The 112,313-nt window shown below is 57.3% G+C and carries 113 protein-coding genes, 4 pseudogenes and 1 riboswitch (1 of these 118 running past the window's edge); of the genes and pseudogenes, 50 read left to right on the forward strand and 67 right to left on the reverse strand.

Translation table 11 applies throughout. The features are described from left to right. Positions 1-112, forward strand: a pseudogene (locus CU103_RS00005) (IS110 family transposase); the annotation flags it as partial. 14 nt (positions 113-126) lie between these two features. On the opposite strand, the gene ku reads toward CU103_RS00005, so the two are convergent. Continuing rightward, complete coding sequence (gene ku / locus CU103_RS00010; protein WP_106661897.1) at positions 127-936, reverse strand: non-homologous end joining protein Ku; 810 nt, start codon at positions 934-936, stop codon at positions 127-129. A 114-nt stretch (positions 937-1,050) separates the two neighbouring features. Between ku and CU103_RS32705 the strand changes: the two genes are divergently transcribed. From CU103_RS32705 to CU103_RS00025, 3 genes are all read left to right on the forward strand, one after another. Next, on the forward strand, positions 1,051-1,272 hold the full coding sequence (locus tag CU103_RS32705) for a hypothetical protein (protein ID WP_106661898.1): 222 nt from the start codon (positions 1,051-1,053) through the stop codon (positions 1,270-1,272). A gap of 60 nt (positions 1,273-1,332) precedes the next feature. Then, on the forward strand, positions 1,333-2,061 hold the full coding sequence (locus tag CU103_RS00020; RefSeq protein ID WP_280954566.1) for a site-specific integrase: 729 nt from the start codon (positions 1,333-1,335) through the stop codon (positions 2,059-2,061). 251 nt (positions 2,062-2,312) lie between these two features. Next, a complete protein-coding gene (locus tag CU103_RS00025) occupies positions 2,313-2,612 on the forward strand; it encodes a hypothetical protein (RefSeq protein WP_146147735.1) in 300 nt (99 codons plus the stop codon). 27 nt (positions 2,613-2,639) lie between these two features. Here the strand turns inward: CU103_RS00025 and CU103_RS00030 are convergent. Beyond that, positions 2,640-4,390 (reverse strand): annotated as a pseudogene (locus tag CU103_RS00030) (putative bifunctional diguanylate cyclase/phosphodiesterase). 227 nt (positions 4,391-4,617) lie between these two features. On the opposite strand from CU103_RS00030, the gene CU103_RS00035 reads away from it, so the two are divergent. Genes CU103_RS00035 through CU103_RS00070 form a run of 8 tightly spaced genes read left to right on the forward strand, consistent with a single transcriptional unit; the run spans position 4,618 to position 12,598 of the window. Continuing rightward, the gene (locus CU103_RS00035) at positions 4,618-5,379 is read left to right on the forward strand and encodes a transporter substrate-binding domain-containing protein (protein ID WP_245448520.1); all 762 of its coding nucleotides are present in this window, start codon (positions 4,618-4,620) and stop codon (positions 5,377-5,379) included. Positions 5,380-5,397: 18 nt separating this feature from the next. After that, positions 5,398-6,762 (forward strand): GGDEF domain-containing protein, encoded by a 1,365-nt coding sequence (locus tag CU103_RS00040; RefSeq protein WP_106661901.1) that lies wholly within the window; start codon positions 5,398-5,400, stop codon positions 6,760-6,762. Positions 6,763-6,809: 47 nt separating this feature from the next. Then, positions 6,810-7,427 (forward strand): CDP-alcohol phosphatidyltransferase family protein, encoded by a 618-nt coding sequence (locus CU103_RS00045; protein WP_106662569.1) that lies wholly within the window; start codon positions 6,810-6,812, stop codon positions 7,425-7,427. Positions 7,428-7,452: 25 nt separating this feature from the next. Beyond that, on the forward strand, positions 7,453-9,231 hold the full coding sequence (locus tag CU103_RS00050; RefSeq protein ID WP_106661902.1) for a bifunctional alpha/beta hydrolase/class I SAM-dependent methyltransferase: 1,779 nt from the start codon (positions 7,453-7,455) through the stop codon (positions 9,229-9,231). Further along, the gene (locus CU103_RS00055) at positions 9,228-10,574 is read left to right on the forward strand and encodes a phosphatase PAP2/dual specificity phosphatase family protein (RefSeq protein ID WP_106661903.1); all 1,347 of its coding nucleotides are present in this window, start codon (positions 9,228-9,230) and stop codon (positions 10,572-10,574) included. The genes CU103_RS00050 and CU103_RS00055 overlap by 4 nt, the downstream gene beginning before the upstream one ends. Further along, the gene (locus CU103_RS00060; protein ID WP_106661904.1) at positions 10,567-10,989 is read left to right on the forward strand and encodes a hypothetical protein; all 423 of its coding nucleotides are present in this window, start codon (positions 10,567-10,569) and stop codon (positions 10,987-10,989) included. The genes CU103_RS00055 and CU103_RS00060 overlap by 8 nt, the downstream gene beginning before the upstream one ends. Positions 10,990-11,010: 21 nt before the next feature. Further along, positions 11,011-11,667, forward strand: a complete 657-nt coding sequence (locus CU103_RS00065; protein WP_106661905.1) for a lysophospholipid acyltransferase family protein — start codon at positions 11,011-11,013, stop codon at positions 11,665-11,667. After that, positions 11,660-12,598 (forward strand): phosphatidate cytidylyltransferase, encoded by a 939-nt coding sequence (locus CU103_RS00070; protein WP_106661906.1) that lies wholly within the window; start codon positions 11,660-11,662, stop codon positions 12,596-12,598. Before CU103_RS00065 ends, CU103_RS00070 begins: the two co-directional genes overlap by 8 nt. Position 12,599: 1 nt before the next feature. Here CU103_RS00070 and CU103_RS00075 read toward each other — a convergent pair whose 3' ends face one another. After that, a complete protein-coding gene (locus CU103_RS00075) occupies positions 12,600-13,754 on the reverse strand; it encodes a fumarylacetoacetate hydrolase family protein (protein WP_106661907.1) in 1,155 nt (384 codons plus the stop codon). A gap of 227 nt (positions 13,755-13,981) precedes the next feature. Here CU103_RS00075 and CU103_RS32445 point away from each other — a divergent pair, with 227 nt between their 5' ends. The 11 genes from CU103_RS32445 to CU103_RS00130 all read left to right on the forward strand — a co-directional run bounded on the left by CU103_RS32445 (position 13,982) and on the right by CU103_RS00130 (position 23,506). Continuing rightward, positions 13,982-14,104, forward strand: coding sequence for a hypothetical protein (locus CU103_RS32445; protein WP_280954567.1), 123 nt, complete (start codon positions 13,982-13,984; stop codon positions 14,102-14,104). Positions 14,105-14,137: 33 nt separating this feature from the next. After that, on the forward strand, positions 14,138-14,878 hold the full coding sequence (locus CU103_RS00085) for a DMT family transporter (RefSeq protein ID WP_106661909.1): 741 nt from the start codon (positions 14,138-14,140) through the stop codon (positions 14,876-14,878). Positions 14,879-14,980: 102 nt separating this feature from the next. After that, entirely contained in the window at positions 14,981-15,601 is a 621-nt protein-coding gene (locus CU103_RS00090) for a cupin domain-containing protein (RefSeq protein WP_106662570.1), read from the forward strand. A gap of 174 nt (positions 15,602-15,775) precedes the next feature. Then, a complete protein-coding gene (locus CU103_RS00095; protein ID WP_106661910.1) occupies positions 15,776-16,714 on the forward strand; it encodes an ABC transporter substrate-binding protein in 939 nt (312 codons plus the stop codon). 73 nt (positions 16,715-16,787) lie between these two features. After that, positions 16,788-17,585, forward strand: a complete 798-nt coding sequence (locus CU103_RS00100; protein WP_162707254.1) for an ATP-binding cassette domain-containing protein — start codon at positions 16,788-16,790, stop codon at positions 17,583-17,585. Next, the gene (locus CU103_RS00105) at positions 17,582-18,613 is read left to right on the forward strand and encodes an ABC transporter permease (RefSeq protein ID WP_170116977.1); all 1,032 of its coding nucleotides are present in this window, start codon (positions 17,582-17,584) and stop codon (positions 18,611-18,613) included. Before CU103_RS00100 ends, CU103_RS00105 begins: the two co-directional genes overlap by 4 nt. Before the next feature lie 2 nt (positions 18,614-18,615). Further along, the gene (locus CU103_RS00110) at positions 18,616-19,704 is read left to right on the forward strand and encodes a phosphotriesterase family protein (RefSeq protein WP_106661911.1); all 1,089 of its coding nucleotides are present in this window, start codon (positions 18,616-18,618) and stop codon (positions 19,702-19,704) included. A gap of 30 nt (positions 19,705-19,734) precedes the next feature. Beyond that, complete coding sequence (locus CU103_RS00115; RefSeq protein ID WP_106661912.1) at positions 19,735-20,505, forward strand: glutamine amidotransferase; 771 nt, start codon at positions 19,735-19,737, stop codon at positions 20,503-20,505. A 3-nt stretch (positions 20,506-20,508) separates the two neighbouring features. Continuing rightward, positions 20,509-21,423: a ribokinase gene (locus tag CU103_RS00120; protein WP_106661913.1), complete on the forward strand. Its 915-nt coding sequence runs from the start codon at positions 20,509-20,511 to the stop codon at positions 21,421-21,423. Then, positions 21,420-22,262 carry a BtpA/SgcQ family protein gene (locus CU103_RS00125; protein ID WP_106661914.1) on the forward strand — a complete coding sequence of 281 codons (843 nt, stop codon included), beginning with the start codon at positions 21,420-21,422 and terminating at the stop codon, positions 22,260-22,262. The genes CU103_RS00120 and CU103_RS00125 overlap by 4 nt, the downstream gene beginning before the upstream one ends. Next, positions 22,259-23,506 (forward strand): Zn-dependent hydrolase, encoded by a 1,248-nt coding sequence (locus tag CU103_RS00130; RefSeq protein ID WP_106661915.1) that lies wholly within the window; start codon positions 22,259-22,261, stop codon positions 23,504-23,506. The genes CU103_RS00125 and CU103_RS00130 overlap by 4 nt, the downstream gene beginning before the upstream one ends. Positions 23,507-23,508: 2 nt before the next feature. On the opposite strand, the gene CU103_RS00135 is transcribed toward CU103_RS00130, so the two are convergent. Continuing rightward, positions 23,509-24,453, reverse strand: coding sequence for a GlxA family transcriptional regulator (locus CU103_RS00135; RefSeq protein WP_106661916.1), 945 nt, complete (start codon positions 24,451-24,453; stop codon positions 23,509-23,511). 106 nt (positions 24,454-24,559) lie between these two features. Between CU103_RS00135 and CU103_RS00140 the strand changes: the two genes are divergently transcribed. Beyond that, on the forward strand, positions 24,560-25,360 hold the full coding sequence (locus CU103_RS00140; protein ID WP_106661917.1) for an SDR family NAD(P)-dependent oxidoreductase: 801 nt from the start codon (positions 24,560-24,562) through the stop codon (positions 25,358-25,360). 173 nt (positions 25,361-25,533) lie between these two features. On the opposite strand, the gene CU103_RS00145 is transcribed toward CU103_RS00140, so the two are convergent. From CU103_RS00145 to CU103_RS00155, 3 genes are all read right to left on the reverse strand, one after another. Continuing rightward, positions 25,534-26,382 carry an aldo/keto reductase gene (locus CU103_RS00145; RefSeq protein ID WP_170116983.1) on the reverse strand — a complete coding sequence of 283 codons (849 nt, stop codon included), beginning with the start codon at positions 26,380-26,382 and terminating at the stop codon, positions 25,534-25,536. Continuing rightward, positions 26,382-26,882: a GFA family protein gene (locus tag CU103_RS00150; protein ID WP_106661918.1), complete on the reverse strand. Its 501-nt coding sequence runs from the start codon at positions 26,880-26,882 to the stop codon at positions 26,382-26,384. The genes CU103_RS00145 and CU103_RS00150 overlap by 1 nt, the downstream gene beginning before the upstream one ends. A 76-nt stretch (positions 26,883-26,958) precedes the next feature. Further along, positions 26,959-27,246: a hypothetical protein gene (locus tag CU103_RS00155; RefSeq protein ID WP_106661919.1), complete on the reverse strand. Its 288-nt coding sequence runs from the start codon at positions 27,244-27,246 to the stop codon at positions 26,959-26,961. Between the two features lie 180 nt (positions 27,247-27,426). On the opposite strand from CU103_RS00155, the gene CU103_RS00160 reads away from it, so the two are divergent. Continuing rightward, on the forward strand, positions 27,427-27,993 hold the full coding sequence (locus CU103_RS00160; protein ID WP_106661920.1) for a winged helix DNA-binding protein: 567 nt from the start codon (positions 27,427-27,429) through the stop codon (positions 27,991-27,993). Between the two features lie 26 nt (positions 27,994-28,019). On the opposite strand, the gene CU103_RS00165 is transcribed toward CU103_RS00160, so the two are convergent. Together CU103_RS00165 and CU103_RS00170 are read right to left on the reverse strand one after the other, a co-directional pair. Beyond that, complete coding sequence (locus CU103_RS00165) at positions 28,020-28,940, reverse strand: GGDEF domain-containing protein (RefSeq protein ID WP_106661921.1); 921 nt, start codon at positions 28,938-28,940, stop codon at positions 28,020-28,022. Positions 28,941-29,071: 131 nt separating this feature from the next. Then, positions 29,072-29,587, reverse strand: a complete 516-nt coding sequence (locus tag CU103_RS00170; protein WP_106661922.1) for an MgtC/SapB family protein — start codon at positions 29,585-29,587, stop codon at positions 29,072-29,074. Positions 29,588-29,723: 136 nt separating this feature from the next. Between CU103_RS00170 and CU103_RS00175 the strand changes: the two genes are divergently transcribed. After that, complete coding sequence (locus CU103_RS00175) at positions 29,724-30,056, forward strand: antibiotic biosynthesis monooxygenase family protein (protein ID WP_106661923.1); 333 nt, start codon at positions 29,724-29,726, stop codon at positions 30,054-30,056. 31 nt (positions 30,057-30,087) lie between these two features. Here CU103_RS00175 and CU103_RS00180 read toward each other — a convergent pair whose 3' ends face one another. After that, on the reverse strand, positions 30,088-31,071 hold the full coding sequence (locus CU103_RS00180) for an SDR family oxidoreductase (RefSeq protein WP_106661924.1): 984 nt from the start codon (positions 31,069-31,071) through the stop codon (positions 30,088-30,090). A gap of 208 nt (positions 31,072-31,279) precedes the next feature. Between CU103_RS00180 and CU103_RS00185 the strand changes: the two genes are divergently transcribed. Then, positions 31,280-32,614, forward strand: coding sequence for a PQQ-dependent sugar dehydrogenase (locus CU103_RS00185; RefSeq protein WP_106661925.1), 1,335 nt, complete (start codon positions 31,280-31,282; stop codon positions 32,612-32,614). Between the two features lie 238 nt (positions 32,615-32,852). After that, a pseudogene (gene ftsZ / locus CU103_RS00190) lies at positions 32,853-33,890 on the forward strand (cell division protein FtsZ); the annotation flags it as partial. A gap of 48 nt (positions 33,891-33,938) precedes the next feature. Here the strand turns inward: ftsZ and CU103_RS00195 are convergent. Beyond that, a complete protein-coding gene (locus CU103_RS00195) occupies positions 33,939-34,709 on the reverse strand; it encodes a TIGR01458 family HAD-type hydrolase (protein ID WP_106661926.1) in 771 nt (256 codons plus the stop codon). A gap of 164 nt (positions 34,710-34,873) precedes the next feature. On the opposite strand from CU103_RS00195, the gene CU103_RS00200 reads away from it, so the two are divergent. Then, entirely contained in the window at positions 34,874-35,179 is a 306-nt protein-coding gene (locus CU103_RS00200) for a hypothetical protein (protein WP_106661927.1), read from the forward strand. A 5-nt stretch (positions 35,180-35,184) separates the two neighbouring features. On the opposite strand, the gene CU103_RS00205 is transcribed toward CU103_RS00200, so the two are convergent. The 3 genes from CU103_RS00205 to CU103_RS00215 all read right to left on the reverse strand — a co-directional run bounded on the left by CU103_RS00205 (position 35,185) and on the right by CU103_RS00215 (position 36,697). Beyond that, positions 35,185-35,448 carry a DUF2312 domain-containing protein gene (locus CU103_RS00205; protein WP_027231195.1) on the reverse strand — a complete coding sequence of 88 codons (264 nt, stop codon included), beginning with the start codon at positions 35,446-35,448 and terminating at the stop codon, positions 35,185-35,187. A gap of 131 nt (positions 35,449-35,579) precedes the next feature. Next, a complete protein-coding gene (locus CU103_RS00210; RefSeq protein ID WP_106661928.1) occupies positions 35,580-35,900 on the reverse strand; it encodes a DUF1244 domain-containing protein in 321 nt (106 codons plus the stop codon). Next, positions 35,897-36,697 carry an N-formylglutamate amidohydrolase gene (locus CU103_RS00215; protein ID WP_106661929.1) on the reverse strand — a complete coding sequence of 267 codons (801 nt, stop codon included), beginning with the start codon at positions 36,695-36,697 and terminating at the stop codon, positions 35,897-35,899. The genes CU103_RS00210 and CU103_RS00215 overlap by 4 nt, the downstream gene beginning before the upstream one ends. A gap of 378 nt (positions 36,698-37,075) precedes the next feature. On the opposite strand from CU103_RS00215, the gene CU103_RS00220 reads away from it, so the two are divergent. Continuing rightward, positions 37,076-37,501 carry a DUF1036 domain-containing protein gene (locus tag CU103_RS00220; RefSeq protein ID WP_106662574.1) on the forward strand — a complete coding sequence of 142 codons (426 nt, stop codon included), beginning with the start codon at positions 37,076-37,078 and terminating at the stop codon, positions 37,499-37,501. Beyond that, positions 37,498-38,934 (forward strand): pyruvate kinase, encoded by a 1,437-nt coding sequence (gene pyk / locus CU103_RS00225; RefSeq protein WP_106661930.1) that lies wholly within the window; start codon positions 37,498-37,500, stop codon positions 38,932-38,934. Before CU103_RS00220 ends, pyk begins: the two co-directional genes overlap by 4 nt. Before the next feature lie 142 nt (positions 38,935-39,076). Here pyk and CU103_RS00230 read toward each other — a convergent pair whose 3' ends face one another. From CU103_RS00230 to CU103_RS00250, 5 genes are all read right to left on the reverse strand, one after another. After that, positions 39,077-39,685 carry a tetratricopeptide repeat protein gene (locus CU103_RS00230; RefSeq protein WP_106661931.1) on the reverse strand — a complete coding sequence of 203 codons (609 nt, stop codon included), beginning with the start codon at positions 39,683-39,685 and terminating at the stop codon, positions 39,077-39,079. Positions 39,686-39,747: 62 nt separating this feature from the next. Further along, positions 39,748-39,873, reverse strand: coding sequence for a type B 50S ribosomal protein L36 (gene ykgO, locus CU103_RS00235; protein ID WP_027231189.1), 126 nt, complete (start codon positions 39,871-39,873; stop codon positions 39,748-39,750). A gap of 167 nt (positions 39,874-40,040) precedes the next feature. Then, complete coding sequence (locus CU103_RS00240) at positions 40,041-41,114, reverse strand: 5-(carboxyamino)imidazole ribonucleotide synthase (RefSeq protein ID WP_106661932.1); 1,074 nt, start codon at positions 41,112-41,114, stop codon at positions 40,041-40,043. A gap of 2 nt (positions 41,115-41,116) precedes the next feature. Beyond that, entirely contained in the window at positions 41,117-41,614 is a 498-nt protein-coding gene (gene purE, locus CU103_RS00245) for a 5-(carboxyamino)imidazole ribonucleotide mutase (RefSeq protein WP_106661933.1), read from the reverse strand. An 85-nt stretch (positions 41,615-41,699) separates the two neighbouring features. Beyond that, complete coding sequence (locus tag CU103_RS00250) at positions 41,700-41,903, reverse strand: YdcH family protein (protein WP_106661934.1); 204 nt, start codon at positions 41,901-41,903, stop codon at positions 41,700-41,702. Positions 41,904-42,227: 324 nt separating this feature from the next. Between CU103_RS00250 and CU103_RS00255 the strand changes: the two genes are divergently transcribed. Beyond that, a complete protein-coding gene (locus CU103_RS00255) occupies positions 42,228-42,407 on the forward strand; it encodes a YdcH family protein (RefSeq protein ID WP_099997692.1) in 180 nt (59 codons plus the stop codon). 140 nt (positions 42,408-42,547) lie between these two features. Here CU103_RS00255 and CU103_RS00260 read toward each other — a convergent pair whose 3' ends face one another. The 3 genes from CU103_RS00260 to CU103_RS00270 form a co-directional block, all read right to left on the reverse strand. Next, complete coding sequence (locus tag CU103_RS00260; RefSeq protein WP_106661935.1) at positions 42,548-42,811, reverse strand: ArsR/SmtB family transcription factor; 264 nt, start codon at positions 42,809-42,811, stop codon at positions 42,548-42,550. Positions 42,812-42,876: 65 nt separating this feature from the next. Next, a complete protein-coding gene (locus tag CU103_RS00265; RefSeq protein ID WP_106661936.1) occupies positions 42,877-44,118 on the reverse strand; it encodes an MFS transporter in 1,242 nt (413 codons plus the stop codon). A 112-nt stretch (positions 44,119-44,230) separates the two neighbouring features. Further along, positions 44,231-44,416, reverse strand: coding sequence for a DUF1192 domain-containing protein (locus CU103_RS00270; protein WP_106661937.1), 186 nt, complete (start codon positions 44,414-44,416; stop codon positions 44,231-44,233). A 94-nt stretch (positions 44,417-44,510) separates the two neighbouring features. Here CU103_RS00270 and CU103_RS00275 point away from each other — a divergent pair, with 94 nt between their 5' ends. Further along, positions 44,511-45,515, forward strand: a complete 1,005-nt coding sequence (locus CU103_RS00275; protein ID WP_106661938.1) for an NAD(P)H-quinone oxidoreductase — start codon at positions 44,511-44,513, stop codon at positions 45,513-45,515. Positions 45,516-45,566: 51 nt separating this feature from the next. Here CU103_RS00275 and CU103_RS00280 read toward each other — a convergent pair whose 3' ends face one another. Beyond that, complete coding sequence (locus CU103_RS00280; protein WP_106661939.1) at positions 45,567-47,765, reverse strand: esterase-like activity of phytase family protein; 2,199 nt, start codon at positions 47,763-47,765, stop codon at positions 45,567-45,569. A gap of 230 nt (positions 47,766-47,995) precedes the next feature. Here CU103_RS00280 and CU103_RS00285 point away from each other — a divergent pair, with 230 nt between their 5' ends. Continuing rightward, positions 47,996-48,685, forward strand: coding sequence for a DUF1013 domain-containing protein (locus tag CU103_RS00285; RefSeq protein WP_106661940.1), 690 nt, complete (start codon positions 47,996-47,998; stop codon positions 48,683-48,685). A 44-nt stretch (positions 48,686-48,729) separates the two neighbouring features. Here CU103_RS00285 and CU103_RS00290 read toward each other — a convergent pair whose 3' ends face one another. From CU103_RS00290 to CU103_RS00305, 4 genes are all read right to left on the reverse strand, one after another. Next, entirely contained in the window at positions 48,730-49,434 is a 705-nt protein-coding gene (locus CU103_RS00290) for a helix-turn-helix transcriptional regulator (protein WP_106661941.1), read from the reverse strand. Between the two features lie 146 nt (positions 49,435-49,580). Continuing rightward, the gene (locus CU103_RS00295) at positions 49,581-50,168 is read right to left on the reverse strand and encodes a DJ-1/PfpI family protein (RefSeq protein ID WP_106662575.1); all 588 of its coding nucleotides are present in this window, start codon (positions 50,166-50,168) and stop codon (positions 49,581-49,583) included. A 29-nt stretch (positions 50,169-50,197) separates the two neighbouring features. Next, positions 50,198-50,497 carry a DUF1127 domain-containing protein gene (locus CU103_RS31910; RefSeq protein ID WP_106661942.1) on the reverse strand — a complete coding sequence of 100 codons (300 nt, stop codon included), beginning with the start codon at positions 50,495-50,497 and terminating at the stop codon, positions 50,198-50,200. Positions 50,498-50,598: 101 nt separating this feature from the next. Continuing rightward, on the reverse strand, positions 50,599-52,509 hold the full coding sequence (locus CU103_RS00305; RefSeq protein WP_106661943.1) for a propionyl-CoA synthetase: 1,911 nt from the start codon (positions 52,507-52,509) through the stop codon (positions 50,599-50,601). Between the two features lie 126 nt (positions 52,510-52,635). Here CU103_RS00305 and CU103_RS31275 point away from each other — a divergent pair, with 126 nt between their 5' ends. Beyond that, positions 52,636-52,797 carry a hypothetical protein gene (locus CU103_RS31275; RefSeq protein WP_170116978.1) on the forward strand — a complete coding sequence of 54 codons (162 nt, stop codon included), beginning with the start codon at positions 52,636-52,638 and terminating at the stop codon, positions 52,795-52,797. Positions 52,798-52,804: 7 nt separating this feature from the next. Here the strand turns inward: CU103_RS31275 and CU103_RS00310 are convergent, their stop codons facing one another. From CU103_RS00310 to tkt, 5 genes are all read right to left on the reverse strand, one after another. After that, complete coding sequence (locus CU103_RS00310) at positions 52,805-53,554, reverse strand: SGNH/GDSL hydrolase family protein (protein WP_106661944.1); 750 nt, start codon at positions 53,552-53,554, stop codon at positions 52,805-52,807. 79 nt (positions 53,555-53,633) lie between these two features. Next, positions 53,634-54,659 (reverse strand): class I fructose-bisphosphate aldolase, encoded by a 1,026-nt coding sequence (locus CU103_RS00315; protein WP_106661945.1) that lies wholly within the window; start codon positions 54,657-54,659, stop codon positions 53,634-53,636. Between the two features lie 175 nt (positions 54,660-54,834). Continuing rightward, complete coding sequence (locus CU103_RS00320; RefSeq protein WP_106662576.1) at positions 54,835-56,028, reverse strand: phosphoglycerate kinase; 1,194 nt, start codon at positions 56,026-56,028, stop codon at positions 54,835-54,837. Positions 56,029-56,294: 266 nt separating this feature from the next. Next, positions 56,295-57,302, reverse strand: a complete 1,008-nt coding sequence (gene gap, locus CU103_RS00325; RefSeq protein ID WP_106661946.1) for a type I glyceraldehyde-3-phosphate dehydrogenase — start codon at positions 57,300-57,302, stop codon at positions 56,295-56,297. 60 nt (positions 57,303-57,362) lie between these two features. After that, on the reverse strand, positions 57,363-59,348 hold the full coding sequence (gene tkt / locus CU103_RS00330) for a transketolase (RefSeq protein WP_106661947.1): 1,986 nt from the start codon (positions 59,346-59,348) through the stop codon (positions 57,363-57,365). 295 nt (positions 59,349-59,643) lie between these two features. Here tkt and CU103_RS00335 point away from each other — a divergent pair, with 295 nt between their 5' ends. Beyond that, the gene (locus tag CU103_RS00335) at positions 59,644-59,916 is read left to right on the forward strand and encodes a DUF4164 domain-containing protein (RefSeq protein WP_106661948.1); all 273 of its coding nucleotides are present in this window, start codon (positions 59,644-59,646) and stop codon (positions 59,914-59,916) included. Positions 59,917-59,934: 18 nt separating this feature from the next. Next, a complete protein-coding gene (locus CU103_RS00340; protein ID WP_106661949.1) occupies positions 59,935-60,300 on the forward strand; it encodes a cell division protein ZapA in 366 nt (121 codons plus the stop codon). 128 nt (positions 60,301-60,428) lie between these two features. Here the strand turns inward: CU103_RS00340 and CU103_RS00345 are convergent, their stop codons facing one another. The 4 genes from CU103_RS00345 to CU103_RS00360 all read right to left on the reverse strand — a co-directional run bounded on the left by CU103_RS00345 (position 60,429) and on the right by CU103_RS00360 (position 63,865). Further along, entirely contained in the window at positions 60,429-62,243 is a 1,815-nt protein-coding gene (locus tag CU103_RS00345) for an ABC-F family ATP-binding cassette domain-containing protein (protein WP_106661950.1), read from the reverse strand. 148 nt (positions 62,244-62,391) lie between these two features. After that, a complete protein-coding gene (locus CU103_RS00350) occupies positions 62,392-62,718 on the reverse strand; it encodes a YMGG-like glycine zipper-containing protein (protein ID WP_106661951.1) in 327 nt (108 codons plus the stop codon). A 136-nt stretch (positions 62,719-62,854) separates the two neighbouring features. Further along, the gene (locus tag CU103_RS00355) at positions 62,855-63,136 is read right to left on the reverse strand and encodes a hypothetical protein (protein WP_106661952.1); all 282 of its coding nucleotides are present in this window, start codon (positions 63,134-63,136) and stop codon (positions 62,855-62,857) included. A 93-nt stretch (positions 63,137-63,229) separates the two neighbouring features. Continuing rightward, on the reverse strand, positions 63,230-63,865 hold the full coding sequence (locus CU103_RS00360) for a thiamine diphosphokinase (RefSeq protein WP_106661953.1): 636 nt from the start codon (positions 63,863-63,865) through the stop codon (positions 63,230-63,232). Positions 63,866-64,365: 500 nt separating this feature from the next. Next, positions 64,366-64,485: riboswitch (TPP riboswitch) on the forward strand. A 44-nt stretch (positions 64,486-64,529) separates the two neighbouring features. Between CU103_RS00360 and thiB the strand changes: the two genes are divergently transcribed. The 4 genes from thiB (at position 64,530) to CU103_RS00380 (ending at position 69,557) form a co-directional block, all read left to right on the forward strand. Further along, the gene (gene thiB / locus CU103_RS00365; protein ID WP_106661954.1) at positions 64,530-65,546 is read left to right on the forward strand and encodes a thiamine ABC transporter substrate binding subunit; all 1,017 of its coding nucleotides are present in this window, start codon (positions 64,530-64,532) and stop codon (positions 65,544-65,546) included. 4 nt (positions 65,547-65,550) lie between these two features. Then, positions 65,551-67,185, forward strand: coding sequence for a thiamine/thiamine pyrophosphate ABC transporter permease (gene thiP, locus CU103_RS00370; RefSeq protein WP_106661955.1), 1,635 nt, complete (start codon positions 65,551-65,553; stop codon positions 67,183-67,185). Next, positions 67,178-67,930 carry a thiamine ABC transporter ATP-binding protein gene (thiQ, locus tag CU103_RS00375; RefSeq protein WP_106661956.1) on the forward strand — a complete coding sequence of 251 codons (753 nt, stop codon included), beginning with the start codon at positions 67,178-67,180 and terminating at the stop codon, positions 67,928-67,930. Before thiP ends, thiQ begins: the two co-directional genes overlap by 8 nt. A 118-nt stretch (positions 67,931-68,048) precedes the next feature. Next, positions 68,049-69,557, forward strand: coding sequence for a M48 family metalloprotease (locus CU103_RS00380; RefSeq protein ID WP_106662577.1), 1,509 nt, complete (start codon positions 68,049-68,051; stop codon positions 69,555-69,557). 49 nt (positions 69,558-69,606) lie between these two features. On the opposite strand, the gene CU103_RS00385 is transcribed toward CU103_RS00380, so the two are convergent. The 6 genes from CU103_RS00385 to CU103_RS00410 all read right to left on the reverse strand — a co-directional run bounded on the left by CU103_RS00385 (position 69,607) and on the right by CU103_RS00410 (position 77,334). Further along, a complete protein-coding gene (locus CU103_RS00385; protein WP_106661957.1) occupies positions 69,607-70,212 on the reverse strand; it encodes a CarD family transcriptional regulator in 606 nt (201 codons plus the stop codon). 356 nt (positions 70,213-70,568) lie between these two features. After that, entirely contained in the window at positions 70,569-70,907 is a 339-nt protein-coding gene (gene fdxA, locus CU103_RS00390) for a ferredoxin FdxA (protein WP_106661958.1), read from the reverse strand. A gap of 317 nt (positions 70,908-71,224) precedes the next feature. Next, positions 71,225-71,629 carry an RNA-binding S4 domain-containing protein gene (locus CU103_RS00395; protein WP_106661959.1) on the reverse strand — a complete coding sequence of 135 codons (405 nt, stop codon included), beginning with the start codon at positions 71,627-71,629 and terminating at the stop codon, positions 71,225-71,227. A 19-nt stretch (positions 71,630-71,648) separates the two neighbouring features. Beyond that, positions 71,649-74,678, reverse strand: a complete 3,030-nt coding sequence (locus tag CU103_RS00400; RefSeq protein WP_106661960.1) for a helicase-related protein — start codon at positions 74,676-74,678, stop codon at positions 71,649-71,651. 640 nt (positions 74,679-75,318) lie between these two features. Then, a complete protein-coding gene (gene phbB, locus CU103_RS00405) occupies positions 75,319-76,044 on the reverse strand; it encodes a beta-ketoacyl-ACP reductase (RefSeq protein ID WP_106661961.1) in 726 nt (241 codons plus the stop codon). A 105-nt stretch (positions 76,045-76,149) separates the two neighbouring features. After that, positions 76,150-77,334 (reverse strand): acetyl-CoA C-acetyltransferase, encoded by a 1,185-nt coding sequence (locus CU103_RS00410; RefSeq protein ID WP_106661962.1) that lies wholly within the window; start codon positions 77,332-77,334, stop codon positions 76,150-76,152. 261 nt (positions 77,335-77,595) lie between these two features. Here CU103_RS00410 and phaR point away from each other — a divergent pair, with 261 nt between their 5' ends. From phaR to CU103_RS00425, 3 genes are all read left to right on the forward strand, one after another. Beyond that, positions 77,596-78,207, forward strand: a complete 612-nt coding sequence (gene phaR / locus CU103_RS00415; protein WP_106661963.1) for a polyhydroxyalkanoate synthesis repressor PhaR — start codon at positions 77,596-77,598, stop codon at positions 78,205-78,207. 82 nt (positions 78,208-78,289) lie between these two features. After that, positions 78,290-78,727 carry a GlcG/HbpS family heme-binding protein gene (locus tag CU103_RS00420; RefSeq protein ID WP_106661964.1) on the forward strand — a complete coding sequence of 146 codons (438 nt, stop codon included), beginning with the start codon at positions 78,290-78,292 and terminating at the stop codon, positions 78,725-78,727. Positions 78,728-78,775: 48 nt separating this feature from the next. After that, positions 78,776-79,057 (forward strand): cupin domain-containing protein, encoded by a 282-nt coding sequence (locus tag CU103_RS00425; RefSeq protein ID WP_106662578.1) that lies wholly within the window; start codon positions 78,776-78,778, stop codon positions 79,055-79,057. Positions 79,058-79,074: 17 nt separating this feature from the next. Here CU103_RS00425 and CU103_RS00430 read toward each other — a convergent pair. The 3 genes and pseudogenes from CU103_RS00430 to mtgA all read right to left on the reverse strand — a co-directional run bounded on the left by CU103_RS00430 (position 79,075) and on the right by mtgA (position 80,704). Continuing rightward, positions 79,075-79,479: pseudogene (locus CU103_RS00430) on the reverse strand (hypothetical protein). Positions 79,480-79,569: 90 nt separating this feature from the next. Beyond that, positions 79,570-79,752 carry a 50S ribosomal protein L32 gene (rpmF, locus tag CU103_RS00435; RefSeq protein ID WP_008121851.1) on the reverse strand — a complete coding sequence of 61 codons (183 nt, stop codon included), beginning with the start codon at positions 79,750-79,752 and terminating at the stop codon, positions 79,570-79,572. A 178-nt stretch (positions 79,753-79,930) separates the two neighbouring features. After that, on the reverse strand, positions 79,931-80,704 hold the full coding sequence (mtgA, locus tag CU103_RS00440; protein ID WP_106661965.1) for a monofunctional biosynthetic peptidoglycan transglycosylase: 774 nt from the start codon (positions 80,702-80,704) through the stop codon (positions 79,931-79,933). 135 nt (positions 80,705-80,839) lie between these two features. Between mtgA and CU103_RS00445 the strand changes: the two genes are divergently transcribed. Next, positions 80,840-81,757: a polyprenyl synthetase family protein gene (locus CU103_RS00445; RefSeq protein WP_106662579.1), complete on the forward strand. Its 918-nt coding sequence runs from the start codon at positions 80,840-80,842 to the stop codon at positions 81,755-81,757. Positions 81,758-81,767: 10 nt separating this feature from the next. Here CU103_RS00445 and ispG read toward each other — a convergent pair whose 3' ends face one another. Beyond that, positions 81,768-83,024 (reverse strand): flavodoxin-dependent (E)-4-hydroxy-3-methylbut-2-enyl-diphosphate synthase, encoded by a 1,257-nt coding sequence (gene ispG, locus CU103_RS00450; protein WP_162707261.1) that lies wholly within the window; start codon positions 83,022-83,024, stop codon positions 81,768-81,770. A 205-nt stretch (positions 83,025-83,229) separates the two neighbouring features. On the opposite strand from ispG, the gene CU103_RS00455 reads away from it, so the two are divergent. Both CU103_RS00455 and CU103_RS00460 read left to right on the forward strand, forming a co-directional pair. Further along, positions 83,230-84,009 carry a 3-hydroxybutyrate dehydrogenase gene (locus tag CU103_RS00455; RefSeq protein ID WP_106661967.1) on the forward strand — a complete coding sequence of 260 codons (780 nt, stop codon included), beginning with the start codon at positions 83,230-83,232 and terminating at the stop codon, positions 84,007-84,009. Beyond that, positions 84,009-85,127, forward strand: coding sequence for a patatin-like phospholipase family protein (locus CU103_RS00460; protein ID WP_106661968.1), 1,119 nt, complete (start codon positions 84,009-84,011; stop codon positions 85,125-85,127). Before CU103_RS00455 ends, CU103_RS00460 begins: the two co-directional genes overlap by 1 nt. On the opposite strand, the gene CU103_RS00465 is transcribed toward CU103_RS00460, so the two are convergent. The 12 genes from CU103_RS00465 to CU103_RS00520 all read right to left on the reverse strand — a co-directional run bounded on the left by CU103_RS00465 (position 85,124) and on the right by CU103_RS00520 (position 100,445). Then, a complete protein-coding gene (locus CU103_RS00465; protein ID WP_106661969.1) occupies positions 85,124-86,290 on the reverse strand; it encodes an MFS transporter in 1,167 nt (388 codons plus the stop codon). The genes CU103_RS00460 and CU103_RS00465 overlap by 4 nt on opposite strands. 66 nt (positions 86,291-86,356) lie before the next feature. After that, a complete protein-coding gene (locus tag CU103_RS00470; RefSeq protein ID WP_162707255.1) occupies positions 86,357-87,139 on the reverse strand; it encodes a DeoR/GlpR family DNA-binding transcription regulator in 783 nt (260 codons plus the stop codon). Between the two features lie 194 nt (positions 87,140-87,333). Next, positions 87,334-90,792, reverse strand: coding sequence for a pyruvate carboxylase (gene pyc / locus CU103_RS00475; RefSeq protein WP_106661971.1), 3,459 nt, complete (start codon positions 90,790-90,792; stop codon positions 87,334-87,336). 167 nt (positions 90,793-90,959) lie between these two features. Then, a complete protein-coding gene (locus tag CU103_RS00480; protein WP_106661972.1) occupies positions 90,960-92,075 on the reverse strand; it encodes a branched-chain amino acid ABC transporter substrate-binding protein in 1,116 nt (371 codons plus the stop codon). A 126-nt stretch (positions 92,076-92,201) separates the two neighbouring features. Then, positions 92,202-92,555, reverse strand: coding sequence for a DUF6867 family protein (locus CU103_RS00485; protein ID WP_106661973.1), 354 nt, complete (start codon positions 92,553-92,555; stop codon positions 92,202-92,204). Between the two features lie 56 nt (positions 92,556-92,611). Then, complete coding sequence (locus tag CU103_RS00490; protein ID WP_106661974.1) at positions 92,612-93,343, reverse strand: ABC transporter ATP-binding protein; 732 nt, start codon at positions 93,341-93,343, stop codon at positions 92,612-92,614. Continuing rightward, on the reverse strand, positions 93,343-94,695 hold the full coding sequence (locus tag CU103_RS00495; protein ID WP_106661975.1) for an ATP-binding cassette domain-containing protein: 1,353 nt from the start codon (positions 94,693-94,695) through the stop codon (positions 93,343-93,345). The genes CU103_RS00490 and CU103_RS00495 overlap by 1 nt, the downstream gene beginning before the upstream one ends. Then, a complete protein-coding gene (gene livM / locus CU103_RS00500; protein ID WP_106661976.1) occupies positions 94,695-96,089 on the reverse strand; it encodes a high-affinity branched-chain amino acid ABC transporter permease LivM in 1,395 nt (464 codons plus the stop codon). Before livM ends, CU103_RS00495 begins: the two co-directional genes overlap by 1 nt. Positions 96,090-96,093: 4 nt before the next feature. Then, on the reverse strand, positions 96,094-97,002 hold the full coding sequence (locus CU103_RS00505; protein ID WP_106662580.1) for a branched-chain amino acid ABC transporter permease: 909 nt from the start codon (positions 97,000-97,002) through the stop codon (positions 96,094-96,096). A gap of 268 nt (positions 97,003-97,270) precedes the next feature. Next, positions 97,271-98,272, reverse strand: coding sequence for a 4-hydroxyproline epimerase (locus CU103_RS00510; RefSeq protein WP_106661977.1), 1,002 nt, complete (start codon positions 98,270-98,272; stop codon positions 97,271-97,273). 8 nt (positions 98,273-98,280) lie between these two features. Beyond that, the gene (locus tag CU103_RS00515) at positions 98,281-99,534 is read right to left on the reverse strand and encodes an NAD(P)/FAD-dependent oxidoreductase (RefSeq protein ID WP_106661978.1); all 1,254 of its coding nucleotides are present in this window, start codon (positions 99,532-99,534) and stop codon (positions 98,281-98,283) included. 17 nt (positions 99,535-99,551) lie between these two features. Next, a complete protein-coding gene (locus tag CU103_RS00520; RefSeq protein ID WP_106661979.1) occupies positions 99,552-100,445 on the reverse strand; it encodes a dihydrodipicolinate synthase family protein in 894 nt (297 codons plus the stop codon). Between the two features lie 82 nt (positions 100,446-100,527). Between CU103_RS00520 and CU103_RS00525 the strand changes: the two genes are divergently transcribed. Next, the gene (locus tag CU103_RS00525) at positions 100,528-101,181 is read left to right on the forward strand and encodes a GntR family transcriptional regulator (protein WP_106661980.1); all 654 of its coding nucleotides are present in this window, start codon (positions 100,528-100,530) and stop codon (positions 101,179-101,181) included. A gap of 28 nt (positions 101,182-101,209) precedes the next feature. On the opposite strand, the gene CU103_RS00530 is transcribed toward CU103_RS00525, so the two are convergent. Together CU103_RS00530 and CU103_RS00535 are read right to left on the reverse strand one after the other, a co-directional pair. Continuing rightward, positions 101,210-101,530 (reverse strand): hypothetical protein, encoded by a 321-nt coding sequence (locus CU103_RS00530; RefSeq protein ID WP_106661981.1) that lies wholly within the window; start codon positions 101,528-101,530, stop codon positions 101,210-101,212. A 235-nt stretch (positions 101,531-101,765) separates the two neighbouring features. After that, a complete protein-coding gene (locus tag CU103_RS00535) occupies positions 101,766-103,262 on the reverse strand; it encodes a CoA-acylating methylmalonate-semialdehyde dehydrogenase (RefSeq protein WP_106661982.1) in 1,497 nt (498 codons plus the stop codon). A 133-nt stretch (positions 103,263-103,395) separates the two neighbouring features. Here CU103_RS00535 and CU103_RS00540 point away from each other — a divergent pair, with 133 nt between their 5' ends. Both CU103_RS00540 and CU103_RS00545 read left to right on the forward strand, forming a co-directional pair. Beyond that, complete coding sequence (locus CU103_RS00540; RefSeq protein WP_106661983.1) at positions 103,396-104,277, forward strand: LysR family transcriptional regulator; 882 nt, start codon at positions 103,396-103,398, stop codon at positions 104,275-104,277. 118 nt (positions 104,278-104,395) lie between these two features. Next, entirely contained in the window at positions 104,396-104,770 is a 375-nt protein-coding gene (locus CU103_RS00545; protein ID WP_162707256.1) for a DUF3011 domain-containing protein, read from the forward strand. A gap of 17 nt (positions 104,771-104,787) precedes the next feature. Here CU103_RS00545 and CU103_RS00550 read toward each other — a convergent pair whose 3' ends face one another. The 7 genes from CU103_RS00550 to proB all read right to left on the reverse strand — a co-directional run. Further along, positions 104,788-106,731: a MacB family efflux pump subunit gene (locus CU103_RS00550; protein WP_106661985.1), complete on the reverse strand. Its 1,944-nt coding sequence runs from the start codon at positions 106,729-106,731 to the stop codon at positions 104,788-104,790. 3 nt (positions 106,732-106,734) lie between these two features. After that, entirely contained in the window at positions 106,735-108,030 is a 1,296-nt protein-coding gene (gene macA, locus CU103_RS00555; protein WP_106661986.1) for a macrolide transporter subunit MacA, read from the reverse strand. A 167-nt stretch (positions 108,031-108,197) separates the two neighbouring features. Next, positions 108,198-108,680 (reverse strand): 23S rRNA (pseudouridine(1915)-N(3))-methyltransferase RlmH, encoded by a 483-nt coding sequence (gene rlmH, locus CU103_RS00560; protein WP_106661987.1) that lies wholly within the window; start codon positions 108,678-108,680, stop codon positions 108,198-108,200. Between the two features lie 122 nt (positions 108,681-108,802). Next, positions 108,803-109,186: a ribosome silencing factor gene (gene rsfS, locus CU103_RS00565; protein ID WP_410010339.1), complete on the reverse strand. Its 384-nt coding sequence runs from the start codon at positions 109,184-109,186 to the stop codon at positions 108,803-108,805. Between the two features lie 162 nt (positions 109,187-109,348). Continuing rightward, positions 109,349-109,945: a nicotinate-nucleotide adenylyltransferase gene (locus CU103_RS00570; RefSeq protein ID WP_106662581.1), complete on the reverse strand. Its 597-nt coding sequence runs from the start codon at positions 109,943-109,945 to the stop codon at positions 109,349-109,351. Positions 109,946-110,001: 56 nt separating this feature from the next. After that, positions 110,002-111,285 carry a glutamate-5-semialdehyde dehydrogenase gene (locus CU103_RS00575; RefSeq protein WP_106661989.1) on the reverse strand — a complete coding sequence of 428 codons (1,284 nt, stop codon included), beginning with the start codon at positions 111,283-111,285 and terminating at the stop codon, positions 110,002-110,004. Between the two features lie 3 nt (positions 111,286-111,288). Further along, positions 111,289-112,313 carry the 3' portion of a glutamate 5-kinase gene (gene proB / locus CU103_RS00580; RefSeq protein WP_106661990.1) on the reverse strand. It continues 172 nt past the right edge of the window, so 1,025 of the gene's 1,197 nt are visible here — the last part of the coding sequence; its start codon lies off the right edge, out of view; it ends in the stop codon at positions 111,289-111,291.

Genomic DNA, 112,313 nt, shown 5'->3' on the forward strand with positions numbered 1-112,313 from the left:
CGGGACTGGAAAACCGCCAAAGGTCGCTATAACTGCAATCATGCGAAAACTTATCGTCCTCGCCAACGCGCTCCTGCGCGACAACCGAAAATGGAACCAAAAAGCCACTTGATCAAAACGGATACTCTAGCGTTTCTTTGTCGGTTTACTCTCGCCCGCGATGCTCTTGCGCAGCGCATCCATGATATTGATGACATTGCTGGAAGGCTCGACCTCCGTCGCCTTTGCGGCGGCCGGCCGCTTCTTCCCCTTTTTCTTCGCCGCGATGATTTCAAGCAATCGATCCTGCACAGGATCGTCGACCATTTTCGGATCCCATGGCTTGGTTCGCTCATCGATCAGCGTTTTAACCAGCGTCATCAATTGGGCATCGGCCTTGCCGTCCCTGATATCGCCAAAATATGCATCTCGATCACGTACCTCATCACCATAGCGCAGCGTCCACAGCACGATACCGGGGCCTCGCGGCTCCAGCATCACTGCCCGCTCGCGCCGGTACATGACCAGTCGTGAAATCCCCACTCTGCCGGTAGCCTCCATGGCATCGCGAATAACCGAAAAAGCCTCCTCGCCTACCGGATCGTCCGGTGTCAGGTAATGCGGCTTGTCATACCAGATCCAGTCGATGCTCTCGCGCGGCACAAACATCTCGATGTCGATCGTGCGGGTACTTTCAAGCGCCACCGCACTGATTTCGTCATCCTCAAGCATGACATACTCGTCTTCGCCGCGCTGATAGCCCTTGACCTCGTCATCCTCGTCGACGGGCTTGCCGCTCACTGAATCAACGTACTGGCTAACGACACGGTTGCCGGTTTTCCGGTTCAGCGTGTGAAAGCGCACCTTTTCCTCATCCGTCGTGGCGGGCACCATCGCCACCGGACAAGTCACGAGCGAGAGCTTGAGATACCCTTTCCAGAATGACCGCGGAGCCATGGCGCGCGCCTCTCTCTTATGAACTGCAACAACGATGCATATTAACAGGTCCTGCCCCTAAGGGAACCGACCCGTTGCGTTGGCGTTCTTGACTCGCAGCAACAGGGTGAAGAAATGCAGCCGGATTATGCGGACTATGCAAGGGAGCTTGGCCTGGAACTTGTTGATCCGGAAGCATTCCCCGTGAAACGCGAACCATACTGCGGCCGGTTTCGCTACATTCGCGCCAATGGCCGTCCGGTTTCCAGGCAGCACGCCGAACGCATGGCTTCACTTGTCATCCCCCCTGCCTGGACTGAGGTTTTTTGCTGCGATTCCGAGAGCGGACATATTTAGGCCATCGGCAAGGATGATCTCGGGCGGCGCCAGTATATTTACCACCCGAAGTGGGAGTCGGTGCGCAACAGCGTGAAGACTCATCGCTTGCTCGCTTTCGGCAAGGCGCTTCCCCGTATTCGCAAACGCATCCTCCGCGACATGCAGCGTCCACCCACGTCGAGCCGGCCACTAGCTGCGCTTGCGGTTAAGCTTATCGACCAGAAGGCTTTTCGGGCAGGTCATGAGAAATACGCCAAGGACGGTGGCCGGGGCATCGCATCGCTCAAGAGCAGCGACCTCAAGATCAGCGGCAATGTCGCCAATTTCATCTTTGCCGGGAAGTCGAAGAAGATGAACGAGATAACGATCAAGGACCGGTCCGCTGTGAAGCGATTGAAAGCATTGAAAAGGCGTGGAAGGCTTTTTCAATATAAAACCGATCACCGCTGGCGCAGCCTGCATGCGGGCGAGTTGAACAATTACTTGCGCGAAATCGCCGGCTCGAAAGTCAGCGCCAAAGATTTCCGGACATTTCATGGCTCTGCGCGCGCTCTTGAGTTTCTGACCGGGATCGAAGCCAAGACCGATGCCGCCAGAAAGCGAGCCATTGCGGCCGCCATGCGTAACGTTGCCGAGTTCCTGCGCAATACACCCGCAGTGACACGGTCGAGCTATGTTCACCCGCTGGTAACCGACTGCTTCAAGGCTGGCGAACTCGATCGTTCGCTGCTCCGGGCCCCTTATCGCAAAGGTCTCAGCGGCGCCGAAACCGGGCTCATGCGTCTGTTGGAACGAGCAACCACTTGAACATTTTGAAGCCACAGATGACCCGGCTAGTTGAATTCTACCGGGTACAGCCAAAAGGAGGAGGGGCCCTTGTCTAATTTGATGATGCTGACCGGGATTCCGCATTGCGGTAAGTGGTGCGGAAGATTGCAGAATTAAATTCGATTTGCGGCTATCCGAGAAATGCGCTTAGCTTTTTCAATATTGCCAGCCTGCGGGAACGGCGACCCGCAACTCGGATGTGTTCTCGCCCGAAGAGTTGGGAGCGTGTCATGGCTTTTCTAGATCGAGACCGACGCATATTTACGACGACTGATTGGGAAATCATGCAGCGTGCGCATAACAAGGCATCGCTCTTGCTCGATCGTTGTCCAAAAACCGATGCACGTTGCAACGAGCTTGCACGCGTCATCATGACCATGTTCGAAAGCGGCATTCGCGACGAAGACGATTTGGCTGCGATGGCCGCGAACCGCGAGCTTAATTTCCTGGCCGTACGCGGATATTTTCAAAAGCCGTTTCCGTTCGGGCATACCGAAGCGTCACTGTCCGAGCCGCGAACCGAACATTAAACGGAAAGAAAAGCGGCCATCGTAACCTCACAACGTGTTTTGTTGTGTCAGCAGACGATCGCACAGATCCGTTGCAGGCATCGGATAGGCGATTGCATAGCCCTGGAGCGTGTCGCAGCCAAGGCGGCGCAAGAGTTTCGCGTGCTCAGGCGTTTCAACGCCTTCCGCCGTAACCTCTATTCCGAGCGTCTGGGCAATATCGACGATCGACCTGACCAGGCTCCTCTGTTCCCGCGAGGTTGTGATCGGCATGACGAGGCGCCGGTCGATTTTCAGCCGTTTCGGCTTGAGTTTCAGCAATCCGATGATCGAGGCATGCCCGGAACCGAAATCGTCGACTTCTATCTCGATACCCATTTGCTTTAGCAGTGCAATGTTCAAGAGTACGTCATCTTCGATCTCATCCAGAAAAATCGTCTCCAGCAGTTCGAATGAAAGCGTGTGAGGCTGGATATTCAGCTGCCGCAATTGATCGATCAGAGAAGGATCGGACAATCGTTCGCCGATGTATTGACTGCAATGCGCGGAACGTCGATCCCGCGTTCCTGCCATGACTGGCGGTCCCGTAACACAGCCTTGAGGATAGCCGCATCGAACTCAGCCATCAGTCCCAGCGTCGTCGTCACTTTCAAGAAGGATTCGGGCGCGAGCAGCCCGCGCTTGGGATGGTTCCAGCGAGCGAGGGCTTCAATGCCGACAATGCGCTGCGTTCGGGCGCAGACCTGTATCTGATAGAACGGTATGAATTCGCCTCTTTCAATCCCGAGTTTGACATGTTCCGCCACTCGGCGGTCGCGGGAAAGCTCGGTCTTGAGATGTGGCGCGAAAAATTCCACCCTGTTCCGGCCCAGTTTTTTGGCGCGGTAGAGCGCTACGTCGGATTCAGCCAGAAGATTTGCGGCGTTCCCATCATTCACCCACGCCACACCAATCGATGCGCCGGTTTGCAGCAATCTGCCGCTGTAGGATACGCCTTGCTTGAGAAGCCTTACGACATGCTCCGCCACCACTTCCAGCTCTCTCAGCATCGAGAAATCCGATATCAGGATGACAAATTCGTCGCCGCCCATGCGCGCTACGAACCCGCCCTCCGGAACGACGGAAGCTATCATCAAGGCGGCAGACTTCAGTACCGCATCACCTGCCAGGTGGCCCGCTGTATCGTTGACGTGTTTGAAATAATCCAGGTCGATATGGAGAACCGCCAGTTGTTCGAGACTGGTGTCGTTCGCAAGTTCGGCGAGCCGTTTGTCGAAATAGCGCCGGTTGGGAAGGCCCGTGAGATAGTCATGCTCCGCCGCATATTCGATCTGGGCGGTGCTTGCTTCGAGGGCGAGGGTTCGCGCTTCGGCGATCGCTTTCTGATGGGAGAGCTCGCGGTTCAGCAGCACATCGGCGGTAACATCCCATTCCGCACCGATAAATGTTCCGGTATGACCATTCTCGTAATAATGTGCTCTCGACCGCAGGTGGCGGACATCCCCGTTTGGCAGGACAATCCTGAATTCGGAAAAGTAGTCCCCCTTGCGCTGAATAGCTTCTTCAAAGTCCTGTTCGGCCTTCGCGCGATCATCCGGATGTATGGCACTAACCCATTGGGCCGGAGTTATTTTGCCATTCGTGGTGGCGGTGGCATAGAGCCGGTGCATCTGCAAATCCCAGAGTACCTCATCGGTCCCTGTATTGTGTTCCCAAACGCCGATCTGCGATGCATCAAGCGCCAGCTCCAGCCGGCGGAGAACATTCTGAAATTCCTGCTCTGATCTTGCCCATTTCATTTTATCTTCGCAACAACTCCACCCGTTCCCCGATCTATATCCTGAATAATCTCCCTTAAGAAAATATTGTTGCTGAAATTAGAGCAAGCCTTGAGGCAGGGAACCATCCAATGCAACCGGACGCATTTAAGATGCGTCAAGCATATTCACAGATAGTCACCGCCACTCACCATTTATTCATTCCAGCTGGGCGACTCTGTTATTGTCGGATATTGGGGGTGACAGGAATGAAAACGACAATTTTGGTGACAGCAGCAATCGCGATTCTCGCTTGGGGAAACGCGGCCACGGCAGATGAATTGAAGCTGAAGGTCGCGACGGAGGGAGCCTATCCCCCGTTTAACTCTCTCGATGCCTCTGGCAATCTCGTCGGGTTCGATGTGGATATCGCAAAGGCCCTGTGCCAGCAAATGAACGCAACGTGTTCGTTTGTAGCGGTTCCCTGGGATGACATCATCGGCAGGCTTGAAAAGAACGAGTATGACCTCGTCGTCGCCAGCATGTCCTTGACCGAGGAACGCGCCAAGAGAATGGAATATTCTGCTCCTTACTATCGTTCACATTCGGCATTTGCCGCCGATCCAAACAGATTCAAGGACATATCTCCCGCGGCACTGAAGGGATTCCGCATCGCCGCAGGTAGCCAGACAATTCAATCGGAATACCTCAAGAAGAACTATCCCGACAGCAAGATAATACTTACAAAGGACCAGCCGGAAGCCCAGAAACTTCTCCAGGCGGGAGAGGTGGATTTGATCCTGGCTGATTCGATAGACCTGCTGACTTTCCTCCAAGCGCCCGAGAGCTCGAAATTCGACTATGTCGGCGATCCTGTCACCAATGACTTCCTGAAAAGCTCGGCACATATCACCGCTCACAAGGGCAACGCGGAATTGATCAAGAAAGTCAATGTGGCTTTGGACCAGATACGCCTCAATGGGACCTACGATCGCATCAATAACGCATACTTTCCCTTCAGCATCTACTAGATCCAGACTGGCTCCCGCATGACCGCACAGAAAAAAGGCTTTCAGATATCGATGGCTGCCGCTGGCAGACTGCTCATCGGATTTGTGCTTTTTTATGCAATCGTTGCGGCGGGCTTTTCCATCGTCTTCCTGCGCAAGATCGAAAGCGATGCGAGATACACGCAGGAACAGCAGCTGCCGCTGGTGCTCAGCCAGAACCGAAACGCGATCAAGGTCGAGCGTTTGGCTTCACTTGCCCGCTCAATCTATCTTGCCAAGGATCGGGAACTAGAACGGCAGCTTCAACTCCAGACACATGTCCTCGCTCAAAGCTTCACGCTGGACGAAAATAATGAACTGGCTAAAGGCGTCATGGATGTTGGGGCTTCAGTCAAAAGGATAGTCGCCATCCGGGAGCAAGTGCGCAGGATGGACTACGGCACTGGTATCGGCCCGGACCCGGCCGTCAGGGCGGAACTGGAAGAGCAAGCTCTTGAAACCTATCAGAGCGCAATGCGGGTGACCGACAAGTTGAGCCAATCGATGATCAGCGACGCCGCCGTCCTTGCCTATGGCATGTCCGGGGATATCCAACGCACGGCAAGAATGATCCAGATCGCCTGGATTATCATATTGATTCTTCCGGTCGCAACGGCAGTTGGCGCAATCTATGTCGTAGCGAGACACATCATCACGCCGATAAACTCGGCCATCGAAGGTCTGCAATCGATTGACCGCCACGAAGGTCGTAATTTCAAGCTTCGACGGCCCCTGTTTCGCGAGCTGTCAACGATCTACGAAGCTATCGAGGCCTATGGCCGCGTGTCGAGCGATCTATTGAGGACGAACTCAATTCTCCAGGCTTTGTCGGAAGAGGACGGATTGACGACGCTTGCGAACCGCAGAAGTTTCGAAAAGCGTCTGGGTGAGGAGTTTGCCAAGGCCGCACAAGACGGAACCGACCTTGCAATTCTGATGGTGGATCTCGACCATTTCAAATCCATCAACGACCATTACGGCCATCAGATGGGCGACACGTGCCTTAAGATGACAGCGAATGTGTTGCGCAGCGTTTGTGCGGAACGCGAATGTCATGCGGCCCGCTACGGCGGCGAGGAGTTTTCAGTGGTATTCCCCGGCTGCAACCTGCAGGAAGCAATTGCCGAGGCTGAAAAAATCCGGCTTTCCCTCAGCAGCCTGATCATAAAGACGAGTTACGATGAAGTTATCCGCATAACCGCAAGCGTTGGCGTCGCCACTCTCAAGAGTGGCAAATTCGAGACTTCGTCCCAATTGCTTGAAAACGCCGACAAGGCGCTTTATCTCGCAAAACACAGCGGACGAAATATCGTCAAATCCCTTCCCTCCTCTGGCCGAACTGATTTGAAATCCATACCCGCCTAAGGTTATGTAGGCTGGATATACGCGGCGCAATCATGGGGGATGATTTCATGCCAACGCTCTATTCGATCAAGCCGGCATTTCAGAACCTGTTGCGTCCGCTCGTTGGCCGGCTCGTCGCCGCCGGCGCGACGGCAAATCAGATAACAGTTGCAGCATTGGCTCTGTCAGTTATCGCGGGAGCGATCATCGCGCTTTATCCGGAAACCACGCCACTTTTCTGGATTCTGCCCCTGGTGCTGTTTGTTCGGATGGCGCTCAATGCCATTGACGGGATGATGGCGCGAGAATTCGGCCAGGCATCGAAACTAGGTGCCTGTCTGAACGAGGTCAGCGATGTGATTGCTGATGTGGCGCTCATCCTGCCCTTCCTCCTCGTCGCCCCGTTTTCCGCGCCAGGGGTGGTCGCCTTCGCCATCGCAGCCCTGCTTGTTGAATATGCTGGTGTTCTCGGCGTGATGATCGGCGGCGGCCGGGGCTATGACGGCCCCTTCGGCAAAAGTGACCGCGCTCTTGCCCTCGGCATTATCGCGGCGCTGATTGGCAGCGGCGTGGTTTTGCCGGCCTGGTTCGGCTGGGTCTTTCCACTCATGGCGCTGCTGTCGCTTTACACCATGTTCAACCGCATCCGTGCTGGCCTCCGCCGCGCCAACTCATCGATTTCCTGAAATGATCATTCCATCCGGAGAAACAATGCGCGCTGAACCCTTATCTGATCCTGCGGTGGCAGGCGCAATCGAAGAAATGACGTTTCGCACCCATGACGGGACCGAGCTTTTCTATCGCAAATGGCCGGCGCAATCCGGCCAGGCCAAAGGCGCAATCGTCCTCCTGCATCGCGGCCATGAACACGGGGGGCGCGTTGCCCATCTGGTTGAAGAACTTGGCCTGCATGACTTCGCCTTTTATGCGTGGGATGCCCGCGGCCATGGCCGCTCGCCCGGCGTGCGCGGCTTTTCGCCATCCTTCGCCGCATCGGTCCACGATCTCGATAGCTTTGTTCAGCACATCAGTGTGGTCGACGGCTTTGCGGTCAGCGACATGGCGGTCGTTGCGCAATCCGTCGGCGCCGTTCTGGCCGCCACCTGGGTTCACGACTACGCACCGCCAATCCGCGCGCTGGTACTGGCTTCGCCGGCCTTCAGCGTCAAACTCTATGTGCCTTTCGCCCGTGAGGGCATCTGGCTATGGCAGAAGCTGAAGGGCCAGTTCTTCGTCAATTCCTATGTGAAGGCAAAATTTCTCACCCACGATCCCGCGCGGATTGCTTCCTTTGAAAGCGATCCGCTGATCACCCGCCCCATCGCTTCCAATGTTTTGCTCGATCTCTATGAGACGGCGGACCGCGTTGTCGCCGACGCGCGCTCCATCATCGTACCCACCCAGCTGCTGATCTCCGGCAGCGACTGGGTGGTACGCCATGGACCGCAACATCGCTTCTACGAGAATCTGGCACATCCTTTGAAAGAGCGGCATGTGCTGAAAGGCTTCTTTCATGACACGCTGGGCGAGAAGGATCGCGGCATCGCAGTCGCCCATGTCCGCCGCTTCATTGCCGATCGCTTCGCCGCGGAGCCTGCTACCCTTGATGTCACCAATGCCGATGAGACCGGATTCACCCGCGACGAGCAGGACAGGCTTTCCTCACCCCATGATCTTTTGTCGGTTAAAGGGCTTTACTGGGCTTTTTACCGCACCTCCATTCGTGTCAGCGCATTGTTCTCCAAAGGACTGGAGACCGGCGTCAAAACCGGCTTCGATTCGGGATCGACCCTCGATTATGTCTACGAGAACCAGCCGCGCGGGCTTGGGCCGGGCGGGCGGCTCATCGACCGGCAGTTTCTCGATGCGATTGGCTGGCGCGGTATTCGCCAGCGCAAACTGCACCTGGAAGAACTGACCCGCATTGCGCTTGCCCGGTTGCGGGAAGCTGGCCGCCCGACGCATATGCTCGATATTGCCGCCGGTCATGGCCGGTATGTGCTCGATGCCATCGATAAATCCGCAATCAAACCGGACAGCGTTCGATTGCAAGACTATTCGCCGATCAATGTCGAGGCGGGGAGCAGGCTGATCGCGGAACGGGGGCTCAAGGATACCGCGAGCTTTCATCAGGCCGACGCATTCGACGGTGACAAGCTGGCGGCGACCATCCCTTCACCCGATATGGCCATTGTCTCCGGCCTCTATGAGCTGTTCCCGGACAATGGCCTGATCGAGCGCTCGCTTGGTGGTCTGGCAAGGGCGATGAAACCGGGCAGCCTGCTTCTTTATACTAACCAGCCATGGCACCCGCAGCTCGAAATGATCGCGCGGGCGCTTACTTCCCATCGCGGTGGTGAGGCTTGGGTGATGCGACGCCGGACACAGGCTGAAATGGACCAGCTGGTCGCGGCGGCGGGCTTCAGAAAGATCGAACAGCGTATCGATCAATGGGGCATCTTCACCGTTTCCATCGCAGAACGCCTATGACAGCAGAAACCATCGCACCCATCGGGGAATGGCGTTTCGACAAGGCTGTGGCAAAGCGCGCCGTCCTTTGGCTGCTCCTGCTCACACCACTGTTCTATATTTCCTATGGTGCAACCAACTGGCTTGCCTCCCAACGTGCGAATGTTCCCAACATCACGTTCACCTGGGAACATGCGATCCCCTTCATGGCATGGACGATCTTCCCCTACTGGTCGATCAATTTTTTCTATGGCCTTTCGCTTTTCCTCAATGACACCCCTATCCAGGTCGACCGGCTGGCAAAGCGCTATCTGACCGCGCAGGTCGTCGCAGTCAGCTGCTTCATCCTCTTCCCTCTAACCGCAATTTTCCAGAAACCAGCGACAAGCGGTGCGTCCGGCTTCCTTTTCGACCTCCTCGGCGGGTTTGATAAACCGTTCAACCAGGCTCCGTCGCTCCACATCGCCTTGTTGGTCATCATCTGGATGCATTGGCACCGGCGCCTTTCCGGTGGTGCGCTGCGGATCTGGCACGCCTGGTGTACATTGATCGGCCTTTCCGTCCTCACAACCTACCAGCATCATTTTATCGACATACCGACCGGCGTGCTGCTTGGTGTCTTCGCCTTGTGGCTTTTTCCCGGCGATACACCGTCGCCGCTGGCCGGATTCCGGCTGGCCAGCGACGCCCGAGCCCGAAGGATTGGCTCATACTACGCCGGGGGCAGTCTGGTCTTTGTTTTGCTGACGGTGCTGGGAACATACAATTCAGCGGTCTACCTGATCTTTCTCTGGCCATCGCTGGCGCTTGCGCTCGTTGCCGCTGGCTATTTCGGTGCTGGTGCCAGTGTCTTTCAGAAAGCCGCCGACGGAACAGTCTCCTTCGCCAGCCGGTGGCTCCTCGCTCCATACCGGCTTGGTGCCATGGCCAACAGCTATCTGTGGACAAGGAAACTCGCGTCCTCGGTTCACGTGTGCTGCGGCGTACATCTTGGGCGCCTGCCGAAGCGATCCGAGTTATCGGCTTTTGCCACCGTAATCGACATGACCAGTGAGTTGGCAAAGCCGTCTAACGTGGAGGTTGAGTGGCAGGCCTTTCCGGCACTTGACCTTCTCCCGGCCGGCCGCGTCGAGCTTGAAAAGGCATCGGAAGCGATCGAAAATGCTCGCAGCAAGGGGCCGGTCTTCGTTTGTTGCGCACTTGGTTTCCAGCGCAGTGCGGCGGCTGTCGGCTTCTGGCTCTTGCGCTACGGTTACGCGAAGAATGCCGCCGATGCCATACGCCTGATTGAAGGCAAGGGCAGGCGGATCCATCTGACAGAAGAGATGATTGCCATCGCGGAGGAGCGGCCAGAGAATGGATAACGATGCTGCCACATTTGCCGCCCGGCTCAAGCACAGAGCGCATACCTATGGCTTCCTGACCTGTTTGTTGCTGGTTGCCTCCTCCATTGTCGGTGATGCGGGCGGCCCCCTGTTCGGCTGGCTTTGGCCGCTGATGATCATTGGCGGACTGATCACGCTTTTTCTTGCCGTCTATCTCCGCTTCGATGCGGCGCTTTTCAATTTTATTGCCTCCCACGAGGACGAGACCGCCGGCTGCCGTGCCGCCGACGATCTTCTTGAACGCATGCATCTGCGCAAGTGCCCGAAAGTGACGCGGCCGCTTCAAGCGCGAATCTCGGGAACCAACCGCCTGCTGACAAAACTGCACCTTGCTTTTGCGTCTTTTCTTGCTCTATTCGCTGCATTGACAGCCTATGGGCTGTGGACTGCCTAGCGCCGGTCTGGGGGAACAAGAATGAACGCAAAACCACTGCTGCGGCGCGCGGCCGCCATGGCGCTTGCCGGACTGGCGCGAGCCATCACGGGCGTGCGGCCGATCTGGCAAGGCTGTTCGCCGCTGGGACGCCAGCGCATCTATTTCGCCAACCATGCCAGCCATGGCGACTTCATCCTGCTGTCCTCCTGCCTGCTTCCGGAAGAACGCGAGCGTACCCGCGCCGTCGCTGGCGCCGATTACTGGCGCAAGAACAAGATACGTCATGTATTGGCGCGCGACCTCCTCAACACCGTGCTGGTCGAGCGCAACTGGGTCGAGCGCGCGGAAGATCCGATGGTCATCATGCTGGATGTCCTGAAGGAGGGCCAATCCCTGATCATCTTTCCCGAAGGTACGCGCAACATGACCGAGGAGCCGCTGCTGCGCTTCCGCTCCGGGCTCTATAATCTCGCTCTCGCCCGCCCCGATGTGGAACTCGTTCCGTGCTGGATCGAGAACATGTCGCGCGTTCTGCCGAAGGGCGCATTCCTGCCGGTGCCGCTGCTTTGCCGTGTCATCTTCGGGACGCCGGTTATCCTTGAGCCCGGCGAGGACCGCCACGCCTTTCTGCACAGGTCCCGGCAAGCACTGCTCGAACTCGATCCGGAACACCAGAGGGCGCTCAATCATGACTGAAACGGTCTGGCTATTCCTCGGCCTTCTCGGTGTACTGACTATCGCAAGTGCCGTTGCCACCGCGCTGAGCTGGAGGAGCACACGCAAGGGCGATGCGCTCCCCTCGACACTCGCCAATCTTAACTCGCGCATCAAGGCGTGGTGGATCATGGTTGCCGCCATCTCCATTGCCTTCCTGTTCGGCAAGGGCGGCGTCATCCTGCTGTTCGCATTTGTCTCGTTTGCCGCACTGCGCGAATATGTGACGCTGACGCACACGCGGCGCGGTGATCACTGGATCCTGCTCGGCATGTTTCTGGTGATCATTCCGGTGCAATACTACCTGCTCTGGATCGACTGGTATGGGCTCTTTGCGATCTTCGTTCCCGTCTATTGCTTCCTGGCCATGCCGGCGCTGACAGCAATCTCTGGCGATACGGCCCGCTTCCTCGAGCGCGTCAGCGAACAGCAATGGGGCATCATGCTCTCCGTCTATTGCATCAGTCACGTACCGGCGCTGTTGACGCTGCCTGTACCGGGTTTCGAGGACAAAGGCCTGCTGCTCATAGCCTTTCTCATCGCCACCGTCCAAGGCAGCGACGTGCTGCAATATGTATTCGGAAAACTGTTCGGCAAGCACAAGGTCGCACCGAAAATATCGCCCTCCAAAACCTGGGAGGGGCTGATCGGCGGTATCATCAGCGCCTCACTGCTTGGTGCGGCGCTTTCCTGGCTCACACCTTTCACGCCGCTGCAGTCCGGACTGATGGCCGGGCTGGCCTGCATTATGGGCTTCTTTGGCGGGCTGGTCGCATCGGCCATCAAGCGCGATCGCGGCGTGAAGGATTGGGGTCATATGATCGAGGGCCATGGCGGCATGCTCGACCGCGCGGACAGCCTTGTCTTTGCCGCGCCAGTCTTCTTTCACATAGTCCGTTACTTCTGGACGTGAGCTAGAGCAGATCCGCCTTGCCGAGATCACGCAGCAGATGGCTCACGCCATAAGTCCATGGCGCGCACTCCGTCGACAGCCGGACGCGATTCGACAATGTACCCAACGATGACGTGGAGATGGAAACGATGTCGTTCATCTTGTGGGTAAAGCCCTTGCCCGGCCCATCGCGATCCTTCACCGGTGCGAACATCGTGCCGAGATACAGCACCAGTCCGTCCGGGTATTGGTGGTGCCGCCCAATGGTCGCCTCGACCAGCGATTCCGGCGTGCGCGAGATCTTGGCCATGTTGGAATGCCCGTCGAGCACGAAGCCGTCTTCGCCCTCGACGCGCATGCTGAGCTCCGCCGTCTTGACCGTCTCGATGGTAAAATCGCCGTCGAAGAGGCGGATGAACGGCCCGACCGATCCGGACGCATTGTTGTCCTTGGCCTTCCCGAGCAGCAGTGCGGAGCGTCCTTCCACGTCGCGCAGATTGACGTCATTCCCCAGCGTTGCTCCGACGATGCGTCCGGCGCCCGAAACCACCAGCACGATTTCCGGCTCCGGGTTGTTCCAGCTCGAAATTGGATGCAGTCCGACATCAGCGCCAAAGCCGACCGTCGACATCGGCTGGCCCTTGGTGAAAATTTCCGCGTCCGGTCCGATACCGACTTCGAGATATTGGCTCCAGACACCGCGGGCGATCAGCGCTTCCTTCACCTGCATTGCGGCGGGCGACCCGGGCACGATCTGCGAGAGATCCGCACCGATGAGCTTGAGCACATCTTCGCGCAGCGCGTCAGCCTTGGCCTTGTCGCCCTTTGCCTGCTCCTCGATGACGCGCTCCAGCAATGACGCGACGAAAGTCACGCCCGAAGCCTTGACCGCCTGCAAATCGATCGGCGAGAGCAGAGCGGGAATGGTTGGATCGAATTTCGCTGCCCAGCTGTTTGCAACGATCACATTGACATCGCCGAGCTTTGTTCCGGTTGCATCAGCCACATGCCCCGCCGGATTCTCCAATTCGGCGATATCGCGCACCGTTGGCGCAGTCTTGCTGGTGATATCCAGCACCGCGCCATCGCGGACCGTGACAATCCGCGGGTAGGCATGGCCGAGCACCTTGGCCCTTCCGACAAGAACACCGGAACTGGGGACGACGGCATTTGACATAATTCGCATTCCTGACAAGTAGCGTTTCGTGCTGGACGGAAACGAAGGTTTCGAGGGCCGCATTTATGCGGCAGAGCAACCCGCCAATCAAGGCCACAGGTCGCAATCTCGCGCCTCCTGACACAGCATTGCCAGGAGGCCGGGAAATTTTCTTCCGCGTAACCTTGCCATGGGGTGCGAACACGGAGCTAGATCAGCGCAGCAGCACATCATTCGCGGGACAATCAATGAACCCGGCAGCCGGATATCGACTTGGACTGATCCTTGTGACGGCCTCCACCGTTGCCTGGAGCCTGGCCGGGCTTTTCACCCGGGTCATCCCCCTGGACAGCTGGACGATCCTCGCCTAGCGCGGCATTTTCGGCTCTCTCGGAATTGCCGCTGTGATCGCGATCGCAGAAGATGGCCCGTTCTGGAAAAGCTTCCGGAATATTGGCCTCCCTGGCTGGTTGTTCGTCGCGGTATCCGCGCTTGGCATGGTGTTCTTGATCAACTCTCTCAAGGAGACAACCGTCGCTCATGTGGCCGTAATTTACGCCACCATTCCTTTCGTCGCCGCTGTCCTCGGTTGGTTTGCGATGGGCGAACGGTCGACGGCCGGCGCTATCCTCGCCAGCATCGCGGCATTGATCGGCGTTGTGATCATGGTTGGCGTGGGCGCCGAAGGTTCACTCTTCGGCGACCTCCTGGCGTTTGGCATGACGCTATGCATGGCGGTACTGATGATTATTGTCCGGCGTGCCCCCGACATTTCCGTTATGCCCGCCGCATGCCTGTCAGCGCTTGTCAGTTCGCTGATCTGCTGGCCGCTCGGTGAACCTCTCGCCGTTTCCGCCCAGAACCTCCTGCTTATCGCCCTTTTCGGCATACTGGTTTCCGCCGTCGGCCTTGCTCTCTTCACTCTCGGCGCCAAACGTTTGCCGGCGATCGAAACTGCCCTGATCGGATCGCTCGATGCTCCGTTGGCGCCTCTCTGGATCTGGCTGGTTTTTGGTGAGATCCCGAGCGCGAGTACGCTGATCGGCGGTTCGATTGTCTTCGCTGCCGTTGTCGTTCACGTCATAACCGGAACGCAGAGAAAGGCGAAGGAGCGGCGCCTGCTGCAGCAGAAGGGAACCTCCTGAAGGTTTCGCATCGGCCCTTGCTGCAGAAGAACTTGCATTGTCATTGCATGAGCGCGAATGTATGCCAACGACCGGTCGAAACTGCAGGTCACGGCAAGGCAAATGAACAAGATCGAACTGGACAAACAGGCCCGCGACAATTCCCGGGAGATTGCCGATGCCAATCCATCGCGGCTCGGAACGCGGTTGAAACTGGCACGCCAGACCCGTGGCTTGACGCTGAAAGCGCTATCCGAAGCGGCCAACTGCTCGGAAAGCCTGTTGTCCAAGATCGAGAACGGCAAGGCATCGCCATCCCTGCCCATGCTTCACCGGCTGGTTCAGGTTCTCGAGACCAATATCGGCTGGATGTTCGAGGAATCCGACGGCGAGGAAGGCATCGTCTTTCGTGCCGGGGCAAGGCCGCTGATCGCACTTGATCCCTTGCGGCGCGGCGAAGGTATCTCGCTGGAGCGTATCATTCCCTATTCGCAGGGTCATTTGCTCCAATGCAACATCCACCATATCGAAAAAGACGGCGCCAGTGCCGGGCCCATCCAGCATGCCGGCGAAGAGGTCGGCTATGTGTTGGCCGGTGAAATCGAGCTGATCGTCGGCGAACGCCAGTTCCTGCTTTCCGCCGGCGATTCCTTTGTTTTCAATTCGGACCTGCCGCACCACTACCGCAACACGGGCTCTGAACGGGCAAGCATTTTTTGGGTCAACACGCCCCCGACATTCTGAGCGTAGGACCCGGATCATTTTGATCGAACCTGATTTTTCTCACATTTTTTGATAACTGAATTTCAGTCTTCAAACTACTTGACATACATTCAAGTCTCTTGAATGATGCCTCTGCGTTCAGTTTTACGTGGGCTCGCACATGGGCCGATTAAACCAGAAAAAAGGGGAATCGGAATGCGTCTTACCAAGCTACTCTCCGGCTGCGCTGCGGCCATCGCCATCACACTTGCCGTCGGCTCGTCCGCCTTCGCCGATACGTTCGCGCTCGTGACGATCAATCAGCAGGCGCTGTTCTTCAACCAGATCAACGAGGGTGCGCAAAAAGCCGCTGACGCTGCTGGCGCCAAACTCGTGATCTTTAACGCCAACAATGTTCCCAGCGCCCAGAACGACGCGATGGAGAACTACATAACCCAGAAAGTTGACGGCATCATTCTCGTCGCCATCGATGTTAACGGCGTCAAGCCTGCCATCACGGCGGCAAAGGCCGCCGGTATTCCCGTTATCGCTATCGATGCGCAGATACCGGACGGCGACAATGTCGCTTTCGTCGGCGTCGACAACACCAAGGCAGGTGAAGACATCGGCAAGTTCTATGCGGATTACGTCAAGGCAAATATGAGCGGCACCGCCAAGATCGGCGTGATAGGTGCCCTTAACTCTTTCATCCAGAATCAGCGTCTCGACGGGTTCAAGAAGGCCGTTGCCGACAGCGGCCAGCAGATCACCTTCCTCGATACGGTCGATGGCCAGAACGTCCAGGACGTTGCCCTGACCGCGGCCGAAAACCTGATGACCGCCAATCCGGACATGACGACGCTCTATGCGACAGGCGAGCCAGCACTTGTCGGTGCCGTCTCGGCTGTTACCAGCCAGGGCCGTACCGGCGACGTCAAGGTCTTCGGATGGGATCTGACCAAGCAGGCCGTCGAAGGCATTGATGCGGGCTGGGTCACAGCAGTCGTGCAGCAGGACCCTGCTGGCGAAGGCAAGGCCGCAGTTGAGGCGCTCACCAAGCTCAAGAAGGGCGAAAAGGTCGAACCTATCATCAATGTTCCGGTGACGATCGTCACCAAGGAGAATGTCGATCAGTTCCGCGGCATGTTCAAATAGAACCTGAGCCGTGATGGGCGCGGCCGCACATGCCGCGCCCCCTCCCGAGGCATTTGAACCCAATGGTATTGCGATGAACAATATTGACAGCGAAACTTACCGGGTCCGCATGACCGGCATATCCAAGCGGTACAACACGATCCAGACGCTTGACGACGTCTCGCTGAACCTGAAGCCCGGCGAAGTGCTCGGCCTCGTCGGTGACAACGGCGCCGGCAAATCTACCCTGAGCAAGGTGCTCTCCGGGGCGGTCATTCCGGACGCCGGGACGATCGAGATCGACGGCAAGGCAGTATCCTTTTCCTCCCCCGCCGATGCCCGGGCGGAGCACGTGGAAATGGTCTATCAGGACCTGTCGCTGTGCGACACGGTTGATGTGGCCGGAAATATCTTCCTCGGACGCGAGCCAAGACGCCGGGTTTTGGGCATGCCGTTTCTCGACAAGAAGCGCATGCATGACGAAGCCAGAACCATGCTGGATCGCCTTGGTATCGTCATCGCTGATACGCGCCTGAAGGTTGAAAACCTCTCCGGGGGCCAGCGTCAGTCCATTGCCATCGGCCGCGCTGCCTCGTTCGAGCCTTCCGTTCTCATCATGGATGAACCGACCGCCGCCCTCGCCGTCGCCGAGGTCGAAGCGGTCCTTGACCTTATTCGCGCGGTCAGTGCCCGCGGGGTCAGTGTCATTCTCATTACCCACCGCCTGCAGGATCTGTTCCTCGTCTGCGACCGCATCCAGGTGATGTATGAAGGCCGCAATGTCGCCGAACGGCGCATCGAGGACACCAGCATCGAGGACGTCGTCAACCTGATCGTTGGACGAAAATTCCAGGCCCGTTCGGCCCGTCAGGACAATGGAGCACGCGCATGAGCAATCCATCGACCTCCAGTGACAACGCTGCGCTCCACCCCGTTGCCGCCCAATCGCGCGTGCGGGAAAGCACCCTTCGTGACCGCTTCATGGCCAATGGCAGCGTCGTGTCCATTGCCATTTTCTTTCTGGTCGTCTGCCTGCTCTTCTCGGTCGTGACCGACGCGTTCCTGACGGCACCGAACCTGCTCAATATTGTGCGGCAATCAGCGCCCCTCCTCATCGTTGCGGCTGCGATGACCTTCGTCATCACCACGGGCGGCATCGACCTTTCGGTGGGTTCAGTTCTGGCGCTTGTTGCCACCCTGTCTGCCGTCACGCTGCAAGCCGGTCTGCCTTGGCCATTGGTCATCATTGCCATGCTGCTGCTCGGCGCAGCGGTCGGCGCAATCCAGGGTTTCTTCATCGCCTATGAGCGCATCCCGGCATTCATCGTCACGCTGGCCGGGCTATCGGTCATCCGCGGCATCGCGCTCCTGATCACCGGCGGTTATTCCATCCCGGTCGAAGCGACAAGCCCGTTCACGGTCATCGGCCGCGCCTGGTTCCTCGGCGTGCCCGTGCCTGCGCTGATCGCCCTGGCCGTGCTTGTCGTTGCCTATCTCGCCTTCAATGAAACCCGCTTCGGCCGTTATGTGACCGGCATTGGTGCCAATGCTGAGGCCGTGCGCCGCGCCGGTGTGGATACGCGCCTGACAACGTTGATGGTCTATGTCCTCTCCAGCACTGCCGCTGCTGCGGCCGGTATCATCCTCGCCGCCCGCCTCGGTTCTGGTTCATCCAATGCCGGACAAGGCTTCGAGCTGGAGGTCATCGCGGCCGTCGTGCTTGGCGGCACCAGTCTCTTCGGTGGCAGGGGCACGCTCGTCGGCACCGTACTCGGCGCCATGACTGTGGCTGTCATCGCCAACGGGCTGATCCTTGCGCATATGTCACCCTTCCTTACGCCCATCGTCACTGGCACGATCATCCTCATTGCGATCTGGCTGAACTTCCGCCTGTTCCGCGGTGCCATCCGGAGCCGCTGAGGATGAGTCTCGACTTCGAAACCAGTGAGCGCGGCAGGGATCCCATCGGCGTCAATTCCGGAACGGTCATGACCGTTCAGGGCCCCCTCCCCGTGGGCGAAATGGGCGTCACGCTGATGCACGAGCATATTCTGCTTGATGGTGCGAGTTCATGGAAATGCCCTTGCCACCCGGACGAACTCGCCATCGCCGAGCAGCCGGTCTCGATCCAGATCATCGGCGAATTGCGCATGAACCCCTATATCAACAGGGACAATGTCTCGCTCACCGACACTGACCTCGCCCTGAGCGAACTCAAGCGCTTCCAGGTCCTTGGCGGTCACACGGTCGTCGACCCGACCAATTTCGGCATCGGCCGCGATCCGGTGAAGCTGCGGCGTATCTCACGAATGGCCAATCTCAAGATCGTCATGGGCTCCGGTTTTTATTTGCAGCACACCCATCCGGAATGGCTGAAGGACATGGATGTCGATGCAGTTACCGAGTTTCTCGTCAATGATACTGGCGGCGGCGAGACTCAGCCGGAGATCATGGCGGGTATCATCGGCGAAGTAGGCGTCAGCAAGGATTTCACATCGGAGGAGCGCAAGTCCCTGCGTGCTTCCGCCCGCGCCTCACGCATAACCGGCGTGCCGCTGTCGATCCATCTTCCCGGGTGGGAAAGGCTGGCAAATGAAGTTCTCGATATCGTTGAGGAAGAAGGTGCCGACCTCAAGCATACGGTTCTCTGCCACATGAACCCCAGCCATGAAGATCTCGCCTATCAGGCCAGCCTCGCCAAGCGCGGTGCGTTTCTCGAATATGATATGATTGGCATGGACTATTATTACGCCGATCAGGACGCCCAGTCGCCTTCGGACGAGCAGAATGCCCGCGCTATCCGCTCCCTCGTCGATATGGGCTTTGGTGACCGGGTGCTGCTGTCGCAGGACGTCTTCCTGAAAATGATGCTGACCCGCTTCGGGGGCTTCGGCTATGGCTATGTGCTCAAGCATTTCGTGCCGCGCCTGAAGCGCCACGGCGTCGATGCGGAGACCATCGATCGCATGCTCACCGACAACCCAAGATCCGTATTTTCCGCGGCGGCCTGATCGCCGCCCTATAGTCATCAAGGAGTTTTCATGTCCAAACACAAGGTTCTTCTCGCCGGCGAGTCGTGGGTATCGACCGCCACCCATATCAAGGGCTTTGACCAGTTCCCCACGGTCACCTATCACACCGGCGCCGACGAGCTGCTCAAAGCGCTGAAGGACAGTGCTTTCGACGTGAAATTCATGCCGGCGCATGAAGCGCAGCGCGATTTCCCGCAAACGATCGAGGCCCTGTCGGAGTACAAGGCGATTATCCTCTCAGATATCGGTGCCAATACGCTCCTGCTGCATCCGGACACCTGGATCCATTCGAAGACCACACCGAACCGCCTGCGTCTGCTGCGTGACTACGTCCGCAATGGCGGCGCGCTGCTCATGTTCGGCGGCTATTACAGTTTCCAGGGCATCAATGGCGGCGCACGCTATCACAAGACCCCTGTCGAAGAAGTGTTGCCTGTCTCCTGTCTTTCCGTCGATGACCGTATCGAGGTACCTGAAGGCTTTACCCCCGTCGTCACCGGCGACGCCGGCCATCCAATTCTCCAGGGTCTCGGCAAGGATTGGCCGGTCCTGCTCGGTTATAATGAGGTTACGGTAAAGGACGGCGCAGAAGTGCTCGCAACCGTCTCAACTGACTACGGCTCCCAGCCGCTGCTCGTAACCGGAACCTATGGCAAAGGCCGAACGCTCGCCTGGACCTCCGACGTCGGACCGCATTGGCTGCCGTCCGATTTTATCGCGTGGAAGGGTTACAAGACCTTGTTCGAACAGATGCTTGCCTGGGCAATAGCGAAGGATTGATCGATGCGGGTGCACGTGGCCGGCAATGTCTGCATTGATACCACTTTCCGCCTCGATCGATTTCCCGTCGCGGGCGAGACGCTCAATGCGTCCGCCTATTCCGACGGGCTTGGCGGCAAAGGTGCGAACCAGGCATTGGCGGCCACACGCGCGGGTGCTGAGGTTATGCTCTGGGCCGCCATCGGCAATGATGTCGACAGTGCCCGCATCCGGGCGATGCTGCATGATGAAGTCGACACGAGCCATCTCGCCCGGCTTGACCTGCCCAGTGACCGTTCGACCATCGTGCTCGATGCGTCCGGGGAGAATTTCATCGTCACCGGCGTATCATGCGCAACAGCCTTTGATCCCCTGACGATGACTGAAGTGCGGGCATCCATCGATGCCGGCGATCTCTTCGTCATGCAGGGGAATTTGCGCTTGGCCATCACCAACGATTGTCTGGCTGCCGCAAAGAATATGGGCGCGCGGACAATCTTTAATCCCAGCCCGCTTTCTGCCGGACAGGTGCCCGAATTCGGCGAGGTCGACTACGTCATCGTCAATCGCGGCGAGGCTGCGTTGATCACCGGATTTGCCGAACCCGATCTCGCGGCACGTGCCTTGCTCGATCGTGGCGCAGGCTTTGCAATAGTGACACTTGGCAGCCAGGGAGCCCTTCTGCTGAAGCGCGACACTGGACGCTCCTTGACGATCCCGGCTCCGAAGGTTCCGGCCATCGACACCAGCGGGGCGGGCGACGTGTTTTGCGGGGTGTTTGCCGGGTGCCTGGCCAGAGACCTCAGCCCGGTCGCTGCCCTGCGCATTGCCATCGGCGCATCGGCCATTTCCGTAGCGCGTCCCGGAACACTGCAATCCTGCCCCACCCGGGCCGAAATAGCGGCCCTCATTCAAGATATTGAAATGGAACCATTATGAGCGACATCTCGAAGCCCGTTGGCCAAAGCGCCGGTGATGCGATCCTTTCCATATTCGGGCGGACCAAGGTGGTTATCGGCGTCGTCCACCTTGCCCCGCTCCCCGGCGCGCCGCGCTACAATGGCGAACCAGTCGAGGATATCTACCAGCGCGGCCTCGACGATGCGCGCGCCTATCTTCATGGCGGCTGCGATGGTGTGATCGTCGAGAATCATGGCGATGTGCCCTTTGCCAAGCCGGACGATATTGGTCATGAAACCGCGTCGCACATGGCCGTGGTCTCCGACCGGATCCGCCGCGAGCTTGGCCGCCCCATCGGCATCAACGTGCTTGCCAATGCGGCGATACCAGCGCTGGCAATCGCCAGTGCGGCTGGAGCCGGCTTCGTACGCGTCAACCAATGGGCCAACGCCTACGTGGCCAATGAAGGTTTCATCGAGGGTGAAGCGGCGCGCGCCATGCGCTACCGCGCGCAACTTCGGGCGCATGGCATTCGCATTTTCGCCGACGCGCATGTCAAGCACGGAGCACATGCCATTGTCGCGGACCGTCCGGTCGAGGAACAGGTGAAGGATCTCGTCTTCTTCGACGCGGATGCCGTGATCGCCACCGGCCAGCGTACGGGCCACGCCGCCGACCTCGGCTATATAAGGATGATCAAGGAGGCATCGGGCCTGCCGACGCTCGTGGGGAGCGGGGTCACCCCCGACAACGCCAACGACATTCTTGGCATTGTCGACGGCGTCATTGTCGCGAGCTCGCTCAAATATGATGGTGTCTGGTGGAACCAGGTAGAACCGGCACGGGTGAGCGCCTTCATCGCCGGCCTGAAGCGATGAATGCATCGGTAAAGGTCAATGGCGACCGTCTCCTCGGCAGGCTGGAAAATTTTGCCGGCATCGGTGCGACGCCGGCGGGCGGCGTCAACCGGCAAGCTCTTTCGCCGGAAGACCGCCTCGCCCGGGCGAAGCTGGCGCAGTTGGCGGCGGATCGCGGCTTTGCGGTGTTTCAGGACTCCATGGCCAATCTGTTCATTCGCCGCGAGGGCAAATCGGCCGGCCGGCCGCCCTTCCTGATCGGCAGTCATCTCGACAGCCAGCCCATGGGCGGACGCTACGATGGCGCGCTCGGTACACTTTCGGCCTTTGAGGTGCTGGAATCGCTGGACGATGCCGATATCCAGACGCCTGTCGCCCTGGAAGTGGTCGCATGGACCAACGAGGAAGGCAGCCGCTTTTCCCCTGGCGCCATGGGATCCATGGCCTTTGCCAACAGAGCAATTCCGGCCGAGTGGCACCATGCGCGCTCCCCGGACGGCAAACTGCTGCAGGACGAACTGACTGCCACGCTCATTGCGCTGCCGCAGGCTGCGATGCGGCCGCTGGGCATCCCGGTTTCAGGTTATCTCGAACTGCATATCGAACAGGGCCCCTCGCTGGAGCGCGAGAATATCCCGATCGGCGTCGTCCATGGCATTCAGGGCACCCGCTGGCTCGAAGTTGTTATTACCGGGCAAACGGCACATGCCGGGACCACGCAGCTGTCATTCCGCCGCGATCCGCTTGTCGCGGCCACCGAGGCGATGCAGACGCTCTACGGTTCGATCATGCCCAATGACGAACAGGCGCGTCTCACCATCGGCCGCATTTCGGTCGAGCCCGCCTCGATCAATGCCATTCCGGGCAAAGTCTCCTTCAGCGTCGACCTGCGCCATCCGAACGCCCCGGAGCTTGCCCGGCTGGAGGAGCTTGTCCGGACCGTCTGCCAGGAGAAAGCGTCGGTGCTCGGTTGCGAGGCAACGGTCCGGCGCACATTCGATATGCCGCCGGCGCAATTTTCTCCCACCCTGCTTGCGGCCGTGGAGCATGCTGTCACCCGTCTCGGCGTTTCCTCAAAGCCGATGCTGTCCGGTGCTTTCCACGACGCGCTCTTCCTTGCGCGTGTCACGGAAGCCGCGATGATTTTCGTGCCCTGCCGCGACGGCCTCAGCCACAATGAGGCCGAATATGTCAAACCCGAACATTCCGTGTTGGGCGCACAAGTTCTGCTGGAATCGACGCTGGCCGCACTAGGGATGAGCTGAAACTACGTTTGCGCTTCCGCCTGTGCGAGCCTTTGCATGAAACGCGGCGGCTGCCCGAAAGCCCGCAGGAAGGCGCGGCGCATGCGCTCCCGGTCCCCGAAGCCAGCATCGCGGGCGATCGTATCGATCGGAATCCGCCCGGACTCGATCATCAGGCGCGCCGCCTCGACGCGCAGGTTCTCGATTGCCTTTGCCGGTGACTGTCCGGTTTCCGCGTGGAACGCCCGGCTGAACTGGCGCGGACTGAGATGGGCAATCTCCGCCAGCTGTTCGACCGATAATTCCTTGTGCAGGTTCTCTCTGGCATAGGCGAGCGTCGTCTGGATGCGATCCGACTTCGGGTTCAGTTCGAGCAATGCCGAATATTGCGATTGCCCGCCCGCACGCCGATGATAGACCACAAGCTTCTTGGCGACCGACTTTGCGATCTCGATCCCCAGATCCTTCTCGACCAGCGCCAGAGCCATATCGATACACGATGTCATCCCCGCGGAGGTCCACACCGGCCCATCGATGATGAAGATGCGGTCTTCCTCCATCTTCACCTTCGGATAGGTGCGCTGGAAATCCCTTGCATGATACCAATGTGTCGTCGCCCGGCGCCCATCGAGTAACCCCGCCTCAGCCAGGATGAAAGCGCCGGTACAGATCGAGCCGATTCGCCGCGACCTCGGAGCCACACGCCTCAGGAAAGCAACAATGCCGGGGGACACCGGCTCCACGTAATTGTTGCCGACAATCAGCACGGTATCAAAGGGCGCATCGCTGAACGGCACTGTACTGACAGCAAAACCTGCCGATGAAGCAACCGGATCGCCCGTTTCCGACAGCAGGCTGATATCATATTCCGGCTCATCCGCAGTTATATTCGCGAACTCGAAAACCGTCGCCGCCGCAAGGTCGAGGATTTGAAAGCCAGGAAACAGGATGATTCCGATTTGCTTCATCGAATTGACCTCCTTTATGTCTTAAAAAGTGGTATATATGACATTTATGCCATTTCCATGCGGCTGTACAGTGCTCCCCATCAGCAATGATCAACGGAGCAGCAAAATGTCCGACACTTTCAACAAGGGCACAGCCCTCATCACTGGCGCCTCGTCCGGCATCGGCGCCATATATGCCGATCGCCTTGCCAGGCGTGGTTATGACCTCATCCTTGTCGCCCGCAACCGCGACCGGCTTGATAGCCTCGCCTCGCGCCTTACCACCGAAACCGGACGGACGGTGGAGGTTGTGGCCGCGGACCTAGGCGACAATGAAGGAATCGCGCGCGTCGAGGACATCTTGCGCACCGATGCCAGCATCACCTTGCTCGTCAACAATGCGGGTGTCGGCGCCACCGTTCCGCTCCTGCAGTCCGACCCGGACAAAATGGATGCGATGATCACCCTGAACGTCGTGGCATTGACCCGCCTTGCCGCGGCGGCTGCGCCTGAATTTGTGGAGCGCGGTGCTGGGACAATCATCAACATCTCTTCGATCGTCGCCATATCCCCGGAGTTGCTGAACGGCGTCTATGGCGGCACCAAGGCCTTCGTGCTTGCCTTCAGCCAATCGCTTCACCATGAACTTGCCGATAAGGGCGTGCGCGTCCAGGTCGTCCTGCCCGGCGCGACAAGTACCGAATTTTGGGATATTGCCGGCCTGCCCGTCAGCAATCTGCCCGAAGCCATTGTGATGCCGGCGGCAGACATGGTCGATGCCGCGCTAGCGGGCCTCGATCAGGGTGAACTGGTAACGATACCCTCTTTACCGGATATCGACGACTGGAATGCCTTCGAGAACGCCCGTCAGGCCCTCGGTCCAAACCTGTCGCACCGCCGGCCAGCGCGACGCCTGCTGGCAAGCTGACCGGCTACGCCAGGAACAGCCGGGACTCCAGGTTTCGTGATACCTCGCTCGACGATACGGTAGAGCGAAGTTCACCTACGCGCAGCATGTCGCGGCGGCGAACTGATACTTCACCATTGGTCGTTTTCCCGGGTGATATCCAGGGTCAGAGCCTGTTGATCTGACCCTGGCCCCTAGAGCATTTCCAGTGGCCGCTTGCGGCGTGGTGGCGGAAAGGCTTCATCCAGTATCGCAAGCTGCTCGGACGTCAGCTGCAGATCGAGTGCGCTGCGATTATCCCGAATGTGTTGGAGAGTGCTCGATTTCGGGATCGCAATTACACCATCATGGCCGATGACGAAGGCAAGCGCCACGACTGCCGGCGTAGTCCCGCACTCCTTCGCCACGCGTGCAAGCGCCGGGTGACCCAACATTCGCCCCTGCTCGATGGGCGAGTAGGCCATGACCGGCATGTCGCGTGACTGACACCATGGCAACAGGTCATATTCGGCACCGCGCCGGGTGAGATTGTAGAGAACCTGGTTGGTCGCAACGGCGTTGCCGCCAGCAATATTCTCCAGCTCTTCCAGATCGTCCGTATCGAAATTGCTAACGCCCCAGTAGCGGATTTTGCCTGCCTTGATGAGCTCCTCAAACGCGGCAACGGTTTCCGCAAGTGGATATCCACCCCGCCAGTGCAGGAGATAGAGGTCGATCGTCTCGCATTTCAATCGCTTGAGGCTGCGCTCGCAAGCAAGCAGAGTGCCCTTGCGGGACGCGTTTGATGGCAAGACCTTGCTTACCAGAAAGACCTCGCCGCGGCGGCCGTCAATAGCCTCGGCAACTACTTCCTCGGCGCCGCCATTGCCATACATTTCCGCAGTATCGATCAGGGACAAGCCCAGGTCGAGGCCAAACCGCAGCGCATCGGCCTCTTGCTTGAACTGATGCTGGTCCTCGCCCATGAACCAGGTTCCCTGGCCAAGCACCGGAACCCTTTCTCCAGAGGGGAGTGTGGTTGTTCTCACGTCTTCTTTCTCCATCATGGCTCGCCCCGAAATGCCAGTTCGACACGGCTTTTCGCCTCCGCACTCCAGACCAGTTCCGAATCGTAATCCCCTTCAAAAGCGGGAATACCCTCCGGCAACGCAACCCAAGCGTGCTTTGTCGCTGTAAAACAGTGAACGTCGGGCACCAGCTGACTCGCGTCGTCGAGTGTGCCGGCAAAGACGATTGGAATTGTCTCCCCGAGCAGGGAATGGTGGCTCCACAGCGCCACAAAACAGTGCGGGCAACGATAAATGATCTGGCCTGCCGGGAGAGTCGATGGCGTATGCACCGCGTCGGGCTTGCCGTCGCTGATAAGTGTAAGCCTGTCCGCTTCGATCATTGCGTTGACGGCGAACGCCGAGCCGCTCATGCGCTGGCAATAGCGGCAATGGCAACCGTGAACGACGATTGGTGCGCTCTCCAGGCGATACCGCACATGACCACAAGCGCAACCGCCAACCAAACGGTCCGAACGTTGAGAATTCTCTTTCATCGATGATCAACCTCCTGGACCCAGTCCAGCATTGATCAAACTTTGGTGCAAGGTCCTGAGTTTTGCGGCGTCCGCGCTACGCGCTACGCATTATTTGCGTTAGCCTCTCGGCAGCTTCTGCAGCCAGGTTGGTGAAGATATTGTCGAGATCTTCGGCAACCTGATAATAGGACTCCGGTAAATCGTCGAGCTCCATCTTTTCGACAATTTCTTCCATGTCCCTCGCATGTTTCTCAAGAAATTTATAGATTTCAGCAGCTTGCTCCGGTGTCAACGTGGCATGGGCCAGCATTTTAGGAATTTTCTTTCCTAGCACCGTCGCCAGCTCGTTCTTCTCCCGCAGAACTTCCAACCAGTTTGCCACTGATTTTTTTCCCCTCCACCGCGAGCGTCGCAGAGCTGTGGCCAGACTTCAACTAATCCTTTAGTATTAAATATGTCTTCTAGTCCGCCGCGATTTGGTGTATTGTGCAGTGCGTAATTTTCATTCGCACGTGCGAAATGTCTTGCGGCAGCATATTTAGCCCTATCCCAGGAGTGCTCGATGATATCAGATTTGCTGCAACACATTGTTGAAGCCGGCGCGGTGGAACAGAACGTGAGCAAGCAGGAGGCTGCCGAGACTGTGCGGAGCCCCGCTCACACCACCATTATTACCCACTTCGAACTCGCGCGAACGCTGGAACGCGCGAACCGGCGCTTTGCGACATTTTTGCAGGCCGAGATGACGCGGCAGGGAGTTCAGGAGATTGGTCCTGCCCATGCCATGCTTCTCCTGACGATTGGCGATGACGAGCTTTCGGTTGGTCAGCTCATGGATCGCGGACCCTATGGCGGTACCAATCTTTCCTATTATCTCAAGCAGCTTGGCGAGTGTGGATATATCGAACGCATCCCCCTGGCGCGTGACAGGAGAACCGTGCGGATTCGTCTTACTGAAAAGGCGCGGGAGCTCTGCGCCGACCTGACGGAAGTTGCCGCCAAGTACCATCGCCTGGTTGCTGGAGATCCCGAAAACATCCGCAAGATGGAAGTCGCCTTCGAAACGCTCGACCGGCTCGAGCGCGCATGGGCGACCGCGGCCATCTTCGGCTCTCCCGGCGAAAGATGATCGCCAGCCCTGGAGCAGGTTTTGTTCTAGACCACGTTGATGCGGTTTCTTCCCTCGAGTTTTGCCAGATACAGCCCGCGGTCAGCACGCGAAAAAACCTCCGGCGCCGTATCGCCGGACCGTAGCGCAGTAACGCCCGCAGAACATGTATAGGAAAATTCCGGCCATGCCTTTAATGGCCGTGCGGAACGAATCCGCGTGAACACCCGTTCAAGAATCCGGACACCCTCGCCCAGATCGGTACCCGGCAGTATGAACATGAATTCCTCACCGCCTATTCTGCCGAAGCAATCCAGGCGCCTCACGAACGAGTGGGCCTGCCGCGCAAAATCAAGAAGCACCTCGTCTCCGGCCTGATGGCCGTAGCGGTCATTGATCGATTTGAAATTGTCGATATCGAGAACGGCGATGCATCCCTTGACACCTTCGGGCTCAGGCGGCCGGCTGACCAACGCGTCGAGCCGCGCCATGATGAAGCGGCGGTTGGCAACGCCGGTAAGTTCATCCGTCTGAGACGCGCGCAACGCCAGGTCGCGATCCTGCCGCAACCGGCGGTCATCGGCACGCAACTGCGTGATATCGCTGGCAATGCACAGCATCCACCCATTTGGTTGCACGGTTTCAGTCATCCACAGCCAACGGCCATCCACAAGGTTGGTTTCGAACGCACGGAATGCGGTTTTTCCGCGGCGTGACTGAGTCGAGACCAGCCAGTCATCGAAATTTGCGGTCTTCAGCACCGTGCCAACCCCGGCCTCGTAATTCCTGCGCATGATGGCACTCCAGCTCAGCTGTTCGTCTGGAGCTATATTGTAAGCAGCCCGAAAGCTCCGGTTTGCATAACGCAGCACATCGTCCTGGTCATAGAGCGCGATGAGGGCAAGGCTGTCCGCCTGCAGCGACAGGAGATTGCCGACGAACTCATCTGGATTAGCGAAGGATTCCATACTCACCGTAAATCAAGGACAGGCTTGGGATATAGAGCGGGAAACATTCAAATGGAACCGGTTCTGTTTCCTGGATTCCGAGACAATCTGCGCGAAGCGGCGGCAATTGGCCGTCGCCATGAAATGAATGGTTACCCTGCCTCATCGTCCGATAGCTTGCCGCTTCCTCTGCGCTCCGCACCCATCCCGATCTCAAGACGTCGAACCACGATCAGCAGAAATACCGCCATCAGGGAAGCCGGAATGGCGATCCACCAGAACCCGAGGCCGCTGGCAAGTCCAACCGATGAGGCAAGCCATAGGGCTGCGCCGGTGGTGATGCCTCGGACTTCGCCGCGCGAGACGATGATAAATCCGGCAACCAGGAAGGCCACACCGCTTGTCGCCGCCTCAATCAGCCGCAACGGATCCATCCGCACGCTCTCCCGCTGAAACTCCGGCACTGCAACGGTTTCAAGAGCGACGATCGCGAATGTGGCCGATGCCATGCAGACCATTATGTGTGTCTTCAATCCGGCTGGCCTGCGCCTCCATTCGCGCTCCATGCCGAGAAGAGAGCCCAGCACTGCCGCGAGGAGTAGCCGCGCCAGTATCGACGAAATTGGCAGTGTGGTTTGCGGGAAGGTAAGGTCGAGAAAATTTTCCATACAGGCACAAACCTTTCTGGGAGACAGCTATTCAACTGATGAAAGCGGGGAAAGTTCCTGACAGAGGCCGGTCACCCGCTGTTAACGGGTGGCGATGCGACCAGCTCGCCACCATATCGCGAAGGAGGATCTCGGAATGGAAAAACAGCCAAAGGCGAAAATTGCACGTATCTGGCGTGGCCGCACGCTCCCTCATCGTGCCGATGCGTATGAAGCCTACAACTATGAAGCCGGAATCAAGCCGCTGATCGATAAAGCGCTCGGTGTTCAGACTTTTCGGGAAGACCGCGGGAATGACACCGAGTTCATGACGATTTCTTACTGGGAGAGCATTGAGGCTATGGCTCGATTCACAGGCGGCGATCCTAGGCGAATACACCACCTCGACCGGGACAGGGAATATCTGATCGAGCTCCCATCGGAGGTCCAGATACTCGAACTGCGCACGTGTCACGGCAAAACGAGTTGAATCCCCGAAGTCTGGCGTTCGTTAGCCGGCCTCAATAACCGCCGACTATCGGCAGAATTTCGCCTGTGATGTAGCTGGAGCAATGGGGCGAAGCCAGAAATACATAGGCGGGCGCGATCTCCTCAGGCTGGGCCGGGCGCTTCATCGGGGTATCCGCGCCGAATTTTGAAACGTCCTTGGCCGCCTTGTCGGCAGGATTGAGCGGCGTCCAGACTGGACCTGGCGCCACGGCGTTTACCCGGATACCGCGCGGAAGCAGGTTCGCGGCCAGTGCCCGGGTGAAGGCATGAATGCCACCCTTTGTCATGGAATAGTCCAGGAGGTGCTTGCTTCCCATCAGGCCAGTGACAGACCCTGTGTTGATGATTGCCGAACCGGGTTTCATCCGCTGCACTGCTGCCTGCGCAAGAAAGAAATAGCCGTGAAGGTTCGTCCTGATGGTCTCGTCGAAATGTTCCTCGCTGATATCCTCGATATTCTTCACATGAAGCTGAAATGCAGAATTGTTGACCAGAACGTCGAGCTTCCCGAACGCCTCGGCCGTTTTGGCCACCGCATCCCGGCAGAAAATTTTCTTGCGAACATCTCCTGCAATGACCAGACATTGCCTGCCCTCTTTCTCGACAAGTGCCTTCGTCTTCCCTGCGTCCTGCTTTTCGTCGAGGTGGATGATCGCGACGTCCGCGCCTTCCCGGGCAAACAAGACCGCCACTGCCCGCCCTATGCCGGAATCGCCGCCGCTGATCAGGGCCACCCTGCCGTCCAGTTTTTTTGAACCGAGGTAGAACGGTGCGTCGAACATTGGTGCGGGATCGAGCCTGGCTTCGATGCCGGGCTTTTTCAGGTGCTGCTTTGGAAAGGGCGGAACCGGGTAGATGCGGGCCCCGGTCTGCGGTGCCTCGTCATTGGCCTTGCTGTCGTTCCCGGCATCCTTGTCGACTTTCGCCTGGATGACACGCTGGCGCGCCGCCGTGTCCTTGCCCGCCTGGCCGCGGGATTTTGCAGTTTGCGCCATCGCCTTCCCTTTCCATCAGTGCGGGTGCTTTGCTGATGCTGCTTAAAAGCATGAACCGCCGATCGGTTCCGGGTCTGCCTCTCCTCTTGTGCTTGAGCCTGTGTTTTCATCAATGCAGTTTCAGGGGAACCCTGGATGAACCCAAACTGTCGTCGTGCGTTAATGTGATAGGCTTCCCCGAACTCATCCAGCGATCGCGGTGTGACACATGAAATCGGCATCTTACGCTATTGCAATTGTCACGGTCGCGGCCTTCACCTCGGGGTGCCTAACCGGCGACGCCCAGGACGAAGCCGGGCTTGCGGATCGCGGCTATGGACCGGATCCGGTGTTGCCGCCTCCCCAGACTGCATTGATACCGACCGTCAAGATCGCGGAAGCAAATCCATGGCCCGAAAATGTCACGCCCAAGCCGGCAAGGGGGCTCCGTGTCAACGCTTTCGCGGCGGGCTTTGATCACCCGCGCTGGTTGCATGTTCTGCCCAATGGCGACGTACTCGTTGCCGAGACCAATGCCCCAGCCAAGCATGAGGATGGTTTCAGCCTGCGAAAATGGATCATGGGGCGCATCATGAAACGTGCAGGCGCAGGCGTTGAAAGTGCCAACCGCATCACCTTGCTGCGCGACGCCGACCGTGACGGTGTTGCGGAGTTTCGCAGCACGTTCCTCGAAGGTTTGAATTCACCCTTCGGAATGACCCTGTCGAACGGCAAGCTCTACGTAGCCAATACCGATGCTATCCTCGCTTTTCCGTATTCGAGTGGTGATACCAGGATAACCGCATCGCCCGAAAAAATAGTCGACCTGTCGGCCGGGCCGATCAATCACCACTGGACCAAGGACGTCATCGCGAGCAGGGATGGCCGCAAGCTCTATGCCACCGCCGGTTCGAACAGCAATGTCGGAGAAAACGGCATCAAGGCGGAAGAAAATCGAGCGGCGGTTCTGGAGATCGATCTTGCGAGCCGCAAAATGAGGGTATTTGCCGCAGGATTGAGAAATCCCAACGGACTTTCGTGGAATCCGGACGACGGCAGACTTTGGGTCGCCGTCAATGAACGCGATGAAATCGGTGACAATCTCGTGCCCGATTACATGACCTCCGTAAAGGATGGCGGTTTCTATGGCTGGCCCTACAGTTATTACGGTCAGCATGTCGATGCGCGGGCCAAGCCGCCGCGACCGGACCTCGTCCGGCGGGCCATCAAGCCCGATTATGCTCTCGGCTCGCATACGGCCTCGCTGGGGCTGACATTCTACACGGCCTCGCTGCTCGGTCAGGAGTATCGCGGTGGAGCTTTCGTTGGCCAGCACGGGTCGTGGAATCGCAATCCGCGCAGCGGCTACAAGGTTATTTTCATTCCCTTCCGGAATGGAAAGCCACAGGGTGCACCCAAAGATATACTCACCGGCTTTATCAGCCCTGACGACAAGGCATGGGGGCGTCCCGTGGGCGTCGCAGTCGACAAGGCCGGCGCGCTGCTGGTCGCAGATGATGTGGGCAACGTCGTCTGGCGTGTGGCGCCCGCAACCGCCAGGTAAGACGCGTGTGCCCTGCAGCGGTAGTGCAAATTTGAGGAATGCCGATGCCCTGTTCCAAATAAATCCGCTCTATTCGTCCTCTCTTGGTGATTTTCCATCCGCACGGGTTGCACATACAGGCGGTGTCTGATTCTTTGCACCCTATTCCGGAACGCGATGTTTTGATTCGCCGCCCGACCGGAATTCGAAAAACCGCAATTGAATTGTGCGGCGGGGCAGATCAGCTAAGGAACCGAAAATGTCGATCAACCTCAGAAAACCGGAAATATCCGAGATGAAACCCAACATCACCGTTTTCGGTGTGGGCGGTGGCGGCGGCAACGCGGTCAACAACATGATCCGGGAAAAGCTGGAGGGGACGGATTTCATCGTCGCCAATACCGATGCGCAGGCACTGACAATGTCGAAAGCCAGCCGTCTGATCCAGCTCGGCACCCACGTGACCCAAGGTCTCGGGGCCGGGTCAGCTCCAGAAATCGGGCGGGCCGCGGCTGAGGAATGCATCGACGAGATCATGGATCACCTGTCCGGTACCCACATGTGCTTCGTCACGGCGGGCATGGGCGGCGGGACCGGAACGGGTGCAGCTCCGGTCATCGCACGTGCCGCGCGCGCCGCCGGAATACTCACCGTTGCGGTTGTGACCAAGCCCTTCACCTTCGAAGGAACGCGCCGTATGAGAATGGCGGACGAAGGTCTGAAGGAACTTCGGGCCAGCGCTGATACCGTTATCGTCATCCCCAACCAGAATCTCTTCCGCGTTGCCAACGCGGCAACGACCTTTGCCGATGCCTTTGCCACGGCCGACAGAGTGCTTTACTCCGGCGTCGCATGCATCACCGATCTGATGGTGCGCGAAGGCCTGATCAACCTCGATTTCGCCGATGTCAGGGCCGTCATGAGGGACATGGGGCGGGCCATGATGGGGACGGGCGAAAGCTCTGGAGAAGACCGTGCAAAAGCTGCTGCGGAAGCCGCTATTGCCAATCCCTTGCTGGACGTCGCCTCCATGAAAGGCGCGAAAGGCGTGCTGGTTTCGATTTCCGGCGGACGCGATATGACCTTGTTCGAGGTTGACGTCGCCGCCTCGCGTATTCGTGAAGAAGTCGACGACGAGGCCAATATCATTCTCGGGGCCACCTTCGACGACGCTCTCGAAGGCGTATTCAGGGTATCGGTGGTCGCCACGGGTATCGATCAGGACGATGCCGCCATGGTCGAAAGCGCCGCAGCGGCGGTAAGCGAGAGCAATGTTGCTGCAATGCCCTTCCTCCGGCGGCAGACTGTCTAGCGTCAGGCCCTGTTAGGGCGCTGTCGCCAGGCTTCAACTGCGCGCGGCGAGGATCCAGTCAACCGCCGTGGATATGTCATCAACTGTTGCTGTTGGCGGCGGTGTGAAACGGTGCTCGTCACCGCGGCGGTACTTGCCCGTCCGTACGAGCAAGGCGTGAGCAAGTCCGGCCTGCAGGGCACCGGTGACATCTGTTTCCGCGTCGTCGCCCACCATCACTGCCGCTGCTTTGGGACAGTTCATGCTGGCAAGCGCCGACAGGAAGAATGCGGGGGATGGCTTTCCAAGCACAATCGCGCGTGTTTGGCTGGCGAATTCCAGCGCCGCAACGAATGGCCCCGCATCGAGGCTGAGTTTTCCGTCCGTGTCCTTGAAAGCCCGGTTCGGCGCCAGCGCCACCAGTTTTGCGCCGTCGATCAACGCACGAAACGCCTGGTTCAGCGCCAGATAGTTGAAGGTTTCACCGGCATCGCCGACAACGACCGCCTTTCCTCCGCTGGCGGCCAGATCGTCGAAATCCGGCAGCAGATCAGGGTGAACCAGCAGTTGTGGCGATAAATTGTGTTGCTGAAGCCATGTGCGCGCCGCTTGCGCCGGGGTGAACAACTCGCCGTCCGAAGCGGGAAAGCCAAGTCTGCCGAGCTGGTCGAGAATGGCTCGCTTGGCGGTGCGTGTCGTGTTGCTGACAAAACGGATGGGAAGGCCCGACTCGCGCAGCCGGACAACAGCCTCTGCTGCGCCCGGTACAGGCTCTTCGCCATCATAGAGGACGCCCGCAAGATCGAGAAGCACACCACTTATCATCGAAATAGAATGACACGGAACCGCATCAGGTCAATTCTACCGGAAGCTGGTGGGATCAGACACGCGACCCGGACCATGGTAAGGTCTTTGCCGTCTGCTTTCGGATCATTTGCGGCTGCTCTGCGTTGATATGGTATCAGCCACGCCAAATTGGGGTAACGACCATGAACACAGCCAATCTTCAGCTCGAGGGGCTTTGCCTCGCCATTGCAGCAATCAACCGGTCACTCGTCGCGAAAGGATTGCTCACCGACACCGAGATCGATACCGCGCTGCGCAAGGCCGAAGCCGTCGCCGTCGGCGACGAGCGGGCTGTTGAACAGCTTTCGCCAGCCAATCGTGACGCAGTCTGCTTCCCGATTCGCCTGCTTCAGCTGGCAAATAGTTCGGGCGCCGACACACCATGGTCGTTCTCCCACCTTGCAAGAATGGTCGGTGAAACCAAGCGGCCCTACAATGATCAGCTCTAGCCGTCTTACTCCATGCCCAGAGCGTTCATGTAAAGTTCGAGGATCGCTTCCTCTTCCTTGCGCTCATTGGCGTCCTTCTTGCGCAGGCGGACAATAGTGCGGATGATCTTGGTGTCGTAGCCGCGCCCCTTGGCCTCGGCCATCACTTCCTTGATGTCGTCCTGGAGCGTGGTCTTTTCTTCCTCGAGGCGCTCGATGCGCTCGATGAACTGCCGCAGTTCCGCAGCCGCTACACCCTCGACACCACCCTGCGCCGCCAAATCATCCATGCTCTTAACTCCGCTCTCTCGAAACTCGTTGTGCGACTCATGTCATGTCGCCCGGACGGTTCCGATGCCCGACCAGTGCCTCAAGAGTCAAGACAAACAGACTCTGTAACATCAATCGTGATGGGATGAACTTAATGCGAGAGCTTGTTGGGCGAGGGCTTGTTCGCTTCAAAAGCTGCCTTCTGGGCGTCGCTCGCCTCGCGCTGATGCTTGGCCTGCCAGTCCGCATAGGGCTCGCCATAGACGATCTCTCGCGATTCCTCCTTGGAAAGCGCGATGCCGCTTCCCTTGGCCGCCTCGCGATACCAGTTGGACAGGCAATTGCGGCAAAAGCCGGCCAGATTCATCAGGTCGATGTTCTGCACGTCGCTACGTTCGCGCAAATGTTCCACCAGCCTTCGAAAAGCGGCAGCTTCGAGCGCGGTGCGCTGTTCATCGGTTAAATTGTTCATGGTCTGAACTCCTCGATCGGCCCGGTCCGGGAGCCGAATTGTCTGGCTTCATGCATATCGGGGTTGGCATTCATCGCTTCAAGGATCGGCGCGAGGCGATCCGCCCAATGGGCGATGCCCGTCTCTTCGGCAATCAGATCCTGCCGTACCTCGATCAGCGCATGGGCAAGCCCCGGAACGATACAATGCTGGAACATGGTGTCGTTGCGCAGCGCTCCGTCATAGGGTTCATTGTCCCCGACGATCAGCTGCGGGTCGGCACGCAAGCCATCGAGCAATGGCAACACCGCCCGCGGATCCTTGTCCCACAATATGCCCGCGTGCCAGGGGCGCGGCGTGGTCTTCCAGAAAGCGGTGAAGGAATGGATCGAGATGATCAGCGGCGCCTTGCCGCTTGCCGCGATCACCGCTGCGATCGTTTGCGCAACCGCCCGGTGATAAGGGCGATAATATTCGTTGAGGCGCTTTTCGCGCTCCTCGATCGGCATCGGATTATTGCCCGGAATGATAGCCCCGTCGGAAAGCCGCATGATCAGCGTCGGATCGTCCTCGCCCCGGTTGGGATCGATCAGCAAGCGCGAAAACCCGCCAAGCACGGCGGGAACGTCAAGCATCGCGGCCAGTTTGCGAGTTAAGCGTTCAACCCCGATATCATAGGCGATGTGCCGCTCGAATTCGGACGAAGCCAGCCCGAGCGAGCCGTATTCCTCCGGCAGATCGCGGCTTGCGTGGTCAGCAAGCAGCACGAGGCTCCGCGCCTTGTCGCCATCGACGAGATGAAAGGGAGAGAACGGCATTCGATGAAGCACTTTCAAGATGAATCGAGCTTGTTTTTCGTGTTTCCCGGCTGCGGTGTCAACGCAACGAACATTCTTTTGTCGCACTGTTGCCAGAACTTCGCATTCAAACGATTAGCGCGTTGACAATGCAAGTGAAACTGCCGAAAAGAAGGTCAAAGATGGACGGAGGCAATATTGCGCAGGGGCATCAGAGCGATATGGGGTCACGTTATATTCCGCGCTGAACAGCATCGCCGGACACGATTAGGCAGCGTTCCAGAGCAATTCCAGGAAAAGTGGGAACCGGCTTTCCGTTCGGAATTGCGTCAGGGCAAAACGCGAGCGTATTTCCGTCTTCCGAAGATAACCGGCAATACTCTAGCGGCTTTTTTATTCATATTTGCAGCGGGCAGTTTTATAGCCCCCGAAAAGGCCCATGCCGATTTTCGCGTGTGCAATACAACACAAAATCTCGTGGGCGTGGCGCTTGGCTACCGGGCGAAGACCGGCTGGATCACCGAAGGCTGGTGGCATGTCAATGCTTCGTCCTGCACGACGCTGGTCGTCGGGCCGCTGACATCGCGCTATTATTACCTCTATGCGGAAGACGCGCAAAGCGGCGGCCGCTGGGACGGCAAGGTGAACATGTGTGTCGCCGAAAACCAGTTCAAGATTACCGGCATCAACGACTGTTTTGCACGCGGATTTCAACGTGCCGGCTTTCAGGAGTATGATACCGGCGAACAGACGAGCTGGATGGTCCAGCTTACGGAAGAAAATCCTCCCTCATCTCCAATTGTAACGGATACCCCTCCTCAATGAGACGCCGCCGTAAGGTCAAAATTCTAGCCACCCTGGGTCCCGCTTCCTCCGACGAAGCCATGATCCGTAAGCTGTTCGAAGCCGGCGCCGATGTGTTCCGCATCAATATGAGCCACGCCAGCCACGAACTGATGCGCGAACTCGTGCGCCGCCTGCGTAATGTCGAGAAGGAAGTGGGACGGCCGATCGGCATTCTTGCCGATCTTCAGGGACCGAAGCTGCGTGTCGGCAAGTTCAAGGACGGCAAGGTTGATCTCGTCGCCGGTCAGACCTTCACGCTCGACGACAATGATACGCCGGGCGACAATACCCGCGTGTTCCTGCCGCATCCGGAAATTCTCGAAGCCGTCGAGCCCGGCCATCGCCTTTTGATCGATGACGGCAAGCTGGCTCTGGTCGCCGAAGCTTCCGACGGCAAGTCCATCCGCTGCCGCGTCGTTTCCGGTACCAGGATTTCCGACAAGAAGGGGGTCAGCCTGCCCGATACGACGCTTGGCGTTAGCGCCCTGACCGAAAAGGACCGGCGCGACCTCGATGCGGTTCTGCATGAGGAAATCGACTGGGTGGCCCTGTCCTTTATCCAGCGGCCCGAGGACCTTGCCGAAGTGCGCAAGATCGCCCGCGGCCGCGTTGCCCTGCTTTCGAAAATCGAAAAGCCGCAGGCGGTCACCCGCCTCGACGAGATCATCGAACTCTCCGACGCTCTTATGGTCGCCCGCGGCGATCTTGGTGTCGAAATGCCGCTAGAATCGGTTCCCGGCATCCAGAAGCAGATCATCCGCGCCTGCCGCCGGGCCGGCAAGCCAGTGGTCGTCGCCACACAGATGCTGGAGTCGATGATCACCGCCGCAGTCCCGACGCGTGCCGAGGTTTCGGACGTGGCCACCGCGGTATTTGAAGGCGCTGATGCCGTCATGCTCTCGGCCGAATCCGCCGCCGGCGATTATCCAGTCGAAGCGGTGTCGACCATGGCCCGCATTGCCGAAGAGGTCGAGCGCGATCCGAACTATCCCGGCATCATCCATGCCCAGCGCCCCGAGCCCAATGCGACCGGCGCCGATGCGATTTCGCTCGCAGCGCGCCAGATCGCCGAAACGCTCAACCTCTCGGCGATCGTCACCTATACCGCCTCGGGCACAACCGGACTGCGCGCGGCGCGCGAGCGGCCGTTGCTGCCGATTATCGCGCTTTCGCCGGTGGTCGAGACGGCACGCAAGCTTTCGCTCGTCTGGGGATTGCATTGCGTTGTAACCGAGGATGCCAGCGATCTTGATGATATGGTCGATCGTGCGTGCCACATCGCCTATCAGGAAGAGTTCGGCAACCCGGGTGACCGCATCATCATCTCGGCTGGCGTACCGCTGCGTACGCCCGGCTCGACCAATATGTTGCGTATTGCCTATATCGGCTCGGATGGGCTGACTGGAATTTAGGCCGTGTCGAACAGGGTCATTTCGTTCCGGCACAGCAATGGAACGCAATGACCCAATTCTTGCTCAAGAACTGCTGGTTCTCACCCGGCAATCGCCGAATCTGGCCCAGGTTCATCCACCAATGCGGGAAAAATGGTTGTGATTACGTGCGCTGGCCGGTGAGTTCATCGGCCAATTCACCCGCCTGCTTCTGCGCCTCGCGCATCATCGGATAGACTGTCAGAACCCGCTCGAAAGCCTGCAAGGCGGCTTCCTTGCGTCCGGTATCCTTCAGGATCGCTGCCATACCCGCCATCGCCCCGAAATGCCGTGGCTCCAGCGCGAGGGTCTTCTGGATGTCGGCCATGGACCGGCCGTAATCATTCATCATGAAATGCAAGGTCGCCCGCCGGTTCCACCCTTCCGCATAGTCCGGCTTCATCACGACCACCTGGTCGAGAAAGTCGAGGGCAACGGGATACTTCTTGTCTTCCATGGCCTTGGCAGCCCAGCCCATCATCAGGTCGACGGTCGCGCTACCGGAATTCTGCCATTGCATCTGGATGAGCGAGGCGATACGCGCAGCCTTCACCTCATTGCTCTCGCGCTTGAGAGATGCAAACAGATCATCAAGCCGCGCCGAGCGCTTTTGCGCGAGCGTTTGATTGGGCAAGGCTGCCTGCTGCTCGATGGGCGTCTGCGCCTGCGCCATTGCGGGCACAGGCAAACCCGCCAGTAAAGTTCCAATCGAAAATGCAAAAACGCTCCGCATGACACGGATGGTAGTCCGTATCAGCGAAACGTCAAATGCAAATAACCGTGAGACGGATACGATCAGCCCTGGCGCGCTTTAAAGCGTGGGGCGGTCTTGTTGATGATGTAAATCCGGCCCTTGCGACGGACCAGCTGGTTGTCACGATGACGGGCCTTCAGGGCCTTGAGGGAATTCTTGATCTTCATTTCAGCACCGGTATCTTTACGCCCGAAACCGGGCACCAATAAAAAGCGCGCCTGTAAAGCGCGCCGGAAACACGTTGCGGGGAAATAGCCAAGGATTACCCGCATTGTCAACACCCGGCTTACGATTCATCGCGTGATTCAGAGCAGAATCACGCATTTATTCGTCGTTACAGTCTTTTCGTGATCCGCGTCACATGTCCCATCTTGCGGCCGGAGCGCGCTTCAGCCTTACCATAAAGATGCACGACAGCCCCGGTTTCCTGTAGAAGCATCGGCACCCTGCCGATGTCATCGCCGATCAGATTTTCCATGACGCAATCGGAATGACGCCTCGTGTCGCCGAGCGGCAGGCCGGCAATCGCCCTTATATGCTGTTCGAATTGCGATACGGCACAGGCCGCTTCAGTCCAGTGGCCCGAATTGTGCACGCGCGGCGCAAATTCATTGGCAAGCAATGTCCCGTTGGCAAGCACGAAGAACTCCATGCCGACAACGCCGACATAATTCAGCCCGTCCAGCAGCTTGCGCGCCGAATCGGCGGCCAAGCCGGCAATTGTCGAGGAAACAGAGACGGGCACGGAAGATGTGGCGAGAATACCGTCCTTGTGGACGTTCTCCGCAATGTCGTAGACCTTGATATTGCCGTCCTCATCACGCGCGGCGATCACTGAAATTTCGCGGGTAAAATCAACCAGTGCTTCGAGGATAGAAGGTACGCTGCCAATTGCGGCGAAACCGGATTTCGCGCTTTCCCCCTTTGCGCCCGTAAACTTGATCTGACCCTTGCCGTCATAGCCGAAACGCCGCGTCTTCAGGATGCCTTTGCCATCAAAGGCAAGGAGCGCCGCCTTGAGATCCCCTTCATTCTCGACGATGCGCCACTGTGCAGTCTGGATGCCTGCCTTATTGAGGAAGCGCTTCTCGGCTACGCGATCCTGCGAGACCTTTAAAGCCTCGGGCGGAGGAAAAACCGCCTTGCTTTCATTGAGCATCTCTACCGAATCCACCGGAACATTCTCGAATTCATAGGTGACGACATCGCTAAGCTCGGCAAGTTGCTCAAGTGCATTCGGATCGTCATAGGCCGCCACAATGTGCTCGCTCGCAACTTGCGCCGCGGGGCAATCTTCCTGCGGCTCCAGAATGACTGTCCTGTATCCAAGCCGCGCCGCCGCCATGGCGAGCATACGGCCGAGCTGGCCCCCGCCGATAATTCCAATTGTTGACCCTGGGGAAATCATCTTCACGCCTCGTCAGAAGGTCTCATCGCGACCTTATCGCTCTGCGCCTGCCGGAAATCATCGAGCCGCTTGGCCAGGGCATCATCATTGAGCGCCAGAACCGCCGCCGACAACAAGGCGGCATTGACGGCTCCTGCCCGGCCAATCGCCAGAGTGCCCACAGGAATGCCGGCTGGCATCTGCACGATCGACAGAAGCGAATCCTGCCCCGAAAGCGCTTTTGATTCCACAGGCACACCGAAGACTGGCAAAGGCGTCATCGCTGCGGCCATACCAGGCAGATGCGCTGCGCCACCGGCGCCGGCGATGATGACCTTAAATCCCGCTTTGCGCGCGCCCTTGGCGAAATCCACCAGCCTGTCGGGAGTTCTGTGCGCGGAAACGATACGATCGTCGTGGGAGATGCCGAGGGCATCCAGCGTTTCGGCAGCATGGCGCATGGTCGTCCAATCGGACTGGCTTCCCATGATGATTGCGACGTCAGCGCGTTTGTCTGCCATTGAGCATCCTCTATCGAGATGGGGGCATTAAAGGAAAACCCGGAGCTCCGCAAGCTGCGAGCCAGGTGAGAAACCTCTTGAGAAATCAGGCGATGATATCGGGAATGATCTTGTCTTCAAGCTCAATGAGCTTGTCTTTGATCAGCAGCTTTTTCTTTTTCATTCGCTGGATACGAAGCTGGTCGCAGCCCACCTGGATCATTGCTTGTATGGCGGCATCAAAATCCAGATGCTCTTGTTTCAATCTTGCGACTGCCAATCTAATGTCAGCCTGATCCTGGTCGGACATGCAGTGATTCCCGGTAATTTTTGCCGCGCATAATTCTAAAACCGCAGCCGGTTTTTGGAAAGGACTATACGCAAATTTAAAGTGCTACTGCTTACCCTGCGCGAAAGAGGCGCATGCGGCAATAGTTCAGAATCCAGTGTTTGGTCCAAGGCAACGCAACCCCTTACCAGCACGTCGCCATATCATATTTTAAGAAACAAGAAAATCCTACGAAACAAATTCGACAATTGCTTAAAGTGGTGGCAGAGTGTCACGGCTCTGTCATAAACTTGCCACCTGGCAGGCAGAGCGTGAGTAGGGAAAACCAACCAAGGGAGAAGCCGGATGGCCATTGAGTCTCATCTTGAAACGCTTGAACGTAAGCATGGGGCGCTCGAAAAGGAAATTTCCGACGCGCTGTTAAGTCCCGCCTCCGACGACCTGAAGATCAGCGATATGAAACGTCGCAAGCTTATGCTCAAGGAGCAAATCGAAAAGCTCAAATCAGTCGTCACCCATCATTAATCACGATAAGGACCATACCGCGAAATTCCACTCGATAGCTTGAAAGCATCGTGCTGGCAGTTACAAAAAAGCCCGGCCCTCACGCTGATGACGGGCCGGGTTTTTTCATCGCCTACAGAGCGGCCAGAGCAAAATTTGCTTTATTCATTCCAGAACTGGTCCAGCCACAGGTTCAGGTGGAAAAAACCATTGGCGTCGACGGCATAGATGCGGCGTGTGCCTTCGGATTTGACCGTTACCAGCTGCGCATCGAGAAGTGCCTTGAGGTGCTGGGAAACTGCGGGGCGGGAAATTGGCAGGCCTGTCGCCAGTTCGTTCACGGTTTTTGGCCCGCGTCGAAGCTCCTCCAGGAGATAGCGGCGGTTCGGATCAGAAATTGCTGCAAAGGCATCCGTTTCGACCATGAAGGATAGTCATTTTAAACCGGCAGGAATGTCAACGAATTTCGTATCGGGCCTAATCCAACCGCTCACTCGGGCAAGTTTTCGGCCCGCGGATCCAGCCTGACACCCTCGGGTGTTACGCGCTCGGCACCAACCGTCTGGAAGTTATCCCTCAGCTCAATGGGCACCGGTGCCCGCATGCGCGAGCGGATGATCGCGTGGGTCATGATCGAGGCGTGGGCCAGGGCCGTTACTGCAAAAAGCCCTTCCGGCGTAATGCGCTCCATGGCCCAGGCTCCAAGGATCGGGCCGATCATAGTGCCAAAGCCATAAAGCAGCAGAAGCCCGCTTGTGACTTTGACAAAGTTTTCCGAGTCGGAAAAATCGTTCGCATGGGCGACCGCCACGGGATAGAGCGTGTAGGCAAGGCCGCCATAGACCGCGGTCATGGCCAGAATGACATAGGCATGGCGCGGCGCAATCAGGAAAATCAACAGGCCTATCGCAGCGGCGGCGCCACCAACCATGGCAAGCACGTAGCGTCGATCCGTGCGGTCCGACATCCGGCCGACCGGAATCTGCATCAGCGCACCGCCCATGACGGAGGCGCTCATCATCAGGGCAATTTCCGTCGTCGATATGCCGGTTGCCGCGCCATAGACCGCACCAAGTGTACCGAATGCACCATTGGCAACGCCAATCAGGATACAGCCGAGGAAAGCGACGGGGGAATTGCGATAGAGCGCCCTGAGGTCAAGCTGCACTTCGGTCAGGGGTTTTGGACTGCTCGCAGTGGAAATTGCTGTCGGGATAAGCGCCAGACAGAAAAGGATACCGGACATCATGAAGAACGTCCCCGTATGCACGTCACCGAAGCCGATCATCATTTGCCCGACAGTTATCGATGCGAAATTCACAACCATGTAGAGCCCGAATATCTGGCCGCGATTGGCATTCGTCGCGCGCTCGTTGAGCCAGCTTTCGATCACCATGTAGGATCCGGCCATGGCGAAGCCGGTCAAGGCGCGCAGCACGATCCAGGCAGTCGATTCGACCAGTATACCGGTCATCAGCGCGACGATCGCCGCGATTGACGCAAACGCGCTGAACGCGCGCACGTGACCGACACGGCGGACGAGACGCGGCGCCAGCAGGCAGGAGGTGATAAAGCCACCAGCCCAGGCCGTACCCAGAAGCCCCAGGGACGTCGTCGAGAAGCCCTCCGCTCCACCCCTCAACGGCAGTAGCAAACCATGCAAACCCGATGCCATGACGAGAAAGGACGTGCCGCAGAGGAGTGCGAAGACCTGAATGAACGAACGGAACACGGCAAACCCTTCAAGCGAATCGGAAGTGGACCCGCACAGGATCGTGCAGGCGGTGAGTTCGTGTCATGCAGTAATGCGGAAACTTGATGACATCCGCATAACTTTTGTTGTCTCAGCGGAACAACGCCTCGGCCGCAACCTTACTGTTACCCTTGCGGGAGCGTTCCTCTTCGAGCCGCGTTATTTCGGCACGCAGGAGCGTGATTCGCTCGTCAAGCTCCGCAACTGACAATAGCGACAGGTCCTGGCCAATATCGTGAATGATTTTGCGCCTTGGCTCTTCATCGAAAAGTGACATCATTTCCTCCACTTGTCGCTCTAGAGTGCGAGAATACAGCCCAACTGCTTGGAATTGCAAATTATTCTGGCGAATCAATATTGAGGTGGATCCTATGGCCGATAAAATTCCAACGACGATGACGGCGATCGAGATCACGCAGCCAGGCGGACCTCTGGTGCTCAAGGCGGGGAAACGTGGTGTCCCCGAACCAGAAACGGGCGAGCTTTTGATCCAGGTCCGCGCGGCCGGCGTCAATCGGCCAGATGTGTTGCAGAGGCAAGGCCATTATCCGCCGCCGGCCGGTGCCTCCGATATTCCCGGTCTGGAAATCGCCGGTGATGTCGTTGCCATCGGCGAAGGTGTTACGCGCTTCCGTATTGGCGAGCGCGTCACAGCATTGGTTTCAGGCGGCGGATATGCGCAATACTGCAATGTGCATGAAACCAATGCGCTGCCAATCCCCGCTGGTTACGGCTTCATTGAGGCTGCGGCGATTCCGGAAACCTACTTTACCGTCTGGCACAATGTATTTGAGCGCGGCGGCTTGCAGAACGGCGAAACCTTCCTCGTCCATGGCGGCTCCTCCGGGATTGGCACCACCGCCATCCAGCTTGCCAGCGCTTTCGGAGCCTACGTCATCACCACAGCGGGTTCGGATGAGAAATGCGAAGCGTGCGTCAAGCTTGGCGCGAACCGTGCGGTCAATTACCGCCACGAGGATTTTGTCGAAGCGGTAAAAGACGCGACTGGCGGCAAGGGTGTGGACCTGATTCTTGATATGGTCGGCGGCGACTATATCGAGCGCAACTACGATGCAGCGGCCGTCGATGGCCGCATTGTCCAGATTGCCTTCCTGAACGGCGCCAAGGCGCCCACCGATGTTTCAAAACTGATGGTCAAGCGCCTTACCCATACTGGTTCAACCCTGCGCGTCCGGTCCGTTGACTTCAAGGCAGGCATCGCCCGCGAACTGGAGCGGAAGGTCTGGCCGCTGCTGGTCGAGCGCCGTGTTGCACCTGTGATCGACATGGTCTACCCGCTGCATGAGGCTTGGCGCGCGCATGAGCGGATGGAAGACGGCCAGAACATTGGCAAGATCGTGCTCGATGTGAGCTAAAAATGCCAAAGACCGCGCGCCGGCGCGGCCTTTGCGTTTCAAGCGCTGGTTTCAATTCGTGGCCTGAACCTTGCCGATGCCGACGAAGATCGTTTCGCCGGATGAATCATCGACGCCATCATTGTCCGTCACTGCGTAGCCATAACCATCCGCATCGACGGTGAAGCCTTCAAGTTTCTCGGGAACGTAGCCATTGGCCGACTTCAGATCGCCGATGAAATCATGCGCGAGCGTCTTCTGGACCACCGGCAGTTTCTCGCCGATCCTGGCGGGTTTCAAGCCATCGAGCGCCACGCGATAGAGCCGCTTGTTGACAGCCCGCTCGCCGATCTGGTTATCGCGTTCGATGATATAGAGCTGGCCGTCATGCGCGGTGATTTCCGACAGGCCGACCCAGCCATTCGCGGTCGTGTCGAGAGGGTAGGAAACAGCACCCCATGCCTTGTCTTTGACATTGTAGCTCAGGAGTTTGACGAAACCCTTCCCGTCATCCTTCCACTCGCGCTGGATTGCCATCCACAGGGTCGCGTCGTCGCCTTCACCGACACGCGTGATACCTTCGAGGCCGTAGCGGATCTGCCCGGTCAGCAATTCGTCGGGAAGCGCGATTTCTTTTTTGATTTCACCCTTCTCGTTCACATTGAGGATCGCATGCGGCACGAGTTTGGCCTGATCACCTTCATTGGCCAGCCAGAACCCGCCCTGCCCGTCGGTGGTGATGCCTTCCAGATCCAGCTTCTGGGCGGGCTGGCCGCCACGCTTGACCATCAGCGCACCGCTGATCTTCGCCGGGGTCTGTTTGGCGTCAATCGTGTAGATCGCCGGCGCCGAATAATAGATGGAGTCAGACACTGCATAGAGCTTGCCGGCTTCCTTCGGATCTCCGGCCAGCCCAGAAAGAGCGCCCCAACCGAGCGGCGTCCCGTCATCCTTCAGGCCTGAAACGATCTGCGGATAATTAGGCTCCTGGTCCTTCAACTCATAGATCATGACATGCGAGCGCACGCCGCCATCCTTGATGAGATCCACTTCATTGGCTGTCACCAGGAGGTTGCGCGAAGGAATGGCAAGAACGCCTTCTGGCGCAATGCCTGAAGGCAGCAGTTGAACGAATTCCGGCTCTGCTCCCGTATCCTTGTATACACCGACAAGGGAAGCACGCTCGCTGGCAACGAAGAGATAGTTCGTATCGCCGAACCTGCCGACTTCGGCTCCTTCCAGCTCAACGCCTTTCTTGTTGCGCTTGTCCGGGTAATGTCCGGCTTCGGCCATCTTGTACTCAAGCGCCGGGCCGGATTCATAGAGAATCTTGCCATCCTTGGAGAAAATGGTGAAGCTGCGCGAACCACCCTTGTAGTCACCTTCATTGGCGACAACAAAGCGATCATTGTCGAGCCATTTGATGGTGTCCGGCTCACGAAGAACGCCCTTCAGACTGCCGTCAAACTTGAGAGCGCCATCGTTCTTCACATCAATCCTGTCGAGATCGACCGTGCCCGCTGGGAAATGGTTGACAATCTTGCCGCTGGCCGCATCGATAATTGCGATGTGGTTGTTTTCCTGCAGCGTGACGGCGATCTGATTGTTCTTGTTGATCGAGACGAATTCCGGCTCAGCGTCTTCCGGGGCAATCCCGGAGAGACCCGTGAGGTCAACCGTCTTCATGCTCGCGCATTCCGGCACCCCATCCTTCAACGACAAGATCTTGAGGTTCCCCGAAGGCAGCTGCGGTATATCACCGTCATTTACCTCTTCATCCCGCTCATTTTCGATAGCGATCGCGGTGAAGGTCTTGTCAGGAGAAATAGCGACCGAATCCGGCTGACCGCCAAGATCACAGCTCGCGTCGATCTTGCGTGAGGCAAGGTCGATGACCTCAAGCCGTCCCGCGGGATTGGCTTTGTCCTTCGACGTGTTGACAGCGGCCAATACCTTGCCACCAGCAACGGCGACGGACGTCGGCTCGCCATCGACCTTGAGCAAGCCGCCCGGTTGCGGTTTGGCCGCGTCGCTGATGTCCACGAAGCCGATCGCGCCATAAGGACTGTCGGAATAAATCAGCGTCTTGCCGTCTTCTGAAGCGGTGATTATTTCCGATGATGTCGGCGTCGACTTGTCTGCGTCTTTGGGCAGATTGTCGGCAACGGGGAAACTTGCAATACGGTTGAAGACTGGTTCCGCGACAGCAGGCAGGGCAACGGATGCAAGCAAGGCGGTCCAAAGACCGAGATAGAGGGATTTGCGCGACATTATTTTAAGCCTCCGATTGTTATCCGGAGATCGTTCGCGCACCTGCATTGCAGTGCAATGACACTTTCATGACAGTTCCATGAAACGCTCGGCCGCCTCGAATCCCATATGCCAAAAGCGATTCTTGCTCATCCATTAAAATGACGCTATATAACGCCTCGAATTCCCGGAAATTGTGGTTGAACCCACGTCCCGCGCCCCCGGAGCGGACGAACGAGAGGACTATATCTATGGCCACCCAGCTTCTTATGCCAAAGGCAACGGCCGTCTGGCTTGTCGACAATACCGCCCTGTCCTTCGATCAGATCGCTGCATTCTGCAAGCTGCATCCGCTCGAAGTGAAGGCGATAGCCGATGGTGAATCGGCACAGGGCATCAAGGGCCTTGACCCGTTGATCACGGGGCAATTGTCGCGCGAGGAAATCGCCAAAGGCGAAGCCGATATCAATCACAAGTTGAAGATTTCCGATCCGAAAGTTCGGGTGCCGGAAACCAAGCGGAAAGGCCCGCGCTACACCCCATTGTCCAAGCGCCAGGATCGCCCGAACGCAATCCTCTGGCTGGTTCGCAATCATCCAGAATTGAAGGATGCACAGATTTCGCGGCTGATCGGCACGACAAAGTCCACTATTGAACAGATCCGCAACCGTACACACTGGAATTCCAACAATCTCCAGCCCATGGATCCGGTAACCCTCGGTCTCTGCTCACAGATCGATCTGGATATAGAGGTCGAGCGTTCTTCCCGTGGCCGGCCAGTTCAGCCCGAAAGTGGCGACACGCTGCTTCCAGCTTCCGCGACTGAAAACCTCGACATTCAGCCAACGGTCCGCGAAGAGGACGAAGAGCTTGATGCAGACAAGGTGTTCGCAAAGCTGTCGTCTCTCAAGGGCCGCCACGAGGACGAAGACGAGGAATAGTTTTCCCAAAAATCGTCAAAAGAGCCCGGCATCGCCGGGCTTTTTTATGATGCTCTCGCCTCCGGTGTCTCGCTAAGTTCGACCCGGCGATAGAAATCCGCCAGTGTCTTTCCGCGTTCCTGGCGGAATATTCGGTCAGCCTTTTCCACCTTGGCAATCCGGTCAATGCGGAACGTGCGAAAATCATTGCGCAATTCGCACCAGCTGATCAGCGTCCAGACCTTGCCCCAGAACCAGAGGCCAAGTGGACGGATATCGCGCACGCTGTCCTTGCCATCCAGGTCCGTATAGGTAATCGACAGGACACGGCACTGTTCGGCCGCATTTTCCGCCAGGTCGATCAACGACCGGTCGCTGTCACTGATATTGTAGCTGGTCGAGTGGATATGCGTATTGGTGATCCGCGGGCGGTCTTCCTTGGGCAGGACAGCGCCGATCTTTATGATGGCCTCCTCGGCTGCACGAGCCATGGATGCACCACCCCAAGCGGTGATGAGCCGGGCGCCCGCCACCAGCGCAACAACCTCGTCGCGCGTGAACATCAAGGGCGGCAGGTCGAAACCCTCGCGCAGGATGTAGCCGACGCCGGCTTCGCCATCGATGGGCACGCCGGTGGATTGCAGATCGGCAATGTCGCGATAGATGGTTCGTTCGGAAACTTCGAGCTTGTCGGCGAGCTGCCGCGCAGTAACGAGACGGCCCCCACGCAACTTTTGCACAATCTGGAAAAGACGGTCAGCTCTACGCATGGCTTAATCCTTCAAGCCCAGCATGATACCGCTCGCCTTCATGCCTGCAATGGCAATGGGACGCGGGCTTGATCTCATGCGATCCGCCAGAATTCAACTTGTCCGTCCAGCTTTTCATCTCACGTACCCTCGCTTTGCCAGCTCAATCACGCGGCTTGGTATTCCCGTGCAATCAGTTCCCGCATCTCGGCGACGTGCCCGGCGCTCTCGGGGAACAGCGCCTCCAGGAAATCGGTCGTGAACGTGCCGGGAGCCGACCCAGGGGCGCTGACGATATGCGCATCCCGCACCGCGTGAGGTACATCCTGGTAAAATGACGAGCCGGCATAATCGCCAATCTTCGATTCGATCCATCCGGCACCATTGCTCGTATGTTTGCGACCCTCAAAGAGGCCCGCACGGGCAAGCGCCAGCGTACCACCGCAGATACCGCCGATGATGCCGCCACGTGCCAAAGTGGCATTCAGGACCGGTGCTATGTCAGGAGCATCCGCGCTTGGCCAAGTGTCCGAGCCAATGACAGCAATTGCGTCGAGGTCGCCATTTTCTTCGACCCCGGTGCCTCGTTCAGCCATCAGCCTGAAGCCGCCGATCGACCGGACTGGTCCGGTCGACGGCGACAGTGCAATGGTACGCGCACCAAACCACTCAACCGCCGATCCTGAAAGCAATCCATACTCCCAATCGGCGAATTGATCGATGAATACGAAACCGATCGTCTTTTTCTGCTCCATGCCCATCGCTCCCATTTTGCTCGATAATCTTAGTATTGTAGCTTGAAATAGCTTGATTTGCGTGTATTTCCCGCTTGCCGAGGCTTTGGCCAGCCTATTTGCCAAGGAGCGAGGTCGGCGCTGGCACTTTCCGTGCCAGCCTCCGTACCCTTCATCGAGCCTCGACGCGCAAGCCGTTCGGCATAAGCATCGGGCCAACCGATATCCTTCAACACATGCTCGGGAAGTGAGTTGAGGTGCCGCTCCGTACGCAGTTCTTCGCGATACGCTGCGAAGTCCGTGAGCAGGCGCCTTACCGTATCAACAATGCCAAAATCAACGTAAGTCATAACCCTGTCTCCTTGTGACTACGGAGACACTATCGCATACCCCTCCTGACAACCTTCTGTCAGGAGGATGTCAAGAGGTGCGCTTTATTTGCAGAGCCAGGTCAGTCGTTCTTGACGCCGATACCCCGCGCATTCAGCACGGCCGTGATCTCGTCGAGAATCGCTGGATCGTCGATAGTTGCTGGCATGTTCCAGGGCTCCCGGTCGGCAATTTTCTGCATCGTCCCGCGCAGGATCTTGCCAGAGCGTGTCTTTGGCAGGCGTTTTGCCGTAAGCGCCATTTTGAACGCCGCCACCGGCCCGATCTTGTCGCGAATCAGGGCGACACAATCCTGCTCGATCTCGCTTTCAGCCCGGGTCACGCCGGATTTGAGCACGATGAAACCGCACGGTACCTGTCCTTTCAGATGATCGGCGATACCGATGACGGCGCATTCAGCCACATCGGGATGGCTCGAAAGGACTTCTTCCATTGCCCCGGTCGAAAGGCGATGCCCGGCGACATTGATGATGTCGTCGGTTCGGCTCATGATGTAGATATATCCATCCTCATCAATGATGCCGGCATCGGCGGTCTTGTAGTACCCAGGAAATTCCGTGACATAAGCATCGCGGAACCGCTGGTCCGCATTCCACAGGGTCGGCAGGCAAGCGGGTGGAAGCGGCAGCTTGACGACGATATTGCCAAGTTCACCTCGCTTGACCGGATGACCGGCATCGTCAAGCACCTGAACGTCATAGCCGGGCATCGGCACGGTCGGAGAACCGTATTTGACCGGCAGCATGCCGAGGCCCGCGGGATTAGCCGCCATCGGCCAGCCGCTCTCCGTCTGCCACCAATGATCGATGACCGGAACGCCCAGCTTCTCTTCAGCCCATTTGATCGTGTCCGTATCTGCACGTTCTCCGGCCAGAAACAGATATTTGAGCGATGAGAGATCATATTTGCCGATGAATTCGCCCTTCGGATCCTCTTTCTTTATGGCCCGGAAAGCTGTCGGCGCGGTGAACAGCACTTTCACCTTGTGCTCGGAAATAACCCGCCAGAACGTGCCCGCATCGGGCGTTCCCACCGGCTTTCCCTCATAAAGGATGCTTGTCGCACCGATAAACAGCGGCGCATAGGCGATGTAGGAATGACCTACCGCCCAGCCGATATCCGAGGCCGCCCAGAATACGTCGCCTGCCTTTGTATCGTATACCGCGCCCATCGACCAGGCGAGCGCCACCAGATGCCCGCCATTATCGCGCACAACGCCCTTGGGTTGGCCGGTGGTGCCGGAGGTGTAGAGAATATAGAGCGGGTCGGTCGCCTTTACTGCCGCACAGGCGATCTCACGGCCGGTGGCCGCAGCGACCGCCTCGGCATAATCGAAATCGCGTCCTTCGACGAGCGCATGCGGCTGTTGCGAACGGACGAGAACAAGACATGTCTTGACCTTGTGCACTGCCTGCTCGATCGCCTTGTCGAGCATTGGCTTGTAGGCGACGACGCGTCCCGGCTCGAGGCCGCAGGAAGTAGCGATGATCATCACCGGCTTGGCGTCGTCGATGCGGGTCGCCAATTCGTGCGCGGCGAAGCCGCCAAAGACGACGGAATGCACGGCACCGATGCGTGCGCAAGCAAGCATCGCGACCACAGCTTCCGGCACCATCGCCATATAGATGATAACCCGGTCGCCCTTCTGCACGCCCTTGTCGGTGAGGACGGCAGCCAGTGCATTGATGTCGCTGAGAAGCTCGGCATAAGTGATCTTGCGCTGTGTGCCCGTTACTGCGCTGTCGTAAATGAGAGCGACCTGATCAGCCCGGCCGTTCTGAACATGCCGGTCGACGGCATTGTGACAGGTGTTGCACTCGGCACCAGCATACCAGCGCCCATATGGTCCATCGTCCGCATCGAAAACTTTATCCCAAGGCTTGCTCCAGTCGATCGCCACGGCGGCGTGGGCCCAGAATGCCATCGGGGCGGCCTGCCACTCCTGATAGACCTCGTTGTATCGTGATGTCATGAATATCCTCCCAGATCCGACAGCATCCCCAATGTCATAAGCAGAGTCAAAGGCCGAATTGACAATCTCGTATGGAACGCTCACAGCTCGCATTTCCGATCACACCGTGCGGACAGAAGCAAACCGATGACCAAAATCCTGCCATTCGCACTGATCTTGATGATGGCATTGCACATCATCAAGCCACTCGGATGGCCGGGGCTCAAGAAGCGTGGTGATTTTTGGAAGATTGCCGCGGGAGCCATTGTGGCAATGTTTATCGTCGTGCTCGCCGGCCACGCGGGCTGAGCGTGTCCTAGGACGATGCCCGTCCATTATCGATGTCAGGCAAGTTGAGAACATAGGGCACAAGGTGTCTTGCCCAGGCGTCGTAGCCCAGCGCGGAAGCATGAAAACCGTCGCTGGAGAAGCCTTCCGGTCCCTCCACGGGCAGACGTGTCGCAGGAATCGCCATGCGCTCGCGGCACAGTCGTTCTCCCAGCTTGTTTATGGCGTCGGCCCTGCCCTCGAGGATACGGCCAAGCAATCCTGGCATGGCGGGGACATCGCGAAAATCGATAATCTTCGACCAGACGATATGCGCTTCCGGCCATTTCGCCTTCAAAGCATAGAGCAGACCACCGAATTCCCTCTTGAAGCGCGGAAGGGAGTGAAAGTTCTTGGTGTCATTGGTGCCGGTCGTCAGCACGATATGGGTCCACAAGCCGCGCTCGATGTTGGGCACCACGTGATCGCGCAATTGCCCCGAAGTCGCTGAATTAAAGCCGGCTGCCCGCCAGATGATCTTGCGGCCGGTACGCCCCTGCAAATGCACTGCAAGCCGCACGCATAGCCCTTGCCAGGGATCGGTGATGCCAACGCCTGCGGCCGAAGAATCGCCCAGAACGAGAAGCCTGATCGCAGGGTCCTTGCCAGCGATTTCGCCCATTGGCAGAGCGCTTGGCGGCAGCATTCGCTCCGTTCGCAAACGCACGCCTATGCCTTGCCAGGCATAGACAGGATAGAGCAGCCAGCTGACCAGCGGATGGAAGGGTGATGATGTCATTACCCGCAATTACCCCACAAAAAAGCCCGGACTGATTCCAGTCCGGGCTCCATGAGATACGCTTTTGGATAAAAAACGCTTAAGCCGCCTTTTCCAGGTCTTTTTTCCAGCCGCCGGTTGCGGCGAGGCCGTTCATTTTGGCGCGATGCGTAAAGGCGCGTTGGCCCGCTGCAAAATTCTCCGGCTTGCCATTCCAGGCATTCAATGCGGCCGCTTGCAGCGCCCGGCCATAGGAGAAGGTAAGCTTCCACGGCGTTGTATAATTCGCATTCATCGCCGAAAGATGCGCAGTAGCTTCTTCGTCGCTTTGACCACCGGAAAGGAAAGCGATGCCCGGAACTGCCGCCGGGACCGTCGATTTCAACAGGCGTACAGTCTGTTCAGCCACCTGCTCGACCGAAGCCGTGCGGGCGTTCTTGCCATCGATGACCATGTTCGGCTTGAGGATCATGCCTTCCAGCACGACGCGGGCGTCATAAAGTTCGTCGAAGACCGTTTTCAGGACCCATTCGGTGACCTCGTAGCAGCGCTCGATCGAGTGGGTGGCGGGCTTGCCATCCATAAGCACTTCCGGCTCGACGATCGGAACGATTCCAGCTTCCTGGCAGAGGGCCGCATAACGGGCCAGTGCTTGGGCGTTCTGCTTGACTGCACCCCATGTCGGTACACCGTCAGCAATGGCAATCACGCCGCGCCATTTGGCGAATCGTGCGCCGAGTTTGTAATATTCCTGGAGACGCTCCCGCAGGCCGTCGAGGCCCTCTGTGATGGTCTCACCCGGGAAACCGGCAAGCGGCTTCGCGCCTGCATCGACCTTGATCCCGGGAATGCAGCCGGCAGCCTTCATGATCTGAACAAAGGGGGTTCCATCCTTGGCGTTCTGCCGAATGGTCTCGTCGTAAAGGATAACGCCGGAAATGTGGTTCTTCATCGCGTCGCCGGAGCGGAACAGCATCTCGCGATAGTCACGCCGGCTATCGGCGGTCGATTCCAGTCCGATCGTATCGAACCGCTTCTTGATCGTTGCGGTACTCTCATCTGCAGCAAGGAGACCCTTGCCCTTGGCAACCATTGCAATCGCGATATCTTCGAGGCGTTCAGTCATAGACTATTTCACTCCGTTTCCTGTGCTCCGGGCCATACCAGAAGCCTATGACAAACGAAATGGCGCTCCAAGGTATTGAAACGATTGAAATTTTTTCAACCGATTTAACTGGATAACATTTCTTGTTCGTCGTTAACCGGGACCCGTAAGGACCCCGATTATACACGAAAAAAGGTCAGCGCTTCAAAACGTCGACACCTGGCAGCGGCTTGCCTTCCATCCATTCAAGGAAAGCGCCGCCTGCCGTCGAAACATAGCTGAAGTCATCGGCAACGCCGGCATGATTGAGAGCAGCCACGGTATCGCCGCCCCCCGCCACCGAGACGAGCTTGCCGGCCTTCGTCCGTGCAGCCACATGACGCGCGGCAGCTACCGTCGCCTGATCGAAAGGATGCAGCTCGAAGGCGCCGAGCGGTCCATTCCAGACCAGCGTCGATGCGTCATCGATCGCACCCTTGATGCGTTCAATCGATTGCGGACCGACATCGAGGATCATGCCATCTTCCGGTATGGCATCGAGACCATAGGCGCGGTGCGGTGCATTCGCCTCGAAATGCCAGGCAACGACAGCGTCCACCGGCAGGATGATCGTGCAGTTCGCGGCGTTCGCCTTGGCCATGATTTCGCGAGCAGTGGCGGCAAGGTCGTGTTCGCACAGCGATTTGCCCACCTTGACACCCTGAGCCGCGAGGAAGGTATTGGCCATGCCGCCGCCAATGACCAGCGCATCGACTTTCTGAACCAGATTGCCAAGGAGGTCGAGCTTGGACGAAACCTTGGCGCCACCAACAATGGCAACGACCGGACGTTCCGGATTGCCAAGCCCCTTTTCCAGCGCCAGCAGTTCGGCCTGCATGGTGCGGCCCGCATAAGCCGGCAACACGTGGGCGAGACCCTCGGTTGAAGCGTGGGCACGATGGGCGGCGGAGAACGCATCGTTGACGTAAATATCGCCATTGGCAGCCAGCGCCGTCACGTGGGCAAGATCGTTTTTCTCCTCCCCCTTGTGAAAGCGGGTGTTTTCCAGAAGCAGGATATCGCCGTCCTTCAGCTTGGCAATTGCCGCCGCTGCCTTTTCACCGATGCTGTCTTCGGCAAAATATACGTTGCGGTCGATGACCTTGGAAACGGCATGCGCAATGGGCTTCAGGGAAAATTCCGCTGTCGGCCCATCCTTCGGACGACCGAAATGCGCCAGCAGAAGGACTTTTGCGCCCTTTTTCGACAATTCGAGAATAGTTGGCGCGACACGTTCGATACGCGTTGCGTCGGTGACGGCGCCGTCCGCAACAGGAACATTCAGATCAACACGCAGGAGAACGCGTTTTCCCGCAACATCGGCATCATCAAGCGTCTTGAAAGCTGGCATGGTCATCACCCTCGTCTGAACGGTACCCGTTCGACATGCAAGCCAAACGGTCCGGATACTCTTATTAAGAAACCAAAATGACGGGTGTTGTCGACCCGCCATTTTGTTTCATGCAGTAGCCATCTGGAACCCTTTTGAGAATTCAGCCTGATGGGGGATCTGGTACGGTTTTCGGGAACCGGAGCGCAGTGGACTTTAGGTCCATGAGCACCGGAAGCGCGGAAAGTCGCATCAGATGCCCATCAGGGTAAAGTTATCAAATGGTCTCAGATCACCTTGCCGAAGGCAACAGCGGTATCGCCCATACGGTTCGAGAAGCCCCACTCATTGTCGTACCAGGAAAGGACGCGTACGAATGTACCTTCCATGACCTTGGTCTGGCTGATGTGAAAGATTGAAGAATGCGGATCGTGATTGAAGTCGATCGAAACATTCGGTTCGTCCGTATAGCCGAGAATGCCTTTCAGCTTGCCGTTGGCAGCTGATTTGACCGCGTCATTGATCTCAGCAACCGTCGTCGACTTCTTGGCGATGAACTTGAAATCCACGACCGAGACATTCGGGGTAGGGACGCGGATTGATGTACCGTCCAGCTTGCCATTGAGTTCCGGAAGCACCAGGCCGACGGCCTTGGCGGCGCCAGTCGATGTCGGGATCATCGACAGGGCTGCAGCGCGGCCGCGATAGAGATCCTTGTGCATCGTATCGAGCGTTGGCTGGTCGCCGGTGTAGCTGTGGATGGTCGTCATGAAGCCATGATCGATACCAACGGCTTCATGCAGCACATAGGCAACTGGCGCGAGGCAGTTGGTCGTGCAGGAAGCATTGGAAATCACCATATGCTCCTTGGTCAACTTGTGATCATTGACGCCGAAAACGACGGTAAGATCAGCACCTTCCGCGGGTGCGGAAACGATAACGCGCTTCGCACCGGCTTCGAGGTGCGCGGCCGCCTTGTCGCGAGCCGTGAAAATACCGGTGCATTCAAGCGCGATATCAACGTCCAGCTCTTTCCACGGCAGTTCGACCGGATTGCGCACAGCGGTGACCTTGATCGGACCGCGTCCAACATCGATCGTGTCGCCGGAAACCGTCACGGTTCCCGGAAACCGGCCATGAACGCTATCGTAACGCATCAGATGTGCGTTGGTCTCGACCGGACCAAGATCGTTGATCGCAACGACTTCAATGTCGGTGCGGCCGGATTCCACGATGGCGCGAAGAACATTGCGGCCGATACGGCCAAATCCGTTGATTGCAACGCGAACTGTCATTTTTATCTTCTCCTTGGGTATTTCCGAGCCCTGGCCTGGATTGTGCGGGAAATCCGTAGATTATTTCAACTTGCTTTCTGCCGCTGCGACAATTGCGTCCGCAGTGATGCCGAAATGCTTGTAGAGCGCTTCGATCGGGCCGCTGGCACCAAAGCCGGTCATGCCTACGAATATGCCATCGAGACCGATGAAGCGATCCCAGCCAAGACGAATGGCAGCCTCAACCGCGACCTTGACCGGCGCATCGCCGATCAGCGCCCGCTTGTATTCGTCGCTCTGCTGTTCGAACAACTCGAAGCAGGGCACCGAAACCACACGGGCCGGATGGCCATTCTGTTCCAGCTGCGCGCGTGCATTGAGGGCGATCTCGACTTCCGAGCCGGTTGCGAAGATCGTAACTTCCGCCTTGCCGCTTGCAGGCGCGAGTTCGTATGCGCCATAGGCGCATTTGTTCTCGTCGACGTGTTCCGTGCGAACCGTCGGCAGGTTCTGGCGGGTAAGGGCAATCGTCGATGGAGTCTTGCGTGACTTGAGCGCCAGTTCCCAGCATTCTGCGGTTTCAACAACGTCAGCAGGGCGGAAGACGTAATTGTTCGGAATGGCACGCAACGCGGCGAGGTGTTCTACCGGCTGGTGCGTCGGACCATCTTCGCCAAGGCCGATCGAGTCATGCGTCATGACATAGACGACGCGAATGCCCATCAGGCTCGAAAGTCGCATCGCGCCGCGCGCATAGTCGGAAAACGTCAGGAAGGTCCCCGAATAAGGGATGAGGCCGCCGTGCAGCGCCATACCGTTCATCGCCGCGGCCATGCCATGCTCGCGAACACCGTAGTGCACGTAGCGCTGGCCATAGTCTTCGGGCGTGATATTCTGGGTCTGGCTGGTCTTGGTGTTGTTCGACCCCGTCAAGTCGGCGGAACCGCCGATAGTCTCGGCCAGAACGCCATTGATGACTTCGAGCGCCATTTCGGAAGCCTTGCGGGTCGCAACCTTGGGCTTTTCTTCCGAAAGCTTCTTCTTGTAGGCAGTGATTGCTGCTTCGAAATTGCCCGGCAGATCACCGCGAACGCGGCGTTCGAATTCCGAGCGAGTCTCGGCATCGACGGATGCCAGGCGATCGTTCCAGGCCGCATACGCTCTCGAAGAGCGCTGGCCGGCTTCGCGCCATGCGCCGAGAATGTCTGCGGGAACAACAAATGGTTCCGATGTCCAGCCAAGTGCCTTGCGTGCGCCAGCGATTTCTTCGGCGCCGAGCGGCGAACCGTGAACCTTGTTGGTACCCGCCTTGGTCGGGGCGCCAAAACCGATCGTCGTCTTGCAGGCGATCAGGGTCGGCCTGTCTGACTTGTGCGCTTTCTCGATAGCAGTTGCGATGGCATCCTGATCGTGGCCGTCGATGCGCAGGGCGTTCCAGCCGGAAGCTTCGACGCGCGCGCACTGATCCGTATTGTCTGCAAGCGACACCGGACCATCGATGGAGATGTTGTTATCATCCCAGAAAACGATGAGCTTGTTCAGCTTGAGATGGCCGGCCAGCGCGATTGCTTCCTGGCTGATGCCTTCCATCAGGCAGCCGTCTCCGGCAATGACATAGGTATGGTGGTTTACCAGATCGTCGCCGAAATGCGCATTCATGATGCGCTCGGATAGTGCCATGCCGACGGAATTGGCAAGGCCCTGGCCAAGTGGGCCGGTCGTCGTTTCGATACCGGATGCATGGCCATATTCCGGATGGCCCGCGGTCCGGGAACCCAATTGCCGGAAATTCTTGATCTCGTCGATGGTCATGTCTTCGTAGCCGGTAAGATACAGCAGCGAATAGAGCAGCATCGAACCGTGTCCAGCCGAGAGCACGAAGCGGTCGCGGTCCGGCCAGTGCGGCGACTTCGGATCAAATTTTAGGAACCGGGTATAAAGGACAGTCGCAATATCAGCTGCGCCCATGGGAAGACCCGGATGGCCCGAATTGGCTTTCTCCACTGCGTCCGCCGACAAAAAGCGGATTGCATTGGCCATTTGGTTGGATTTTTCAGAATTGGTCATGGTTACCGTCTTTCGAGGAGGAAAGGAGATGCCGTTTCTGGAAGCCGGTCAGACAAAATCCAAAAGGCACGCTTCACATAGCAGGTGTCTTGATGGAGTCAATAAAACCTAGGCCAAATTGGGCCCATCGGCAAACAGGTCTTTCGCGGCATGAGATTATTATCGGTGCATGACCGAACCATGACAGCTCGGATTGATTGACGCGGCGTTGATGTAACCCTTAGACTCTCCAACATAAGCTGTTCTTCTTTTTGCGATTCGTTTAAAAAGATTGACACATGGGGAAACGTTGAAAATGGCATCGGAAGCCACCCTCAGACAGGTTCTTGAAAGACTGGAAAAATCTTTGGCGTCGCTTGAGGACGCGGTCGACTTGCGTCTTGAGCATGAAGGCGATTTTGCCGAAGCCGAAGAAGAGGTCCAGCGCATGAACATGGACCGGCGCAAGCTGGCACAGGAACTTGACGCGTCGGAAGGTCGAGCCGAGCGTCTCGAAGCCGCAAACAAGGAAGTTTCGCGCCGCCTTGTGGCGGCGATGGAATCCATTCGCACGGTCCTTGATCGATAAAACTGGGAAAGACAAGCCATGGCCACTGTAACAGTTACGATCGATGGCAAGGCCTACCGGATGGCCTGCGATGAGGGCCAGGAACAGCATCTGACTGGCCTCGCCGAGCGTTTCGACCGCTACGTCACCCACCTCAAATCATCGTTTGGCGAAATCGGTGACCTGCGCCTCACTGTCATGGCCGGAATCATGGTCATGGATGAGCTCAGCGAGTTGCAAATGCGTCTCAAGGGCCTTGAAAATGAAGCCGAAGCGTTGCGCAAAAGCCGTGACGAAGCCTTGGCGAGAGCCGACAAGAACGATGCGGCAATCACCGGCGTCTTGTCGGAAGTGACAACCCGTATTGAGACGCTTGCAACCAAGCTCGCGCCAAAGGCGAATTAGAAGCCTTCCTAGGATTCAGCCTTATGAGGTAGCTGGTGCGGTTTTTGAGAACCGGAGCAAGGTGGATTTTTCCCCCATGAGCACCGGAAGCGCAGAAAACTGCATCCGGCATCCGTCAGGGTCGATTCTCAACCCTCGATTTCCTCGCGCAGCATCTCGAGCTCAAGCCATTCGTGCTCATATGTTTCGAGGCTGTGACGCTTCTTGCCGATCTCTTCGACGGTCTTGTTGAAAAGCGCCGCATTTTTCGTGAACAGTTCAGGGTCGGCCAGCTTCTTCTCGAGTAAAGCAATCTCTGCGTGCAATGTTTCAATTTTTTCAGGCAAGGTTTCAAGTGCGAACTTCTGCTTGTAGGAAAGCTTGCGCTTCTCCTCGCGTTGCGCCGGGGTTTTCTCCGGCTGAGCACCGGCGGCTTGCGGCTTGGCGCTCTTCAAATCCTTGCGCGTTGCGAGCGCTTCCTTCCGTTGCGCCAGCATGTCGGTATAGCCGCCGGCATATTCCAGCCAGCGTCCGCTACCTTCTGGCGCAATCACCGATGTCACCGTCCGGTCGAGGAAATCGCGGTCATGGCTGACGAGAAGCACGGTGCCCGCAAATCCGGCGACCAATTCCTGCAACAAGTCCAGCGTTTCCATGTCGAGATCGTTGGTTGGCTCATCGAGCACCAGCAGATTGGCCGGACGGGCCAGTACCCGCGCCAGCATAAGGCGCGCGCGCTCACCACCGGAAAGTTCGCGGATCGGCGTGCGCAGTTGCTCAGGCTGAAACAGGAAGTCCTTCATATAGGAGGCAACATGGCGCTGCTCGCCATTGACGACGACATTCTCGCCGCGCCCGTCGGTCAGATAATCCGAAAGCGTCTGTTCCAGATTGAGGCCGTCGCGCCTTTGGTCAAGAACGGCTATTTCAAGATTGGTGCCGAGCTTGACGACGCCGCTGTCAGGCGCGAGCAACCCCGTCAGCATTGATAGGAGCGTCGTCTTGCCGGCACCATTGGGCCCAACGAAGCCGACGCAGTTTCCGCGCTGGATCCGCGTCGAGAAATCGTTGACCAGCACATTGCTGCCATAGGCTTTGACGAGGTGTTCCGCCTCAATCACGAGTTTGCCGGATTCCTTCGCATCACTCGCCTTCAAGACGGCCTTGCCTTGGGCGCCGCGATGATTGCGGAATTCGCTGCGCATGGATTGCAGTTCGCCGAGCCGGCGCATGTTGCGCTTGCGCCGGGCCGTCACGCCGTAGCGCAGCCAATGTTCTTCGCGCACGATCTGGCGGCCGAGCTTGTGCAGGTCGCGCTCTTCCTCCTCAAGCACCTTGTCGCGCCATTCCTCGAAAAAGCCAAATCCCTGGTCCAGTCGCTTCGTGACGCCGCGGTCGAGCCAGATCGTCGACCGGCTGACATTCTCCAGGAAGCGCCTGTCGTGCGAGATCACCACAATGGCCGAGCGTATCTGGCGTAATTCGTCCTCCAGCCATTCGATCGTTGTCAGGTCGAGATGGTTGGTGGGCTCGTCGAGCAACAGTATGTCGGGCTGTGGTGCCAGGACTTTGGCCAATGCCGCACGGCGCGTCTCGCCGCCCGAAAGATTGTCGGGCTTTTCTTCGCCCGTCAGGCCGAGATGCTCCAACAGATAGCTGACACGGTAGAGATCGTCCGCGGGTCCAAGCCCCGCCTCGACATAGGCCCGAACATTGGCAAAGCCCTCCATGTCGGGGGCCTGCGCCAGATAACGTACGGTAACGCCGGGATGCTTGAACACCTCGCCATCCGTTGGCGCGACGAAGCCGGCGGCAATCTTCAGCAGTGTGGATTTACCCGATCCGTTGCGTCCAACAAGCGCAATGCGGTCGCCTTCGCTGACGGAAATGGCAGCCTCACTTAAAAGCGGCGTACCGCCGAATGTCAGTGCAATCCGGTCAAGGCGAAGAAGGGGTGGAGCCATGAAAATTTTCAGTTCTGGGAGTTGGAGCAACGATCGGAAGCCAGCCGTGGCACCCGAACATGCGCCTTGTCGGCGAGAATGCCGCCTCTGTCAAATGAAACAGGCCGGAAATTCCGGCCTGTCTCGAATTAATCCGGCAAAGCTCCGGTCAGTAACCGCCGCCATAGCCGCCGCCGCTACCCTCGCAGGGAGCAGTATAAATCGAACCATCACGGCGCTGGTAACGGCATAAATTCTGATCCTGCCCGCGCGGCGTCGTCGCCGTTCCGACAGCAGCACCGAGCAGCGCGCCACCGGCGGCACCGACAATCGTGCTCTTCGTGTCACGTCCCAGAGCCTGTCCGGCCAGCGCACCAACGCCGCCGCCAATCAAGGCACCCGTCCCGGCACGCTGATTCTGCTCACTTGTTGCACAACCGGCAACAGATACTGCCAGAAGCGCTGAAACCGCTACGGCGGTAAGACGAAATCTCATATTTAATCCTCTCAATTCATATAAGTGCGGCACGATCCTGCTTACCTAATGCGGCAGAAGAAAGATCGTTCCTGTTCACCGAAACAGAACAGGCCGGAAGTCCGGCCTGTTTGCAATGCGCTTGCGCTTGAAGTTATTAACGGCAAGGAGCCCGATAACGTTCGCCGTAGCGGTTTTGATAAGTGCAGTAGCCGCTGGAGCGCGGATTGGTTGCAGCGCCAACAAGAGCACCACCGGCGCCACCAATCGCAGCACCCGCCAAAGCGCCTCTGCCTCCATCAATAGCACCACCGGCCAATGCGCCCAAGGCGGCGCCACCGACGCCATAACCAGCAACGCGCTGATCGCTAGTTGTACAACCAGCCACCGACAAAGCCAAAAGCCCTGCAACTGCTATTGTAGACAAACTTTTCAACATGGAAGACCTCTCCCGTTTAAAAACCAAACTCACCAGCTTGCGTCCCCAATGCTGTGCCGCAACAATTACACTTTCCGCTTTGTTTTACAAGCGTTAGGCGATTTGCGGGGCAGCAATCAGGATCGCTTTACCCGAATGGAGCGATACGTGGAGATTTCCACACACAGCATTCGATACTGTAAGAGATGAACCGAAAAAAAGTTCCATATTTTTCAAAGGCCAGCGCGCGCCCTCGATCGAAAGCCCCTGCAATGGCGTAAATGCAACGATGCTGAAGAGCGTCCCGTCGGCAAAATCGAAATCATAAACTCCTGCAACCAGCGGGTGTGCTTCCTCGCTGCCGCTGGAAAGGACAAGCTTGCGTCCTTCGGCTGCGTGAGCCGTCGCCATCGTCAAATGCAGGAGCGTGTGATCGGCGCGCGATCCGCCGAAAGCGCCGCACAGGATGACTTCGCTGGCGCCGAGCCTGTAGGCCTCGTTCAATGCAAGCTCGCCATCGGTCATGTCCTTGGCTGCCGGAAATACGACCCGTGGCACATGGGCATACTTTGCCTCAAGCTCCGGCGATGTCGAATCGAAATCGCCAAGCCACAGCTCGGGTGCGAGACCTAATATGTCAGCGTGTGCGATGCCGCCATCGGCCGCCAGGACGCGCGCGCCGGAGACAAGTTGCCGAAGACGGTCGGAGACGTGAACGGTTCCGCCGAGAAGGATAACGAATTTGCTCATAAAGCGCCCATAGCATGCGGCGGGGCCGGTCGCATAGCTTTGATAAAGCTGGGTTGAAACTATCCCGACATGCCGAGGAAAATGGCCATAACTCCGGCAATGGCAACGCCGATGACTAGAACGAGGCTAGGCGAGATCGCAGGAACCAGTTTCTGTCTTCTGCGCCGTAACAGGATCGCATGCGGCTTCACCGGCCTTGTCGATTGAACCCTCACAGTTGAATATTGAAATCCTTGACCACGAAACATGGCTGATCCTTTCGCGTGAACCGGTCCGTTGTGGATGGTCTGGCGAAAATAGCGCCCCCGAAATCAGCATTCGAGTTGGAAAAACGCTGTGCGGCGAGGGATGTGCCCCGCAATTGTTGGAGAGAGGCGCCCGTCTTCCCCAACCACTCAATGGCCAGACTCAGAGATGAGGGTGTGGCGGGGAAGGAAACATATCATTGAGCCCGCAGATAGCCCCGCTTGCGCACCTGCAGCTTTATCTTTAATCTTTGCAACGCTCTAACGGGGTGCCTGCCTTACCGAGGACAGGCTGAGAGGCTTTGGGAGAAATCCTGCCAACCCGCGGAACCTGATCCGGTTTGTACCGGCGGAGGGATTAGACGCGGCAGTAAAAGCCGGCGCATCAATCCTTTTGAATTGTAACTATGGAGACGCCGATGCGGCCGTTCAATACACTTGTGAAATCAGCAATTCTGGCCGGCGCATTGGCGCTCGGCCTGACAGCCCCGGCAAAGGCCGAGGGCAAGCTAACCGTCTATACCTATGAAAGTTTCACCGCAGAGTGGGGTCCAGGTCCGAAAGTCAAGGAAGCTTTCGAAAAGCAGTGCGGCTGCACCGTCGAGTTTGTGGCAGTCACTGATGGGGTTGCCCTGCTCAACCGGCTCAAACTCGAGGGTCCTTCCACCAAGGCAGATGTTGTCCTCGGACTTGACACCAATTTGACCTACGAGGCCAGCGAAACCGGCCTCTTTGCACCGCACGGCATCGACACAAGTGCCATCTCCATACCCGGCGGCTATCAGGACGATACGTTCGTGCCCTTTGACTATGGCTATTTCGCTGTGATCTACGACACGGAAAAACTGAAAAATCCTCCTGGCAGCCTGAAGGAACTTGTCGAGGGCGACCCGAAGCAGAAGATCGTCATCGAAGATCCGCGCACCTCGACGCCTGGCCTCGGTCTGCTGCTATGGGTGAAATCGGTCTATGGCGATAAGGCTGGCGAAGCCTGGGACAAACTGAAGGACCGCGTATTGACGGTAACACCGGGCTGGTCGGAAGCCTACGGGCTATTCACCAAGGGCGAAGCGCCGCTTGTGCTTTCCTATACCACCTCGCCTGCCTATCATATCGTTGCTGAAAAGACCGATCGTTACAAGGCCGCTCCCTTTGAGGAAGGTCATTATCTGCAAGTGGAGGTTGCGGGCCAGACAGCCAATGGCGCCAAAAACCCGTTATCCGCACAGTTCCTGACGTTCATGACCAGTCCGGCGTTTCAGGATGCAATCCCGGAGAACAATTGGATGTTTCCCGCCGCCAAGACGAGCACTGCGCTCAACCCGGCTTTTGAAACGCTGGTGAAGCCAGCAAAGACTTTGATCTTGTCACCGGAGGAGGTCTCAAAGAACCGCAAGGCCTGGATCGATGAATGGTTGTCAGCCATGAGTTTGTAATGCTGTGACGGCAGACCGCTCCTTGAAACCTCTGGCGGGGGCGTCCGCCCTCGCCCTTCTGGCCATTCTTGCCGGAGGCGCATTGTTGAGTCTGGCGATTGAAGCGATGGGCGGCCGCACGGAGGGCTTTGCCACTTTCGACAGTTATTTATGGCGTATTGCGCGCTTCACGCTGGTGCAGGCGCTTCTGTCGATGCTGCTGTCGGTGGCCCTTGCCGTTCCGCTCGCCCGTGCGCTGCATGCGCATCCGGCGTTCCCCGGACGCGCCATGATCCTGCGGCTCTTTGCTCTGCCGCTGGCGTTGCCGGCATTGGTCGCGGTCCTTGGCATTACCAGCATCTACGGCCGCAATGGACTGCTGGCAGCGACCTTCCGCGCGCTCGGCCTTGACGCGATACCCGATATCTACGGTCTGACCGGCATCCTCATTGCCCACGTATTTTTCAACCTGCCTCTTGCGACCCGGCTGATTCTGTCTGGCCTCGATTCCATCCCCGAAGATTACTGGAAGCTGGCGTCCCAATTAGGCATGAATGGATGGGCGCGCTTCCGGCTGATCGAATGGCCCGTCATCGGGCGCAATCTCTCCGGCATCGCCGGCTTGATCTTCATGCTGTGCATAACTTCCTTCACCATTGTCCTGACGCTCGGCGGCGGACCGCGGGCAACGACACTGGAAGTTGCGATTTACCAAGCGTTGCATTTCGACTTCGACATTGCACGTGCGGTGTCGCTGACGCTGCTGCAACTCTGCCTGACAATCGCAGTTCTGGCGGTGCTGGGGCTGAGCGGCCGGCCGGCGGAAGAAGGGTTTAGTCTGCACACGGCAACACGTCGTTTTGACAGGCCGCCGCTTGGAGCAAAACTGCTGGACGGCGGGCTGATCCTTTTTGGCCTGGTGTTTGTGGGACTTCCCATTGCTGGAACCGTTGTCTCGGGCCTTGCAGCCGATCTGCTCCGGCTGCTCAGCGAAAGACCTGTCTGGCAGGCGATCTTGACGAGCCTTATCCTTGGCGCAAGTGCCGCGGCCCTTTCACTGATTATTTCGCTCGCACTGGTCATGGCTCGCGAATATCTCGCCAATGAGCGCCGTGACGCGCCACCCACGCTCTTCGAGCGTGCGCTCGATCTTGGTGCAAGCCTGATCATGGTCGTCCCGCCTATCGTGATCGGCGCGGGCTGGTTCATCCTGTCGCGCCATTTCGTCGATCCGTTCAGTCTTGCGCCGATCATGGTCGTAAGTGTCAACGCAGCGATGGCTATACCCTTTGCCTTCCGCATTCTGCGCCCGTCATGGGACACAGCGGCCAGCCGCCATAACCGGCTCTGTGCACAACTTGGCATTGCCGGATGGAACCGGCTCCGGCTCATTGATTGGCCTGCACTTGCCCGGCCCTTGGGCGTTGCGTTTGCCTTTGCCATGGCGCTGTCGCTCGGTGATCTGGGAACCATTGCACTTTTTGGCAACAATTCTATTCAAACGCTGCCATTTCTTTTGCTGCAGCGCATGGGAAGCTATCGCACTGAAGATGCCGCCGGCCTGGCTCTTATCCTCGGTTTTCTTTGCCTTCTCCTGATGATAATAGCCGACCGGGGGGCAAGCCGCCTGGCAAGAACAGAGAGCGGAAATAATGGCTAAGCCTTCCGGGCCACATGCGAGCGACGGCGCGTCGATCCGGCTCGATGCAGTGGGCTTCGACTTTGGCGATATGGCTATGCATTTCGATCTTGCCATCGCACCATCCTCGATAGCCGCCATTATCGGCCCAAGCGGGTCCGGAAAGTCCACGCTGCTTAATCTCATCGCGGGATTTGAAACGGCAAAGTCTGGCAGGATTCTGATCGGTGGCCAAGATGTGACGCATGCACCCCCGGCCCGGCGCCCCGTTTCCATGGTTTTTCAGGACAACAATCTCTTTGCGCATCTCGATGTTGCCGCAAATGTCGGGCTGGGCCGCAAGCCGGACCTCAAATTGAACAATGCGGATCGTACCGCCGTGAGCGAAGCGATCCGGAAAGTCGGTCTCGCGGGCAAGGAAGTACGCAAGCCGGAAGCGTTATCCGGTGGCGAACGCCAGCGCGTGGCCATTGCTCGCGCTCTTGTGCGCAACCGGCCCGTGCTTCTCCTGGACGAAGCTTTTGCTTCGCTGGGACCCGCGCTGCGCCACGAAATGCTCGATCTCGTCGGAAATCTGCAAGAGGATACAAGGATGACAATCGTTATGGTGACGCATCATCCGGAAGATGCATTGCGCCTGCCCTCGACGCTGTTCTATCTCGAACACGGCAAAATCGTCGCTTCAGGGCCTGCGAAAGAATTATTGTCAGACAAGAGGCCGTCGCTGTTGCGGAAATACCTCGGTGTGAAAGACTCTGACCTTTGACATATTTTCGACGCCTTGCCTTCTTTAAGAGGACAATGAATTTCTTGCTCAAGGCTGTTTGTCGGGCTAGCAAGAACACAGACATACGAGTCTGCTGATGCGCTACGACAACGAGGACATGATTCTGGGTTCGCTTAACTCCCCCACTGGCAACGGATGGCTTCAAGCCGCTCGCCGCAGGAACCTTGCGCCGGCGACGCTATTGCTTGCGTTCCTGTCGGGGTGCCAGGTGCTCAATGTCGGCAAGGAAGATGCGCTCGGTCCTTCATCGAACCCGGTGACCGTCGACAATGTTACCAAGAACGACCGGTTGGCAAAACTCAGTGCTGAGCAGCATCCGCGCATTCTCGCGACCTATGGCGGAGAGTACAAGGACGCCAAGCTGGAACGAATGGTTGCCAAGGTCGTGGGTAATCTGACCACGGTCTCCGACAATCCGACCCACACCTACCGCATCACCATCCTGAACTCGCCCAACATCAATGCGTTCGCTTTGCCGGGCGGCTATCTCTACGTGACGCGCGGTCTGCTGGCGCTTGCGAATGACAGTGCCGAACTTTCCGCTGTCATTGCACACGAAATGGGCCACGTGATCGCCAATCATGGTATCGAACGCCAGCAGCGCGAACAGGAGGCGCAGATCGCCGGACGTGTTGTCTCGGAGGTTCTGCAGGATGATAGCGCCGGACGCGAAGCCTTGATCCGCGGCAAGTTGCGGATGGCGCAATTCTCGCGCAATCAGGAACTGCAGGCGGATGCTATCGGGATCAAGATGATTGGTGAAGCAGGCTATGATCCGTTCGCCGCCGCCCGCTTCCTGCAATCGATGGCATCCTATGCGGATTTCCGCACTGTCTCAGGTGCGACAGATGCCAGCCTCGACTTTCTGGCCAGCCACCCTTCGGCACCGCAACGCATCGAGCTCGCCCGCGGCCACGCTCGCCGCGTCGGGGCACCGGGCGTTGGCACAACCGATCGTGATTCCTTTCTCCAGGGCATTGACGGCATTCTCTATGGCGACACGCCGGAGGAGGGTTATGTGCGCGGACGGAGCTTTGTTCACCCGCTGCTCGGCGTGAGCTTCACCGTTCCCGATGGTTTCGTCATCGACAACAGTGCCGACGCAGTCATGGCCACGGGACCTGGCGAGGTGGCGGTCCGCTTTGATGGAACGCAGGTTTCGGGCAGTCCGTCCATGACCGACTACATGCGCAGCGGCTGGGTTACGGGTCTGGACGGTGCGAGCGTGACAGCCACAACTTTCAACGGGATGCCGGCAGCAAGCGCCAAGGCCAGGGCCGATCGCTGGGAGTTTGACATTTTTGTTGTCAACGCCGGCGACCGGATTTATCGCTTCCTGACCGCGGCTCCGACCGGTAGCACTGCGCTGACACCCGCGTCGCAGACAGTGATACAAAGTTTCCGCCTGTTGACGCCGCAAGAAAAGGCCAACATCAAGCCGCTGCGCATCCGTGTCGTCACGGTTAGACCCGGCGATACTTTGACCAGTCTCTCTAACCAGATCATGGGAACCGAGCGCAAACTCGATCTCTTCCGGCTGATCAATGCGTTACCGCCCGGGGGGACTGTGTCAGTCGGGGACAAGGTCAAAGTCATTAGTGAATAAAAAAGGCCCGGCAATGCCGGGCCTTTTTTAAATAATCGAATGAACCCGCTTATGCGGCTTCTTCCTGCTCGTCTTCCACAACGGAATCTGCTTCCACTTCGGCATCCGCCTCGGCTTTTGCACCGCGCTTCGGTCCCTTGGCAAGGTTGACTTCGATCAGGCGAACCGCTTCGGTTTCCGACATCTTGTTGACCGCGGAAATTTCACGAGCCATCCGATCGAGCGCTGCTTCATAAAGCTGGCGTTCCGAATAGGACTGCTCCGGCTGGTTGTCAGCACGGAAAAGGTCGCGGACGACTTCGGAGATCGAGATCAGGTCGCCTGAATTGATCTTCGCATCGTATTCCTGTGCACGGCGGGACCACATGGTGCGCTTGATGCGGGCGCGACCCTGTACAACCTTCAACGCACGATCGACATAGTCGGTCTCGGAGAGCTTGCGCATGCCAATTGCAGTTGCTTTGGCAACAGGTACTTTCAAGCGCATTTTATCTTTTTGAAAATCAATAACAAACAGTTCAAGCTTGTGACCTGCAACTTCCTGTTCTTCGATATTGACGATTTGGCCTACGCCGTGGGCCGGATATACAATGAATTCGCCCGTCTTGAATCCAATACGCTGGGCGGCGGCTTTTTTCTGCGGAACTGCTGTCATGCGCTTAACTACTCCTTGCTGCGCCCGGCAAAACGCACCGGCTAAACCAATCACTGGAAACCGGAACCCGGTTTGTCGGCCGCCAAGATATTCGCGCAAAAGCAATCCGGACGAAGCAGTGGGTGGGCGAACAGACAACCATACCCAGAACTGTTAGGTCCGAAATAAATCTAGCCGATTGGTGATTTATGCTTTAGCGCCACGAAATTGACGTCCAATGATCAACATATCCCGTGACCATATCACGAAAAGTGATTAGAATCAACTTTTTGCTGCACTTGCTCAAAAAGAGCGTTTTTGCAAGACTTGCATTATACGGCAATTCACGCTTGAGCAAACACTGATTCACGAAATATTCAGTCACCCTCACCGGGTTCAGGCGAAAAGAACTTTTCGAACTTACCTTCAACGCCGTCCATCTCTTTGGCATCCGCCGGGGCGTCGCGTTTCGCGGAAATATTCGGCCATTTTTCGGCATATTCGGCGTTCAACTGCAACCAGCTGTCGAGACCCGGCTCGGTATCTGGTTTGATAGCTTCAGCCGGGCATTCGGGCTCACAAACGCCGCAATCGATGCATTCATCCGGATGAATGACGAGCATGTTTTCACCTTCGTAAAAACAGTCGACCGGACAGACCTCAACGCAATCCATGTATTTGCAGCGGATGCAATTGTCGGTCACAACATAAGTCATTTGCTGGCTCCTGAAGACACCACAATCAGCGTGTCAGCGGTTCAGGTAACGATTTGACGCCGAGCTGACAAGGGGGGAAAATAAGCTGCGGCACCAGAACGCGGCCCGCATCACGTGCAAACGCCGAAGTTCGTCGCCATCACACCTGAACATGGGCCATACCCAAGTACTCACTGCGCCATTCATCGCACCGCGATGCTTGGCCGACAAGCAATCATTATCCCTTACTAGCGAATTTCGTAGAATATTATTCTAGATCGACGCTCAAGATAGGAGATCATTTCGACAAAAGCGCCGATTTCTGCAATCCTGCGCTCCTAGCTGTCTGAATCGTCGCCATCCCCATGCATCAGTCGATCCACCTGCCGCCGCTGGCGTTTCGTCGGACGTCCGCTGCCGGCATCACGGGCCGGCAATCCATCGAGGCGGCTGATGCCGTTCTTCGGCGGCAAGGGTGGCGATATGTCCTCATATAGTGTTTGCGCTTCCTCGGCCGGACCACGTCGCGTCCCGACCGAAAGGACACGGTAGATCAGAATCCGCCGCTCAAGACTGATCGTCAGAACATCACCCGGCTTAACGCCTTGAGACGGCTGATCGATTTTGTCCTTGTTTATGCGCACCTTGCCCCCGGATACGAGCTTTGCCGCCAAGGAGCGGGATTTGACGACCCGAGCGAAAAACAGCCATTTGTCGACGCGCTGCCTTTCTTCTCCTGTCATTCAGGCGATTCCCGTCATTCTATTTCTTCATCTGTTCCTTCAGGGCCAAGAGTTTGGCGAAGGGCGAGTCCATGTCGATCTTAACCGGACGTTCTTCACGCTCCGGACGCTTTGCGTGGGGCTGCGGCTTGCCCGAAGGCTTACCGCCTTCCTGCTTGAAGCGCTCATTGCCTCCGGGCTTACCTTTGCCGCGGAAATGATCCTTGCGATCGCCGCGTTCATTCTGCTGGTTTGTATTCCGCTCCGGCCGAGCCTGGCGTTGTTCGCTCGGGCTATTACGGACCTGGCCTCCATTCGGCTGATTGCGCTTCTCCTGGTTGCCGCGATTGGCGCGGCCTTCAAAACGCGCCTGACGCCACAGAAATATGGGCTTTGGCGCCTCTTCTGGCGCAACGTTGGCAGGTTCGTCACCCGGTTCGCTGGCTTCGTTTGCCGGATCAGCCCTGACCTGTGGTTCTTCTGCAACCGATTGCACCGCTTCGACAGCTTCTGGTACAGAAGGCATTTCCGAGTTTGACTCGCTGACTTCCTGCGCGGCGGCAGGCGCTGACGCTGCATCAAGTTCAAGGACCTTCGCAGCGACGGTTGCAGCATCGACCGCTTCCTGACGATAGCCGAGGTTCTTCAGGATTTCTTCCATATCATCGGCAGTCGCGCCGAGAATCGACATCATTGCCGGCGTGACGACGAAGCGCGTGCCATCATAGGCACCATCCGGCCGTGTACTTGCACCAGGTTTCCACGCAAGCGCAGGCCGGATGAGATCGGCAAGGCGTTCAAGAATATCGATACGCACCGCACGCCGTCCAAGAAGCCTGTAGCCTGCCAAGCGGTAGAAGGCGGGATCGAAGCTCGGATCGGTCACGACGGACGTACGTCCGGCAGACAGGACCTGAACGACATCGCCATACCCTGGGCGATCTTTCGCGTCTTCCTTGAGCGCCCACAAAAGCGATAACAGGCCCGCTGGTGCGGGTTTCAGCAATGCCGGCAGGAATATGTGATAAGCGCCGAAGCGGACGCCAAGACGCCGGAGAGCCGCGCGGGAATCCTGATCGAGGCCCCGGACGTCTTCGGCAACGTCACGGCGCTGAAGGACGCCAAAATTCTCGACCAACTGGAACGCCAACCCCTTGGTGATACCCACAAGTGCGTCGGCATTGGCAAGATCCACAAGCGGCTTCAGCACGGTTTCGATGTGGTGTGCCAGAAAACGGTCTACCCGCGCCGCAACCTTGTCGCGAGCGGGGCCGGTGAGTTGCTCGTCGGCCAACAGCACCGCACGCGGCTTCAGCGCCTGTTCACCGGAAACGACCGAAGCAACAGGAGCGCCTATCCAGCGCAAGGTTCCATCGGAGCCCAGAGCGAAATCGCCGTTTGCCGCAGCGTCAAACCGCGCCGCACGACTTTCAAACTCTACGCCCAGGGCCTTCTGCGCGGCCGCCTTGACGGCTTTCGCATCTGTTCCATCGACTTGAGCATCCGTGGTGAAACGGAACCCGTCCAAATGTCCAACATGGTGCCCTTCGACAACTACGTCCCCGGCAGGGCTAATTTCGGCTTCTAGCATTGTATTCTCTCTCAGGCGCCTCATAAGCACGCTTGTCCTGCGGTCTACGAAGCGTTTCGTCAACCGTTCATGCAGTGCATCTGATAATCTGTCCTCAATTTCACGCGTCTTTTCTTGCCAATGTGCCTGATCTGCCAGCCATCCGGGCCGGTGAGACACAAAAGTCCAGGTTCTGATCTGGGCAATTCGCCGCGAAAGCGCGTCGATGTCGCCGTCGGTGGAATCGGCCCGGCGAACCTCTTCGGCCATATAAGTTTCGTTAACATGCCCGGACTCAGCGAGATCAGTATAGATCGACGCAATGATATCCGCGTGCTGCGCCGGCGCGATCTTGCGGTAATCGGGCAGCGCGCAGGCGTCCCAAAGCAGCGCAACGCGCTCCGGCGTGTTAGCAAGTGGTGCAACATCCGCGTCGCGTGAAAGGAATTCCAGCGCTTGCTGGTCAACCGCGGGAAGCGCCCTCGTCAAACCTTCGACCGGCGCGGCGGTATCGATCGACCGCTTCAGTGCGTCGAGGCTGGAATAATCGAAGCGGGCGGTGCGCCACTGCAGGATTTTTACGGAATCAAACGCATGCGACTCGACGCGCTGGACCAGTTCTTCGGAGAAACCCGCTACCTGACCGGTGACACCAAAAGTGCCATCGCGCAAATGACGGCCGGCGCGGCCGGCGATCTGACCGATTTCTGCTGGCGACAGACCACGGAACTGATAGCCATCGAACTTCCGGTCTTGGGCAAAGGCCACATGATCGACATCGAGATTGAGGCCCATGCCGATCGCATCGGTCGCGACCAAATAATCCACATCGCCCGATTGATATAGGTCGACCTGCGCGTTGCGCGTGCGCGGACTGAGCGCGCCCATGACAACCGCTGCACCGCCGTTCTGCCGCCGGATAAGTTCGGCAATCGCATAAACTTCCTCCGCAGCAAATGCGACGACGGCTGTACGCGGTGGCAGCCGGGTGATCTTTTTCGATCCGGCATAGGTGAGATTTGAGAGCCTGGGGCGCGTGATCATCGAAATTCCGGGCAGGAGCTTTTCGAGAATGGCGCGCATCGTGGCGGCACCCAGCAACAAAGTTTCCTGGCGCCCGCGAAGATGCAAAATACGATCGGTGAAGATGTGACCACGTTCCAGATCGTTGGCAAGCTGCACTTCATCGATAGCGACGAAATCCATGCTGGTCTGGCGCGGCATGGCTTCTACGGTGCAGACCGCATAGCGGGCACCTGGCGGGTTGATCTTTTCCTCACCTGTAATCAGTGCGACATTCTTCACCCCTACCCGCTCAGCCACGCGGTTATAAACCTCGCGTGCCAGAAGCCGCAGTGGCAGGCCGATCATCCCCGTCTGGTGCGCCAGCATCCGTTCGATGGCGAGATGCGTTTTTCCCGTATTGGTCGGCCCCAAGACGGCTGTGACATCGCGGCCTGTCAGGATAAGCGGAATTTCGGGAGTGGGCATAAGGTTCATCAATTACATTCCAGTACCGGCGCGACGGCCTGACCAAATGAGCAGGCGAGCCGGGCATGCAGTCCAAGTAGCATTTTCAGCATCCGACAGAAAGTATGCGGGGCTGTCGAGATAAACAATCATGAACCGATTCACGGAGTGTTCCATTAGGAAATAGAACGCGAGCAGAACGAATCAGCTACGAATCAGCTTTAGGATGAGATTCCTGATTTGTTCACGGCCATATATAGATTTTTGTCTGGAGGGGCGCACTAAATGCTGAATCCGGAGTTCTCATATCGAGTGATCCTCTTGCATTGAATTAACCTTTACGCATTTTGGCCACCGCACCTCATCACACCGCTAGAAAATTTAAAAGAGTAATGAATACTTGTGGTTAGGACTACATCAATTCCTTCATCCCTTCCTTTCCGATGAAATTTCACCAGGCCGGAACGAATCGCTGATGGAATCAATGCTCCAACTTATTCATGTTTTGTTCACTGTTCAATTTTTATTGACGCGAACAGGACAAAGCATCCCGGGCGCGGCTTTCGATAGGACAAGATTCATTCGGGCATGTTTCCAAGATCATGGGAAACGTTCCTTAAAAAAACGCCGCGCATAGAAGACGCGCGGCGTTTCCGGCATTTCTCGTCAATTAGCTTGAGTATTGCCCACCATTGGCCGAAAGCGTCGAACCGGTGATAAAGCCTGCATCGTCGGAAGCGAGGAACACAACGCAGCGCGCCACTTCCTCCGGCTCGCCGAGGCGGCCGACCGGAATCTGCGGGATAATGCGTTCATTAAGCACTTTCTCGTCGATCGCCCTCACCATCTCGGTCCCGATATAGCCGGGACAGATGGCATTCACCGTAATTCCGGCACGCGCGCCTTCTTGCGCCAGCGCCTTGGTGAACCCGATATCACCGGCCTTTGCCGCCGAGTAGTTAACCTGTCCAGCCTGCCCCTTCTGCCCGTTGATGGAAGAGATATTGATTACCCGCCCGAATTTGCGGTCGCGCATACCGGTCCAGACTGGATGGGTCATGTTGAAGAGGCTGGTCAAATTGGTATTGATCACTTCGCTCCATTGACCAGGGGTCATCTTGTGGAACATTGCATCCCGTGTGATACCGGCATTATTTACGAGCACGCCTACCGGACCGAGGTCGGCTTCGATTTTAGCAATCCCTGCAGCGCATTCCTCGTAGTTTGACACGTCCCATTTATAGGTCGCGATCCCCGTTTCCTTGCTGAATTTCTTCGCTGCATCGTCATTGCCGGCATAATTTGCCGCGACCTTGTAACCAGCCGCTTTCAAAGCCACGCATATGGCAGCGCCGATACCGCGTGTCCCACCTGTCACGATTGCCGTTTTTGTCATTGTGCCCTCCCTTAAACGGATTCTCTCAAACGAAATGTACTTATAAAAACAATCGAAATTTGGGGTGCTGCTGGCCCAAATAGTATTGAGCCAGCGGAACTGCGATCAGTCCTTGATCCGCTCCACACAAAGAGCGACACCCATGCCGCCGCCGATGCAAAGCGTTGCGAGGCCCTTTGTCCCGTTACGGCGCTTCAATTCGAACAGCAGCGTATTGAGAACGCGGGCACCCGAGGCGCCGATGGGGTGACCGATAGCTATTGCGCCACCATTGACATTGACGATGTCCGGATTGAAGCCCAGATCCTTGTTCACAGCGCAAGCTTGCGCAGCGAACGCTTCGTTTGCCTCCACCAAATCGAGATCTTCGGCTTTCCATCCGGCTTTCTCCAGCGCCTTGCGCGACGCCGGTATAGGCCCGGTGCCCATGATCGACGGATCGACACCTGCAGTGGCCCAGGAAACGATCCGCGCCAAAGGCTTTATTCCCCGGCGCTTGGCTTCTTCCTCGCTCATCAGCACGACGGCGGCTGCACCATCGTTCAGCCCTGACGCATTGCCAGCGGTCACGGTGCCATCCTTGTCAAAGGCCGGCCTGAGCTTTGCCAGCGAATCCAGTGTCGCTCCATGACGGATATATTCGTCATCGGCAACGACGACATCGCCCTTGCGTGTTTTGATGGTAACCGGAACAATCTCATCCTTGAATTTCCCGGCCTTTTGCGCTGCCTCGGCCTTGTTCTGGGAACGGAGGGCAAAGTTGTCCTGCTCCTCGCGCGTCAATTGCCACTTGCGTGCAATATTCTCGGCGGTAATTCCCATATGGTAGCCGTGGAATGCATCGGTCAGACCGTCCTTGATCATCGTATCGATCATCTTGAAATCGCCCATCTTCACGCCACTGCGCAAATGCGAACAATGCGGCGCCATCGACATGGATTCCTGACCGCCGGCGACGATGATATCCGCGTCGCCCGTAGCGATCTGCTGCATGCCAAGCGCTACGGCACGCAGGCCCGAACCGCAAAGCTGGTTCAGGCCCCAAGCCGTTGCTTCCTGCGGAATGCCCGCCGCCATGGCCGCTTGACGTGCCGGATTCTGGCCCTCGCCCGCGCCCAGGACCTGCCCCATGATCACTTCGTCGACGTCTGCACCATCGACACCCGCACGGCTCAGCACCTCCTTGATAACCGCAGCTCCCAACTCATGTGCCGGAACATTCGCAAATGCACCGTTAAACGATCCAACTGGAGTGCGGGCCGCACTGGCGATGACGATCGATTGGGTCATGGACGTCTCCTCAAATTTGTTATGCTGAATTCCTACAGCACCTTCCCGGACAGAATTCCCTCCTAACAACCGTTTGACAAGGGCCATTTCAGTCTAAGTCGAAATTATCACTTGCTGCATTGCAGCAAAGGTCTCGATGCATTGCGTTGGATGCGCTGCACAAATCACTTTGAATTGCAGCGCTTTGCCCCTATCCTCCAATGTCTATCCGTAAGCCGTCACGCAAGTTCGGTAATGGACACGAGGTTGGGGAGTTGAGCAATGGCAGGAAAAACCGGCGACGTCGTCATCAAGAAATATGCCAACCGGCGTCTCTACAATACCGGTACAAGCACCTACGTGACGCTCGAAGATTTGGCCGAGATGGTGAAGCGGAATGAGGATTTCACCGTACAGGATGCGAAAACCGGCGAGGATATCACCCATTCAGTCCTCACTCAGATCATCTTCGAACTCGAGAACAAGGAAGGGCAGAACATGCTGCCCATTCCGTTCCTGCGGCAATTGATTGCCTATTATGGCGACCAGATGCAGGTGGTTCTTCCAACGTTCCTCGAGCAATCCATGTCTGCCTTTGCCAAGGAGCAGGAACGCATGCGCGAGCAATTGACTGCAGCCTTTGGCAAGGCGCCAATGGACATGATGAATGTCAGCGCCCCGATCAAGCTGGTCGAGGAACAGGTTCGCCGCAATACCGAAATGCTGCAGCATGCGATGCGCATGTTCACGCCTTTCCCCCTTGGCAAGACGGCCGGTACGGCAGAGCCTGCGGACGCGGACACTCCAGAGAAAGCCACGAAAGATACCGGACTCGACGAGCTGAAGGAGCAGATCGCCGCCATGCAGCGCAAGCTCGACTCCCTCGACAAATAAGAGCTCCGGCCCGAACCGGGCTTGTCCGGCTCCCAATGGGAGCCGCTGCTATTCAATGAAACACCCTCGCAACGAGAACACTATGGCCCAGATTACACTTTCCAAAGCCAACACGATCATCAAGGCTGCCCTGGCAAAGGGTAGTGAACTTGGAATGCGCCCCTTATCCGTCACGGTTCTTGATGCCGGCGGTCACCTGAAAGCGTTTCAAAAGCAGGACGGCGCATCCATGCTCCGGTTTGAAATCGCTTTTGGCAAAGCCTTCGGTGCACTGTCCATTGGCGCTGGGTCGCGCACGGTGGAAAAATTTGCCAAGGAGCGCCCGCATTTCGTGGAAGGTCTCGTTGCTGCATCCGGAGGGCATGTCATTCCGGTGGCTGGCGGTGTTCTTATCAAGAACACCAAGGGCGAGATTCTCGGTGCCGTCGGCATTACTGGCGATTCATCAGACAATGATGAAATAGCCGCTGTCGCAGGTATTGAAGCCGCGGGCTTCGTTGCCGACGGGGGTCAAAGCTAAAACTTGCTCCAGCAGGATCTTGATGATCCAGAGGTAACGGGAGGCAAGATGACGGGATCGGCCAAGGCGACAGTCTTCATCGACAATGAACGCGTTATTGTCACCGAGTATCGTTTCGCGGTCGGAGAGAACACCGGCTGGCACCGCCATGAACATGATTATGTTGTCGTTCCATTGATGGACGGGCGCGTGAAACTATTGACAAAAGACGGCGAAACCTTCGCCGACATGAAGAAGGGCGTGCCCTATTTCCGCTCGGAAGGTGTTGAGCATGATGTCATCAACGCCAATGAAGGAGAATATGCGTTCATCGAAATAGAGCTGAAATAGACGAACCGCCGACGGTTTCAGCGAAAATTCACGTCCCGGCCGGCAGAACGCAGGGAAACTGCAAAGCCCGCCAAAATATCGAAGAATGCCATTGCCAACAGAATGAAGAACAGCGAGTGCGAAGCACTGGGTACTAGCAGGAATTCCACAAGGAATGCGACGAAGACAAATATCGACAACAAATGATCGATAACCGATGTATTGCTGGTACGCGTTGATTTCATGATCTCGAAGAACAGCAGAGCCAGCTACAGAACCAGCATCAAGTCGCCCAAGGTCATGCGCCAGATACCGCCGGAAAACATATGCATCGAATAAAGTTCCGTCGCCCAAGGATCCGCGCCACCGCCCCCCACCAATCCAGCGACAACCAGATTGAAGACAACAAGCGGCACTACCATCAATGGAATATTTGAAATCACAATATCTTCTCCCAGGCAAAACCGCCGAACGCACAAACAAAAAGACCGGCACAAATGCCGGTCTTCTCTAGCATGAATTCGAAAAAGGGCTCAGCCTTCTTTAGGCGTCAGAACCTGACGACCACGATACATGCCGGTCTTCAGATCGACGTGATGCGGACGGCGCAGTTCGCCTGAATTCTTGTCTTCGACGTAGGTCGGGGCCTTCAGCGCGTCGGCAGAACGGCGCATGCCGCGCTTCGACGGAGAAGTTTTTCGTTTAGGTACAGCCATTGTTCCAGCTCCAGTAATCAGTCAAAATCCGGCACTGGCCCGATTGAGCCTGTCACAATGGACAAAATTCCGGAAAGTTCGGCTGGGGCTATACACGGCTTGAGAGCTTTTGACCAGCATGAGTCACATATTTTTTGTCATAAAAGCTTCGAACCGCCGATTCTTCGCCGCTTCGTTACTAGTTTACACATCCGACATAGGCACCGGCGCCACGCGCGCGACGTTCGTTAAGCCTGGCGAGCGTCTGCATCCCGCGTCCTGGTCTCGCCGGATTGCGCACGATGGGGTTAGGTAGTGTCACTGCAAGGTAAGCGGCCTGGCGCGGCGAAAGCTTTGCCGCGCTGACATTGAAATGGTGCTGGGCGGCGGCTTCGACGCCGTAGATGCCCGGGCCCCATTCAGCAATATTCAGATAGATCTCCATCAGGCGCTGTTTAGGAAGGATAAGGTCAGTCATGATGGCAAGCGGCACCTCCAATCCTTTTCGAATAAAGGAACGGCTGGTCCAGAGGAACAGATTCTTGGCCGTTTGCATTGTGATCGTCGACGCACCACGTGTCTGCTCGCCGTCGATCGCGTCAGTAACGACCGAATTGAGCGCATCCCAATCAACACCCGAATGGAAGCAGAACTTCGCATCCTCGGACATCATTACTGAATTGATGAGTGTTGGAGATATTTGGTCCAGCGACACCCATCGGCGGTCGTATCCAGAGAACGTCACAAGATCTTTCATCATCAACGTGGAAACCGGGTGAATAAACGGCAAACGATAGAGGCTTAGCAGGATGATGGGCAGCATGATAAAGATGATTCCGGCCAGGACGAGATAACGCGTGAAGCGGCCCAAAGGCGATCGCCCGGGATTAACCAGATACCCTCTGCCCCGCTTATTTTTCACCAGAACCCGCGTCACACATCCCGTCCGCTCTAAAAAACTCCCGTTGGACATAGAGCAAAGAGCCGCAGAAGGGAATTCATTCTGCGATTTTCTGCGCGATTCACACAGGGTGCGCTTCAAAATGGCAATCAAGGCAACACACGCCCATTGACCAGAGGCCCGTTTTTCGGTCATTGCCTGATCATGATGACAGATCAAGGTTTCTCATTGTTCCAGATCACCTTGCAGCAGCGCGCAGCTTCGGTCGAAACGTTGCTGTCCGAATTGCTGTCGGATCAACCGCACAGCGGCGAAATCAGCCGCCCGGCTCGGTTGATGGCAGCCATGCGGCATGGCGTGTTGAATGGCGGTAAACGCTTGCGTCCATTTCTGGTGATGGAAAGCGCCGCCCTGTTCGGCGCTGATAATTTTACTGCTTTGCGGATTGCCGCCGCCCTTGAGTGTGTCCACAGCTACTCGCTCGTTCATGACGATCTGCCCGCAATGGACGATGATGACCTGCGGCGCGGCCAGCCAACCGTTCACCGTAAATTCGACGAAGCTGCGGCCATACTTGCTGGCGACAGCCTGCTGACCTACGCCTTCGAATTAATCGCTAGTGACGAGACCGAGCTTGATGCGCAGTGCCGCGTGACGCTGATAACAGCACTTGCCCGCGCTTCGGGGATCGGTGGCATGACTGGAGGTCAGGCGCTTGACCTTGAAGCTGAGAAAATCAAACCGGACGAAGCAGGCATTATCCGCCTTCAGGCGATGAAGACCGGCGCATTGATCCGCTTTGCCTGTGAGGCAGGCGCCATCATCGGTCGTGCCGGCACCAAGGATCGCGACCGTTTGGCAGAGTATGGCTCGGCCATTGGCCTCGCCTTTCAGCTGGCTGATGATCTTCTCGACGTTACCGCCGAGGCAAGGGATATGGGCAAAGCGACAGGCAAGGACGCTGCTGCGGGCAAAGCCACGCTCGTGTCGTTGCATGGCGTCGAGTGGGCCAAACTGCAATTGGCGGGTCTTGTTGAGCAGGCTGAGGAAGTTCTGGCGCCGTTTGGCGAAAAGGCAGCCCTGCTCAAGGATGCGGCGCGCTTTATCGCCGATCGGCGTAACTAAGCGAAAGAGACTATTCCGCTGCGTGCGTGTCCGCCCCCCGGCCAAAGCGGTTCTCGATATAATCGGCGACCATCTTCTGGAATTCCTGGGCGATACCGGCGCCGCGCAATGTCGCAACCTTCTTGCCGTCGACAAATACCGGTGCCGAAGGCGTTTCACCGGTTCCCGGCAATGAAATTCCGATATCGGCCATCTTAGATTCTCCGGGCCCATTAACGATGCAGCCCATGACAGCCACATTCAAAGCCTCGACGCCCGGATATTTTTCACGCCAGATAGGCATATTGGTGCGTATATCACTCTGGATCGACTGAGCCAGCTCCTGAAACACCGTCGATGTCGTACGTCCGCAGCCGGGGCACGCAGCGACGATCGGTATGAATTGACGGAAACCCATGGTCTGCAGCAATTCCTGCGCCACCTGCACTTCGCGTGTGCGATCACCGCCCGGTTCCGGCGTCAACGAAATGCGGATTGTGTCGCCGATGCCTTGTTGCAACAAAATGCCCATTGCGGCCGACGAGGCGACGATCCCCTTTGAACCCATTCCCGCTTCGGTCAATCCCAAGTGCAGCGCATGGTCGCAACGCCGCGCAAGCTCGGCATAGACTGCGATCAGGTCCTGAACCTGGCTGACCTTGGCTGACAGAATGATCTTCGACCGCGGCAAGCCAATTTCTTCGGCGAGCTGTGACGAGATAAGCGCCGACTGGACAATCGCCTCGCGTGTCACCTGCTCTGCCGTCAGCGGTGCGCCTGCCGCATGGTTCTGGTCCATCAAGGCTGTCAGTAGTTCCTGATCGAGCGAGCCCCAGTTCACCCCAATGCGCACGGGCTTGTCGTAGCGGATCGCCATTTCGATGATCGCACCGAATTGCGCATCCTTCTTGTCCTTGAAACCGACATTGCCCGGGTTGATGCGATACTTGGCCAGCGCCTCGGCGCAAGCCGGATGATCGGCCAGGAGCTTGTGACCGATATAGTGAAAATCGCCGACGAGCGGAACGGAAAGGCCCAGTCGATCGAGCCGCTCGCGTATCCTCGGTACTGCCGCCGCCGATTCATCGCGGTCGACGGTGATGCGCACGATCTGCGAGCCGGCCCTGGAGAGAGCAGCCACCTGCGCTACTGTACCGTCCACATCGGCTGTATCCGTATTGGTCATCGACTGCACGACGACAGGAGCGCCTCCACCAACCATGATACCACCTACGTCGACTCCAACCGAGGGCCGCCGGGCAAAGGGTTGCGAAAAGTATTCAGACATCATGAAGCTCCAGATATGCTTTTCACGTGGCGCAGCAATCGCTGTTTGTCAACTCCATGCGACGTTGTAACAGCATGCCTCGCGTACAACGCAGACCTTGCATGACAAAGTGTTCATACGCCAAGCCTAGCAATTTTGTTGCGATGCAATATATTCCGGGAGCCCTCAACGGGCCCGGTTGATCAAAACCAAAGGAAATTTTGTCATGGCCAAGAAGACCGCAGTCGTCACAGGTTCTAATTCCGGCATTGGCCTGGGCTCTGCCCACGCCCTCGCTGCGGCAGGGTATAATGTGGTGATCAATTCATTCACCGACCGGCCCGAAGACCATGCGCTTGCAGCTGAAATAGCCGAAAAGCACGGCGTTGGCGTCGCCTATGTAAAGGCAGATATGTCGAATGGTGGCGAGTGCCGGGTCCTGATTGACAAGGCAGCCGAAGCCTTTGGCAGCGTCGATGTGCTGGTGAACAATGCCGGGATCCAGTTCGTTGCGCCCGTGGACGAGTTCCCGACGGAAAAATGGGACGCGATCATTGCGATCAATCTAACATCCGCTTTCCATACAACAGCCGCCGCCCTCCCCTACATGAAGAAAGCTGGCTGGGGCCGTATCATCAATATTGCATCGGCGCACGGCCTCCGGGCATCGCCATTCAAATCCGCCTATGTCGCTGCCAAACATGGCGTTCTCGGTCTCACCAAGACCGTCGCCCTGGAGGTCGCGGAAAAGCAAATCACTTGCAACGCCATATGCCCCGGCTATGTTCTGACACCCCTCGTAGAAGCACAGATACCGGATCAGATGAAAGCACACGGCATGGATCGTGAAACGGTTATCCGCGAAGTCATGCTCGACAAACAAGCAACGAAGGAATTCGCGACGATTGACCAGATCGGCGCAACGGTGGTGTTCCTCGCAAGTGAAGCCGCTGCCCAGATTACCGGAACATCCATATCTGTAGATGGCGGCTGGACGGCAGCATAATGAGTAACAAACCCAAGCCGATCAATATCGCGCTACAGGGAGGCGGCTCGCACGGCGCCTTCACCTGGGGCGTTCTTGATCGCATTCTGGAGGATGGCCGACTAACGATCGAGGGCATATCGGGGACGAGTGCCGGCGCGATGAATGCCGTGGCGGTAGCTGACGGCTGGTCACACAATGGGGCTGAGGGTGCTCGGGCAAAACTGCATGAATTCTGGCGTGCGGTTGGGCGAACGGGACAATTCAGTCCTGTCCAGCGCACGCCATGGGACAGGTTCTTTGGCAACTGGTCCGTCGAGAACGGTTTTGGATATAACCTGTTCGAGCAGTTTTCCCGGGTGTTCTCGCCTTATGAGTTCAATCCCTTCAATCTCAATCCGCTGCGGGACGTTGTTGAAAAAGAAATAGATTTCGCGCGGGTAAGATCCTGCTCGAAACTCAAACTGTTTATTTCTGCGACAAATGTGGAAACCGGGCGTCTCCGGGTGTTTTCACAATCGGAGCTTAATGCAGATGTCGTCATGGCTTCTGCCTGCCTTCCCTATATCTTTCAGGCAGTAGAGATCGATGGCGAGCCGTATTGGGATGGCGGCTACGGTGGAAATCCTGCCCTGTATCCGTTCTTCTATTCGAGCGAGATTGAAGACGTCTTGCTGATACAGATCAACCCGATCGAGCGGAAAGGCACCCCCAAGACGGCGCGAGAGATCTCAGATCGCATCGACGAAATCACCTTTAATGCCGCTCTCTTGCGCGAATTGCGCTCGATCGCCTTCGTCAATTCGCTTATCGAAGCAGGCAGGCTCCAGCACGGCGAGTATCGCAACATCCGCATGCACCGCATCGATGCTGACGAAGCCCTTGCAGGGCTTTCGGCATCGTCCAAGATCAATGCGGAATGGGCGTTTCTCGAATACCTGCGCGATCTCGGCCGCGCTGCCGCCGAAGATTGGCTTGAGGAACATTTCGATGCGGTTGGCGAACACGCCACGCTCGACCTGTCCGGCGAGCTGGCGCCTGAGATGAATGTCGGTATCCGATCGAAAAAACCAGGCAAACGGGTGACCGATTTCCTCATGCAGCGCAAGAAGCCTGCCATCGCAGCGCGGCGGGCCTAAGGCTGCTCTCTATCGGCAGTGGAAGCCAGATTGGCCATCAGGAAAACGACGATCAACAATGCGGCAAGCACCATGTAGACAGGACCGAACCCGGTCCTGCCGCCGACAAAGCCGATAGCCGACGGCGCCACCAATATTCCCGAATAGCCCATCAGCGTAACCATGCTGAGCGCCACTCCTGACGACGTTCCCTTCTGATTGCCTGCAGCCGAAAAGGCAATGGGGACCATATTGGCAATGCCAAGGCCTGAAAAAGCGAACGCAAGTATTGCTATCCACGAGGTCGGTGCGAGGCTCGCGACAAGCATGCCAGCAGCACCGATCAGCGCAGAGTACCGCAGTGTGTTCACCGCGCCGAAACGATTGCGCACGCCGTCGCCCAGGAATCGCATGACGGACATCGTGCCGGAAAACGCGGCAAAGGCAAAGCCAGCCGTCGCGATATCCGCACCACGTTCCTGCTGCAGATACAGCGCAGCCCAATCCAGCACCGAACCCTCCGGCACCATGGAAAACAGCGCCATAAGACCGATAAGGTAAATCAGCGGATTGGTTGGGAAGACCAGCTTCTGCTTTTCATGCAGGACCGGGGTTTCTTCAGTAATCATGTAGCGGAAAGCGGCAAGCCCGATCACAATGGCGATGAGCGTAACGACGACGGCATGTGTAAGATAACCGTGCGCCTCGATTAATAACCCGCCTAGCCCGCCGCCCGCAAATCCGCCAAGACTCCAGAAACCGTGCGACGACGACATGACCGCGCGGGACAGTTTCTTTTCCACCTCGACCGCATTGGCGTTCATCGCCACATCCATGCCGCCGATCACTGCACCGAAGAGAAACAGCGCTGGTGCCGCCGTGATTACGTTGGGCGCGAGGGCCACCAGCAAAAGCGAAAAGGAGCAAAAGATCGCGAAGCTTTTGACAACAGCGCGCGATCCAAAACGGCCAATGAGATAGCCGCACCAAGGCATTGAAGCCAGAGCACCGACACCGAAGATAAGAATGAGCAAGCCGAGCGTGAACTCACTGATCCCCAGGCGCATCATGAACACCGGTATTTGCGGCGCCCAGCTACCCACGAGAAAGCCGTTGAAGAAGAACGCGCTAGCAACCGCCCATCGGCCATAGACAGCTTTCCTGATGTAGACAGAGGCATCCATTAGTTCATCACCATGTTGAAAGTTGGCACTGGGTAGACATTCAGCTCACCTTTGAGCAAGGGTAGATCACGCAGGCTGGTCGTCCGCGACGATCACCTCGACGCCCTCCCCGCTTATTCGCTCCAGGATAGAGCGATCTGCTGTCCTATCGGTTACAAGGGTAGATATGAGTGATATCGGACCTATGGAAAAAGGACCTTGTTTGAGAAGTTTTTCGCTCGTTGCCAGGAGAATGATCTCATTGCTTGCCTGACCAAACGCAAGCTTCATGCGGGCATCATCATAGTTTTCTGCGCGCAACATCAACCCCTCGTCGACGGCGCAGGCACCAAGAACACAGTAGTCGACACGCATCGACTGGGCCTCGGCCAGCGTCGATTGCCCGATTGTACTACGCGTCAGCCGGTTCAAGCTTCCGCCTAGAAGGATGACCTCGCAGCAGGGGTGGTCAAGTGCCGCCGAGGCGATATCAGGGCAACCGGTGATGATGCATGTTTGAAGGTCTGCCGGGAGTGCGCGAACGAACTCCAGCACTGTCGTGCTCGAGTCGAGAAGCATCGTTGCATGCGCTGGGATTCGCGCCGCAGCAGCTGCGGCAATTGCCCTTTTACCGGCGGTCTCATCACGCGCTCGCTGCTGAAAACTTCGAGGACCCGATCTGCTTCTGGCAGCGCCGCCGTGGAAACGTTGAACAAGCCCCTGCTCGGACAGTTCCCGAAGATCCCGGCGTATAGAGTCTTCCGAAACGCCAAATTCGGATGCAACTGCGCTTGCCAATACCCGGCCGGATTCATTGATCCTCTTGAGGATCATGCCCTTTCTTTCGTCCGGCGACAAATCTTTCAGCATTTCAACGTAGCTCCAGCCCATAGACCGCATCGTAACAAGAAGTGCCGATATCGGCAAGAACAAATGCGCATATATGCATGAATCAGAAGGTCAGAATTTTCGACCTGGATGACAGTCCTCAGAATTGCAAAAGCCCCCGGAGATTCGGGGGCTTTGCCAAAGGACGAGTTTGCGGGTGACGAACTGCCGTAAGTCTATTCGTAGACGATTAGCAGATCCTTTGCGTCGATCTGGTCACCTGCGCGGACAAGCACTTCGGCGATTGTGCCGTCACGTTCTGCGCGCAGCGCGGTCTCCATTTTCATCGCTTCGATAGAGAGCAGCACGTCACCTGCATTGACCTTCTGGCCGGTAGACATGCCTAACGTCGAGACAATACCCGGCATTGGCGCACCAACATGCTTCTCATTGCCAAGCTCCGCCTTGCGCCTCACGCCAGCACCACTTCCGGCGCGGGTGCGGTCGGGAACCTTCACACGGCGCGGCTGCCCGTTCATCTCGAAAAACACCGTGCACATGCCCTTTTCATCGGCCTCGCCTACAGCTTGGTTGCGCACGACCAGGGTCTTGCCGCGTTCGATATCGAGGAAAACCTCTTCCTCCTGCGCCAGACCATAGAAATAGACATGGGTTGGAAGAACGCTTGTCGGCCCGTAGGTGCCGTTAGTAACGGCAAAGTCGCTGAACACCTTCGGATACATCAGATACGACGCGAACTCCTGGTCGGTGATCTTGCGTTCCAGCTTTGCCTCAATCTCTTTGCGTTCAGCGTCGAGATCAGCGGGCTGCAGCAAGGCACCGGGCCGTTCTGTAAAGGGCTCCTCGTCTTTCAGAACCTTCTTCTGGATATCTTTCGGCCACCCCCTCGGCGGTTGACCAAGATCGCCGCGCATCATCGACACGACCGAATCCGGAAAGGCTATATCCTTATCCGGATTCTTCACGTCCTCGACGGAAAGATCCTGGCTCACCATCATCAGCGCCATATCGCCGACAACCTTGGAGGAGGGCGTCACCTTGACGATATCGCCGAACATCTGGTTGACGTCGGCATAGGCCTGCGCAACTTCGTGCCAGCGGGTTTCGAGGCCAAGCGAGCGGGCCTGTTCCTTGAGATTGGTGAACTGGCCGCCTGGCATTTCATGCAAATAAACTTCGGACGCAGGTCCCTTCAGGTCGCTTTCGAACGCTGCATACTGCGTGCGTACCGCTTCCCAATAAAAGGAAATGCGGCGGATCCATTCAGGATCAAGGCGCGGATCACGCTCCGTGCCCTTCAGTGCCTCGACGATCGAACCAAGGCATGGCTGCGACGTATTACCGGACAGTGCATCCATGGCAGCGTCAACGGCGTCGACACCCGCATCCACCGCGGCAAGCACAGTAGCGGCGGAGATGCCGGACGTATCATGCGTGTGAAAATGCAGTGGAAGGTCCGTCGCCTCGCGCAACGCCTTGAACAATACCTTGGCTGCGCCGGGCTTCAACAGGCCCGCCATATCTTTGATGGCAATGATGTGCGCGCCGGCTTTTTCGACTTGCTGGGCAAGGTCGACATAGTATTTCAGATCATATTTCGGCCGCGCAGAATTCAGGATGTCTCCGGTATAGCAGATCGCGGCTTCGCATAGCTTGTTCTCTTCGACAACGGCATCCATGGTGACGCGCATATTTTCAACCCAGTTAAGGCTGTCGAACACGCGAAACAGGTCGATGCCTCCCCGTGCCGCTTGTCTTACGAAATATTTGACCACATTGTCAGGATAGCTCTTGTAACCCACACCGTTGGCACCGCGCAGCAGCATCTGCAGTAGAATATTCGGCGCCTGCTCGCGGACGTCCGCGAGCCGTTCCCACGGGTCTTCCGTAAGGAACCTCATCGCTACGTCGAACGTCGCACCGCCCCAGCATTCCAATGAAAACAGCTGCGGCAATGCGCGGGCGTAGGTGCCAGCGACGCGAGCGATATCATATGTCCGCATCCGTGTAGCCAGAAGTGATTGATGCCCATCACGCATGGTCGTATCGGTGACCAGTACACGTTTCTCATTGCGCATCCACTCTGCAAACTTATTCGGACCAAGCTGGTCGAGGAGTTGCTTGGTACCGTCCGGGATGGGCGTTTCGATGAATGGGACACGCGGCAGTGCCGCCTCCTTGGGCGGCGTCGCGCGGCCCTTGGTTTCGGGATGGCCGTTGACGGTCACATCAGCGAGGTACGTAAGGAGCTTCGTGGCGCGATCCTGCCGCTTCACCTGCGCGAACAATTCCGGCGTCGTATCAATGAATTTGGTTGTGTAGGAATTGTCTAGGAACTTCGGGTGCGTGATGATTGCCTCGAGGAAGGTCAGGTTCGTGGCAACACCGCGGATACGGAACTCGCGCAAGGCGCGGTGCATCCGGTGGATTGTCTCGTCCGCCGTCGGTGACCATGCGGTGATCTTCTCCAGCAGGGGATCGTAGAAGCGTGTGATGACCGCCCCGGAATAGGCAGTGCCACCATCCAGCCGGATACCGAAGCCGGTTGCGCCGCGATAGGCGGTGATGCGGCCATAATCCGGAATGAAATTCTGTTCGGGATCTTCCGTCGTGATACGGCACTGCAGTGCATGGCCGTTCAACTTGATATCCCGCTGCGCGGGAACCCCCGATACCGGTGTGCCAATTTTTGCACCTTCGAGGATGCGTATCTGTGCTTTGACGATGTCGATGCCTGTTACTTCTTCGGTAACCGTATGTTCGACCTGGATACGGGGATTGACCTCGATGAAATAAAATTCACCAGTGTCGGCATCCATCAGAAATTCGATTGTTCCGGCACCGATATAGTTCGTCGCCTTGGCAATTTTCAGGCCGTAATCGGAGATCTCTTTGCGTTGTGCTTCATTGAGATAGGGTGCGGGTGCGCGTTCCACTACTTTCTGGTTGCGTCTCTGAATCGAGCAATCGCGCTCGAACAAGTGCACTGCATTGCCATGCGTATCGCCCAGTATCTGCACCTCGACGTGCCGTGCGCGCTGCACCAGTTTTTCGAGATAGACTTCATCTTTGCCGAACGCAGCCTTGGCTTCGCGCTTGCCTTCCGTCACTTCGCGGGCGATGTCCTCCGGCGAGAAGATTGCGCGCATGCCGCGGCCGCCACCGCCCCATGAGGCCTTCAGCATGATAGGATAGCCGATCTTCTCGGCCATTGCCTTGACCGCGTCCAAGTCGTCGGGAAGCGGCTCTGTGGCAGGAACCACCGGAACACCGATCTCGATCGCCAGATTGCGAGCGGCTACCTTGTTGCCAAGCCGGCGCATAGTCTCAGGCTTGGGGCCGATGAAGATGATCCCCGCCTCGGCGCAAGCCTCGGCGAATTCCGGGCTTTCCGACAGAAGGCCGTAGCCCGGATGAATGGCGTCCGCGCCAGAAAGTCTGGCGACACGAATGATTTCCTCGATCGACAGGTAGCTCTCGATTGGGCCCATATCCTTGGCCAAATGCGGACCGCGCCCAACCTGGTAGGATTCGTCAGCTTTAAAGCGGTGCAGCGCCAACTTGTCCTCTTCCGCCCATATCGCCACGGTTTTCATACCAAGCTCATTGGCGGCCCGGAAAACCCGGATAGCGATTTCCGATCGATTTGCGACAAGGATTTTCCTGATAGGCAAGGCGAGAACTCCAGAATATGAGCAATACAGTATGAGTTTGGCGCGGTTATCTGGCTACAGATTGCTGCAGTGCAAACAGCGCATAATGATCACAAGATAGTGAAATGTCCAATAGCAAAATGCCCGGCACGAAGCCGGGCACTCACTGGTTGTATCAAGCAGAAAGCTTATTGCTGGAAGTAGCTGTACTTGCCGTCTTCGCCCTTTTTCCATTCGTACATGACGTAGCCTGGGAGCTTCGGATCGCCCTTTTCGTCAAAGGCAATGTCGCCAAGAACGGTCTTGAACGGGCCTTTTTCTTTCATGGTCTTGGCAACGGTTTCTGGATCATTCGATCCAGCGGCCTTTGCTGCATCGGCAATGACCTGAGCGGCTGCATAGGCGTAGAGCGTGTAGGCTTCCGGCTCAAAGCCCTGTGCACGGAACTTCTCAACGAGTTCCTTGTTTGCGGGATTCTTGCTCGGGTCTGGACCAAAAGTGTTGAGTGTACCTGCAACTGCATCGCCGGCGATCGAAGCAAGCTCGTTCGAAACGATACCGTCACCGGAGATGAAAGTAACCTTCAGGCCCTGATCAGCAAGCTGACGGATGATCAGACCAGCTTCGGTGTGCAGGCCACCCCAATAGAGAACGGTCACGCCGGCTTCCTTTGCCTTGGCGATCAGTGCAGAGAAGTCCTTGTCGCCGACGTTAACGCCTTCGTACATGGCTTCCTTGATGCCCTTGGCATTCAGGGTCTTCTTGGTCTCGTCAGCGAGTCCCTGGCCATACGGCGTCTTGTCGTGAACGACCGCAATCTTGGCGTCCTTGAACTTCTCGGCAATGTATGTCCCGGCCACCACACCCTGCTGGTCATCGCGACCGCAAGTACGGAAAGTGTTCCACAACCCGCGTTCGGTGAAGACGGGGTTTGTTGCGGCAGGAGTGATTTCGAGAATGCCGTTTTCCGCATAGACTTCCGATGCCGGAATTGACACGCCAGAGTTGAAGTGGCCGATAACGAATTTTACGCCGTCAGCAACGAACTTGTTAGCAACGGAAATGCCCTGCTTCGGATCGGAAACGTCGTCACCAAGCGAAAGCTTGACCTGCTCGCCATTGATACCACCGGCAGCATTGATTTCGGCGATAGCGGCCTCTGCGCCCTTCTGCAGCTGAGCGCCGAAGGCGGCGTTCGGGCCAGTGAGCGGACCACCGACACCAATCAAGAGATCAGCATAGGCGTGACCACTCAAAGCGAGCATCGCAGCAAGTGCAACGCCCGAAAACAGTGACTTCTTCATTTGAAAACTCCCATTTTCTAGGTACTTACCAAACCCCTCGCGATGACCCTTTTCATCGCTTGAAGTGCACATTTGCCGATTTCCCGGCGGTTGTCACGCTGATTCATTTCGCACCAGCGAGATTGATTAGGCCCTCGTTCTTTCTTTCCAGGAGAAAGGCGAAACTTTTTCATAGAGCCAATGATATTGCCGCACCATTTGCTTGGTACGGGTGTAGCGGTAACCGAGAGTACCGATAATGATCAACACAATCGTATCGACGATATAGTAATGAAGTGTCAGCATTGTACCGCCAAACAAAGCGAAATGAATGAAGCGAACGGCGATACCGAGCAATAGCATGTAGAACACGAGAATCGCGATTGGTCGCCAAGTCTTGGCACACGCACGCCCGGTCATCCACGCCGCCCACCCGCCCATGACGCAAGTGACCAGCAGGAACAGCCAGATCGAGGGTTCTTCGTACAATATACCTTGCATGGCCAAGTTCTCCCTGAGGGTTTTTCCTGATTGCGGAAACGCGCCCCTTATTCTTGTTAGTGACGACCACCTTCGAGATAGGCCGCACGTACTTCTGGATTGGCAAGAAGATCGGCGCTGGAACCGCTCATTTTGACGATCCCGTTGACCATCACATAGCCGCGATCAGCCAGTTTCAACGCGCCGAAGGCATTCTGCTCGACAAGGAACACCGTCAATCCAGTATGCTTGTTCAGTTCCTTGATGGCCTCGAAAATGTGCTTGATGATCAATGGTGCAAGACCGAGCGAAGGCTCGTCGAGCAGCAACAATCGCGGGCGGGCCATCAGCGCACGGCCAATGGCCAGCATTTGTTGTTCGCCGCCCGATAATGTGCCGCCGCGCTGATTGATGCGTTCTTTCAACCGCGGGAACAGATCGAACACCATACGCGAATCTTCATCAAAGAATTGAAGATTATCGAGACTTGCACCCATCTGCAGGTTTTCCTGCACGGTCATGCGCGGAAAGATGCGGCGGCCCTCCGGCGATTGGGCAATACGCAAACGCGCGATTTCATGCGTCGGCAATTTTGTGATGTCTTTCCCGTCGAAGACAATTCGGCCGGTCCGAGCGCGCGGCATACCGAAGATCGTCATCATCAGCGTAGACTTGCCAGCGCCATTGGCGCCAATCAGCGTAACGATCTCGCCGGGATTCGCGTGCACGGTAACACCGCTCAGTGCGCGAATGTTGCCGTAATAGGTTTCTACATTCTCGATGCTGAGAAGGGCTTGTGGTTCCGCCATTACTTGGCCCCTCCGGTCTTCTTAGGCGCCGGTTTCGCCTGACTCTCTTTTGCCAGTTTCTTCGCTTGGCCAATCCAGTCTTCGCGGGCGATGCGTCCGTCAAAGTCAAGGTAGGCTTCAGCCGCGATCACATCCGCTTTTTTCCATGCAGCAATCTGGTCGAAGTGGAAAATGCCATGTTCGTTGAGCTTGCGCTCGTTGACCGGACCTATACCCTTGATCAGGATGAGCCGGTCTGCCTTGCCGCCGCGCGGTTCAGTCAGCGCGTTCGCTGTAGCCCCGGCTTTGATTGCCCCAGCCTTCGCAGCTGCTTCTGTTGCGGTTGATACTGTCGTCGCGGACGTCTTCTTGACAGCAGGCGTTTTGGCACGCCTCGCCTTGGCCGCGGATGTTGCGGGGATCAACTCAACTGGCCCGGCATCCGGGTGGGTTTCCACGATTTCCTGCAGCGCCTCTGTCGATAGCAGGTCAACGGCCGCGGTGATATCGTCAACGCCGGCGGCTTCAGCCTGCTCGATGAGTTCAACAACTTCCTCATCTTCAACGCCGAGATAGGCTGCGATCACCTTAGGATCGTTCTTGACCATATCCGGTGTGCCATCGGAAATCTTCGTGCCATACTCAAGAACGACGACATGGTCGGAGATTTCCATGACCACGGACATGTCATGTTCGATAAGCAGAATGGATGTACCGGTTTCTGCGCGGATATCGAGCAAGAGCTTATTCAATTCTGCCGATTCACGTGCGTTCAAACCTGCGGCCGGCTCATCGAGGCAAAGCAGTTCAGGTTCCGTGCACATCGCACGGGCAATCTCGAGGCGGCGCTGCGCGCCATAGGGAAGATCGCCGGCAGCGTCGTCTGCCCTATCGACGAGATTGATCTTCTCCAGCCAAAAGCGAGCTTTCTCGATCGCGTCTGCGGCCGCTTTTTTGTAAGTTGGAAAGCCAAGCAGTCCAAGAACAGTAAAGCCGGAGGAAAGCATTAGAGGATTATGCTGGGCGACGAGTAGGTTTTCCAAAACAGTAAGGCCCGAAAACAGCCGGATATTCTGGAACGTGCGCGCAACCTTCGCCTTCTTCGTGATGACGAAATCGGCCATCCGCTCCAGAAGATATTCCTCTCCATTCTGACGGGTCAGTGTCAGCATGCCTTCAGTCGGCTTGTAGAAGCCGGTGATGCAGTTGAAGACCGTGGTCTTGCCTGCACCATTCGGGCCGATAAGTGCGGTGATCGCTCCCCGCTTGGCCTCGAAGTTCAAGTCATTGATGGCGATAAGACCACCGAATTTCATGGAGAGGCGTTCAACGCGCAATATTGCGCTTGTATTCTTCTGCACTTCCGAATCCATCAGCCGTGCCCTTCTTTCGTAAACTCACCTGACACCGACTTGCGTTTATGCAGGAAGGCGCTCGGCTCCCGGCTGCCGACAAAGCCTCGCGGCTTCCACACCATGACCACGATCATAGCGAGGCCAAATAATAACATGCGGTAGAGTTCTGGCGTAAAATCATTGCCAAAGATGCGCTTCAGGAACTCCAGTTCTCGCAAGAGTTCGGTGCCCCCGATCATGACGGCTGCGGCGATGGCGATACCTACCAGTGATCCCATGCCACCCAGAACTACCATCGCCAGAATGATTGCCGATTCGAGGAAGACAAAGGATTCGGGGCTGACGAAGCCCTGTCGTGCTGCAAAGAACGATCCGGCAAAACCTCCGAACATGGCACCCGTGGCAAAGGCCGTCAGCTTGGTTGTTGTCGTGTTGATACCGAGCGAACGGCAGGCGATCTCGTCTTCGCGCAAAGCCTCCCAGGCACGGCCGATCGGCATGCGCCTCAGACGAATCGTGACCCACGCGGTCAGGAGCGCGAGAAGTAGAATCAGGTAGTAAAGGAAAATCTTGTAATAGACGCCGGAATTTGGCAGGCCGAGCAGCGCCGCAAAACCGGTGGGCCCCGGGGTAAATGGAATGCCAAACAACGTTGCCTTGGCAATACCGGAGATACCGAATGTACCCTTGGTTACGACGGTCCAGTTGATCAGGATCAGGCGAATGATTTCACCGAATGCCAGTGTCACGATGGCCAGATAGTCCCCCCTCAGACGCAGGACGGGAAATCCGAGGATGACCCCCCAGGTCGCGGCAAAAATACCCGCCATAGGCAAGAGCAGCCAGAACGAAAAGCCAAAATGAGTGGAGAGCAGGGCGTAGGAATAGGCGCCCACCGCATAAAAGGCGACATACCCGAGATCCAGCAGCCCAGCAAGGCCCACGACGATGTTCAATCCCCAGGCAAGCATCACGTAAATGAGGATCTGGATACCGAAATTATCGACATATTTGAGCGATCCCTGCAACCCGCCCATGATCGAGCCATTAGAGATGGTGAGGATCAGGATCACCAGGAATGGGTAGGTAAACAGCAGCCCGAGACCGATCTTGGGAAAGCTCTTACGGAAAGCTGACGGCTCTTTCGCTTCGACGACGCGCTTGGTCTTCTTGCGCTCCTCGCGCCACGGCGCGGTATACGTGATGGCGAAGCGGGCAAATGCGGCAACAAGCACGAATATCGTCAGAAGTCCCCAGCGCTGTGTGAGGATAAGTTCGTTGCGGATGTTCTGGTCCGTGCGGAAACCGACCACCAGGCAAAACAAGCCCAGCGCAAGTGCACCCGCAACAAGCCCTTCCTTCAGGGCTTTCGCGAACACGGAATCCCGTTCTGTTGATTGAATATCGGCCATGCGCTTAAACCTTTTCGACTTCGGGCCGGCCAAGAATGCCCGACGGAAGGAAAATCAGTACGATCGCCAGGATCGAGAACGCCGCGACATCTTTGTAGTCGATGGAGAAATAGGCGGACCAAAGAGCCTCGATCAGGCCGATCAGCAGGCCGCCAACCACCGCGCCAGGCAACGATCCGATACCGCCAAGTACTGCCGCCGTGAAAGCTTTGACACCCGGCACGAATCCATCGGTGAATGAAATGACCCCGTAGAACATGAGGTAGAGTGTACCCGCAACGGCGGCAAGCATGGCACCCATCACGAACGTAGTGGAGATCGTCCGATCGACATCGACACCCAAAAGCGCCGCCATCTTGCGATCTTGTTCACAGGAACGCTGCGCCCGTCCAAGCGTCGTCTTGTTGACAAGATACCAGAATGCCGCGAGCAGGATCGCTGTGACGATGATAATGACCATCTGCTTGTAGGCAATGGTGATGTTCGTGCCGTAGACCGTGATGCCGCCATTGACCAGCGGCGGGATCGGCTTGTTGCGAGGACCCTGCGTGACCTGCACGAAATTGGATAGTGCAATCGACATGCCGATTGCTGTAATCAACGGCGCCAGGCGGAATGAACCGCGCAGCGGCCGGTATGCCAGACGCTCGATCGTCCAGCTCCACAGCCCCGTCAGCAGCATGGCCACGATCATCATCAGCAGCAGCGCCAGCACGACCGGCACACCGCCGATGAAAGTTGTCAAAGCAAGAAAAACGATCATCGCCATAAAGGCGCCAAGCATGAAAACATCGCCATGGGCGAAGTTGATCATGCCGATGATCCCGTAGACCATCGTGTAGCCGATTGCGATCAGGCCATAAATTGAACCAAGCGTCAGACCATTGATCGATTGCTGGATGAAGTACTCCATCGCAACGATACCCCTCATTTTTATTGGGAAATTTTTTATCCGGTTTTTTTATCCGGTTCCCATTTGCCCCAATATGTTTACACCTAGCGCCTGCGTTAAAGAAAGCAACTGCTTTTTTAGCGCACACGATAACGTTACATTTGCTCGCATAGATTTGGTGGAAATTTTCACCAAAATTTCAAGGCCATGCGATGAAAACCCCCATGATATTGGCCTTGTTAGGCGAATTGTCTAGCCCTGCCTTAATCTCGTAACAAGCCGAAATGGCTTACTTCACCACAAACCCATGTGCAAAGGGATCGCGATCGTCGATAAAAATCGTATTGTAGCCTGTCATCCGCGCCCAGCCCGATATGGACGGAATAATGGCCTGCCTGTCCGCGACCTTGACGGCTTTCTCCACCCTGCCATGGAACAATGAGCCGATTATTGATTCGTGCACGAAGCCGTCGCCCGGTTTAAGTTTGTCCTTGGCAGCCAGCTGTGCCATCCGGGCGGATGTCCCCGTTCCACAGGGCGAACGGTCGATCGCCTTGTCACCATAGAACACTGCGTTGCGCGCATGTGCTTCCGCTTGCGTTGGCGCACCGGTCCACAGGAGATGGCTAAGCCCGTTGATACCTGGGTTTTCCGGATGCTGGAACGAATAGCGCTCATTCAGGCGCTCCCGCAATACCGGACTCCAACCTATGAGATCGAGCGCGCGGTAGTCAGCAAGATCAGTGAAATTCTCTTGGCGATCAACGATAGCGTAGAAATTTCCACCATAGGCGACATCGACGAGGAGTGTCCCCAGATCAGGGCACTCAACTTCAAGCCCCTCTGCGTAGAGAAAGGCAGGAACGTTGGTGATGCGCACGCTAGTGACATATGGCCCTTCTTGACGGTACTCGGCGACAACCGGCCCGGCCGGCGTGTCCAGCTTGAGGACGCCTGGGGTCTTGGGCGTAATGAGGCCATGTTCGATCGCCATTGTCACGGTGCCGATCGTGCCATGGCCGCACATGGGCAGGCATCCGGAGGTTTCGATGAAAAGTACAGCCACATCGCAATCATCACGTGTAGGCGGATAAAGAATTGAACCCGACATCATGTCATGGCCGCGCGGCTCGAACATCAGACCGGTACGAATCCAGTCGAACTCCGCAAGAAAATGTGCACGCTTTTCCATCATGGTCGCGCCAGAGAGGTTTGGCCCCCCGCCAGCCACCAAACGCACCGGATTGCCACAGGTATGACCATCGATACAGAAGAAAGAATGACGCGCCATGATGCTCCTTAGAACCTTTGCGGATGAAATGGATCAATAGGAATTGCCGGATCTCTTCCGCCGATAATGTCACTGATCAAACGTCCAGTCGCTGCCGACTGGGTCAGTCCGAGATGGCCGTGGCCAAAAGCATAGAGAACATTTTTGCTTTTCCTTGCATAGCCGATAACAGGCAAGGAGTCAGGTAGGGACGGTCGATAGCCCATCCATTGCCGCCCGCAACCGGTTTCAAGACCAGGCATGAATTTCCTGGCCTTTGTCAGCATGGCCTCGGAGCGCCTGTAGTTGGGCGGCAGGGCAAGACCGCCCAATTCTACCGCCCCGCCGATACGAACACCCGTTTCCAGCGGCGTGACGACGAAACCATGTCCAGAAAAAATCAACTGACGTTTCAAATCGAATGCCCCGACAGGTAGCGTGGTATTATAGCCGCGCTCGGTCTCCAGGGGAATCGCATCGCCCAGGTCTTTTGCGAGCCGGTGCGACCAGGCTCCAGCGGCGATGATCAACTTCGCCGCCTCTATTCTTCGACCGTCCATCAGGCGAACTGCGGCACCAGTTTCGTCTGCCGAAACGGACGCAACCTCGGCCCGAAGGAAACTGGCGCCGAGACGCTCCGCGTAGTTCCATAACCCTTTACCGACATGCTGGGGATCGCTGACTGTCTTCCAACCAGGTACAAAAGTCCCCGCTACAAAGCGCGATGCGAGGCCTGGTTGGCTGGCGGCAAGCTCCTCGCCGCGCAAATGTTCGAAAGCGATGCCTGCCTTCCTTCTTGCATTCCACCCGGGCAAGGAGGCATTGAGCTCTTCTTCGCTTTCATAAAGCTCAAGCGAGCCATCCTCGCGAACCATATGGCGGATGCCCGCTCGCTGCATTAAACCCAGCATTTCCGGTTCGGCAAGCCGCATCATCGCGCCTTGTGCCTGTACAGTCCGTGCGAGCGCATCGGTGCGGCTGGCACGCCAGAACCGGATCAGCCACGGTGTAAGCTTCGGCAGGTAGGACGGCCGGATGGTGAAGGGCCCCAATGGATCCATAAGCCAACGAGGGACTTTCGCCAGCACGCCCTTGGAAGCCATCGGCAGAATATCAGAAAAGGCCAAAGCCCCGGCATTACCGGAACTCGTCCCTTCACAAATACCCTGCCGGTCTATGACAAGTACGGTGCGCCCCGCCTCGCAGAGGCAGGCGGCAACAGCAATGCCGACAATCCCGGCACCGATGCTGACGATGTCCTGCTTACCCGCCTTCTTGTCCATCGGTCAGCCGAATGGCACTAGAGAACAGGCAGCTTTGGACGGGATGCAATCGCATCCTTGACCGTCTTCTCGACAGCGGTGCGACGCTCGCCCCGCAATGGCTGGCGTGGCAGGCGGACGCGGTCATTAGTGCCGATCTCGTGCACTTCCGCAAGCTTGATATTCTGCACCAGATAGGTGGAGACATCGAGGTCGAGCAGCGGGCGGAACCACCGGTAGATCTCTAGCGCTTCGGCATAGCGCCCCGCCATCACGAGCTTGTAAATCGCCACTGTCTCGTTTGGAAAAGCAGTAACAAGGCCAGCGACCCAACCGATGGCACCAGCGGTCAGCGCTTCGAATGCGAGATTGTCGACACCTGTAAACAGATCGAAATGCGTGCCAAACGTATTGATGATGTCCGTGGTGCGGCGGATGTCATCCGAGGATTCCTTTATGGCGACGAAATGCTTGTCGGTCGCCAGCTCCGTAAGGATCTCGCTGGTAACATCCACACGGTAGGCAATGCGGTTGGAATAGATCATGACTGGCAGATCGCCCGCAGCGGCAACCGCTTTCAGCGTTGTGACTGTTTCTTCCGGGTCGGTATGGTAAACCGGACTGGGAACAAGCATCAGCCCGTCTGCGCCAGCTTTGGCAGCGCGCTTGGCAAGGGCCACGCCGTCACGTGTCGCCGCTTCATTGATCGTTAGAAGTACCGGCTTGCCCCTGGCCACGCTTTGCGCGGTCTTTAAAACTTCGAGCTTCTCGCCATGGCTGAGCATGGGACCTTCACCGAGTGAGCCTGCAACGATCAGCCCGTCGCAGCCCGCATCCATCAGGAGCGAAAAGCAACGTTCCATTTCCCCATGATCGAGACTATCATCTTGCGTGAATTTACTGGTAACTGCCGGAAATACGCCTGCCCACATGGCCCTGCTCCTTCTTGATATATCACAAATATATCTGTAAGGCTTTTTGCTGTCAATCCGCTTAAAAATGAAAGTTCGACGTATGTATCAAACGGCCGTCCATTCCATTGCCCAGACAGGCGAGAGCCTCGCAGAGCTAGCTTACCGCCAGATTGAAGAATTGATTGTAACGCTGAAACTTGAACCCGGCGCAATCGTCAACGAGCGTGCATTGACGGACATTACCGGAATGGGCCGCACACCCGTGCGCGAAGCCGTTCAGAAGCTGGCTTGGGAAGGGCTGATGGAAATTCGCCCACGTTCCGGCATTGCAATAGCTGCGCTCAATCCCAAGGATTTTGGCAAGGTGCTGGATGCGCGGGAAGGTGTCGAGCGTGTTCTGGCCCGCGATGCGGCGCATTACGGGGCAGCCCTGCACCACAGACGGTTGAAGGAAGCCTCCGACGCCATGAGCACGGCTCTAGCGGCCGACGATGTGAGCAGTTTCCTTATCGCAGACAAGGTGTTCGACACGGTACTGGGCCAAGCTGCAGAAAACCCTTTTGCCGCACGTCTCGCGTCGCCGCTGCAAACCCACAGCCGGCGTTTCTGGTTCCGGCTGCAAAGACCCGGCAGCCTGCAACAGTCAGCAGGTGCGCATCGGGCCTTGATTGACGCTATCATAGAAAGGGAACCGGAACGCGCCGCCGACGAAGCGACGAAGTTGATTGACCACCTCCGCACGCTCGCACCCTGATCAAGCTATTGATTGGAGTGCGGACCCGTCACATCTTCAACATGGCAACATCAGGCCTTTGTTCCCAAGACTCACCTGCCGCAAGAATGCAACTCTTTCCGGAGACGTCCGTGACTATGATGGTCCAGGTGGCGCCCTTGGCGGAAAGATAAAGTTCGAGGATTGCTTTGTCTCCAACCAGTCCGTAGGCCCCCTGAAGTTCCTGGAACTCGCTCTTCAAATATTCGGCAATCTCGGCATGTTTGGCACAGGCAAGTATCTCTGCGCGGGCAGCGGCCGTGAAACCTGCGGCCTCCAATGCCATTGCAAAAACGAACATCATCATTCGATGAGTATAAATGCGTTTCATAACGCACCTCCTTGGCCAGTCCGATCCGGCAACAGGGGGCGTGTCGTTGCGCTCATACCGGAAGGATGACAGCTCGTTGTTTCGTACGCACCGTGTCGCTCCTTTCTGTGACAAACCGGCCAAACTGCCGATTCCATCTACGTAAATGACGTGGGAATTTTTCATCGGAACTTCAAGCAAAAGGGCCACAGCAAAATTGCTGCGGCCCCTTTCTAAGCAAATATTCCGTTGGGTCCTATTTCATCGTCGGGATGACGAACTCCGCACCATCTTTCACACCGGATGGCCAGCGTGACGTAACGGTCTTTGTTTTGGTGTAGAAACGAAACGCATCCGGACCATGCTGGTTGAGATCGCCGAAGCCAGAGCCTTTCCAGCCGCCGAAGGTGTAGTATGCGATCGGAACCGGGATCGGCACATTGATACCGACCATGCCGACCTGAACGCGCGAGGCGAAATCGCGAGCCGCATCACCGTCACGCGTGAAGATTGCAACACCATTGCCGTATTCATGCTCGTTCGGCAGGCGGATCGCGTCTTCGTAGGTTTCCGCACGCACAATGCCGAGAACCGGTCCGAAGATCTCTTCTTTGTAGATGCGCATGTCCGGCGTCACATGGTCGAACAGGCAGCCGCCCATATAGTAGCCGTTCTCGTAACCTTGCATCTTGAAGCCGCGACCGTCGACGACAAGCTTGGCTCCTTCCTCCACCCCGAGATTGACATAACCCAGGATGCGCTCCAGTGCCTGCCTGGTAACGACCGGACCGTAGTCCGCCGCCTTGTCGGTCGAAGGTCCAACCTTGAGGCTTTCAACGCGCGGGATCAGGCGTTCGACCAGACGATCGGCCGTGTCCTTGCCGACTGGCACCGCAACCGAAATCGCCATGCAGCGTTCGCCCGCGGAACCATAACCCGCACCTATCAGCGCATCGACGGTCTGATCCATGTCTGCATCTGGCATAATGATCATATGGTTCTTGGCGCCGCCAAAGCACTGGGCACGCTTGCCGTTCGCCGTTGCGCGGCTGTAGATGTATTGCGCGATCGGTGTTGAGCCGACAAAACCGACAGCCTTCACATCCGGGTCATCAAGGATGGCGTCGACTGCTCCTTTGTCGCCGTTGACAACATTGAAGATACCGGCAGGAAGGCCGGCTTCAATGAAGAGTTCAGCAAGCCGCATCGGCACGCCCGGATCACGCTCCGAAGGCTTCAAAATGAAGGCGTTGCCGGAGACGATCGCGGGACCGGCCTTCCACAGCGGGATCATCGCGGGGAAATTGAACGGTGTAATGCCAGCAACGACACCGAGCGGTTGACGCATCGAATAGACGTCAATACCCGTACCGGCACTGTCGCTGAATTCCCCTTTGAGCATATGCGCGGCACCAAGGCAGACTTCGACGACTTCAAGGCCGCGCTGGATATCCCCTTTGGCGTCGGGAATGGTCTTGCCGTGCTCGCGTGCCAGAAGTTCGGCTAGCGAGTCATATTCGGCCTCGACCAGTTCAAGGAATTTGCGCATGACACGCACGCGGCGCTGTGGATTGGTCGCCGCCCAGCCCGGCTGTGCCGCCTTTGCATTCTCGACGGCTGCCCGGACTTCGGCCGCAGTTGCCAAAGCCACCGTGCCCTGAACGGTGCCGTCCATAGGCTGGAAAATCTCGGTCGTACGACCGCTTGTTCCGGCGACATGCTTGCCACCGATAAAATGTCCGACTTCACGCATTGCGAGCAACCTCCCTGCAATTGATTGATTTCTGTTATCCCTATCATCGCGCTTCAAAATCTTTATTGCAAGCCGATCAAAAGCGTATCCGTTGTGCGAAAATTGAAGTACCACTATATTTGGAGGACACTTCATGAATTGGGATGACGTGCGTATTTTTCTGGCTGTGGCTCGTTCGGGACAGATACTCGGTGCCGCGAAACGCCTCGGTGTCAACCATGCAACCGTAGCACGTCGGCTCACTGCGCTTGAGAATGATCTCAACACCAAACTCCTCACACGGCGCACGAATGGCTGCGAGCTTACTCACGCCGGTGAGGAATTCCTGCTGTCAGCCGAGCGTATGGAAGCCGAAATGCTGTCTATACGCTCGTCGCTCGGCGACGCGGACGTAGCAATTTCGGGGTCGGTCCGCATTGGCGCGCCCGACGGCTTTGGTGTGACATTCCTGGCGCCGCGTCTGGCACTGCTGACTGCCCGGTATCCGGATCTCAAGATCCAGCTGGTTCCAGTCCCGCGCTCCTTTTCCCTGTCGCGCCGCGAAGCCGATATTGCCATTACGGTCGACCGGCCAGATCAGGGCCGTCTCGTCGCTCGCAAACTGGTCGATTACAGCCTGCGCCTTTATGCCAGCCGCGCCTATCTCGCTGAATATCCTGCGCCGCAATCTATCGATGAGCTCTCCCGGCACCGTCTGGTCGGCTATGTGGACGATCTGGTCATTAGCCCTTCATTGAATTATGCGCCCGAGATTACGCGGGACTGGCGTCCTGCTTTCGAGATTTCCAGCGCCCTCGGACAGGTCGAAGCAGTGCGGGCGGGTGCAGGGATTGGCATCTTGCACATGTTCATCGCGCGTGAACACGACGACTTGATCCCGGTATTGCCGGAACGTACGATCCGCCGCTCCTATTGGTTGGCCTATCACGAATCCGTTCGCACCCTCCGCCGCATCACGGCCGTGTCCAGCTTTATTTCCGATCTGGTGAACAGTGAGACCGGCCGATTTTCTTGAACACCGCTTGTGACGAATGAATGCGAAAATGTGATTAACCAGCATGGAACAAATTTGACCCTTTCGGCTTCAAATGATGCACCATAATGGTCGACTCGAATCGTCTCGGAGAGGAAAAATGTACCGATATATCCTGGCATTTGCGATTGCTCTTGGTGGCGCACAGTTCATATCGGAGCCCGCCCAGGCACAGAACGCCGTCAAATGCGAATCGCGCAAGTTCAAATACAGGGAATGCGATACTGATATGCGCCGTCCGCGCATTACACGGCAGCTTTCGAGGTCTCCCTGCATTGCGGGCGATACTTGGGGATTTCAGCGGGGTACGATCTGGGTGGACAGGGGTTGCGGTGCAGTTTTCGCGGATTCTGGCCGGCCACGCTGGCGCGAGCGGGATAGGGGCTGGGACGACCGCTACGCACCGCGCGCAGACGACGAATACTATCCCCGGCGCAGGCGCAGTGATGGCGTTGAACTGGAACTAGACTTCTAGGCCAGGACCCTACGGGCCTATTCTGAGCTGAGTGCAACGGCCGGCTGGAGCCTTGAAGCGTTTCGAGCCGGCAGATAGCCGAAGACCAAGCCCGTCAGAAAAGAGCACGCAAACGCCAAGGCAACCGGCCCGACGGTGAAACTGATCGGCGCACCGAGAAACTTCGCAAGAACGCCCGTGCCTAGACCGGCCAAAACTCCGATCGCCCCGCCTATGGCGGAAACAACGAGCGCTTCAATAATGAACTGCAGCAATATATCGCGCTGCCGGGCGCCTGTTGCCATGCGAACACCGATCTCACGGGTCCTTTCACTGACGCTGACCAGCATGATATTCATAACGCCTATACCGCCAACGAGCAGCGAGATCGCGGCAACGGCACCCAAAAATAATTTGAGCGTGTTCGATGTCTCAGTGACGGCCTCACGAATGGACGCCATATTGGTGATCTGCGTGTCTTGCTTCTTGTGGCGCCGGTCAAGCAGCGCCTGAAGTGTCTCCTGCGTCGCATCTATGGCGCCGCCATCTTTCACCTGGACAGTGATCGACCGGACGTTACGCTGGCCAAATAGCCGCATGCTCCCGGTTGTCAGGGGAACGAGGATCGTATCATCCTGGTCATTGCCACCTGGCCCGGCGCCCATTTCGCTCATGACCCCGATAATCTGGAATGGAATTTTGTTCACCAGCACATATTTGCCGAGCGGGCTTTCCCCATCGGGGAAAAGCGTTTTTGTCACCGTCTGCCCCAGCACAGCCACGGGCGCATATGCATCCATATCACCCTGGTTGATGAATTCGCCTTGTCCGACTTTCCAGGATTTCGCCTGCGTAAATTGCGGAACGGTGCCGTTGGCTGTCGTTTGATAGTCGATGTTGCCATAGCGGACAGTCACGGTGCTTGTCATCTCCGGTACAGCAAAGGCAATGTTTGGCTGTTCAAGGATGGCATCGGCATCGGCCGGGATCAGCGTGACGACGCTGCCACCGGTTCCACCACGGAAATTGGCCATGTTAGGCCGAATTACCAGGAGATCCGAACCCATTGACGAAATGCGGTCAAGCACCGAATTCTGTGCCCCGGTCCCAATGGCCAGCATCGCCACAACAGAACCGACACCGATGACAATGCCAAGCAAGGTCAGGATCGTGCGGAACAGATTGGCATGCAGTGCACGGATCGCCATCTTGATTGCTTCAGTCACATCAGCGATCGCTGCGACGCCCTCAACTGCCCTTTGCTTGAGCCCGGAAGCCGCTTCGGGATTGCTGCGCCGCTTCTTGGTACGATCAGAAATGATCCGCCCGTCACGGAGCTCGATCAGACGATCGGCTTGCTCGGCAACTTCGCGCGAATGAGTAATGACGATGATTGTGTGGCCGCCCTCGTTCATGCCGCGCAGGAGCGCCATGACTTCTTCGCCGCTCTGGCTATCCAGCGCGCCGGTCGGCTCGTCCGCAAGAATGACGCGCCCGCCATTCATCAATGCCCGAGCAATGGAGACACGCTGCTGCTGACCGCCCGAAAGCTGGTTGGGGCGATGATCCAGCCTGTCGCCCAGCTTCAGCGAGTTGAGCAGCGCCTCCGCCCGATCGTGCCTGTCGCGCGCCGAAGCACCCGCATAGACCGCCGGAACCTCGACATTTTCCTGCGCGCTCGCCGTCGGTATGAGATTGTAGCTCTGGAAGACGAACCCGAAGGTCCGGCGCCGCAATCCCGCAAGTTCGTCTGGCTCAAACCCGGATACATGTTCGCCGTCGAGCAGATAATTGCCGCTCGTCGGCTTATCGAGACAGCCCAGGATATTCATCAGCGTTGACTTGCCAGAGCCGGATTGCCCAATGATCGCAACAAACTCACCCGCCTCGATATCGAGCGAAATGCCGTGCAGGACCTCAACGGCGAGGTCGCCATTGTGGTAGGTCTTGCTGATATCCTTGAGCGAGATAATTGCGGTCATGGCTTAGAACATTGGCGGCATGCGCATGCCGCGTTGCGAACGATTGCCGGTGGCACGGGTCGTCGTTGCAGTGCCAGATTCACTACCTGACCCGATGACCACCAGATCACCCTCCGTCAAACCGCTCCTGATCTCCGCACTGACGCGGTTTCGGATGCCAACTTCGACTTCACGCGTCTCTGTTGCACCTGAGGCATTGACAATCGTCACTTCCGCCTTGTGTAGCTCACCATCGGCGGCCGCGCGGCGCGAACCGGGGTGAACTGCAGCACTCGGCACCACAAGAACATTCTTGGCGGCCGACTGCACGAAGAACACCTGGGCACTCATCGAGATCATCAGATCACCGTCAGGATTGGGCACATCAAACAGCGCGTAGTAGAGAACGACATTGTTTTCGATGTCGGGTGTCGGCTGGATCTGCCGCAGCTTGCCGGTATAGCGCTTGCCCGGCTGACCGAGCAGCGTGAAATAGGCATCCATGCCGATTTTGAGCTTGCTGACATCCGCTTCCGACACCTGTGCCTTGACCGTCATCGTTGACAAGTCTGCAATCGTGACGATGGTCGGAGCGGTCTGGCTCGCGTTCAGCGTCTGGCCTTCCTTGACCGGAACGGCTGCGATCGTGCCGGCCATCGGTGCGTAGATCTTTGTGTAGCCGAGATCCACCTCATCGCCGTCGAGCGTCGCCTTCTGTTTCCGGATCTGTGCTTCCAAAGCGTTCACATCGGCTTCGGCCGTCGCAAGATCGGCAACGGCCTGATCAAGGACAGATTGAGAGACGCTCCGCGTCGCCACGAGGTTGCGCTGGCGTTCAATATTGGCCTGTTTCAATACGAGCTGAGCCTTTTTGGAAACAAGCTGCGCTTGCAAGTTGGCGAGTTCCGCCTGATCGATTTCAATCCGGTTCTGAATGGTCGCGGGATCAATCTCGCCAATCAGTTCGTTCTGCGTGACCGTATCACCGATCGCAACGTGCAATACCTTCAACTGGCCGGAGACCTGCGCGCCAGCATCGACGGACTTGACAGAATCGAGTGTACCAACGGCAGTCACGGCATTTTCGATGTCACCGCGCACGACTGCCTGCGTCACCACGGCTGCGGTTGACATGGAGGTTCTGTATTGGCTCCACGCATAATAGCCCGTCCCTGCCACAACGAGGACAACTGGCAGCCACATCCAGAGACGTGAGCGCCGATTCTTTCGTCCCGGAGGAACGGCACCCGGAATAAAGGTGACATTGGACGTATCCTGCAACGCCTTATCTTGTTTGGCCGTTCTGGCTGTCTCGGTCATCTAACCCATTCCATCTTGTTGTGCAGACGATGAGCACTCATCCTGATACATCTTATCAAGAAATGGAGATGAGAGGTTCGCCCGAAAAGCATTGAGATCATTATATTTTCGTAATGATCATCGTATCGCTATTATCGATGGCCGGCATGAATGGGGTCTGAATGACATCACACCCGGTGATAGGGATGCCCTGAGAGGATGGTCGTGGCGCGGTAAAGTTGTTCCGCAACCAGGATGCGGACGATCTGATGCGGCCATGTCATGGCACCAAGCGCCAGAACGAGATCGGCCCGGTCGCGCAATGAAGCATCATGCCCGTCAGGTCCGCCAATCGCGAGAAGGAGCTGGCGTTTTCCATTGTCGCGAAACCGCGCGATCACTTGGGCGAAAGCTTCCGATGGCATGGTCTTGCCGCGCTCGTCGAGCAGGATGAGAACACCACCTTGATCCAGCGCTTCCAGAACTTTTGTTGATTCTTCCTGCTTGCGCAATTCCGGCTGCTGAGCACGGCTTTCAGAAATTTCAGTGACGGAGGAAAACTCGAGGCCAAGCGGGGTACCAGTCTTTTTCAGGCGGTCCAAATAGCGGTCTGCCAATTCCCGTTCGGGGCCAGATTTCATCCGGCCCACGGCAAATACAGTGATACGCATGACACTCTCCAGTATCCGGGACTATTCGACCCGAAAACATCCGAACCGGTCAACCCGGCCCTAAATCCATCAACGTTCAGAACGTTCACCGGCCTTCCGGCCCGAGCGTCCCGATCGTTCGATTAATGCACGGTCTCTCCGTCGAGTTCGGGAGCCTGCCACATCTTTTCGATGTTGTAGAACTCGCGTACTTCCGGACGGAAAATATGGATGATGATATCGCCCGTGTCGATCAGCACCCAATCACCGCTGGCTAGACCTTCGACCTTCACGCTATTGCCATGCCCGTTCTCTTTCAGAGCGCGCAAAAGCTGATCCGCGACCGCCGTTACGTGACGATGCGAACGTCCCGATGCGATGACCATATGATCACCGATAACGGACTTGCCTCGAAGGTCGATGGGGACAATGTTTTCAGCCTTGGAGTCTTCGAGACTGGCAAGGACTGACTGGAGGGCAAGAGATACGGAATTGATTCCGTTCATCTCCGCCGTTGAAGGTGCCAAGGCATCCTTCTTCTGAAATGCTGTTCTCAGTGTATTTCCTTTCCCTTAAGAACAACGCGCCGCAGTATGTATTCATACTGCACGCTATTAAGATAGGCAGAGTCGCATGACACTTTCAAGACGTCATATCGAAGTAAGCCGTACCCAGCTTGTAACGCGACTTTAGCCTTTTGGTTTCGTCGCTCCATTGCGGATGTCGGTCGACGACAACAATGACCTTGGCCCATGAATGAAAGTCCAGGCCGGTGCCTTCGAGCGTGGAAGAATCGGCGCGTCAGTCTCATCAACGCGCGCGTAGTCGAATGTCTTCGCCATACGCGACGAAAGGAACGACAGCGTCGATCCCGGGCGGTCGATGACAGCGATCGGCAATGTCAGAGCGATTTTCTGCCAGCGCTGCCAGCGGTGAAAATTGGCAAGGTTATCCGCGCCCATGATCCAGACAAAATGCACACCCGGATTGCGTGCCTTTATCATCGCCAGCGTATCCGCAGTGTAGCGAATATGATGGGTTGCCTCGAATGCTGTAATCTTGATCCGCGGATCATGGATGAGGGCTTGGCTGCGTTCGAGCCGTTCCGCCAGGGGCGCCAGGTGGCGCGTATCCTTCAATGGATTGCCGGGTGTTACGATCCACCAGAGCTGGTCGAGCTTCAAACGCCGTAGCGCGATCTCCGCGACAAGGGCATGGCCGGCATGCGGCGGGTTGAAGGAACCGCCAAACAAGCCGACCGTCATGCCCTTCTCGACGAAAGGCATGCGCAAATGCGCTTCGCTGACACCTGGAAAGCTTTCTCGCACCCCCGGCTTTGATGTCACGGGCGAGTCTGGCCATTGCCGCGCACGCGGTACTTGAACGAGGTCAATTGCTCGACGCCAACTGGCCCGCGCGCATGCATCTTGCCCGTCGCAATGCCAATTTCCGCTCCCATGCCGAATTCGCCGCCATCGGCAAACTGTGTCGATGCATTATGCAGTAGAATCGCCGAGTCGATTTCGTTGAAGAACCGTTCCACTACATGAGCATCTTCAGCAATTACTGCTTCCGTATGATGCGAGGAAAAATGGTTGATATGCTGGATCGCGCCGCCGATGCCGTCAACGAGCTTCACGGAAATGATCGCATCCAGATACTCCGTCGACCAATCTTCATCCGTAGCCGGCTTGGCGTCAGCAAAAAGCTCGACCACCGCCCTGTCGCCGCGAATTTCGCAGCCTGCTGCGCGCAGGTCCTCCAGCAAGGGCACCAGATGCGACGAAGCGATAAGGCTGTCAACGAGAAGCGTTTCGGCTGAGCCGCATACTCCCGTTCGGCGCATTTTTGCGTTCACCGCGATCTTGCGTGCCATTGCAAGATCAGCGGACGCATCGATGTAAACGTGACAGAGCCCTTCAAGATGGGCGAAAACCGGCACACGGGCCTCGGCTTGCACGCGCGCAACGAGGCTTTTGCCGCCGCGTGGAATGATCACATCGAGATTGCCGGCAAGGCCTTTGAGCATTTCACCGACAGCCGCGCGATCGGTGGTCGGGACCAACTGGATTGCGTCCCTTGGCAGCCCGGCCACTTCAAGGCCCTCCAATAGTGCTTGGTGAATGGCTTTCGATGAATGGGCCGAGTCCGAACCGCCGCGCAAAATCACTGCATTACCGGATTTGAGGCAGAGTGCACCGGCATCCGCCGTGACATTGGGCCGGCTCTCATAGATTACACCGATGACGCCAAGCGGCGTGCGTACGCGCTCGATGTGTAGGCCATTGGGGCGGTCCCATTCGGCAATGACGTCTCCGACGGGATCCTGCAGCTCGGCAATGGCGCGGATGCTTTCCGAAATACCGGCGATACGCTTGTCGTCGAGCTTGAGCCGGTCGAGGAGGGAAGCAGCCATACCGGCTTCCAGGCCATTTGCCATATCTCGCTCGTTCGCCGTAAGGATTTCGGCGCTGCGGCGGTCGATTGCGTCAGCCATGGCAAGGAGAGCCGCGGTTTTCTGAGCCGGGTAAGCGATGGATAGTGGCTGTGCAGCGGCGCGTGCCTTGCGGCCGATTTCAGCCATCAATTCGGCAACCGACAGGTCTTCATCCACTCGTCGCAACATCTCTTACTCCTTGGCGGTGGCAACGCGCTTTGCCGCGCGCACCACCAGATCATCACGATGAATCATCGCAGAACGGGCATCATAACCGAGAATTTCTGCAATCTCATTGGTCTTGCGCCCGGCAATCTTTACGGCATCGGCGGCATCATAGGCAACAAGCCCCCGCGCAGCCTCGCGTCCATCTGGACCAAAGACTGCTACCGTATCGCCGCGCATGAATTGGCCAGAGACTTCGCGCACGCCCGCTGCGAGCAGCGATTTTCCGGATTTCAGCGCCATCAGAGCCCCTTCGTCGATCACGAGCCGCCCTGATGGTTCAAGATTGCCGGAAATCCACGTCTTCCACGCATTGACGGGTGTTGAGCTCGCCTTGAACAGCGTAGCCCGTTCGCCCTTGTCGATGGCCGCCAGTGGATGGAGGCGGGTGCCCGATGCGATAATCATGGCCGTGCCCGCCGCATTGGCGATCTTGCCAGCGTCGAGCTTGGTCTTCATGCCGCCGCGTGAATATTCCGACGCAGCCGCTCCGGCCATCGCCTCGATTTCCGGCGTTATCGCCTCGACAACAGGCAGGAATTGTGCGTCGGGATTTTGATGCGGAGGGGCGCTATAGAGCCCATCAATGTCAGACAACAGGATCAGGAGGTCCGCACCCATCATGGTCGCGACGCGTGCCGCAAGCCGGTCATTGTCGCCATAACGAATCTCGGTGGTGGCCACCGTGTCATTTTCATTGATGACAGGGACAGCCTTGAGCCGCAGCAGGGTCCCGACCGTCGCCCGCGCATTGAGGTAGCGGCGGCGCTCTTCCGTGTCGGAAAGTGTCAGCAGGATCTGCCCAGCACGTAATTTGTGATGGCTCAGAACTTCCGCATAGGCCTTCGCGAGTTCGATCTGACCGGCCGCTGCTGCCGCCTGGCTTTCCTCAAGCCGCAGGGCGCCCTTTGGCAGGCCAAGTACCGTGCGACCCAGCGCGATCGCGCCCGACGAGACGATCATCATCTCGACACCAGATGCGCTCAGCGCAG

Source organism: Phyllobacterium sophorae (assembly GCF_003010965.1).
GTDB lineage: Bacteria > Pseudomonadota > Alphaproteobacteria > Rhizobiales > Rhizobiaceae > Phyllobacterium > Phyllobacterium sophorae.

Excerpts from the sequence above, each read along its gene's own strand:
- thiB (WP_106661954.1), top strand. The coding sequence starts at position 64,530 with ATGCGGCCGTTCAATACACTTGTGAAATCAGCAATTCTGGCCGGCGCA.
- CU103_RS00170 (WP_106661922.1), bottom strand. The coding sequence starts at position 29,587 with ATGGAAAATTTTCTCGACCTTACCTTCCCGCAAACCACACTGCCAATT.
- rlmH (WP_106661987.1), bottom strand. The coding sequence starts at position 108,680 with ATGCGTATCACTGTATTTGCCGTGGGCCGGATGAAATCTGGCCCCGAA.
- CU103_RS00315 (WP_106661945.1), bottom strand. The coding sequence starts at position 54,659 with ATGACTGAACGCCTCGAAGATATCGCGATTGCAATGGTTGCCAAGGGC.
- CU103_RS00230 (WP_106661931.1), bottom strand. The coding sequence starts at position 39,685 with ATGCGGAGCGTTTTTGCATTTTCGATTGGAACTTTACTGGCGGGTTTG.
- CU103_RS00525 (WP_106661980.1), top strand. The coding sequence starts at position 100,528 with ATGTATCAAACGGCCGTCCATTCCATTGCCCAGACAGGCGAGAGCCTC.
- CU103_RS31275 (WP_170116978.1), top strand. The coding sequence starts at position 52,636 with ATGACCAAAATCCTGCCATTCGCACTGATCTTGATGATGGCATTGCAC.
- CU103_RS00140 (WP_106661917.1), top strand. The coding sequence starts at position 24,560 with ATGTCCGACACTTTCAACAAGGGCACAGCCCTCATCACTGGCGCCTCG.
- CU103_RS00160 (WP_106661920.1), top strand. The coding sequence starts at position 27,427 with ATGATATCAGATTTGCTGCAACACATTGTTGAAGCCGGCGCGGTGGAA.
- CU103_RS00495 (WP_106661975.1), bottom strand. The coding sequence starts at position 94,695 with ATGGATTCGGAAGTGCAGAAGAATACAAGCGCAATATTGCGCGTTGAA.
- CU103_RS00570 (WP_106662581.1), bottom strand. The coding sequence starts at position 109,945 with ATGCCTTTCGTCGAGAAGGGCATGACGGTCGGCTTGTTTGGCGGTTCC.
- rpmF (WP_008121851.1), bottom strand. The coding sequence starts at position 79,752 with ATGGCTGTACCTAAACGAAAAACTTCTCCGTCGAAGCGCGGCATGCGC.
- CU103_RS00505 (WP_106662580.1), bottom strand. The coding sequence starts at position 97,002 with ATGGAGTACTTCATCCAGCAATCGATCAATGGTCTGACGCTTGGTTCA.
- CU103_RS00045 (WP_106662569.1), top strand. The coding sequence starts at position 6,810 with ATGCCAACGCTCTATTCGATCAAGCCGGCATTTCAGAACCTGTTGCGT.
- purE (WP_106661933.1), bottom strand. The coding sequence starts at position 41,614 with ATGGCAGACAAACGCGCTGACGTCGCAATCATCATGGGAAGCCAGTCC.
- ispG (WP_162707261.1), bottom strand. The coding sequence starts at position 83,024 with ATGTCTGAATACTTTTCGCAACCCTTTGCCCGGCGGCCCTCGGTTGGA.
- CU103_RS00470 (WP_162707255.1), bottom strand. The coding sequence starts at position 87,139 with ATGCTGAAAGATTTGTCGCCGGACGAAAGAAAGGGCATGATCCTCAAG.
- CU103_RS00455 (WP_106661967.1), top strand. The coding sequence starts at position 83,230 with ATGGCCAAGAAGACCGCAGTCGTCACAGGTTCTAATTCCGGCATTGGC.
- phbB (WP_106661961.1), bottom strand. The coding sequence starts at position 76,044 with ATGACAAAAACGGCAATCGTGACAGGTGGGACACGCGGTATCGGCGCT.
- CU103_RS00055 (WP_106661903.1), top strand. The coding sequence starts at position 9,228 with ATGACAGCAGAAACCATCGCACCCATCGGGGAATGGCGTTTCGACAAG.
- CU103_RS00270 (WP_106661937.1), bottom strand. The coding sequence starts at position 44,416 with ATGTCACTTTTCGATGAAGAGCCAAGGCGCAAAATCATTCACGATATT.
- CU103_RS00520 (WP_106661979.1), bottom strand. The coding sequence starts at position 100,445 with ATGTGGGCAGGCGTATTTCCGGCAGTTACCAGTAAATTCACGCAAGAT.
- CU103_RS00255 (WP_099997692.1), top strand. The coding sequence starts at position 42,228 with ATGGCCATTGAGTCTCATCTTGAAACGCTTGAACGTAAGCATGGGGCG.
- CU103_RS00395 (WP_106661959.1), bottom strand. The coding sequence starts at position 71,629 with ATGACAGGAGAAGAAAGGCAGCGCGTCGACAAATGGCTGTTTTTCGCT.
- CU103_RS00290 (WP_106661941.1), bottom strand. The coding sequence starts at position 49,434 with ATGCGTAGAGCTGACCGTCTTTTCCAGATTGTGCAAAAGTTGCGTGGG.
- CU103_RS00040 (WP_106661901.1), top strand. The coding sequence starts at position 5,398 with ATGACCGCACAGAAAAAAGGCTTTCAGATATCGATGGCTGCCGCTGGC.
- macA (WP_106661986.1), bottom strand. The coding sequence starts at position 108,030 with ATGACCGAGACAGCCAGAACGGCCAAACAAGATAAGGCGTTGCAGGAT.
- CU103_RS00400 (WP_106661960.1), bottom strand. The coding sequence starts at position 74,678 with ATGAACCTTATGCCCACTCCCGAAATTCCGCTTATCCTGACAGGCCGC.
- fdxA (WP_106661958.1), bottom strand. The coding sequence starts at position 70,907 with ATGACTTATGTTGTGACCGACAATTGCATCCGCTGCAAATACATGGAT.
- CU103_RS00575 (WP_106661989.1), bottom strand. The coding sequence starts at position 111,285 with ATGTTGCGACGAGTGGATGAAGACCTGTCGGTTGCCGAATTGATGGCT.
- CU103_RS00540 (WP_106661983.1), top strand. The coding sequence starts at position 103,396 with ATGAATTGGGATGACGTGCGTATTTTTCTGGCTGTGGCTCGTTCGGGA.
- CU103_RS00185 (WP_106661925.1), top strand. The coding sequence starts at position 31,280 with ATGAAATCGGCATCTTACGCTATTGCAATTGTCACGGTCGCGGCCTTC.
- CU103_RS00535 (WP_106661982.1), bottom strand. The coding sequence starts at position 103,262 with ATGCGTGAAGTCGGACATTTTATCGGTGGCAAGCATGTCGCCGGAACA.
- CU103_RS00420 (WP_106661964.1), top strand. The coding sequence starts at position 78,290 with ATGGCCCAGATTACACTTTCCAAAGCCAACACGATCATCAAGGCTGCC.
- CU103_RS00130 (WP_106661915.1), top strand. The coding sequence starts at position 22,259 with ATGAATGCATCGGTAAAGGTCAATGGCGACCGTCTCCTCGGCAGGCTG.
- CU103_RS00065 (WP_106661905.1), top strand. The coding sequence starts at position 11,011 with ATGAACGCAAAACCACTGCTGCGGCGCGCGGCCGCCATGGCGCTTGCC.
- CU103_RS00025 (WP_146147735.1), top strand. The coding sequence starts at position 2,313 with ATGGCTTTTCTAGATCGAGACCGACGCATATTTACGACGACTGATTGG.
- CU103_RS00165 (WP_106661921.1), bottom strand. The coding sequence starts at position 28,940 with ATGGAATCCTTCGCTAATCCAGATGAGTTCGTCGGCAATCTCCTGTCG.
- CU103_RS00250 (WP_106661934.1), bottom strand. The coding sequence starts at position 41,903 with ATGTCCGACCAGGATCAGGCTGACATTAGATTGGCAGTCGCAAGATTG.
- CU103_RS00100 (WP_162707254.1), top strand. The coding sequence starts at position 16,788 with ATGAACAATATTGACAGCGAAACTTACCGGGTCCGCATGACCGGCATA.
- CU103_RS00150 (WP_106661918.1), bottom strand. The coding sequence starts at position 26,882 with ATGAAAGAGAATTCTCAACGTTCGGACCGTTTGGTTGGCGGTTGCGCT.
- CU103_RS00340 (WP_106661949.1), top strand. The coding sequence starts at position 59,935 with ATGGCCACTGTAACAGTTACGATCGATGGCAAGGCCTACCGGATGGCC.
- CU103_RS00070 (WP_106661906.1), top strand. The coding sequence starts at position 11,660 with ATGACTGAAACGGTCTGGCTATTCCTCGGCCTTCTCGGTGTACTGACT.
- ykgO (WP_027231189.1), bottom strand. The coding sequence starts at position 39,873 with ATGAAGATCAAGAATTCCCTCAAGGCCCTGAAGGCCCGTCATCGTGAC.
- CU103_RS00215 (WP_106661929.1), bottom strand. The coding sequence starts at position 36,697 with ATGCCGTTCTCTCCCTTTCATCTCGTCGATGGCGACAAGGCGCGGAGC.
- thiQ (WP_106661956.1), top strand. The coding sequence starts at position 67,178 with ATGGCTAAGCCTTCCGGGCCACATGCGAGCGACGGCGCGTCGATCCGG.
- CU103_RS00075 (WP_106661907.1), bottom strand. The coding sequence starts at position 13,754 with ATGTCAAATGCCGTCGTCCCCAGTTCCGGTGTTCTTGTCGGAAGGGCC.
- CU103_RS00280 (WP_106661939.1), bottom strand. The coding sequence starts at position 47,765 with ATGTCGCGCAAATCCCTCTATCTCGGTCTTTGGACCGCCTTGCTTGCA.
- CU103_RS00275 (WP_106661938.1), top strand. The coding sequence starts at position 44,511 with ATGGCCGATAAAATTCCAACGACGATGACGGCGATCGAGATCACGCAG.
- CU103_RS00425 (WP_106662578.1), top strand. The coding sequence starts at position 78,776 with ATGACGGGATCGGCCAAGGCGACAGTCTTCATCGACAATGAACGCGTT.
- CU103_RS00060 (WP_106661904.1), top strand. The coding sequence starts at position 10,567 with ATGGATAACGATGCTGCCACATTTGCCGCCCGGCTCAAGCACAGAGCG.
- CU103_RS00135 (WP_106661916.1), bottom strand. The coding sequence starts at position 24,453 with ATGAAGCAAATCGGAATCATCCTGTTTCCTGGCTTTCAAATCCTCGAC.
- CU103_RS00295 (WP_106662575.1), bottom strand. The coding sequence starts at position 50,168 with ATGGAGCAGAAAAAGACGATCGGTTTCGTATTCATCGATCAATTCGCC.
- CU103_RS00460 (WP_106661968.1), top strand. The coding sequence starts at position 84,009 with ATGAGTAACAAACCCAAGCCGATCAATATCGCGCTACAGGGAGGCGGC.
- CU103_RS00345 (WP_106661950.1), bottom strand. The coding sequence starts at position 62,243 with ATGGCTCCACCCCTTCTTCGCCTTGACCGGATTGCACTGACATTCGGC.
- CU103_RS00515 (WP_106661978.1), bottom strand. The coding sequence starts at position 99,534 with ATGGACAAGAAGGCGGGTAAGCAGGACATCGTCAGCATCGGTGCCGGG.
- tkt (WP_106661947.1), bottom strand. The coding sequence starts at position 59,348 with ATGACCAATTCTGAAAAATCCAACCAAATGGCCAATGCAATCCGCTTT.
- CU103_RS00145 (WP_170116983.1), bottom strand. The coding sequence starts at position 26,382 with ATGGAGAAAGAAGACGTGAGAACAACCACACTCCCCTCTGGAGAAAGG.
- livM (WP_106661976.1), bottom strand. The coding sequence starts at position 96,089 with ATGGCCGATATTCAATCAACAGAACGGGATTCCGTGTTCGCGAAAGCC.
- CU103_RS00335 (WP_106661948.1), top strand. The coding sequence starts at position 59,644 with ATGGCATCGGAAGCCACCCTCAGACAGGTTCTTGAAAGACTGGAAAAA.
- CU103_RS00445 (WP_106662579.1), top strand. The coding sequence starts at position 80,840 with ATGACAGATCAAGGTTTCTCATTGTTCCAGATCACCTTGCAGCAGCGC.
- gap (WP_106661946.1), bottom strand. The coding sequence starts at position 57,302 with ATGACAGTTCGCGTTGCAATCAACGGATTTGGCCGTATCGGCCGCAAT.
- CU103_RS00125 (WP_106661914.1), top strand. The coding sequence starts at position 21,420 with ATGAGCGACATCTCGAAGCCCGTTGGCCAAAGCGCCGGTGATGCGATC.
- CU103_RS00465 (WP_106661969.1), bottom strand. The coding sequence starts at position 86,290 with ATGGATGCCTCTGTCTACATCAGGAAAGCTGTCTATGGCCGATGGGCG.
- phaR (WP_106661963.1), top strand. The coding sequence starts at position 77,596 with ATGGCAGGAAAAACCGGCGACGTCGTCATCAAGAAATATGCCAACCGG.
- CU103_RS00180 (WP_106661924.1), bottom strand. The coding sequence starts at position 31,071 with ATGGCGCAAACTGCAAAATCCCGCGGCCAGGCGGGCAAGGACACGGCG.
- CU103_RS00350 (WP_106661951.1), bottom strand. The coding sequence starts at position 62,718 with ATGAGATTTCGTCTTACCGCCGTAGCGGTTTCAGCGCTTCTGGCAGTA.
- CU103_RS00510 (WP_106661977.1), bottom strand. The coding sequence starts at position 98,272 with ATGGCGCGTCATTCTTTCTTCTGTATCGATGGTCATACCTGTGGCAAT.
- CU103_RS00120 (WP_106661913.1), top strand. The coding sequence starts at position 20,509 with ATGCGGGTGCACGTGGCCGGCAATGTCTGCATTGATACCACTTTCCGC.
- CU103_RS00035 (WP_245448520.1), top strand. The coding sequence starts at position 4,618 with ATGAAAACGACAATTTTGGTGACAGCAGCAATCGCGATTCTCGCTTGG.
- CU103_RS00550 (WP_106661985.1), bottom strand. The coding sequence starts at position 106,731 with ATGACCGCAATTATCTCGCTCAAGGATATCAGCAAGACCTACCACAAT.
- CU103_RS00320 (WP_106662576.1), bottom strand. The coding sequence starts at position 56,028 with ATGCCAGCTTTCAAGACGCTTGATGATGCCGATGTTGCGGGAAAACGC.
- CU103_RS00305 (WP_106661943.1), bottom strand. The coding sequence starts at position 52,509 with ATGACATCACGATACAACGAGGTCTATCAGGAGTGGCAGGCCGCCCCG.
- CU103_RS00090 (WP_106662570.1), top strand. The coding sequence starts at position 14,981 with ATGAACAAGATCGAACTGGACAAACAGGCCCGCGACAATTCCCGGGAG.
- CU103_RS00545 (WP_162707256.1), top strand. The coding sequence starts at position 104,396 with ATGTACCGATATATCCTGGCATTTGCGATTGCTCTTGGTGGCGCACAG.
- CU103_RS00175 (WP_106661923.1), top strand. The coding sequence starts at position 29,724 with ATGGAAAAACAGCCAAAGGCGAAAATTGCACGTATCTGGCGTGGCCGC.
- CU103_RS00380 (WP_106662577.1), top strand. The coding sequence starts at position 68,049 with ATGATTCTGGGTTCGCTTAACTCCCCCACTGGCAACGGATGGCTTCAA.
- CU103_RS00530 (WP_106661981.1), bottom strand. The coding sequence starts at position 101,530 with ATGAAACGCATTTATACTCATCGAATGATGATGTTCGTTTTTGCAATG.
- CU103_RS00095 (WP_106661910.1), top strand. The coding sequence starts at position 15,776 with ATGCGTCTTACCAAGCTACTCTCCGGCTGCGCTGCGGCCATCGCCATC.
- CU103_RS00490 (WP_106661974.1), bottom strand. The coding sequence starts at position 93,343 with ATGGCGGAACCACAAGCCCTTCTCAGCATCGAGAATGTAGAAACCTAT.
- CU103_RS00410 (WP_106661962.1), bottom strand. The coding sequence starts at position 77,334 with ATGACCCAATCGATCGTCATCGCCAGTGCGGCCCGCACTCCAGTTGGA.
- CU103_RS00105 (WP_170116977.1), top strand. The coding sequence starts at position 17,582 with ATGAGCAATCCATCGACCTCCAGTGACAACGCTGCGCTCCACCCCGTT.
- CU103_RS00205 (WP_027231195.1), bottom strand. The coding sequence starts at position 35,448 with ATGGATGATTTGGCGGCGCAGGGTGGTGTCGAGGGTGTAGCGGCTGCG.
- CU103_RS00360 (WP_106661953.1), bottom strand. The coding sequence starts at position 63,865 with ATGAGCAAATTCGTTATCCTTCTCGGCGGAACCGTTCACGTCTCCGAC.
- CU103_RS00110 (WP_106661911.1), top strand. The coding sequence starts at position 18,616 with ATGAGTCTCGACTTCGAAACCAGTGAGCGCGGCAGGGATCCCATCGGC.
- ku (WP_106661897.1), bottom strand. The coding sequence starts at position 936 with ATGGCTCCGCGGTCATTCTGGAAAGGGTATCTCAAGCTCTCGCTCGTG.
- CU103_RS00260 (WP_106661935.1), bottom strand. The coding sequence starts at position 42,811 with ATGGTCGAAACGGATGCCTTTGCAGCAATTTCTGATCCGAACCGCCGC.
- pyk (WP_106661930.1), top strand. The coding sequence starts at position 37,498 with ATGAGACGCCGCCGTAAGGTCAAAATTCTAGCCACCCTGGGTCCCGCT.
- CU103_RS00210 (WP_106661928.1), bottom strand. The coding sequence starts at position 35,900 with ATGAACAATTTAACCGATGAACAGCGCACCGCGCTCGAAGCTGCCGCT.
- CU103_RS32705 (WP_106661898.1), top strand. The coding sequence starts at position 1,051 with ATGCAGCCGGATTATGCGGACTATGCAAGGGAGCTTGGCCTGGAACTT.
- CU103_RS00115 (WP_106661912.1), top strand. The coding sequence starts at position 19,735 with ATGTCCAAACACAAGGTTCTTCTCGCCGGCGAGTCGTGGGTATCGACC.
- CU103_RS00050 (WP_106661902.1), top strand. The coding sequence starts at position 7,453 with ATGCGCGCTGAACCCTTATCTGATCCTGCGGTGGCAGGCGCAATCGAA.
- CU103_RS00285 (WP_106661940.1), top strand. The coding sequence starts at position 47,996 with ATGGCCACCCAGCTTCTTATGCCAAAGGCAACGGCCGTCTGGCTTGTC.
- CU103_RS31910 (WP_106661942.1), bottom strand. The coding sequence starts at position 50,497 with ATGACTTACGTTGATTTTGGCATTGTTGATACGGTAAGGCGCCTGCTC.
- CU103_RS00485 (WP_106661973.1), bottom strand. The coding sequence starts at position 92,555 with ATGCAAGGTATATTGTACGAAGAACCCTCGATCTGGCTGTTCCTGCTG.
- CU103_RS00480 (WP_106661972.1), bottom strand. The coding sequence starts at position 92,075 with ATGAAGAAGTCACTGTTTTCGGGCGTTGCACTTGCTGCGATGCTCGCT.
- CU103_RS00195 (WP_106661926.1), bottom strand. The coding sequence starts at position 34,709 with ATGATAAGTGGTGTGCTTCTCGATCTTGCGGGCGTCCTCTATGATGGC.
- CU103_RS32445 (WP_280954567.1), top strand. The coding sequence starts at position 13,982 with ATGAACCCGGCAGCCGGATATCGACTTGGACTGATCCTTGTGACGGCC.
- mtgA (WP_106661965.1), bottom strand. The coding sequence starts at position 80,704 with ATGTCCAACGGGAGTTTTTTAGAGCGGACGGGATGTGTGACGCGGGTT.
- CU103_RS00310 (WP_106661944.1), bottom strand. The coding sequence starts at position 53,554 with ATGACATCATCACCCTTCCATCCGCTGGTCAGCTGGCTGCTCTATCCT.
- CU103_RS00240 (WP_106661932.1), bottom strand. The coding sequence starts at position 41,114 with ATGATTTCCCCAGGGTCAACAATTGGAATTATCGGCGGGGGCCAGCTC.
- CU103_RS00200 (WP_106661927.1), top strand. The coding sequence starts at position 34,874 with ATGAACACAGCCAATCTTCAGCTCGAGGGGCTTTGCCTCGCCATTGCA.
- CU103_RS00355 (WP_106661952.1), bottom strand. The coding sequence starts at position 63,136 with ATGTTGAAAAGTTTGTCTACAATAGCAGTTGCAGGGCTTTTGGCTTTG.
- CU103_RS00385 (WP_106661957.1), bottom strand. The coding sequence starts at position 70,212 with ATGACAGCAGTTCCGCAGAAAAAAGCCGCCGCCCAGCGTATTGGATTC.